The organism is Anaerovorax odorimutans DSM 5092 (assembly GCF_000426305.1).
Taxonomy (GTDB): domain Bacteria; phylum Bacillota; class Clostridia; order Peptostreptococcales; family Anaerovoracaceae; genus Anaerovorax; species Anaerovorax odorimutans.
Genome location: NZ_AUFC01000001.1, coordinates 1 through 115,343, shown reverse-complemented (window position 1 = coordinate 115,343; position 115,343 = coordinate 1). Strand labels below are relative to the sequence as shown.

General features: G+C 30.7%; 101 protein-coding genes, 4 pseudogenes and 1 riboswitch. Of the genes and pseudogenes, 25 read left to right on the top strand and 80 right to left on the bottom strand.

The features are described 5' to 3' along the window. Positions 1-300: 300 nt before the first annotated feature. From K292_RS0100520 to K292_RS0100510, 3 genes are read left to right on the top strand one after another with little or no spacing between them, the layout of a single operon-like run. Positions 301-2,220 carry an aconitate hydratase gene (locus K292_RS0100520; RefSeq protein WP_027398197.1) on the top strand — a complete coding sequence of 640 codons (1,920 nt, stop codon included), beginning with the start codon at positions 301-303 and terminating at the stop codon, positions 2,218-2,220. Positions 2,221-2,244: 24 nt separating this feature from the next. Beyond that, the gene (locus tag K292_RS0100515) at positions 2,245-3,375 is read left to right on the top strand and encodes an isocitrate/isopropylmalate family dehydrogenase (protein WP_027398196.1); all 1,131 of its coding nucleotides are present in this window, start codon (positions 2,245-2,247) and stop codon (positions 3,373-3,375) included. 16 nt (positions 3,376-3,391) lie between these two features. After that, positions 3,392-4,054: a GntR family transcriptional regulator gene (locus tag K292_RS0100510; RefSeq protein ID WP_051280088.1), complete on the top strand. Its 663-nt coding sequence runs from the start codon at positions 3,392-3,394 to the stop codon at positions 4,052-4,054. A 29-nt stretch (positions 4,055-4,083) separates the two neighbouring features. On the opposite strand, the gene K292_RS0100505 is transcribed toward K292_RS0100510, so the two are convergent. The 4 genes from K292_RS0100505 to K292_RS0100490 form a co-directional block, all read right to left on the bottom strand. Then, positions 4,084-4,920 (bottom strand): Mrp/NBP35 family ATP-binding protein, encoded by an 837-nt coding sequence (locus K292_RS0100505; protein ID WP_027398194.1) that lies wholly within the window; start codon positions 4,918-4,920, stop codon positions 4,084-4,086. Between the two features lie 140 nt (positions 4,921-5,060). Next, on the bottom strand, positions 5,061-7,649 hold the full coding sequence (gene clpB, locus K292_RS0100500) for an ATP-dependent chaperone ClpB (RefSeq protein ID WP_027398193.1): 2,589 nt from the start codon (positions 7,647-7,649) through the stop codon (positions 5,061-5,063). A gap of 141 nt (positions 7,650-7,790) precedes the next feature. Further along, complete coding sequence (locus tag K292_RS0100495) at positions 7,791-8,510, bottom strand: site-2 protease family protein (protein ID WP_169515399.1); 720 nt, start codon at positions 8,508-8,510, stop codon at positions 7,791-7,793. Between the two features lie 64 nt (positions 8,511-8,574). Next, positions 8,575-9,834: an ATP-binding protein gene (locus tag K292_RS0100490; RefSeq protein ID WP_051280086.1), complete on the bottom strand. Its 1,260-nt coding sequence runs from the start codon at positions 9,832-9,834 to the stop codon at positions 8,575-8,577. Between the two features lie 161 nt (positions 9,835-9,995). On the opposite strand from K292_RS0100490, the gene K292_RS0100485 reads away from it, so the two are divergent. Further along, positions 9,996-10,736, top strand: coding sequence for a LysM peptidoglycan-binding domain-containing protein (locus K292_RS0100485; RefSeq protein WP_027398190.1), 741 nt, complete (start codon positions 9,996-9,998; stop codon positions 10,734-10,736). Positions 10,737-10,829: 93 nt separating this feature from the next. Here K292_RS0100485 and ileS read toward each other — a convergent pair whose 3' ends face one another. The 16 genes and pseudogenes from ileS to K292_RS18415 all read right to left on the bottom strand — a co-directional run bounded on the left by ileS (position 10,830) and on the right by K292_RS18415 (position 29,383). After that, complete coding sequence (gene ileS, locus K292_RS0100480; RefSeq protein ID WP_037372083.1) at positions 10,830-13,934, bottom strand: isoleucine--tRNA ligase; 3,105 nt, start codon at positions 13,932-13,934, stop codon at positions 10,830-10,832. A gap of 143 nt (positions 13,935-14,077) precedes the next feature. Further along, complete coding sequence (gene ribH, locus K292_RS0100475; RefSeq protein ID WP_027398188.1) at positions 14,078-14,539, bottom strand: 6,7-dimethyl-8-ribityllumazine synthase; 462 nt, start codon at positions 14,537-14,539, stop codon at positions 14,078-14,080. 75 nt (positions 14,540-14,614) lie between these two features. Next, positions 14,615-15,847 (bottom strand): annotated as a pseudogene (locus K292_RS19435) (bifunctional 3,4-dihydroxy-2-butanone-4-phosphate synthase/GTP cyclohydrolase II). 34 nt (positions 15,848-15,881) lie between these two features. After that, the gene (gene ribE, locus K292_RS0100460) at positions 15,882-16,577 is read right to left on the bottom strand and encodes a riboflavin synthase (RefSeq protein ID WP_027398185.1); all 696 of its coding nucleotides are present in this window, start codon (positions 16,575-16,577) and stop codon (positions 15,882-15,884) included. Positions 16,578-16,608: 31 nt separating this feature from the next. Further along, entirely contained in the window at positions 16,609-17,763 is a 1,155-nt protein-coding gene (gene ribD / locus K292_RS0100455) for a bifunctional diaminohydroxyphosphoribosylaminopyrimidine deaminase/5-amino-6-(5-phosphoribosylamino)uracil reductase RibD (RefSeq protein ID WP_027398184.1), read from the bottom strand. Between the two features lie 249 nt (positions 17,764-18,012). After that, positions 18,013-18,126, bottom strand: a riboswitch (FMN riboswitch). A 67-nt stretch (positions 18,127-18,193) separates the two neighbouring features. After that, positions 18,194-18,670: a regulatory protein RecX gene (locus tag K292_RS0100450; RefSeq protein ID WP_027398183.1), complete on the bottom strand. Its 477-nt coding sequence runs from the start codon at positions 18,668-18,670 to the stop codon at positions 18,194-18,196. 43 nt (positions 18,671-18,713) lie between these two features. Then, entirely contained in the window at positions 18,714-19,655 is a 942-nt protein-coding gene (locus K292_RS0100445) for a DMT family transporter (protein ID WP_051280085.1), read from the bottom strand. Between the two features lie 18 nt (positions 19,656-19,673). Next, a complete protein-coding gene (locus K292_RS17580) occupies positions 19,674-20,324 on the bottom strand; it encodes a 4'-phosphopantetheinyl transferase family protein (RefSeq protein WP_051280083.1) in 651 nt (216 codons plus the stop codon). Between the two features lie 103 nt (positions 20,325-20,427). Continuing rightward, entirely contained in the window at positions 20,428-22,479 is a 2,052-nt protein-coding gene (locus K292_RS15435; protein ID WP_051280081.1) for a heavy metal translocating P-type ATPase, read from the bottom strand. Positions 22,480-22,514: 35 nt separating this feature from the next. After that, positions 22,515-22,886 (bottom strand): ArsR/SmtB family transcription factor, encoded by a 372-nt coding sequence (locus tag K292_RS0100430; RefSeq protein WP_027398181.1) that lies wholly within the window; start codon positions 22,884-22,886, stop codon positions 22,515-22,517. 226 nt (positions 22,887-23,112) lie between these two features. Beyond that, complete coding sequence (locus K292_RS0100425; protein WP_027398180.1) at positions 23,113-24,639, bottom strand: Mur ligase family protein; 1,527 nt, start codon at positions 24,637-24,639, stop codon at positions 23,113-23,115. Positions 24,640-24,652: 13 nt separating this feature from the next. Then, the gene (cuyB, locus tag K292_RS0100420; protein ID WP_027398179.1) at positions 24,653-25,384 is read right to left on the bottom strand and encodes a cysteate racemase; all 732 of its coding nucleotides are present in this window, start codon (positions 25,382-25,384) and stop codon (positions 24,653-24,655) included. Between the two features lie 25 nt (positions 25,385-25,409). Further along, a complete protein-coding gene (locus K292_RS0100415; protein WP_027398178.1) occupies positions 25,410-26,612 on the bottom strand; it encodes a carboxylate--amine ligase in 1,203 nt (400 codons plus the stop codon). Between the two features lie 149 nt (positions 26,613-26,761). Continuing rightward, positions 26,762-27,574, bottom strand: coding sequence for a hypothetical protein (locus K292_RS0100410; RefSeq protein ID WP_027398177.1), 813 nt, complete (start codon positions 27,572-27,574; stop codon positions 26,762-26,764). Between the two features lie 28 nt (positions 27,575-27,602). Next, entirely contained in the window at positions 27,603-29,174 is a 1,572-nt protein-coding gene (locus K292_RS0100405) for a recombinase family protein (RefSeq protein WP_027398176.1), read from the bottom strand. A 53-nt stretch (positions 29,175-29,227) separates the two neighbouring features. Continuing rightward, positions 29,228-29,383 carry a hypothetical protein gene (locus K292_RS18415; RefSeq protein WP_156900429.1) on the bottom strand — a complete coding sequence of 52 codons (156 nt, stop codon included), beginning with the start codon at positions 29,381-29,383 and terminating at the stop codon, positions 29,228-29,230. A gap of 517 nt (positions 29,384-29,900) precedes the next feature. On the opposite strand from K292_RS18415, the gene K292_RS0100395 reads away from it, so the two are divergent. Continuing rightward, positions 29,901-30,833: an AEC family transporter gene (locus K292_RS0100395; RefSeq protein ID WP_027398175.1), complete on the top strand. Its 933-nt coding sequence runs from the start codon at positions 29,901-29,903 to the stop codon at positions 30,831-30,833. Here the strand turns inward: K292_RS0100395 and K292_RS17575 are convergent. The 5 genes from K292_RS17575 to K292_RS0100370 form a co-directional block, all read right to left on the bottom strand. Next, on the bottom strand, positions 30,830-31,390 hold the full coding sequence (locus tag K292_RS17575; RefSeq protein ID WP_051280079.1) for a hypothetical protein: 561 nt from the start codon (positions 31,388-31,390) through the stop codon (positions 30,830-30,832). The two genes, K292_RS0100395 and K292_RS17575, sit on opposite strands and share 4 nt — an antisense overlap. A 58-nt stretch (positions 31,391-31,448) precedes the next feature. Beyond that, positions 31,449-32,408, bottom strand: coding sequence for a hypothetical protein (locus K292_RS0100385; RefSeq protein WP_027398174.1), 960 nt, complete (start codon positions 32,406-32,408; stop codon positions 31,449-31,451). A 103-nt stretch (positions 32,409-32,511) separates the two neighbouring features. Then, positions 32,512-33,198: a hypothetical protein gene (locus tag K292_RS0100380; RefSeq protein ID WP_027398173.1), complete on the bottom strand. Its 687-nt coding sequence runs from the start codon at positions 33,196-33,198 to the stop codon at positions 32,512-32,514. Continuing rightward, positions 33,198-33,584, bottom strand: coding sequence for a hypothetical protein (locus tag K292_RS0100375; protein ID WP_027398172.1), 387 nt, complete (start codon positions 33,582-33,584; stop codon positions 33,198-33,200). The genes K292_RS0100380 and K292_RS0100375 overlap by 1 nt, the downstream gene beginning before the upstream one ends. Before the next feature lie 842 nt (positions 33,585-34,426). Then, the gene (locus K292_RS0100370) at positions 34,427-34,729 is read right to left on the bottom strand and encodes an nSTAND3 domain-containing NTPase (protein WP_027398171.1); all 303 of its coding nucleotides are present in this window, start codon (positions 34,727-34,729) and stop codon (positions 34,427-34,429) included. A 217-nt stretch (positions 34,730-34,946) separates the two neighbouring features. Here K292_RS0100370 and K292_RS0100365 point away from each other — a divergent pair, with 217 nt between their 5' ends. Genes K292_RS0100365 through K292_RS15425 form a run of 5 tightly spaced genes read left to right on the top strand, consistent with a single transcriptional unit; the run spans position 34,947 to position 40,052 of the window. Beyond that, positions 34,947-35,417, top strand: coding sequence for a hypothetical protein (locus K292_RS0100365; RefSeq protein ID WP_027398170.1), 471 nt, complete (start codon positions 34,947-34,949; stop codon positions 35,415-35,417). Between the two features lie 18 nt (positions 35,418-35,435). After that, positions 35,436-36,701: a peptidoglycan-binding protein gene (locus K292_RS0100360; protein WP_051280077.1), complete on the top strand. Its 1,266-nt coding sequence runs from the start codon at positions 35,436-35,438 to the stop codon at positions 36,699-36,701. Between the two features lie 45 nt (positions 36,702-36,746). After that, positions 36,747-37,223 (top strand): hypothetical protein, encoded by a 477-nt coding sequence (locus tag K292_RS0100355; RefSeq protein ID WP_027398168.1) that lies wholly within the window; start codon positions 36,747-36,749, stop codon positions 37,221-37,223. 17 nt (positions 37,224-37,240) lie between these two features. Next, the gene (locus K292_RS0100350) at positions 37,241-38,602 is read left to right on the top strand and encodes a peptidoglycan-binding domain-containing protein (protein WP_037372081.1); all 1,362 of its coding nucleotides are present in this window, start codon (positions 37,241-37,243) and stop codon (positions 38,600-38,602) included. A gap of 4 nt (positions 38,603-38,606) precedes the next feature. Beyond that, a complete protein-coding gene (locus tag K292_RS15425) occupies positions 38,607-40,052 on the top strand; it encodes a peptidoglycan-binding protein (RefSeq protein ID WP_245570808.1) in 1,446 nt (481 codons plus the stop codon). A gap of 128 nt (positions 40,053-40,180) precedes the next feature. Here K292_RS15425 and K292_RS0100340 read toward each other — a convergent pair whose 3' ends face one another. After that, the gene (locus tag K292_RS0100340) at positions 40,181-41,188 is read right to left on the bottom strand and encodes a DUF975 family protein (protein WP_169515398.1); all 1,008 of its coding nucleotides are present in this window, start codon (positions 41,186-41,188) and stop codon (positions 40,181-40,183) included. A 279-nt stretch (positions 41,189-41,467) separates the two neighbouring features. Here K292_RS0100340 and aroE point away from each other — a divergent pair, with 279 nt between their 5' ends. Continuing rightward, complete coding sequence (gene aroE, locus K292_RS15420) at positions 41,468-42,208, top strand: shikimate dehydrogenase (protein ID WP_051280075.1); 741 nt, start codon at positions 41,468-41,470, stop codon at positions 42,206-42,208. Between the two features lie 66 nt (positions 42,209-42,274). On the opposite strand, the gene K292_RS0100330 is transcribed toward aroE, so the two are convergent. The 5 genes from K292_RS0100330 to K292_RS0100310 all read right to left on the bottom strand — a co-directional run bounded on the left by K292_RS0100330 (position 42,275) and on the right by K292_RS0100310 (position 47,048). Continuing rightward, positions 42,275-43,393 (bottom strand): 4-hydroxybutyrate dehydrogenase, encoded by a 1,119-nt coding sequence (locus K292_RS0100330; RefSeq protein ID WP_027398165.1) that lies wholly within the window; start codon positions 43,391-43,393, stop codon positions 42,275-42,277. 12 nt (positions 43,394-43,405) lie between these two features. Further along, entirely contained in the window at positions 43,406-44,722 is a 1,317-nt protein-coding gene (locus K292_RS0100325) for an acetyl-CoA hydrolase/transferase family protein (RefSeq protein WP_027398164.1), read from the bottom strand. Between the two features lie 37 nt (positions 44,723-44,759). Further along, positions 44,760-45,032: a hypothetical protein gene (locus K292_RS0100320; protein WP_027398163.1), complete on the bottom strand. Its 273-nt coding sequence runs from the start codon at positions 45,030-45,032 to the stop codon at positions 44,760-44,762. Between the two features lie 130 nt (positions 45,033-45,162). Next, positions 45,163-46,641: a 4-hydroxyphenylacetate 3-hydroxylase family protein gene (locus K292_RS0100315; protein WP_027398162.1), complete on the bottom strand. Its 1,479-nt coding sequence runs from the start codon at positions 46,639-46,641 to the stop codon at positions 45,163-45,165. A 128-nt stretch (positions 46,642-46,769) separates the two neighbouring features. Next, positions 46,770-47,048, bottom strand: a complete 279-nt coding sequence (locus K292_RS0100310; protein ID WP_027398161.1) for a NifU family protein — start codon at positions 47,046-47,048, stop codon at positions 46,770-46,772. A gap of 322 nt (positions 47,049-47,370) precedes the next feature. Between K292_RS0100310 and K292_RS0100305 the strand changes: the two genes are divergently transcribed. Together K292_RS0100305 and K292_RS0100300 are read left to right on the top strand one after the other, a co-directional pair. After that, positions 47,371-48,654 carry an O-acetylhomoserine aminocarboxypropyltransferase/cysteine synthase family protein gene (locus K292_RS0100305; RefSeq protein ID WP_027398160.1) on the top strand — a complete coding sequence of 428 codons (1,284 nt, stop codon included), beginning with the start codon at positions 47,371-47,373 and terminating at the stop codon, positions 48,652-48,654. Between the two features lie 48 nt (positions 48,655-48,702). After that, the gene (locus tag K292_RS0100300) at positions 48,703-49,353 is read left to right on the top strand and encodes a thiamine diphosphokinase (RefSeq protein ID WP_027398159.1); all 651 of its coding nucleotides are present in this window, start codon (positions 48,703-48,705) and stop codon (positions 49,351-49,353) included. A 58-nt stretch (positions 49,354-49,411) separates the two neighbouring features. On the opposite strand, the gene K292_RS0100295 is transcribed toward K292_RS0100300, so the two are convergent. Together K292_RS0100295 and K292_RS0100290 are read right to left on the bottom strand one after the other, a co-directional pair. Beyond that, entirely contained in the window at positions 49,412-50,545 is a 1,134-nt protein-coding gene (locus tag K292_RS0100295; protein WP_027398158.1) for a DHHW family protein, read from the bottom strand. A 15-nt stretch (positions 50,546-50,560) separates the two neighbouring features. Beyond that, positions 50,561-51,703, bottom strand: coding sequence for an MBOAT family O-acyltransferase (locus K292_RS0100290; protein WP_330364865.1), 1,143 nt, complete (start codon positions 51,701-51,703; stop codon positions 50,561-50,563). A 790-nt stretch (positions 51,704-52,493) separates the two neighbouring features. Between K292_RS0100290 and K292_RS0100285 the strand changes: the two genes are divergently transcribed. After that, positions 52,494-53,270 carry an enoyl-CoA hydratase-related protein gene (locus K292_RS0100285; protein ID WP_027398156.1) on the top strand — a complete coding sequence of 259 codons (777 nt, stop codon included), beginning with the start codon at positions 52,494-52,496 and terminating at the stop codon, positions 53,268-53,270. A gap of 145 nt (positions 53,271-53,415) precedes the next feature. Here K292_RS0100285 and K292_RS19480 read toward each other — a convergent pair. The 9 genes and pseudogenes from K292_RS19480 to K292_RS0100250 form a co-directional block, all read right to left on the bottom strand. Further along, a pseudogene (locus K292_RS19480) lies at positions 53,416-55,077 on the bottom strand (molybdopterin-dependent oxidoreductase); the annotation flags it as partial. Positions 55,078-55,458: 381 nt separating this feature from the next. After that, positions 55,459-56,340, bottom strand: a pseudogene (locus K292_RS19475) (FAD-dependent oxidoreductase); the annotation flags it as partial. Positions 56,341-56,391: 51 nt separating this feature from the next. Further along, positions 56,392-56,907, bottom strand: a pseudogene (locus K292_RS19470) (2Fe-2S iron-sulfur cluster-binding protein); the annotation flags it as partial. 18 nt (positions 56,908-56,925) lie between these two features. Continuing rightward, positions 56,926-58,674, bottom strand: a complete 1,749-nt coding sequence (locus K292_RS0100275; protein ID WP_027398154.1) for an NADH-quinone oxidoreductase subunit NuoF — start codon at positions 58,672-58,674, stop codon at positions 56,926-56,928. Positions 58,675-58,685: 11 nt separating this feature from the next. Beyond that, entirely contained in the window at positions 58,686-59,207 is a 522-nt protein-coding gene (gene nuoE, locus K292_RS0100270; RefSeq protein ID WP_027398153.1) for an NADH-quinone oxidoreductase subunit NuoE, read from the bottom strand. 423 nt (positions 59,208-59,630) lie between these two features. Then, complete coding sequence (locus K292_RS18950) at positions 59,631-60,305, bottom strand: hypothetical protein (protein ID WP_027398152.1); 675 nt, start codon at positions 60,303-60,305, stop codon at positions 59,631-59,633. A gap of 16 nt (positions 60,306-60,321) precedes the next feature. Continuing rightward, entirely contained in the window at positions 60,322-61,383 is a 1,062-nt protein-coding gene (gene holA / locus K292_RS0100260; RefSeq protein ID WP_027398151.1) for a DNA polymerase III subunit delta, read from the bottom strand. Then, the gene (locus tag K292_RS0100255; RefSeq protein WP_027398150.1) at positions 61,359-63,776 is read right to left on the bottom strand and encodes a DNA internalization-related competence protein ComEC/Rec2; all 2,418 of its coding nucleotides are present in this window, start codon (positions 63,774-63,776) and stop codon (positions 61,359-61,361) included. Before K292_RS0100255 ends, holA begins: the two co-directional genes overlap by 25 nt. Before the next feature lie 89 nt (positions 63,777-63,865). Continuing rightward, a complete protein-coding gene (locus K292_RS0100250) occupies positions 63,866-64,282 on the bottom strand; it encodes a HutP family protein (RefSeq protein WP_037372078.1) in 417 nt (138 codons plus the stop codon). 211 nt (positions 64,283-64,493) lie between these two features. Between K292_RS0100250 and K292_RS17570 the strand changes: the two genes are divergently transcribed. Next, a complete protein-coding gene (locus K292_RS17570; RefSeq protein WP_027398148.1) occupies positions 64,494-67,745 on the top strand; it encodes a transglycosylase domain-containing protein in 3,252 nt (1,083 codons plus the stop codon). On the opposite strand, the gene spoVAE is transcribed toward K292_RS17570, so the two are convergent. From spoVAE to spoVAC, 3 genes are read right to left on the bottom strand one after another with little or no spacing between them, the layout of a single operon-like run. After that, the gene (gene spoVAE / locus K292_RS0100240) at positions 67,742-68,098 is read right to left on the bottom strand and encodes a stage V sporulation protein AE (RefSeq protein WP_027398147.1); all 357 of its coding nucleotides are present in this window, start codon (positions 68,096-68,098) and stop codon (positions 67,742-67,744) included. The two genes, K292_RS17570 and spoVAE, sit on opposite strands and share 4 nt — an antisense overlap. A 20-nt stretch (positions 68,099-68,118) precedes the next feature. Further along, positions 68,119-69,168: a stage V sporulation protein AD gene (gene spoVAD, locus K292_RS0100235; protein ID WP_027398146.1), complete on the bottom strand. Its 1,050-nt coding sequence runs from the start codon at positions 69,166-69,168 to the stop codon at positions 68,119-68,121. Positions 69,169-69,184: 16 nt separating this feature from the next. After that, the gene (gene spoVAC / locus K292_RS0100230; RefSeq protein WP_027398145.1) at positions 69,185-69,658 is read right to left on the bottom strand and encodes a stage V sporulation protein AC; all 474 of its coding nucleotides are present in this window, start codon (positions 69,656-69,658) and stop codon (positions 69,185-69,187) included. 124 nt (positions 69,659-69,782) lie between these two features. Here spoVAC and K292_RS0100225 point away from each other — a divergent pair, with 124 nt between their 5' ends. From K292_RS0100225 to K292_RS0100215, 3 genes are read left to right on the top strand one after another with little or no spacing between them, the layout of a single operon-like run. Next, positions 69,783-70,688, top strand: a complete 906-nt coding sequence (locus K292_RS0100225) for a phosphate acyltransferase (protein WP_027398144.1) — start codon at positions 69,783-69,785, stop codon at positions 70,686-70,688. Further along, a complete protein-coding gene (buk, locus tag K292_RS0100220) occupies positions 70,688-71,749 on the top strand; it encodes a butyrate kinase (protein ID WP_027398143.1) in 1,062 nt (353 codons plus the stop codon). Before K292_RS0100225 ends, buk begins: the two co-directional genes overlap by 1 nt. Further along, positions 71,734-72,321 carry a Maf family protein gene (locus K292_RS0100215; protein ID WP_037372077.1) on the top strand — a complete coding sequence of 196 codons (588 nt, stop codon included), beginning with the start codon at positions 71,734-71,736 and terminating at the stop codon, positions 72,319-72,321. Before buk ends, K292_RS0100215 begins: the two co-directional genes overlap by 16 nt. Positions 72,322-72,492: 171 nt before the next feature. On the opposite strand, the gene K292_RS0100210 is transcribed toward K292_RS0100215, so the two are convergent. The 8 genes from K292_RS0100210 to K292_RS0100175 all read right to left on the bottom strand — a co-directional run bounded on the left by K292_RS0100210 (position 72,493) and on the right by K292_RS0100175 (position 80,989). Continuing rightward, a complete protein-coding gene (locus K292_RS0100210; RefSeq protein WP_027398141.1) occupies positions 72,493-73,755 on the bottom strand; it encodes a Zn-dependent hydrolase in 1,263 nt (420 codons plus the stop codon). Positions 73,756-74,090: 335 nt separating this feature from the next. Continuing rightward, complete coding sequence (locus K292_RS0100205; protein WP_027398140.1) at positions 74,091-75,023, bottom strand: thiamine pyrophosphate-dependent enzyme; 933 nt, start codon at positions 75,021-75,023, stop codon at positions 74,091-74,093. Further along, positions 75,013-76,218, bottom strand: a complete 1,206-nt coding sequence (locus tag K292_RS0100200) for a transketolase C-terminal domain-containing protein (RefSeq protein ID WP_027398139.1) — start codon at positions 76,216-76,218, stop codon at positions 75,013-75,015. Before K292_RS0100200 ends, K292_RS0100205 begins: the two co-directional genes overlap by 11 nt. Then, complete coding sequence (locus tag K292_RS0100195) at positions 76,218-76,523, bottom strand: 4Fe-4S binding protein (protein WP_027398138.1); 306 nt, start codon at positions 76,521-76,523, stop codon at positions 76,218-76,220. Before K292_RS0100195 ends, K292_RS0100200 begins: the two co-directional genes overlap by 1 nt. Further along, positions 76,520-77,104, bottom strand: coding sequence for a 2-oxoacid:acceptor oxidoreductase family protein (locus K292_RS0100190; RefSeq protein ID WP_027398137.1), 585 nt, complete (start codon positions 77,102-77,104; stop codon positions 76,520-76,522). Before K292_RS0100190 ends, K292_RS0100195 begins: the two co-directional genes overlap by 4 nt. A 615-nt stretch (positions 77,105-77,719) precedes the next feature. Further along, positions 77,720-79,000, bottom strand: coding sequence for an electron transfer flavoprotein subunit alpha (locus tag K292_RS0100185; RefSeq protein ID WP_027398136.1), 1,281 nt, complete (start codon positions 78,998-79,000; stop codon positions 77,720-77,722). 21 nt (positions 79,001-79,021) lie between these two features. After that, on the bottom strand, positions 79,022-79,822 hold the full coding sequence (locus K292_RS0100180; RefSeq protein WP_027398135.1) for an electron transfer flavoprotein subunit beta/FixA family protein: 801 nt from the start codon (positions 79,820-79,822) through the stop codon (positions 79,022-79,024). Positions 79,823-79,843: 21 nt separating this feature from the next. Next, positions 79,844-80,989, bottom strand: coding sequence for an acyl-CoA dehydrogenase (locus tag K292_RS0100175; protein WP_027398134.1), 1,146 nt, complete (start codon positions 80,987-80,989; stop codon positions 79,844-79,846). Positions 80,990-81,294: 305 nt separating this feature from the next. On the opposite strand from K292_RS0100175, the gene K292_RS0100170 reads away from it, so the two are divergent. Next, a complete protein-coding gene (locus tag K292_RS0100170; protein ID WP_027398133.1) occupies positions 81,295-81,939 on the top strand; it encodes a hypothetical protein in 645 nt (214 codons plus the stop codon). Positions 81,940-81,988: 49 nt separating this feature from the next. Here K292_RS0100170 and K292_RS0100165 read toward each other — a convergent pair whose 3' ends face one another. From K292_RS0100165 to rny, 7 genes are all read right to left on the bottom strand, one after another. Beyond that, a complete protein-coding gene (locus K292_RS0100165; RefSeq protein ID WP_027398132.1) occupies positions 81,989-82,720 on the bottom strand; it encodes a sigma-70 family RNA polymerase sigma factor in 732 nt (243 codons plus the stop codon). Next, positions 82,710-83,177: an anti-sigma F factor gene (spoIIAB, locus tag K292_RS0100160; RefSeq protein ID WP_037372074.1), complete on the bottom strand. Its 468-nt coding sequence runs from the start codon at positions 83,175-83,177 to the stop codon at positions 82,710-82,712. Before spoIIAB ends, K292_RS0100165 begins: the two co-directional genes overlap by 11 nt. Next, positions 83,178-83,555: an anti-sigma F factor antagonist gene (spoIIAA, locus tag K292_RS15410; protein ID WP_051280073.1), complete on the bottom strand. Its 378-nt coding sequence runs from the start codon at positions 83,553-83,555 to the stop codon at positions 83,178-83,180. A 191-nt stretch (positions 83,556-83,746) separates the two neighbouring features. Then, entirely contained in the window at positions 83,747-85,120 is a 1,374-nt protein-coding gene (locus tag K292_RS17565) for a glycosyl hydrolase family 18 protein (RefSeq protein ID WP_051280070.1), read from the bottom strand. Positions 85,121-85,225: 105 nt separating this feature from the next. After that, entirely contained in the window at positions 85,226-86,410 is a 1,185-nt protein-coding gene (gene thiI / locus K292_RS0100145; RefSeq protein ID WP_027398130.1) for a tRNA uracil 4-sulfurtransferase ThiI, read from the bottom strand. A 44-nt stretch (positions 86,411-86,454) separates the two neighbouring features. After that, positions 86,455-87,618, bottom strand: coding sequence for a cysteine desulfurase family protein (locus K292_RS0100140; RefSeq protein ID WP_027398129.1), 1,164 nt, complete (start codon positions 87,616-87,618; stop codon positions 86,455-86,457). A 172-nt stretch (positions 87,619-87,790) separates the two neighbouring features. Then, positions 87,791-89,332 carry a ribonuclease Y gene (gene rny, locus K292_RS0100135; protein WP_027398128.1) on the bottom strand — a complete coding sequence of 514 codons (1,542 nt, stop codon included), beginning with the start codon at positions 89,330-89,332 and terminating at the stop codon, positions 87,791-87,793. A 169-nt stretch (positions 89,333-89,501) separates the two neighbouring features. On the opposite strand from rny, the gene rodA reads away from it, so the two are divergent. Then, positions 89,502-90,605, top strand: coding sequence for a rod shape-determining protein RodA (gene rodA, locus K292_RS0100130; RefSeq protein ID WP_027398127.1), 1,104 nt, complete (start codon positions 89,502-89,504; stop codon positions 90,603-90,605). 74 nt (positions 90,606-90,679) lie between these two features. Here rodA and minD read toward each other — a convergent pair whose 3' ends face one another. The 6 genes from minD to radC are packed head-to-tail and all read right to left on the bottom strand — an operon-like array spanning position 90,680 to position 97,358. Further along, positions 90,680-91,396 carry a septum site-determining protein MinD gene (gene minD / locus K292_RS15400; RefSeq protein ID WP_037372128.1) on the bottom strand — a complete coding sequence of 239 codons (717 nt, stop codon included), beginning with the start codon at positions 91,394-91,396 and terminating at the stop codon, positions 90,680-90,682. A 38-nt stretch (positions 91,397-91,434) separates the two neighbouring features. Next, the gene (locus K292_RS0100120) at positions 91,435-94,194 is read right to left on the bottom strand and encodes a penicillin-binding transpeptidase domain-containing protein (RefSeq protein WP_027398126.1); all 2,760 of its coding nucleotides are present in this window, start codon (positions 94,192-94,194) and stop codon (positions 91,435-91,437) included. Continuing rightward, positions 94,187-94,705, bottom strand: coding sequence for a rod shape-determining protein MreD (mreD, locus tag K292_RS0100115; protein ID WP_027398125.1), 519 nt, complete (start codon positions 94,703-94,705; stop codon positions 94,187-94,189). The genes K292_RS0100120 and mreD overlap by 8 nt, the downstream gene beginning before the upstream one ends. 25 nt (positions 94,706-94,730) lie before the next feature. Then, entirely contained in the window at positions 94,731-95,564 is an 834-nt protein-coding gene (gene mreC, locus K292_RS0100110) for a rod shape-determining protein MreC (RefSeq protein ID WP_027398124.1), read from the bottom strand. A gap of 30 nt (positions 95,565-95,594) precedes the next feature. After that, positions 95,595-96,641: a rod shape-determining protein gene (mreB, locus tag K292_RS0100105; RefSeq protein WP_156900427.1), complete on the bottom strand. Its 1,047-nt coding sequence runs from the start codon at positions 96,639-96,641 to the stop codon at positions 95,595-95,597. Positions 96,642-96,659: 18 nt separating this feature from the next. Then, positions 96,660-97,358, bottom strand: a complete 699-nt coding sequence (radC, locus tag K292_RS0100100) for a RadC family protein (protein WP_027398122.1) — start codon at positions 97,356-97,358, stop codon at positions 96,660-96,662. 275 nt (positions 97,359-97,633) lie between these two features. Between radC and K292_RS18135 the strand changes: the two genes are divergently transcribed. Together K292_RS18135 and K292_RS19430 are read left to right on the top strand one after the other, a co-directional pair. Next, positions 97,634-97,789 carry a DUF1540 domain-containing protein gene (locus K292_RS18135; protein ID WP_084145845.1) on the top strand — a complete coding sequence of 52 codons (156 nt, stop codon included), beginning with the start codon at positions 97,634-97,636 and terminating at the stop codon, positions 97,787-97,789. A gap of 122 nt (positions 97,790-97,911) precedes the next feature. Next, positions 97,912-98,295: a sigma-70 family RNA polymerase sigma factor gene (locus tag K292_RS19430; protein ID WP_037372072.1), complete on the top strand. Its 384-nt coding sequence runs from the start codon at positions 97,912-97,914 to the stop codon at positions 98,293-98,295. Between the two features lie 56 nt (positions 98,296-98,351). Here the strand turns inward: K292_RS19430 and K292_RS0100085 are convergent, their stop codons facing one another. From K292_RS0100085 to K292_RS0100075, 3 genes are all read right to left on the bottom strand, one after another. Beyond that, entirely contained in the window at positions 98,352-98,540 is a 189-nt protein-coding gene (locus K292_RS0100085) for a ferredoxin (RefSeq protein ID WP_027398121.1), read from the bottom strand. Between the two features lie 55 nt (positions 98,541-98,595). Continuing rightward, the gene (locus K292_RS0100080) at positions 98,596-98,784 is read right to left on the bottom strand and encodes a hypothetical protein (protein ID WP_027398120.1); all 189 of its coding nucleotides are present in this window, start codon (positions 98,782-98,784) and stop codon (positions 98,596-98,598) included. 172 nt (positions 98,785-98,956) lie between these two features. Next, a complete protein-coding gene (locus tag K292_RS0100075) occupies positions 98,957-99,958 on the bottom strand; it encodes a nucleoid-associated protein (RefSeq protein WP_051280068.1) in 1,002 nt (333 codons plus the stop codon). Positions 99,959-100,095: 137 nt separating this feature from the next. On the opposite strand from K292_RS0100075, the gene K292_RS0100070 reads away from it, so the two are divergent. Together K292_RS0100070 and K292_RS15390 are read left to right on the top strand one after the other, a co-directional pair. Next, positions 100,096-101,751: a recombinase family protein gene (locus K292_RS0100070; protein ID WP_027398118.1), complete on the top strand. Its 1,656-nt coding sequence runs from the start codon at positions 100,096-100,098 to the stop codon at positions 101,749-101,751. Continuing rightward, complete coding sequence (locus tag K292_RS15390) at positions 101,751-102,110, top strand: sigma-70 family RNA polymerase sigma factor (protein ID WP_051280066.1); 360 nt, start codon at positions 101,751-101,753, stop codon at positions 102,108-102,110. Before K292_RS0100070 ends, K292_RS15390 begins: the two co-directional genes overlap by 1 nt. 3 nt (positions 102,111-102,113) lie before the next feature. Here the strand turns inward: K292_RS15390 and rbr are convergent, their stop codons facing one another. The 11 genes from rbr to K292_RS0100010 all read right to left on the bottom strand — a co-directional run bounded on the left by rbr (position 102,114) and on the right by K292_RS0100010 (position 114,875). Further along, entirely contained in the window at positions 102,114-102,710 is a 597-nt protein-coding gene (gene rbr, locus K292_RS0100060; protein WP_027398117.1) for a rubrerythrin, read from the bottom strand. Between the two features lie 106 nt (positions 102,711-102,816). Continuing rightward, the gene (locus K292_RS0100055; protein ID WP_027398116.1) at positions 102,817-103,983 is read right to left on the bottom strand and encodes a SpoIIE family protein phosphatase; all 1,167 of its coding nucleotides are present in this window, start codon (positions 103,981-103,983) and stop codon (positions 102,817-102,819) included. Between the two features lies 1 nt (position 103,984). Beyond that, positions 103,985-105,730: a [Fe-Fe] hydrogenase large subunit C-terminal domain-containing protein gene (locus K292_RS0100050; RefSeq protein WP_027398115.1), complete on the bottom strand. Its 1,746-nt coding sequence runs from the start codon at positions 105,728-105,730 to the stop codon at positions 103,985-103,987. A 68-nt stretch (positions 105,731-105,798) separates the two neighbouring features. Beyond that, positions 105,799-107,493: a [FeFe] hydrogenase, group A gene (locus K292_RS0100045; RefSeq protein ID WP_027398114.1), complete on the bottom strand. Its 1,695-nt coding sequence runs from the start codon at positions 107,491-107,493 to the stop codon at positions 105,799-105,801. A gap of 2 nt (positions 107,494-107,495) precedes the next feature. Beyond that, positions 107,496-109,373, bottom strand: a complete 1,878-nt coding sequence (locus K292_RS0100040; protein ID WP_051280064.1) for an NADH-quinone oxidoreductase subunit NuoF — start codon at positions 109,371-109,373, stop codon at positions 107,496-107,498. Beyond that, complete coding sequence (locus K292_RS0100035) at positions 109,370-109,852, bottom strand: NADH-quinone oxidoreductase subunit NuoE family protein (protein ID WP_027398112.1); 483 nt, start codon at positions 109,850-109,852, stop codon at positions 109,370-109,372. The genes K292_RS0100040 and K292_RS0100035 overlap by 4 nt, the downstream gene beginning before the upstream one ends. 447 nt (positions 109,853-110,299) lie before the next feature. Further along, complete coding sequence (locus tag K292_RS0100030) at positions 110,300-111,925, bottom strand: peptidoglycan D,D-transpeptidase FtsI family protein (RefSeq protein ID WP_027398111.1); 1,626 nt, start codon at positions 111,923-111,925, stop codon at positions 110,300-110,302. Positions 111,926-112,029: 104 nt separating this feature from the next. Continuing rightward, positions 112,030-113,271, bottom strand: coding sequence for a DUF1015 domain-containing protein (locus K292_RS0100025; protein ID WP_027398110.1), 1,242 nt, complete (start codon positions 113,269-113,271; stop codon positions 112,030-112,032). 52 nt (positions 113,272-113,323) lie between these two features. Beyond that, positions 113,324-113,974: a (d)CMP kinase gene (cmk, locus tag K292_RS0100020; protein ID WP_037372071.1), complete on the bottom strand. Its 651-nt coding sequence runs from the start codon at positions 113,972-113,974 to the stop codon at positions 113,324-113,326. Between the two features lie 17 nt (positions 113,975-113,991). After that, entirely contained in the window at positions 113,992-114,465 is a 474-nt protein-coding gene (nrdR, locus tag K292_RS0100015; RefSeq protein ID WP_027398108.1) for a transcriptional regulator NrdR, read from the bottom strand. Positions 114,466-114,566: 101 nt separating this feature from the next. Further along, complete coding sequence (locus tag K292_RS0100010) at positions 114,567-114,875, bottom strand: PRC-barrel domain-containing protein (RefSeq protein WP_027398107.1); 309 nt, start codon at positions 114,873-114,875, stop codon at positions 114,567-114,569. A gap of 262 nt (positions 114,876-115,137) precedes the next feature. Here K292_RS0100010 and K292_RS15385 point away from each other — a divergent pair. Further along, positions 115,138-115,343 (top strand): hypothetical protein (locus K292_RS15385; protein WP_037372125.1); only part of this gene is annotated, 206 nt, incomplete at its 3' end.

Below are 115,343 nucleotides of genomic sequence, written 5' to 3'. Positions count from 1 at the left end.
GTTATCGGTATTGCGTTAAACATCATTATATAGTATATTATATTTAAATTCAAGCTATCATAATATATATTTTTTACTATTTTTAATAGTTTATTATATGTATAATTATGCCAATCACTTTTACAATTTCGATATAATTAAAAGTTATATATTGTTACATTATCATAATTCAATCAGATAATTATACGTATATTTATTGACTTTTTAATTGAATAAATGTATAATTGTATACATGTTTACAAAGGTAATAGTTATAATTAGAATAAAAATATGAAATTATCACAAGAAAGGATTAATATTATGGGGAAAACATTAGCTTATAAAATTTTAGAAAATCATCTTGTTGAAGGAACTCTTACTCCAGGTGGAGAAATTACTATTAAGATTGATCAAACACTTACACAAGATTCTACTGGTACTATGGTGTATTTACAGCTTGAAGCTATGAATATAGAAAAAATTAAAACAGAACTATCTGTTGCTTATATAGATCATAACACTTTACAAACAGGATTCGAAAATGCAGATGATCATGCTTTTATTAAAAGTGTTGCAAAAAGGCACGGCGTTTTATTCTCAAAACCAGGTAATGGAATTTGCCATCAGCTTCATCTTGAAAATTATGGAATTCCAGGGAAAACTCTTCTTGGTTCTGACAGTCATACTCCAACAGGCGGCGGTCTTGGTATGATTGCCATAGGTGCAGGTGGTCTTGATGTAGCAGTTGCTATGGCTAAGGGAACATATAGTCTTCCAGTACCGAAGGTAATAAAAGTTGAACTTACAGGTAAGCTAAGGCCATGGGTATCTGCAAAAGACATTATTTTATATGTTTTACAGCAGCTTACAGTTAAAGGCGGAGTAGGCAAAATAGTTGAATATACTGGTGAAGGAGTAAAATCATTATCCGTAACAGACAGAGCTACAATTACAAATATGGGTGCCGAACTAGGTGCTACAACTTCATTATTCCCAAGTGATGAAAATACAAAATCTTATCTGGCTTCCCAGGGACGTGAAAAAGATTATGTTGAACTTTCTGCCGATGCTGATGCAGTTTATGACGAAGAATTAAAGGTGGATTTATCCTCCCTTACACCTCTTGCAGCTAAACCTCATAGTCCTGATAATGTTGATTCTGTTAAAAATATAGGAGAGATTAAAATAAATCAAGTTGCAATAGGAAGCTGTACAAACTCCTCATATACAGATTTAATGAAAGTATCTGAAATCTTAAAAGGGCAAAAAATTCACCCAGATGTTAGCCTTGTAATTTCCCCGGGATCAAGTAAAATTATGAGTAAAATGGCTGAAAATGGTGCCCTTGCAAATATGATAAATGCTGGTGCCAGAATTATTGAAAATGCATGTGGTCCATGTATTGGCATGGGACAATCTCCTGAATCAGGAGCGGTTTCACTGCGTACATTTAACAGAAACTTTAAAGGAAGAAGTGGTACATTAGATGCTGATGTATATCTTGTAAGTCCTGAAACTGCTGCCATTTCAGCTATAAAGGGAGTTCTTACAGATGGTATGATTTCTGGTTGTAATTTACCTTCTATTCCTGAAGAAAACTTTATCCCAAATGATAATTTTATTGTATATCCAAAGGGCACAAACAAAAATAATACTGAGGTATCTATGGGACCAAATATTAAACCTTTCCCTCAAAATAAAAATCTACCAGATGAATTAACAGCTACCATTGTACTTCATGCTGGGAATAATATTACAACAGATGATATTATGCCATCCGATTCAAGATTACTTCCGTATCGTTCAAATATTCCTTATCTTGCAAATTTCTGTTTTGAGAAGATTGATAAAGATTTTTCAACTCGATGTAAAGAAGCAAAAGAAGGTGCTATTATCGGAGGTGAGAACTATGGACAAGGATCCAGCCGTGAACATGCAGCTCTTGCACCACTTTATCTTGGTATTAAATTTGTGTTAGCAAAATCCTTTGCAAGAATTCATCGTTCTAATTTAATTAATAGCGGAATCCTTCCACTTGTATTTGAGAATCCTGATGATTACGATACTTTTTCATTAGGCCAAAAACTTATTATAGAAAACGCAAGACAACAAGTAAAAAATAAAATTGTTATTGTAAAAAATATTGAAACAGGAAAAGAATACCGTACAATAACAAACTTCTCAGATTTAGATATTGAAATGATTTTAGCTGGAGGAAAAATTAATTCAATAAAAAAATAAGAAAAACGTATAGGAGATTTTAATATGGATTATATAAAGGCTTTTGAAAAGATAGTTGAAGAACAAATTGCCAGAGTTGAAAAAATGAAAAATTCTGATGATTTTACTGATTATAATAAAATAGATAAAATTATTATTGGAATTATTGATGGAGACGGCATTGGTCCCATTATTCTTAAAGAAGCAAAAAAAGTGCTCAATTCTCTTCTAAAAGATGAAATTGAATCAGGTAAAATTGAGCTAAAGAATATAAATGGTCTTACTTTAGAAAACAGAATTGCTAAAATGGAGACGGTTCCTAAGGATGTATTAGATGAAATAAAACAATGTCATATTTTATTAAAAGGTCCTACAACAACACCAAGTAAATCTGATAATTTACCAAACATAGAGAGTGCTAATGTTACACTTAGAAGAGAGCTTGATTTATTTGCAAATGTAAGACCTGTAACAATTCCTGAAAAAAACATTGATTGGATTTTTTATCGTGAAAATACTGAAGGAGAATATACATTAGGAAGTAAAGGTGTAGATATTAATAATGAAATATCTATGGACTTTAAAGTAACAACTGATTACGGAACAAGACGTATTGCAAAAGCTGCATTTGAATATTCAAAAGCTAACGGTAACCAAAAAGTATCAATAATCACTAAGGCTAACATAATGAAAAAGACTGATGGGAAATTCCTTGATATATGCTATGATGTTGCTAAAAATTATAAAGATATACCAGTTGATGATTGGTATGTTGATATTACGGCTGCAAATCTTGTAAATGAACAAATCAGAAGTGATTTTCATGTCTTCATACTTCCTAATTTATACGGTGATATTATTACCGACGAAGCTGCACAAATTCAAGGTGGTGTAGGTACAGCAGGCAGTGCTAATGTTGGCAGCAAATATGCCATGTTTGAAGCTATACACGGAAGTGCGCCGAGAATGGTTGCTGATGGAGTTGCTGAATATGCAAATCCTTCAAGTATCCTAAAAGCTGCAGAAATGTTGCTTCGCCATATCGGGTATGCACAGAAAGCTAACTTACTTTCTTCTGCAATAAATTATGCAGAAGAAAACACCATTATGACTATTGACGGAAAAGGAAATACTGCAGCGGAATTTTCAGACTATGTCTTATCTAAAATAAAATAAGAATCGGAGATCAATTATGGAGCTAAAATATAAAGAAACATTCGGTATTAAGGCCACCGGAGCTCCTTTATCTACAGATTTATTCTTTAGATTACGCAAAGATATTTTACAAGGATCATTGCGTCCAGGGCAAAAACTGACTGAGCAACATGTTTGCGACGAGTATGCCGTAAGCCGTACACCTGTCAGAGAGGCCTTTAAACAACTTGAACTAGAAGGGCTTATTGAAACCATTCCAAATCGGGGAGCATTTGTCGTTGGTTTTTCTAAACAAGATATGGAAGATATGTATGAATTACGTAAAGCATATGAGATGATTGCAATAAAATGGGCAATAGAAAGAATTACTAAAGACGAATTGGAAGAACTTGAAGAAGCCTTTGAGTTTATGGAATTTTATACTCAGAAAAAAGATATTGATAAAATGCTTAATATCAACAGTAATTTCCATCAGCTCATTTATAATGCTTCAAAAAATAGAATGCTGAAACATGTTTTAGCATCATATCAAGTTTATATAAAGCAAAGTAAAATCTCTACAAATTATGCGGAAAATTATTTAGAAGAAGTTTTAGAAGAACACAGAGAAATTTTTAATGCTTTTATAAAAAAAGACCCTGATGCCGGTATGTCAGCTATAGTAAAACACTTAGATAATGCAAAACTCCGAGCTAAATAGCTCGGAGTTTTAATATTTTTAATATAAAATTATTTTCTTACAAATTGTTCTAATTTTGATACCATACCATCAAGCTGAGGAACTTCGCAATCCTCTATCTTCCCAGCATCACAACTTGCTGCAAATTGAGCATCTATAGGTAATTTAGCTAAAACATCCAATTCATATTTTTGGGCTATTTGATCTATATGACTTTCCCCGAATATATTAATTCTTTTTTTACAATCCGGACATTCCACGTAACTCATATTTTCAACTATACCTATAATTGGAATATTCATCATTCTAGCCATTTTTACAGCTTTAGTAACCACCATAGAAACAAGTTCTTGAGGAGAAGTTACTACAATAATGCCTGAAATAGGCAAAGATTGAAATACTGTTAATGGAACATCTCCTGTTCCTGGGGGCATATCCACAAACATATAATCTATATCACCCCAAATAACATCTGTCCAAAACTGCTTTACTGTTCCCGCAATAATAGGTCCTCTAAAAATAACCGGATCAGTATCATTTTCAAGCAATAAATTAATTGACATAATCTTTATACCATTTTTGCTGTTAACAGGATGAATTCCCAACTCACTTCCTAACGCCTTACTTTCAATGCCAAAGGCCTTTGGTATTGAAGGGCCAGTTATATCAGCATCTAAAACAGCACTTTCAAAACCTTTTTTTTTCATCATTACTGCAAGCATAGATGTAATCAAAGATTTGCCTACCCCACCTTTTCCGCTTACTATTCCAATTATATTTTTAATATTACTGTTCGCATTTCCTTCTAATAAGAAACTCTGTGGTTCTGTTCTCTCACTGCAGGATTCGCCACAAGAACTGCAATTATGTTCACACTTTTCACTCATTATTTCATCTTCTTTCTTTTATATTTAATTTAGAATTGACATACATATTTTATTATAATTTTGATATCAATATAAGTCAACATACATATAAAAGATAAACTGCATGAATAAATATCCATGCAGTTTCATAAAATTTGTTATTAATTACTGAATGATAAAACATCATCCTTAACATCCACTATTATATTATCTCCATCATTTACCTCTCCTTTTATAATTTTAGCCGCAATTTCAGTCTCGATATTTTTTTGTAAATATCTCTTAACTGGTCTTGCACCAAAATTTGGAGAATATGAATTTTGTGCAATAAACTTTTTGCTGGCATCAGTAAGAGTAATAGTAATATTTTTTTCTGCAAGTTTTTGTATCATTGCAACCATAGAAATATCAATAATTTTTTTAATTTGTTCTTCTGTAAGTGGAGAGAAAACAACAATATCATCAATTCTGTTTAAAAACTCAGGTCTAAAATGTCTTTTCATTTCGTTCTCAACTTGCTCTTTCACACTATCAGAAATAGTACCATCCTTTGATATATTTTCTATTATATAAGGACTTCCTATGTTAGAAGTCATAATGACAATTGTATTTTTAAAATCTACTGTTCTGCCTTGATTATCTGTTAATCTGCCATCATCTAAAAGCTGAAGTAAAATGTTAAATACATCTGGATGAGCCTTTTCAATTTCATCAAATAATATTACACTATATGGTCTTCTTCTAACAGCTTCAGTAAGCTGCCCTCCTTCATCATATCCAATATATCCCGGAGGAGCCCCCACTAATCTTGATACAGAATGTTTTTCCATATATTCTGACATATCAATTCTTATCATATTTTTTTCTGTATCAAACAGTGCTTCTGATAAAGCCTTTGCCAATTCTGTTTTACCTACCCCCGTAGGTCCAAGGAAAATAAATGAACCAATTGGTTTATTAGCATCTTTCAACCCTGCTCGAGCTCTTAAAACCGATTCTGATACCGCTGTTACTGCATCATCCTGACCAATTACTCTTTTATGCAATATATCTGATAAATGAAGTAATTTTTCCTTTTCTGACTCAATCAATCTATTTACTGGTATACCTGTCCATTTTGCAACAACTTCTGCAATTTCTTCTTCGCCTACTTCTTCCTTTAAAAGTCTTTTTTCCTTAGCATCATCTTGAAATTGCTGCGCTTCCTCCATTTTCTTTTCAAGTTCAGGAAGTATACCATATTTCAACTTAGCCAATTTTTCCAAATCATAATTTCTTTCAGCTTCTTCAATTTGATGTTTTATATCCTCAACCTCTTGTTTTGTTGATTTTAAATTTGTAATTGATTTTTTTTCATTTTCCCATTGTGCTCTCATGAGTGAATTCTCTTCTTTCAGCTGAGAAAGCTCTTTTTCAATATGCTCTAACCTTGCCCTTGATGCATTATCTGTTTCTTTTTTAAGTGCCTGCTTTTCTATTTCAAGCTGCATAATTTTTCTTGCACTCTCGTCTAACTCTGCTGGCATGCTATCTATTTCTGTTCTGATTTTAGAAGCAGCTTCATCCATAAGATCTATAGCTTTATCCGGTAGGAATCTGTCACTTATATATCTGTCGGAAAGAGTAGCACATGCTATCAATGCACCATCTGTAATTCTTACCCCATGATGTATTTCAAATCTTTCTTTTAGACCACGAAGAATAGAAATAGTATCCTCTACTGTAGGCTGATCTACAAGAATTTTTTGAAAACGACGTTCAAGGGCTGCATCCTTTTCAATATATTTTCTATACTCATCAAGAGTTGTAGCTCCAATACAATGTAATTCTCCTCTAGCTAATTTGGGCTTTAACAAATTCCCTGCATCCATAGATCCTTCTGTTTTACCAGCCCCGACTATGTTATGAATTTCATCAATAAATAAAATTATTCTACCTTCTGATTTTTCTATTTCATTTAAAACAGCTTTTAATCTCTCTTCAAATTCTCCTCTAAATTTTGCTCCGGCAATTAAAGCTCCCATATCTAAAGCATATATGGTTTTATCTTTAAGGCCCTCAGGAACATCTCCATTAAGAATTCTCTGCGCAAGACCTTCTACTACTGCTGTTTTACCAACACCTGGTTCTCCTATTAGAACAGGGTTATTCTTTGTACGTCTTGATAGGATTTGAATAGTATGACGTATTTCTGAGTCTCTGCCTATTACAGGATCCAACTTACCTTCCCTAGCCAGTTCAACCAAATCTCTACCATACTTATTTAAAGCATCATAATTATCTTCCGGATTTTGATTTGTTATTCTCTGGTTGCCTCTTACTTTAGAAAGTGATTGTAAAAATTTATCTTTAGTAATATTATGTTTCTTTAAAATCTTGCTTGACGGCGTATTTTTTTCATCTAAAATAGCTAAATATAAATGTTCTACGCTAACATACTCATCCTTAAAATCTTTCGAAATTTTTTCCGCATTTAATAAAATTTGATTTAATCTTCTGGAAGAATACATATTGTCATTACCACCCTGCACTTTCGGTAATTTTGAAAGCTCCTGCTGTAAATCTGTTATAATACTATTTGTGTCAACTTCCATAAAATTCAATATTTTAGGAATAAGTCCATCCTGCTGAAGCATCAATGCTAAATGCAAATGCTCACCATCAATCTGCTGATGACCTTCCTGAATTCCTATATTCTGACAATCCATTACGGCTGTCTGAGCATTTTGAGTAAATTTATCAAAATTCATATATAACCCCCCTTTACTTGAAATTTTCATATTATTAATAAAAATTTTATATCTATTTTCTTACTTATATTATTATTATACCACAAAATTAGCACTCTAAACACGAGAGTGCTAATTTATGTATTTATTAAATAAATTATATTAAAAGAAAATTCCCCATAAGAGATTCCAAACTATATTAACAGCGGGAATAAGAATTTTATCGGTAATATTAAAGATTATTAAAAGAAGTAAAATAATAAAGCCCTTGTCATAGATTTGATAGTATAATTGAGTATTTCTCAAATTGAAAATTTGTGTCACTATATTAAATCCATCTAAAGGCGGAATAGGTAATAAATTAAATATCATCAATACAATGTTAATCTGTATTATAGCATATATCATCTGTGATATTATACTTCCCATAGATGTCTCTGTAATAAATTCATATTGGAATTCAACTAACAACCTAAATATACCTATAAATAAAACAGCAAGTATTAAATTCATAGTAACGCCTGCTATAGCTACCAGTAATTCATCTCTTCTTGGTTTTTTATAATTTTGTGGATTTATTTGAACCGGTTTTCCCCATCCAAATCCAACAAATAGAAGAGCTATAAACCCTATTGGATCTATATGTGCTTTAGGATTTATTGTAACTCGACCTTGTAATTCAGGTAAATCGTCTCCTAGTATATTAGAAACTTTCGCATGCGCAAATTCATGAAAGGAAAGACCTATTATTATAGCCGGCAAAAGAATTAACGTATTCATAAACCAATCTGCCGGGTTTTCAAATCTTCCACTTAAAAATGAATTTGCTGCCATTAGCGCAATTAAAATCATTGCTACCGGATTATTTAATAAATATCTCAAAAAATCAATCATCCTCTCTATTTATATATATATATAATTTTTACCCTTACCTTCAAATTTTAAATCATATCATTTTAGCTTTCATATAATAAATAAATTGTTTTGCAATTCTGCCTGATCTTCCATTATGTCTAAGCTCCCATTTTAAAGCCTCATCTTCCAATTGAGTCTCATTAATTCTTAATCCTTCTTGAATAGCTAGTTTCTTTACAATTTCCAAGTAATCTTTTTTATCAGGAGAAATAAAAGTAATCAAAAGACCAAACCTGTCAGCCAAAGACATCCTTTCTTGAATTCCATCATTATGATGAACATCACCTGTTTCATTACTTCTGTCTTTCCAAGTTTCCCTTATAATATTTCTTCTGTTTGAAGTTACATAAATTAATACATTATCCGGCTGTGCTTCAATTCCTCCTTCAATTACAGATTTAAAATATTTATACTCAACTTCCGTTTCTTCAAATGACAAATCATCAATAAAAATAATAAATTTACATCCCCTGTTTGCCACTAATTCTATTATTTTATATAAATCCTTTATATGATTTTTATTTAAAGATATTATTTTTAGTTTTTGATCTTTAAATTCATTTAACAGAGCTTTTACACTTGATGATTTGCCAGTGCCCCTATCTCCATACAGCAATACATTATTTGACCTGTATTCATTTATAAAAAATTTTGTATTCTCAATTAGCTGTTCTTTTTGTTTTTCATAGCCAACTAACTGGTCAAAAGTAATTTTATCATAATTTTTTACTCCAACAAGTTTATCATCCCAAACAAAGGCATTATACTTCTCATATATACCACATCCCCATTTAGAATAATAATCATAAAGTAAATCTAATGATTGTTTATTATCATTTATCATTAAAGCTTTCTTTATTTGATTCCTCTTTAGTAATCCGCTTTTATTTAAGGATGTATCTTCCGTAAAAAAAATAGACGCTTGTTGGTCTTTAAAAACGTTAATTATAGTCTGCCAATCTAAATTATATAATTTTTTAATTTCTGTTAATTCTCTTTCCATAAGTTTTTCTGTATTTATATTTTTAATAAACTTTTCACTTAAAATACTAAATTTATTTTCACTTTCCGCCACTAATTTGCATACATAACTCTGCCAATAAGATCCTATAATATCTTTTTCCTCCACAGCAAAAAAAATATCTCTTTGCACACTGTAATAATCAGCTTCCATATACACTATATAATCTTTATAAAAAAATTCATTAAATATTTTTACAACCCTAGTAATAACGCTGTTTTTCCTAATATCATCAAATAAAATCAATAAATCTAAATTTACTTTGTTCATCATAAGCTCCTATTCATATGTAAATTATATAGTTAAAATTAATTTGTCCTTAATCTTAATAATTTAACAATATTTTATCACAAAACTAACCCCATTTAAATAATATGATAATAAAATAATAATTGAGGCTAAAACTCAATGAATGAAAGGTGATTAGAATTATGGCTCAAAATAACTGTATGTTTCCAGGCTGTTTCCCTGAAACTCCACCCATACAATATGTATGTGTAGATATTCATACGGTAGCAGCAGGTGAAACACTATATTCAATCTCAAATCAGTACAATGTTCCTGTACCAATACTTATGCAAGTTAATAAAATATTAAATCCTTACAATCTATTGGTAGGACAAAAACTTTGTATTCCTGGTAAAGCACCGGAGGAAGAGGAAGAAGGGGAAGGAGAAGCAATGGAGGAAACTCCAACTACAGAAGTTCCAGAAACTCCCGAAATCACAACACCTGTCAGCCCGGCTCCAATGCCAACACCTACAACACCTGTAACACCTCCTAATGGAGAAACTTGTGATGGTATGATGTATACTATTGCTCCCCAAGATACCCTTTACATGATTGCAAAAAAACACAAAGTTACATTAGATGCTATTATTAAAGCAAATCCAAAACTTGACCCATATAATTTAACTGTGGGCATGAGAATTTGTATTCCAAAAATGGATGAAAATAAAGAAAATAATAATAACAACAATAATACTAGCAAAAACAATATTAACAGTAACAACATCAATATTATGAATTATAATACCCAAAAGGGAGATACATTAGCAAGAATATTAGACAGATTCGGTGTAACATATGAATCTTTAAAAAAAACCAATCCAAATGTTAATTTCTCAGATTCACTAGAAAATTTAACCATAAAAATTCACATGGGAAAATAAACATAACAGAACATAACATAAAATTAAATATTAAATATAAAATATACTAAAAAAGACAGTGACTTTTAATATCACTGCCTTTTTATTTTAAATTTATAATTTTTCTACATTGATTCCGGTCATATGACCATTTAAGTCATATGGCTTAAATTCATCGTCAACTTTATTTAATTCTAACGCTAAAGTTTCCTTCATAATATAATCTTTATGCTCTTGTATTGCAGAATCTACCTCTGCATCAGATTTATATGATATTTTAATATTATCCATCATTTCAAAATCTTTTTGTTTCCTAATTTGCTGAACCTTAGAAATTAGTTCTCTTGCAAGACCTTCAGAAATAAGCTCCGGCGTAATAGTTGTATCTAATATTGTAAAAATATTGTTTTCCATCGCCACTGCAAAACCTTTTTTAGCTAAGATATTAACGTCAACAAAATCTTTTGTTATATTAACATCTTCGCCATTAATATTAATCAATATTTCTCCGTCTTCTTCTAGTTTAGTTACAGCTTTAACAGGATCTAATTTTGCAAGAGCTCCGCCAAAAGCTTTAATTTTAGATCCTAAAATTGGTCCGGCAGTCTTAAAGTTAGGTTTTAGATTATAGTCCATATATTGATCTAATTTGCTTTCAAAAACTACTTTTTTTACATTTAATTCTTCAGTAATTAAATCTGTCATATCCCCAATTAAGCTTTCATATTTACCATCAACTAAAATTTCACTAAGAGGTTGTCTTACTTTAAGTCTCTGCTTTTCTCTTACGCCTCTTCCAAGTGCTACTAAATCACGAACTAAATCCATTCTTTTTTCAACATTTTTATCAATATAATCTTTATTAACCTTAGGATAATATGAAAGATGAACAGATTCTTCTCCTGTTAATTTTTTATATATTTCATCTGTGATAAATGGAGCAAACGGCGCTGAAAGCTGTGCAATTCCCACTAAAATTTCATACGTAGTGGAATATACAGATTTCTTATCTTCAGTCATCTCTTCGCCCCAGAAACGTCTTCTAGCTCTTCTAATATACCAATTTGAAAGGTCTTCCGTTACAAAATCCTGAATCCTCCTCACAGATTTCATATGATCATAATGATCCATTTCCTCTGTAACATCCAATACAAGTTGATTATATTTCGATAAAATCCATCTATCCAATTCAGGTCTTTTATTATAATCCACATCTAATTCTTTTGGATTAATTTCGTCCTGATTTGAATAAAGAACGAAGAAATTATATACATTTTTAAGTGTTCCGAAAAATTTACTTTGAATTTCAATCAAACCATCTTCATCGAACTTTGTAGGAGACCATGCAGGTGAAACATATAATAAATACCATCTGGTAGCATCTGCTCCATATTTGTCAAACAATTCAAATGGATCAACTGTATTACCTTTGCTCTTAGACATTTTCTTTCCTTCTTTATCTAAGATCAAATCATTTACAAGAACATTTCTGTAAGGAGCTTTCCCTTTAATAAAAGTTGATATAGCAAGTAAAGAGTAGAACCAACCTCTAGTCTGATCAATTCCCTCACATATAAAATCAGCAGGGAATAATTCTTCATCAAAATGTTCTTTATTTTCAAATGGATAATGCTGTTGTGCAAATGGCATTGCACCACTATCAAACCAACAATCCATTACTTCAGGAATACGGCTCATAGTCTTACCGCATTTTTCACATTTTAAATGAACATCATCTACATATGGTCTATGGAGTTCAATATTTTCGTCAATATCTTCAATAGCTTTTTCTACCAACTCTACTCTGCTTCCTATGGATTCCAAATGACCACATTCACATCTCCAAATATTTATCGGTGTTCCCCAATATCTGTTCCTTGAAATTGCCCAGTCATTTACATTTTCAAGCCAATTTCCAAATCTTTTCTCACCAATAAAATCAGGATACCAGTTTACCTCATTATTATTTGCAACAAGCTGATCTTTCAATTTAGTCATTTCTATATACCAGCTTGGCTTTGCATAATAAATTAAAGGTGTACCACACCTCCAACAATGTGGATAATTATGTGCTACTTTTTCCTTTGCATAAAGCTTATCTTCTGCTGCAAGATATTTTATAATTTCAACATCCAAGCCATCTTCCATAACAAATTTCCCTGACCACGGTGTATCAGTATATTTTCCCTGTTCATCTACAGGATTTACCACAGGAAGATTATATCTTCTTCCCGTCTGATAGTCATCTTCACCAAAAGCGGGAGCAGTATGAACTATACCCGTACCGTCTTCAGTAGTTACATAATCGGCACATGTAACAAAAAATGCTTTTTTATCTACTTTTATAAATGGCATTAACTGTTCATATTCAACATACTCTAAATCTTTTCCCTTCATTTCTGCAATAACAGTATAATCACCACCATCCGCTAAGACTTTTGGTGCAAGTGCTTTGGCAAGATAATAAATTGTTCCATTCTGCTCTACTTTTATATAGTCAATATCCGCACCCACTGTAAGAGCAACATTTGAAGCTAAAGTCCAAGGGGTAGTAGTCCATGCAAGAAAATATTCATCGGCATCTTTTCTCTTAAACTTTGCAGTAATAGTATTTGTTTTTACCTCTTTATATCCCTGTGCAACTTCGTGAGAAGCTAAACCAGTACCACATCTAGGGCAATAAGGCAAAATTTTATGACCTTCATATATCATATCTGCTTTAAAAAACTCTTTTAAAATCCACCAGCCTGTTTCAATATAATTATTGTCAAGGGTTATATATGGATTATCCAAATCTATAAGATAGCCCATTCTTTTTGTCATTTCTCTCCACATACCTTCATATGTGAATACTGACTCTTTACATTTTTGATTGAATTCTTTTATTCCATACTTTTCAATGTCCTGTTTCCCTGACATTTTAAGCATTTTTTCTACTTCAATTTCTACTGGCAAACCATGAGTATCCCATCCAGCTTTTCTTTTTACTTGAAAACCCTGCATAGTCTTATAACGACATACTGAATCTTTTAATGTTCTTGCTATTACATGATGTATTCCCGGTCTTCCATTAGCAGTTGGGGGTCCCTCATAAAATACAAATGAAGGACTTCCTTTCCTACTTGTTACACACTTATTAAGTAAGTCTTCCTTTTCCCACTGTTCTGCTTGTCCGTTCTGCATCTGAGCAATGGGTTTTTCCGATAAATTTTCAAACATATTTCATCTTCCCTTTTCTATCTATATATTAATTTTAACAATATCTCTAACCCTTTTATTTTAAACTCTTTTAGCTTATTATGTCAAGAAATAAATAGCTTTGTTGCAAATGCATATACAAGGGAAAAAATTCTTCTTTAACTTTAAATTTGTTTTATTAAATTAATCATTTCAATTGCAGATACAGCACAGTCATATCCTTTATTTCCTGCCTTAGTCCCTGCTCTCTCAATGGCTTGTTCAATATTTTCAGTAGTTAATACTCCAAACATAACCGGAAGCCCACATTTTAGAGAAACTTGCGCAATTCCCTTTGATACTTCACTGCAAACATAATCATAATGTGTAGTATTCCCCCTAATAACAGCACCTAAACAAATAACTGCATCATATTTCCCTGATTCGGCCATTTTCTCAGCCAAAAGAGGTATTTCAAAAGCCCCCGGAACCCATGCTAATTCAATATTATCATCTTCAACATTATGACGTTTTAAACCATCTAATGCTCCTCCAATCAGCTTTGATACTATAAATTCATTAAACCTTGCAGCAACAATCCCTATCTTTATATCTTTTGCTACTAAATTACCTTCATATACTTTCATTTTGTTAATCCCTTTCATTTTTTAATTTTATTAAATTTCTCATTAAACATAAATTATTATTTAGATATTTATTATTTATTCATAAGTATCTAATAGATGTCCCATTTTTACTTTTTTTGTATGCATATAAAAATCACAATCTTCTTTATGCCTTGTCTCTATTGGAACTCTTTCAACTATTTCAATTCCAAAGCGTTCCAATCCCGAAATTTTTTCAGGATTATTTGTTAATAATCTCAATTTATTTGCTCCCAAATCAACCAAAATTTCAGATCCAACGGTATAATCTCTTAAATCTGCCTTAAATCCTAATGCAATATTTGCCTCAACAGTATCCATTCCTTGATCTTGTAATGCATAAGCTTTTAACTTATTAATAAGTCCAATTCCTCTTCCTTCTTGACGAAGGTAAACTAAAATTCCTCTTCCTTCTTTTGCGATTGCTTTCATAGCTGCATCATATTGATCTCCGCAATCACATTTTTCTGATCCAAGGGCATCCCCTGTCAAGCATTCCGAATGAACTCTGACAAGTACTGGCTCACCATTTGAAATATCACCCATAACTAAAGCAATATGATGTTCTCCATTTTTCTTATTAATATATCCATAAATTTTGAAATCTCCGTACTTAGTCGGTAGATTAGCACAAACTACCCGCTCCATAATTGCCATATATATCATCTCCTATACTCGTATTTAGTTTTCTTTAAGATACAAAACCAAATCTTTAATAGTTACAAATGTAAGATTATGCTCTTTTGCAAACTCTATTAATTGTGGTGTACGCATCATAGTACCGTCATGATCCATAATTTCACAACAAAGACCAATTTCCTTTAATCCTGCTAATTTCATAAAGTCTATAGTAGCCTCAGTATGTCCGTTTCTCTCCAATACACCTTTTTCTTTTGCTTCCAATGGAAACATATGCCCAGGTCTTCTAAAATCCTCAGGTTTTACATCATCCTCTGTACATTTTATTGCAGTAACTGATCTTTCCAAAGCAGAAATTCCTGTAGTAGTATCAATATGATCTATAGAAACTGTAAAAGCTGTGGCATGATTATCAGTATTATTATCAACCATCTGAGGCAATCCTAATTTTCTTGTCATTTTAGAGCTCATAGGCATACAAATAAGTCCTTTTCCATGACATGCCATGAAGTTAACTGCTTCTTGTGTTGCAAATTCTCCTGCACAAATAAGATCTCCCTCATTCTCTCTGTCTGGATCATCTGTTACAATAATTATTTTTCCATTTTTTAAATCTTCTATAGCTTCCTTTATTGTGTTAAATTGAAACATTTTATTTTTTCTCCTCCTATTTTTAAATCATATTTTAAAATCCATGTTTACTTAAAAAATCCATACTTATATTACTTTCCTGCGAATTAAATCCATTAATATTTTTGCTAAAATTTGAAGTATTTTCATTATTGTTTTTTTCAATTGGACGAATTAATTTTTCTACATATTTACCAATAACATCACATTCTAAATTTACAATATCATTAACTTTTTTTCTTAATAAAGTAGTCTCTGAGCCTGTATGCGGAATAACTGAAACTCCGAAAGAGTCAGTATCTACATGAGCCACTGTCAAACTTATTCCGTCAATTGCAATAGATCCCTTTAATATAATGTATCTTAGTAAGTCTTTACTCGTTTTAATGTAAATCCATACTGCGTTATCTTCTCTATTCAATGATGTAATCATTCCTGTTCCATCGATATGACCTGACACAATATGACCACCAAAACGCCCATTAACTGACATGGCTCTTTCAAGATTTACTTCACTTCCCTGCTTTAAATTCCCTAGATTGCTTCTTCTCAAAGTTTCTGCCATAACATCTGCATTAAAGGAATTTCCTTGAAAATTTGTAACTGTCAGACAAACACCATTAACGCTTATGCTATCTCCCATACGCATGTCTTCAAATATTTTATTTCCAACAATAGTAAGTTTTGAAGATTGTCTGCCATTTTGAACTGCACCTACTTTCCCTACTTCTTCTACAATTCCTGTAAACAAGCATATCTCTCCTCTCGTTATTTTAAATCTTCTATTCTTTTACAATCTTATATTCCAGTAAAAAATCTTCTCCCAGCATTTTAATAATTGGTTTTTCTAATTTAAATCCCTCATAAGCAAAAGGAACTCCTTCTCCGCCTACTGGAGTTTTTGCCGCTTCACCTCCAAATATCTTAGGTGCAATATATACCTGAACTTTAGATACTATCCCACTTTGTAATGCACTGAAGTTTAATGTACTGCCTCCCTCCAATAGAATGCTGTCTATATTCATCTTTCCCAATTTCATCATTAATTCATTCAAATCTATTTGCCCTTTACTGTTTGCTTTTATCTCCAATACTTTAATACAATTTCTTTCAAGTTCTTTCTTTTTTTCATCCTTATTATAATCTTGATTATCGTCATCACAAATACAAACTACTATTGTAGAAATATTTTTAGCTGTTTTAACAATATTAGAATTTAATGGAATTCTTAAATTGCTGTCACATATAATACGAATAGGATCAGAAGGAGAATCTTTTAAACGGCAATTCAACATAGGATTATCCATAATTACTGTATTTATACCTACCATAATTGCTTTTAGTCTTTTTCTTGTATCATGTACATGTTGTCTTGAAACTTCACCTGTTATCCATTTTGAATGACCTGTGTATGTTGAAATTTTTCCATCTAATGTCATAGCATATTTCATAACAACATACGGTTTATTAGTTTTTATATAATGAAAAAATATTTCATTTTGCTTTATACATTCCTCCTCTAGTAAGCCATTTTCTACTGTAATTCCATTCTCTTTTAATATTTTAATCCCCTTGCCTCCTACTAATGGATTAGGGTCTACAGCACCTATAACTACTCTTCCTATAGAATTTTGTATTATGGCTTCCGTACAAGGTGGTGTTTTGCCATAATGGCAACAAGGCTCAAGAGTAACATAAATAGTTGCATCTTTTAAAAGTACATCCCAATTACTTTTATAACAATTCTTGCAATCAATAATGGCATTTCTCTCCGCATGCAGCCCTCCATATTCTTCATGCCATCCTTCACCTATTAAAACACCATCTTTTACAATTACTGCTCCCACCATTGGATTAGGATTAACTTTGCCTAGTCCTCTTTTTGCTAATTTAATTGCATGTTTCATCCATTTTTTATCATCTTGCAAAATTAACATCTCCTTTATTTAAAATAATACAAGACTAAAGTTTATCTTTTCACATATTGCTAAGTTTATAATCTGAATAGAAAAATAATATATCTTCTACCTAAATAAGAGACTTATAAGTTTCCATAAAAAAATGCCTCAAGAAAAAATCTCAAGGCATCTTTAATAGTATTTTGATATTTATTATTTAAATAAAAAAGCTGAAACACATTACGTATTTCAGAGCATTTAAATATTAAATAATATAAAATTATATTACTGCATCTTCTTTCATCCAGACTTTACTGTCGGCTTCGGAGTTACACCGAATCTGCCTTACGGCTCGCGGGCTATACCGCCGGTAGGGAATTTCACCCTGCCCTGAAGATTCAAATATTCACTTGTCAAAATAAAAATATCATAACACAATCAGTTTGTCAATAAAAAATTATAATTTCCATTATTTTTCATTCGTTATTTTTAAGTTATTAATAACTTCGTAAATCAAGCTCATATTATATCCTAAATTAAAAAGTCTTCTTCCTACTTTAGCTTTCATTTTTTCATCTAGTTCATAAATTTCATCATTCATATTATTTTTAATCAATTTTTCAGCTTGCTTTAATGCATTTTTAAATTCAAAATTTCTATCAATCAGTTCATCTAAATAAATTTGTGCCATGTCATATGATATTCCTTTTTCTTTAAGCTCACGCTTAATACGATTTCTCCCTCTGCCTTTTAAAATAGCATAGTTAATATAATTTTCACAATACCTTTTATCATCAATATATCCAAATTCATTCAGATAAATAAGAGTATTTTCAATATCATCATAAGCAAAATCTTTTTCTTTCAGATACTTACTTACTTCATATTCGCTTCTATCTCTATATGCTAAATATCTTAATGCAATATCTCTAATTTTTTCAGTCATACTCTTTAACCTTTTCTTTAAATTTTATATATGCTTTATCTTTTTATATATTATTTTTTTCACTTTTAATCTTAGAAGGTAAACTCACTCCAATAACACCTATAATAATTAATATAGTACATAAGATATGGTATAACATTAACGTCTCATGTAAAATTATCACTCCTGCAATAATTGAAATTGCTGTAGATAAGTTTCCAAATACTGTCGCTTTTACAGCTTCCATATTAGCCAGCATATAACCCATTAGCAGAGACGAAATTAATGTTGACGGTATTCCTAAATATACTGTAGCAAGTATAAATTTCATATTTGTAAGTGGCTGAAAATAATTTCCTAATGTTCCATTTTTTAATTCTATTACAATAGCAGCTACATTAAATACTATAAATCCAATTATCGCAATACAAACAGCAATTTCAGAAGTTGTATATTCTTCCCTCACATATCTCATAAAAACATTACTTATTGCCATACATAAACTGGCTATAAATAAAATTATAAGACCTATAAAATTAACATGAATATCTGTAGCACCGCAAACAAACATTGCTATTACTGCTGCTACGGAAAGACAAACAAAAATATTTTGCTTTATAGTTGTAGTTTCCTTTAAAACGATTCCTGCTATTATTTTTGCCATTATAGGAATCACTGCAAAAATAATTCCACTTTCGATTGAAGTTGCAAACAATAATCCTATTGTTTGAAGTATCATAAATGCAATATAAAACCCCGCTGTAATAAAAAGCTTTTTCTTTGGTTTTTCTGTGATATTAATTTTAATTAAGCCGAATAATAATAGTATTAAAGCACCAATTACAGCAAAATTAAATCTATGTACTAATACTTCAATAGGAGTTGCAATGGATATGCAAGTCTTTACACCTATAAAAGAAAAACCTACAATAAATGAAAAAATTACAGAATATATATAAATTTTTATTTTATCCTTCTTCTCAGTTACATTTATGCTTTGATTCATTATTTCACCTTCCACTTATTACTCAAATAGATTAATTATATCTTTTACTTGTTTTTTTTCTTTAGTACAATATACTGCCTTAATTCCATGAGTTAAATCTATTTTATTAATATAAATGCCTTTAACTTTTTCAGCATATTTGCCACTCTCAATAACTTCAAAAGTATTTAAACCTTCTGAGAATCCTGTTCCTTTTTGTTTTATATAGGCTTCTTTTCTAGTCCATATTTCAAGAAATGCATCACTGCCATATTTTTTTACAAATTCATATTCATTCCTTGTAAAAAATCTCTTTGCTATGGCTTCATAATTTCTAGTTTTCATCAAAATATCATTACTTTTACAATTTATATTATTGACAACTTCAATATCAATTCCTACTTCAATTTCACCAATTATACATGCCCAATAATTCCCTGAATGACTTATGGAAAAAGATATAGGTTTTAAAGATTCACTACCATATTGCTTTAAATTAGAAAAATAAGGTTTTCCATGTAAACCTTTTTCTATTTTAATATTATTTATATATTCTTGTCTATAGCCAAATTGTTTTCTTTTAATATAATCTTTTAATGCTTCTTTTAAAAACATATGACTATTTTTTTGATTACTAACTTTAATTTTGCTGTTTTTATCCCTTTCTCTATTATAATAATAAATATACATACATTACCTTTCTATTATATTATTAATAAAAGCTTACATAAAATAAATGAAACACTATTATTATACTAGTGTTTCATTTATTTTTACAGTAATAGTTTAAATTTTATTTTATTCTTCCTGCCCTTACTGAATTCAGCACTGCCATAATTGCAACTCCAACGTCAGCAAATACTGCTTCCCACATTGTGGCAATTCCAAAAGCTCCTAGTATTAAAACGATAAGCTTTACTCCCAACGCTAAAATTATATTTTGCCAAACTATTTTTCTAGTTTTTCTTGCAATCTTAATTGCAGTTATAATTTTGGTAGGCTCATCATTCATAATTACCAAATCCGCCGCTTCAATGGCAGCATCAGATCCTACTCCTCCCATGGCAGCCCCAACATCTGCTCTTGCTAAAACAGGAGCATCATTTATCCCATCACCTACAAAAATAATTTTACCCTTACTATTGTCTTTCGTGCTATAAATATGCTCTAGCGTTTCAACTTTTTCATCAGGAAGCAATTCTGCATATATTTTATCTATCCCTAAATCATTTCCAATTTTATTGCCTATCTTCTTGCTGTCACCGGTAAGCATAATCGTTTGTTTTATACCTAACTTTTTTAAACCTTGTATTACATTCTTACTATCCTCTTTAGCTTCATCTGCAATAATTATTACTCCTGCAAAATATCCATCAACTGCAATATATACTATAGAACCTATATCATCCGCCTGCTCAAATTTCACTTTTTCTCTAGACATAAGTTTACTATTTCCGGCTAAAATTACTTTGCCGTCATAATTTACTTTAATGCCAAGGCCTGCATGTTCTTCAATATTTGAAATTTTATTTTCATCAATAACATGCTTTCCCCAATTATTAAAATTCCCTTGGCAATACATATTTTTAATGGAAACCGCAATAGGATGATTTGAATGATTTTCTGCATAAGCACCAAATTCTAAGACTTGTTCCTGTGTGAATCCATTTGCATTTTTTATACTTATTACTTTAAATATACCATCTGTAAGAGTACCAGTTTTATCAAATATAACAGTATCTACTGCATTTATAGCCTCAAGATAATTACCGCCTTTAATTAAAATACCCATCGAAGATGCAGCTCCGATCCCTCCGAAAAATCCTAACGGAATAGAGATAACTAAAGCACATGGGCACGATACAACTAAAAATACAAGGGCTCTGTAAAGCCAATCAGAAAATTCTCCCATACCTACTATTGGTGGAATTATAGCTAAAGCAATTGCTACAAAAACTACAAAAGGAGTATAATATCTAGCAAACTTGGTAATAAAATTTTCAGTTTTTGCTTTTTTATTACTGGCATTCTCAACTAATTCTAATATCTTAGACGCCGTTGACTCTTTAAACTTTTTTTCAACTTTTAAATATATTAAACCTTGACCATTTATAGAACCTGATAATAATTCTGAGCCAACTGTTACATCTTGGGGTAGTGATTCTCCTGTTAGAGCCTTAGTATCAATTGTAGAATTTCCTTCAATGATTTGTCCATCAAGAGGAATCTTTTCTCCTGCCTTAATTACAATAACATCTCCCACATTTATAGATTCTGCGTTAACTTCTACTATTCCATCTTCTGTTTTTAAATTAGCCGTATCAGGTCTTATATCCATTAATTCTGAAATAGATCTTTTCGAATGCGAGATTGCTTTCCCTTGAACGTATTCTCCAATTCTATAAAAAAGCATTACTGCCACAGCTTCAGGATATTCTCCAATTAAAAAAGCACCTATACTTGCAACAGTCATAAGAAAATTTTCATCAAATATTTGACCTTTAAGAATATTTCTAAAAGACGTTCTTAAAATTTCTTTTCCAATTAAAATATATGCTAGAAAAAATATTATTAACTTTATCCATAAATAACTCTCATTTATAAATATAGAAACTAATATTCCTATTATAAAAAGCACTATTCCTATTATAAAACTTTTTGATTTTAGGTTTTCACTTTCATGATTGTGATCATGACTATGACCACAACTGCAACTGCAACTGCTGCTGCAAATGTCATGATTATGATCATGATTATGTTCTTCACCACAACAATTTATACCTTTTGAATCTTCTTTAATTGCACAACTCAAGCTAGAATTATACTTTTTATTTTTGTCTAACATACAACACCTCTTTTCTCATTTTTTTATACTATAAATTACTTTGTATGACTTATATGTTCCAAACCTAAGTTAAAAATTCCTCTTACATGATCATCATCTAAGGAATAGTATACTACTTTACCTTTCTTAATATATTTTACCAATCTAATATTTCGTAATACTCTTAGCTGATGAGATATGGCTGATTGGGATAGATTAAGAAGTGCCGCTATATCACATACACACATGTCTTCTTCTGATAAAGCATATAATATTTTTAATCTTGTCTGATCTGCAAAGCTCTTATAAAGTTCAGATAATAAATACATATCTTCTTGTTCTGGCATCTTATTTTTTACTTTTTCAACAACATCATCATGAATTATTGTACAGTCACATAGTGGTGCATCTTTTAATTTATCTGTCATATTAATTCCTCCTTGCGCAAACATATGAATAATTGTTCATATGTTAATATTAAATTACTAATCAAAAATTGTCAATAAAATAACGTTATATTATTTTAATTAAATTATAAATTTGTATTTTTATTTAATTGATATTTATTGTATTTCATAAAAATACTTATTAAAAAAGCTTATATAATATCTTAATTAAGATATTATATAAGCTTTACTTTTTAAACATTTATTATTATGGTTCTAAATATTTTTGAACATATTCCACATCGGAAGGACAATCAATATATTTAGTTCCTCTCTTTTGCCTTGTCTCTCGTCCCTTACCTGTAATAAGAACAATTGTATTTTCATCAGCTCCAGAAATGGCTTGTTTTATTGCTTCTTCTCTGTCAACAATAATATCACATTTGCAATTTTGTTTTAAAACATGCTTTGCAATCTCTTCACATATCTTCAATACCGGTTCTTCTCCTGCATCTTCTTCAGTAATATACACTCTGTCTGAATATTTCCCTGCTACTTCTCCCAATTCTTGCCTTCTTCCAAAAGCCTTTTTCCCGGGGCATCCAAATACAATAATAATTTTTTTATTAGGATATTCTTTTTTAGTTGATCTGAATAAAGTCTCAAAGCTCATCTTATTATGGGCATAATCAACAATAACTTGCAGGTTTCTGGATTTACTCGAATAAACTTCCATTCTTCCGCTAACTCTCGCCTTTTTTAAGCCCGAAGCTATATACTCTAAAGGAATATCTAAGCAATAAGATATAGCTATGGCAGCTAACGCATTCTGAACATTAAATAATCCCGGCATAGTTAGTTTAAACTCTCTATCGAAACTATCTGTCCTAACTTTAAAGGAAATTATCTTGCCTTCCTTAACAATATCATATCCATAAACATCTGCTTGATCTGTTAGACCAAAAGTAACTACTTTCTTGCAATTTTTAGAAGCTGCTATTACTTCTTCACTTCTGTCAGAGTTTAAATTTATACATGCCATTTCACATTGATTAAACAGAATCAATTTTGATTGAAAATAATCTTCAACATCACTATGTTCAACATCACTTATATGATCTTCTCCTATATTTAAAAAACAGGCTACATCAAAATTTATACCTAAAGTTCTGTCATACTTCAATGCTTGACTAGATACTTCCATTGTTAAATATTCTATACCACTTTTTGCTGCGTTATAAAAATGTTTGTGAAGTTCCATAGCTTCAGGTGTAGTTAGATGAGATTCTTCATTAATAACGCCATCATAATTATCAATACCTGATAAAATTGCACTTACAGGCTTTTTATGTCCTCTTAAATAATCGTCCAATATAAATTTCATAAAGTATGAAGTAGTAGATTTACCTTTTGTCCCCGTAATTCCGATTAGATTAATATTTTCCCAAGACTTATTATAAAAATAGTCTGCTAAAATGGCCATAGCTTTTCGTATATCATTTACTAGAATATAACAAATATTTTTATCTAATTCGGATTCCAGATCTTCCAAATCATACATTTTGTCACTTAAATAACAAGTAGCCCCTTTTTCAATAGCGCTCTTTAAATATTCTATTGAAAAATGTACACCTTTACATACAAATAAAGTATTATTTTTTATATCATTGGAATTAAATGATATATATTCAACTTTACTATTACAATTTTCAGAATTAATATTAGTATTACTTACTAAATTATTTTCTGTTAATATTTTTAAATATTCATCTAAATCGTGCACCTTTTCTACCATTTTTCTTCTCCTTTTATCTTTTGGTAATTTTAATTTTCCTATCACATGATTCTATGGATTTCTCTGCCAAAACAGCCATAGCATCTATGTAATATTCAGGCAAGTTATACTTTTCTTTAAAACAAGACAGTTCTGTACATCCTAATATTGCTCCTTGACATCCATTATTTAATAATTCTTCTTCTATTTTTTTAAAATCATTAAAATCTATTTCCCCTCCATTTTTTATACCATCATAGATTATTTTCATAACTAGTTTTTGATTGTCTTTTGATGGAATTATCGGTGTAATACCAAATTTCTTACATTCATTCTGATAGAGTTTCATACTGATAGTTCCATCAGTAGCAAGAATCCCTATTTTTATGTCTTTAAGGTCATGAAAGGATGCTATTTTGTTCATAGTTTCACGAATCATATGAATAATTTTTATGTTTATGTTTTGCTGAAGTTTGTCCACTAATAAATGAGATGTATTACATGGAATGGCAATACTGTTTGCACCGTTTCTTTCTAAGGCTTTAGCATCTTCTAAAAGAAGCGCGAAGAGTTCATCAACTTTACCCTGTTTTATAGCCTTTGTTCTATCTGGTAGAGTAGCATGACTAAAGATAATTATATCTAAATGATCTTGATCACAATGTGCTTCCGTTTTTTCTATAATCATTTTATAAAACAATTGAGTAGCAAGGGGACCCATACCACCAATTACTCCTAGAACCTTATTCTTTCCATCTTTATTCATCCAATTCTCCTATTTTTATTTTTTATTATTTTAAATATTTTTTAAATTTATAATAATGTCCTAATTGTGACCTAATTAACCTTAATATGCGTTTAAATTTACAATCAGCTTTATTATAAAGAGGATTTACATATTTACCTTGATTAATTAAATCTCTCATTTCTTTTTTGTAATTTTGAGGTTTAATATATTTAAAAGCTACACCCTTTGGAACAACCAACCATAAAAATTTATTTTTTACAATATTTAAATCCATTTGTATATCATTTATATAATCATCAACTACATACTTTGCAATATTTTGCCCAGCTCCGGTAACATAATAATTACTTCTTCCCTGCCTTGTATTTATTTCAAATACTTTAAATTTTCCGTCTCTTTGATCATATTTTATATCAAAGTTTGAAAATCCAATATAATGCATTTCTTCTAATAAACCTTTATATTGAGCTTCAACCTCATCATTATGTTCAGTAATTATAACTGCATGGTTACCAATACCATGCGGTGTATGTTCTTCTAAAAGTACATGACCAAGACACATCATTTTTACGTTTCCATGCTTGTCCGAATAATTAGTTAGAACCCTCATATAAGTGTCATCACCGGGAATAAAATTTTGAATAATATTAGAATCATTATAACCCGAATCATAAATATTATCTAGTACTTGATTGACTTCTTCTCTTGAGTCAACTTTATAAACTTTTTTTTGAGTTGGAAAAGTATGTTTCCAATATTCTATTCCATTAGAAGGTTTAATTATAAATGGCCCTTCAAAAGGAAGATTGTAATCATGTCCCATCTCTTTTTTGTGTACAAATGTATCCGGATAATCTACTCCATTTTTTTCACACATAGCATAAAATTTTTCTTTATGAATTAGATCATTCATCATATCTACATTTATATAAGGGGCAATTATATTCTCTGGTAAGTTGTCCTTATTTGAACTAATAAGCTGTACATAACTGTCACCACATCCAAGTAAAATTACTTTTTTATTTTTATTTTTTAATGCAAATTCTTCAACTAACTGCAAAAAAGTTTCTTGCTCATCTGCTTTAGGATTTGCATTATAATTCATTATTTCACTTTCATGACAAGGCCAAGTACTATATTTGCCATATACAAAAGGCTTTATCTTATACTCATCATAAAATGCTCTTGAAACACTATAAACATTTATGTCACCTGCAAACAATAGTGGTACGAAATTTTGACTCATGGTCAGTCTCCTTTATTTATTTTACATAATATTTATAGTATAATCTCTTTTTTATTTATTATCAATGTGAATATATAAAAATAGAAATATAAAAAAATATCAATGACTAAACTAAAAATATAGGGACATTAAAAATGTCCCTATAAATATTAACGAATCTTTTTTGTAAGCTCAATTCTTAATTCTTCTATTTTTTTAAAATCCATATTAGGAATATAAAATTCTTCCAAGGAATCATGCTCTTTTTTAGCAAGTTTCAAACAATCTATAGCTTTATCTAATAACTCATTCATACGGCTTTGGCTGTCTTCTAAGATTTGCCATTGCCCTGTAATCTTTGATTCTTTAACTGCACTAGTTAAATCAATTGATACAATTTCACTTTCCAGATCACTTTTATCAACTGGATGGAATCTATTGGATGTTACAAATGCAATACCTAACTCCGGAACAAGTAAATGTTCTAGTTTTGTTGCAGGTTTCATCGGACAATAGTATCCCTCCACATTAAATCCTCTATAAAGAGCACTTTCTGCAAATAAATCCAACATTTTTTCTGCGCTGACTCCAACTATAGAATTGATTACATAGATTCTTTTATATCCATTTAATAAGGTACCTAAGTAATTTTCAAATCCGCTTGGTGTAATTGCACTTGCAAAATATTTTTTTAAATCTCCTAACTCAGGACTGAGCTCTTTATGTGCTAATTCAAGTCCTATTATTCTTGCAAATTTCTTATATAATTCTTCTTTTTTTATTGCTCCTTCATAAATACTTCTTACGTTATCATACATATTCCCTGCTGCGGCTAAGTAATTATACGCTCTTGAAAAAATTTCTTTTATTCTTTCATTGTTACTGATTAATTCATCACGATTTTTACGTATACCTTCTTCATTCCAAAAATCCCCCAGATGTATAATAGAATCAACTGCACCTGGATTAATTGGATCTACCACATGTGTAATGTGCCGTAACTATTAATAATTAATAGTTCCAATTTATATTAATTATTTGCTCTCCTGTTTCCTTATTTTTTTCTCCTACAGTAATAGAATCAATAAATTCATTTATAAGTCTTGGTGTCAAACTATCGATATATTTATACTTTTTAAGCTTATTTACATCATCATTAATTTGACTTTCTATTTTACTTTTTACATCATACATTATTAATTCTCTTCTTTTTTCCAGTATATTAATTTGATTTCTGAAACTTTCACTTAAATCATTAAACTGTTTTAAAGAAATATTTTCATTTACTCTATCAATATAAAGAGTCTCTATTATCTTCTTTTTATTAAGCAATTCTCGTTCTACATCATTTATTTTAATTTGTAAATTTTTTATTGAATTCTGATTCTTAGATTTAATACCTCCTAAACTTTCTTCTATTAGTTTTTCATTTACATCTTTAAGATAATTTTTCATTCTTTCCAAAATTATATCTTCAAGCTTATCTAGCCTTATATAATGTCCTTTACAAAGGGAATTTTTCTTTTCTGACATGCTACATCTTAAATATTTATATGAAAAAGTTTTTCCATCTTTACTGTGTGGAGTAATACGAGATAAAGTACTTCCACAATCAGCACATTTAACTTTTCCAGAAAGTACATGAGGCTTACCGCTTCCGTTTGATCTTCTACGGTTACTAATCATTAGCTGAACAGTTTTAAAAATATCTTCAGATATAATGGCATCATGAGTATTTTTCACAATAAACCATTTATCTTTGGGCATTGAAATCTGTTTTTTTGATTTATAGCTAACTTTTTTATTAATTCCTTGAACCATATTACCAATATACATTTGATTTTTTAAAATTCTTTTTATTGTAGTACGATTCCATAATCCCATATCATTTTTTGCATTACCGTTTTTCCATTTTATTCCGTTCAAATTTTTATATTTTGTAGGATTAGGAATACCTTCTTCATTAAAAATTTTTGCAATTTTACTTGAACCATAACCTTCTATATATAAATCAAATATGCGTTTTACAATTAAAGCAGCCTCTTCATCTACAATTAGCCGTCCTTTATTCAATGGATCTTTTACAAAACCGTATGAAGCCATTGAGCCAATAAATTGCCCATCTTTTCTTTTTTTGTCAAATACAACTCTAATATTCTCGGAAAGATCCTCACAATACCATTCATTAACGAGTCCATTAATCTGTCTTTGCTTTTTATTTCCTTTATTATCTGTATCTGCATAATCAGTATAGCCTATAAATCTTATCCCCCAAATTGGAAACAATTTATGAAGATATTTTTCCACAACTTCCATATCTCTTGTAAATCTAGACTGGCTTTTACAAAGAATTATTTCAAATTTTTTTGTCTCAGCATCATTTATCATTTTATTCCAATCAGGTCTGAGTGCATCTAATCCAGACCAATCATCATCTGAGTAAATCTTATAAATATCCCATTCATTTTCTAAAGCATAGTTTGTTAGTAATTTTTTTTGATTTTTAATGCTTTCTGAATCGTAAGTGCCTTCTTTATTTTTATCTTCATCTGAGAGTCTGCAATAAATGGCCACTTTTTTCACATTAACCTACACCTCCCAAAAATGATAACTGACTGTATGATAAAATATAACAATCATAAGTAAGTATTCTTATCAGCGCAAAAATTTGCCTCATTGTTTAGAAAATTATCGCTCCTCATTATTTCTGCTAATTTCTGTGATATTTTTATATTCCTTTCGTCTTTATCTTTAAATTTATAAGTTTCTTTAACTACATATATAGTTTTCATAAAAACACCCCCTTAGAAAATCCATTATCACATTTTATTTAAATAATGCTTGTCATATACTTTTCTTTTTAAATAGTGCTTGTCATACTTTCTTGATTGCAAAATATTTTACTTATTATACATAAAAAAAGTTAACACTTTACTCAGGCGTTAATCTTTTCTTAGTTACCATATATTATCTTTTTGTTTAAGAATAAATTATTTAAATAAATCATTTAATATTTTATAAGAAATCCTATACATTTTCCTTGATTTCATTAAATTCTAGTTATTTATTAGATGCTACCTTATATTATCCTCACCTTCTATTTACCACAAATAATATTAAGAGTATACTTAAAAGGTACTTTTTCTAATTTATGCATAATATTCATATGGACTTCACTTTCCTGTTAGAATTATTTTACTAAAAAGTTCATACTTACATTCTAATTAAATTGTATTATAATAAAAGCAGTAAATAAAATATATATTACTTAGTATATTAAATTTTTCAATCTAAAAATGAGGTGTTTTTATGGGTATTTCTGAAATTATTAACTCTCTTGCTATGATATTTATAATGATTATTCCAGGGATATTATTATCTAAGAAAGATATTATAAATGAAAATCAATCTAAAGGAATTTCTACAATTGTTGTAAATATAACTTGGCCATGTCTTGTAATAAGCGGAATGCAGATTCCCTTTTCAAAAGAAACACTTATAAGCTGTGGGTATATATTCATAATCATGATAGTTGCCTTTGCCCTTGCTTTTGCTTTAAGCTATGTTAGTGTAAAGCTTATAAAACTTAAGATTGAAAAAGCATATCTCTTTACTTTTATGCTTGTATTTGCAAATACAGGGTTTATAGGGATACCTGTTATTAATGCTATTTACGGAAAAAAAGCTGTATTTTATGCCTCTATGGTTGAAATGGCAAATGATATTTTCATATTTACCATAGGCATAATACTAATACAACTTTCTGCTGGAGAAAAAGCAAAAATAAATTTAAAAGAATTAATATCCCCTGGAATATTTGGAATTATTATAGGTTTTTGCCTATTTTTATTTAATTATAAATTACCAGGTTTTTTAGGTGAATCAGTAAATATGATTGGCTCTGCTACAACACCACTTACCATGCTTGTAATTGGGCTTCAGCTTGGTCAAATTAACATCAAAGAACTTCTTGGTGATTTAAATTTATACCTGCTTTCATTTTTAAAACTTATAATTATTCCAGGAGTCGTTTTTCTATTAATGCGTTTTGCTTTAAATGATATTTCATTACTTGCAAAAGTAATAATTATAGAATTTGCTATGCCTGTAGCTACATGTACTTCTATTTTTTCACAGCAGTATAATAGCGATGTACCTTTTGCAACTAAAGGAATCTTACTTTCAACAGTATTCTCCATTATTACCATTCCAATCTTTGCAATACTACTCGAATTAAATTAATCTTTATACGACATTACACCAAAATCATAGATTTTATATATGTTATTACTTTTTCCTACAATAAAACTTCTGCTATATGTTCCATTTCCCCATTGAGGACCTTTTTCGATGGCTTCTTCTGAATAAGTTTGTGTGAAATTAACATTAACTATTTTATAATCATTTAGTTTATATTTTTCAACACACTCTTGCCACTCATTATAGTGATCGTATTCTTCTTTTGTCAAAGTTGAAATATTATGTATAATATATGATTTAGGAAACTCTTCGTTTTCGAATTGTTTTTTTTCATTTTCTATTGAAAATGAATATTCTTCTGTATCTGCTATTATTTCTGCTTTTTTATCGAATTCACCTGTTATAGTATATAAAAAATCTTTTGCAATAGTTTCCTCCGCCAAATTTTCTGGTATATCTTCTAATACAAAATTACGATCATCCGTTTTAACTGTAGTTTCTCCTTTATATTTGTATGTTTCTTCTGTTAAATTATTAGAACATGCTATTAAAGCAAAAGTAAAAATACTTAGTATAACAAAAATAATTAATTTTTTCATTTAATACACCTCTCACTAATATAAATAATTTTAATAATGCAATTTCTTAAATTATCTATTATAAAAAGTATTCTTTAAACAACATTTTTAATTTATCATTTTTGATATAATTATTACCTTCTTCATGTCTGACTTTGCAGAGAATTTCTCCTGTTTTACTATCTTCACAAGTAATTGTTACTTTTAATTCCATATTATTAGGATCAAAATCCGTTTCATTTATCCAAAAAGTAGTATAAAACCCCTCTTCATTTTTATTCCTTAAGAAATTACCATCAGTTGACATTAAGGAATAATCATTAATATTCTTTACTAATTTAATTGATTTTACTTCAGGAGTTTCTTCAAAATTTATGGGCTTTAATAGTATTTGTGCATTTAATAAAAACACTTTGTCCAATAAATGATTTTGGTTGTAAATAAATTCAACAGGAATTTTCACGAACCAATTATTCCCATATCCGGTCAAAACTGCTTTCTTTTTATTAAAGACTTTATCATTAAGTTCCTGTCTTAATTTTATCATTTCCTGAATACTTAAATCAAATCTTTCATTATCTTCTTCACTCATACTGCTATCTGACCATGAATCAAGATCAGGATACCATAAACAAACATAAATATTTTTCCCCACAATATTACTAGGGTAAATATTTTTTTTAAAATCATCGCTGCAACCAGGATATTCATAAAATATGGCATCTTTGGCTAATATGCTTGTTTCACTATACCCATCATATTCATAAAATATATAATAAGCTCCTGTTTGGCTGCTTAAATACGGTTGAGGTTTTTTACCATAAACCTTACATAATGATAAATCTATTGGAAAATTATTATCTTTAGATAAATTCATTCCATTATTATTCAAAATTTTAACTACCTTTTCAGTATTTAATATTTCTGTCTTATTCATGTCTGCCATAATTATTTTCTCGTTTGATTGACATCCGCTAAATGTAAATAGCATAGAAACAAATAATAAAAATACAACTACTCGCAATTTCCCCTTTTTCATAATTATTTTCCTTTCTTAAATTAAAACTTAAACTTCACAATATATTTAACATTTTAATTACCATTAATAAAATCATTGTTAATTATTACTTTAAAAGGATATATTAATTTTTATCTTCAACACAAATTTCCATAATATATCCTTTATTCTTTATTGGATAACAACCATAAATTCTATCTTTATTAACATTGGATATACAAATATATTCAGGTATATAAACTAAATATCCGTTATACTCTTCCGGAATAATAATTGGATTATATAAAGTCATACTGCATTTATCTCTTTTATTCCAATCGCTGTCATAATTTCTGATTTTTCTTTGTAGCTTGGTAGTTTCCTTTACTATATTTTCCGGGAAATACTCATTAATTGTAATTTTTATCGGATCTTTAAAGCTCACACTCCCATACCCTTTATAATCAGGTGAAATTTTATAATAAGAAAAAAATGAATTCTGAATTTCAGTTGTTCTCTCAGGAGTAGGAATATTTAGTTTTCCTTCATATGCTTTAAATTCAATTATATTTTCAGAAACATACTCTGCTTCATCTAAATCAAATTCTTCTCCTTTTGTATTCCAAATATGAGTTATAAATTCTTTACCATTATTTAAAATATAAGCTTCACCCATATCATCATTTATAGTTTCTTTTTTTAAAGAATAAATAAAGTCAAACGAATCTTCGGAATATGTATTTATTGTTATTAAACCATAACCTATTATTAAGATGAGTATAAAAGATATAGTTATTATAATATTAGTTTTAATTATTTTTTTTATTGACATTAACTCTCTCCCTTTATCCATATCAGATTATCATCGTTACCATCGGTAAAATATATCTTATCTATTTTACTAAAATCTTCGTCTTCTATTTTTACCGAAAAATTCATCCCCCCATCAGAAAATCGTGAAGCTAGAACATACCTAAGCTTGATGTATAAACTATTTCCATCTATATAGTAATCAAAACCCTTATAGGCATCTGCACTTCCTCCTGAATCGCCTTTAATAGTAACCAGATTATCACTAACTGTAATATTTTCCACATATAACCCATCACTGATTATATCTCCTATAAAAAAAATTTTTATAAAAAATGATACAATTATTGAAAAAATAACTATTAATATTACAATGACAATTACTTTTATTATTTTTATTATTTTCAATTATCTTACCTCACAATTAATGTCTTCTGCGTATTTTATATTAATTAATACTTAAATATTTTATTTCTAAAAGGTTTTAATTATTTGCAATGATTTCAATGATTGCAACAGCTGAAACACATAATATAATAAATCCTCTCAAAGATTGAAATAGCCATATAGATTGGCCTACAAAGTATGAAAATATGATATAATTATTAATATTGATGCTGCACTATTTCAAGGAATTAATTAATTGTTATATCCATATCTGTAATATAGATAATACATTTGTCTCAAAATATTGAAAGGACATAAAAGAATGTTTTATATAAGTATTTTATTTGCAAATATTTTTTTTATAAATTTAGTAAGTATAATGGTTAAAATTCATAAATTGAAAGATGACTTATCTCCGATAGATGTTTTATATTTTAACGTTTTTATAGGAATTGTGTCCCTTTCCTTATTCTTATATTTTTTCGTTATATTTTTCATTTAAAATATATTAAATACATTTAATTTTATTTTTCCTATCACTTATAAATCATAAATTAAAGACCTTCTTTCTACCCTTATCATATATAAACGTATTAGTCAATACTTAAAAGCAAAAAATGATATATATAAGCATAAAATGACAAAAATATAGGCAAATTATGTTACTTACTTCTTTGTCTTATAAAAAATATTATAATATATCCATTTTACTGCAAACATTAACAACAATAAAATTTATATTAATTTAATAATTAGTTTTATTAAACATCTCAAAATTCATTTTCAAAATAAATTTTCTCATAAAAAAAACACTGAAAATCATAGATTAAGTGTTTTAAATGGATAAATTATTAAATTAGCAGTTATGCTACTACCACATGAGGGCTGGTTCCATCAACCATAGCAATTTTTTTATCTCTTAATACAATACCATCTAATGAATTATTATCTGAAGAGCAATGCATAAAATCAATATTATATCCGTCCTCCAAAAGTTCTTCAGCAATTTTTTTCATAAAAGTAGATTTTCCTACTCCAGGCCCACCTTTAATGCATATAATTTTATCTGCCTCTCTTTGGCTTAAAATATAGTTGTAATAAGAAAAAAACCCTTCAGGAGTGTTATTTCCTGGATACATATGGCGAGCTTTCCCCTTTAATTCCATATTCATCTCCCCTTTTCTGGTTCATTCATCTATAATATGCAGATACATTTTGAATAGTGTCAAAACTTATTAAAAATAGTACAGCACGCAAAAAATTTTCTATAAATTAATAATTCTCATTAATTTAATAAAAATAAATTCACATTTATTATATTTATAAATATAATAATATGAATCAAATTAGTTTAATATATTATACTCAAAAGGAGTGAATTTAATGTTTTATAAAATAAAACAAAATTCAGAACAACAATCGCAGCCTAGCAATAATAATGAATTTTACACATTGCTTCAAGAATATTTAAATGGAAACCCCAAAACTGGATATCTCGTTTTCCAGATAACCCAAGATTCACCGCTTCAAGGTACTGTTCCTATTGCTAATGCAAAAATAACTGTAAGTAAAATGATAGGGAATAATTATTTTGTATCAAGGGTTGTCACTACCAATGAGGACGGAAAAACAATTGCAATACCTCTACCAACTGTCGATGCTGATCTTTCCCTAAATCCCGAAAACATAAAACCTTATGCAACATACAGCGCCATAATAGAAACAGAAGGTTTTTTATCAACAGGTGCATTTGATATACCTATCTTTGAAAATATTACATCTATTCAACCCATTACGTTAATACCTAATCCAAGTGGAGATAGAATTTTTGCTAATCAACCCAAATTATTCTAATGAAAGGAGTTAAATAATATGGTAGTAATAAGTAGACCAAACGTTCCCCTTATACCAGAAATGATTACTGTGCATCTTGGAGAACCTGATGATGATGCAGAAAATATAACCGTACCTTTCCCAGACTACATTAAAAACGTTGTATCCATTGAAATATACCCTACCTGGCCTGAAAGTGCCATTGAAGCAAATATTTATTCTATAATTACATTCACATTATATAAACTATTTAATAACGAATATCGTAATAACGGTTATAAATTTGATATTACCAACTCAGCACTTGATCAGCCTTTCCAACCTGAAAGAGAAATTCCCGCTAATATTTCATTTATTGTAGATTTAATTTTCACTAGCTATCTTATAAGACGAGGAGAACAAACTCCAGCATATACACCTTACTGTAATGACATTGATATTGTAACAGATATTCCAGTTGATGCAAATTTTGAGCCTTATCCTTTATATCCCTTAAAATTAGGTGCCTTTGGACAGGATGTTTATACACTTCAAAAAGAGTTAAATCGTATAGGAAAAAACTATCCTACAATTCCTAAAATAGATGATGATGATATTGGAATTTTTGGAGTACAGACAGATACGGCTGTAAAAGAATTTCAAAGAATATTTAATCTTATTCAAGATGGAGTTGTTGGTTCTGCCACATGGTATAAAATAAAGTATGTTTATAACAGTGTAAAAGGGTTGAGTGAAAGTATAGGTTTACCGGAGCAAGAAATCGAAAGTAAAATTTCTTGGAAAGAAGGAGATTCCGGAATTTGGATTAAAGTATTACAGTATTATTTACATGTAATAGGATGCTATTACCCTGATATTCCTATTATAGATATTACCGGATATTTTGGCCCTGATACTACGGAAGCTGTAAAAGCACTCCAAAGAAAATATAATATAAAAGAAGATGGCATAGTAGGTATACAAACATGGTACCATCTGGACAAAGATTATAAATCTATAATTAATAATATACCGGAAGGATGCTTAGAAAGTAAAACTTTATACCCCGGATATATACTATCTCTGGGAATGGCAGATCAAAATGTAACATTAATGCAGACATATTTACAAAAAATCTCAGAATTTTATCCAAACATTCCAACAGTAGAAATAACAGGTGTTTATGATGATCAAACGGAAGCTGCTGTAAAAGTAATCCAAGAAGAGTATTTAAATCTTAAAGATTATGAACGTTTAATCGGTCCTAATACTTGGAATCAAATAGCATTACTCTATGAAAATCTACCAATACAAGAATCTAAATAAAAATATTTTATATTAAATTAATATTATATAAGGAGTGAAATTTTTATGTTTAGTTACATAAATAAAAACATTAAAAAGCAATTGGCTGATAACGATAGCACCCAAAACAGCCCTCAAATAATTCTATTAGAAGAGTATTTAAATGAAAATCCTAAAACAGGTTATCTAGTATTTCAAATTACTGAAGATTCTCCACTTAAAGGTACACTACCCATTGCTAACGCCAGAATAACTGTAACAAAAAAATTAGGTGAAGATTATTTTTTTTCCAGAATGGTTACTACAAATGAGGATGGAAAAACAGATCCAATACCTCTACCAACAGTTGATGCTACCCTTTCTATGAATCCCGAAATTATTAAACCATATTCAACATATAACGCGAAAATAGAAGCAGCAAATTATAATTCCACCAATGTATATGATATACCTATATTTGATAATATTACATCAATTCAGCCTATAAATTTATTTCCTAATGGTAATGAAAATCAAACTATTGAAAACGATATGAATATTTAAATGAAAGGAGATAAACGATGGTAATAATTAGTAGACCTAACGTCCCTCTCATTCCTGAATTAATTACTGTGCATCTCGGAGCTCCTGATGAAGAGGCTGAAAATATAACCTTGTCATTTCCTGATTATATTAAAAATGTTGCTTCAATTATTAATTATCCTACATGGCCGGAAAGTGCCATTAGGGCAAATATTTATTCTATAATTACATTTACCTTAAACAGGCTGTTTAATAATACTTACAGAGATCAAGGCTATAAATTTGATATTACAAATTCAGAATTTGATCAGCCTTTTGAACTAGAAAGAGAAATACCTGCAAATATTTCCTTTATAATTGATCAAATTTTTACTAGTTATCTTATTAGGCGAGGAGAACAAGCTCCTGCGTATACTCCTTATTGCGATGGAGTAAGTAAGGAATGTGAAGGTTTATCACAATGGGGAGCTGTTTCCCTTGCTAATATGGGATATAATCCTTATGGTATTATTAGATATTATTTCGGTGATGATATTGATATCGTAACAGATATCCCTGTTGATGCAAATTTTGAACCTTTCCCTCTATATCCATTAAAATTAGGTGCTTTTGGTCAAGATGTTTACACTTTGCAAAAAGAATTGAACCGTATTGGTGAAAATTATACTACTATTCCTAAAATTGAACTTGATGATGCAGGAATCTTTGGTGCTGAAACTGATGCAGCAGTAAAAGAGTTTCAAAGAATATTTAACCTTATTCAAGATGGAATTATTGGTTCTGCCACATGGTATAAAATAAAATATATTTATAATGATGTTAAAGGTCTAGGAGAACTTATATCTGAAGATTTTCCTGAAGAAATAGAAAGTAGAGTTGGGTGGAAGGAAGGCGACTCTGGAATTTGGATAAAATTATTACAATATTATCTTCGTGTAATGGGGTGTTATTATCCTGACATTCCAATTATAGATATTACCGGATATTTCGGTCCTGATACTACAGAAACTGTAAAAGCACTTCAGAAAAAATACAATATTGATGTTGATGGAATAGTAGGTATACAAACATGGTATAACCTTGAAAAGGATTATAAATCCATTGTTAATAATATCCCTGAAGGATGCTTAGAAAACAAAACTCTTTACCCAGGATATTTACTGTCAAAAGGCATGGCAGATCAAAATGTAACATTAATTCAAACATATTTACAAAAAATATCAGAGTTTTATCCGAACATTCCAAGGGTAGATATAACAGGAGTGTTTGACGATCAAACAGAAGCTGCTGTAAGAGCTTTTGAAAAAGAATTTGAACAATCACAAGGAACAGGATTAGTCGGACCTATTACTTGGAGTGAAATAGCAAGAGTATATGAAAATTTACCTCAAGAGGAGTGAAAAAATGGATATAAAAAATCTAGATGTAAATAAAAAGGTTGTAATACCAAGACCTGAAGTACCTGAAACAATAATCAGCCGTCCAGATTTGCCATTTATTCCTGAAACAGTAACTGTACATCTGGGAACTCCCGATGAACCTGCTGAAGAAATAACTTTATCATTTCCCGACTATATAAAAAATGTAGCATCAAGTGAAATCTTTCCTACTTGGCCTGAAAGTGCTATTAGAGCAAACATATATGCTCAAACAACTTTCACGTTAAATCGTATATTTACAGAATGGTATCGTAGCCGTGGATATGATTTTGATATTACAAATTCAACTCAATATGATCATTCTTTCGTTCCAAACAGAGAAATTTTTGCTAACATTTCTAATATTGTTGATGAAATTTTTAATACTTATGTTGTAAGACAAGGTAGAATAGAACCTGCATTCACTGCTTATTGTGATGGTGTGAATACTAAATGTGAAGGTTTATCCCAATGGGGTACTGTATCTCTTGCAGAACAAGGGTATACACCATATGAAATTTTAAAAAATTATTACGGTGATGATATAAATATTGTAACAGACGTACCTGTTCAAGCAAACTTTGAATCATATCCATTATACCCTCTTAGAATAGGCAGTTTTGGACAGGATGTCAGTACTATTCAAAATGAATTAAACAGAATAAGTCAGAATTACCCTTCTATTCCTAAAATAACACAAGATAAAGAAGGAGTATTTGGTGCAGAGACTGAAGCTGCTGTAAAAGAGTTTCAAAGAATATTCAACTTGACTGTAGATGGTATTGTAGGAAGTGCTACATGGTATAAAATAAAATACATATATAATGGCGTAAAAGGTTTAGGAGAACTGGTATCTGAAGGAATTACAGCTGAGGAAATAGAAAGTCCCTTTGATGTTTCTTGGCAAGAAGGTTCCACAGGCGTTTTTGTTAAACTGATACAATATTATGTACGCGTATTAGGATGTTATTATGATGACATTCCAGTTATAGAAATAGATGGTTACTTTGGTCCTGAAACTACAGAAGCCGTAAAAGCTATTCAAGCCAAATTTGGCATTTTAGTAGATGGTGTAGTAGGAATACAAACTTGGGCTGAACTTGACAAAGCATATAAGAATATTGTTAATAGAATACCTGAAAGTTGTTTAGAAAATAAAACTATTTACCCAGGATATATTCTATCAAAAGGTATGGCAGATAACAATGTAACGCTTATGCAAACATATCTGCAAAAAATTTCTCAATATTATCCGTATATACCAAAAGTGGAAATAACAGGTGTTTTTGATGAACAAACAGAAACTACTGTCAAAGCTGTTCAAAAAGAGTTTAATGTTGGAGAAGTTACAGGCTTAATTGGCTCTCCTAGTTGGAATCTTATATCAACTATATACGAGAGTTTACCTACTGAGAATACTGAAAATCAATAATTACAACTCCAATAACTTATGCTTATTACTGTATTATAAAAGGGAAAAAATATTATGATATTATTTCCCCTTTTTATTACAAATAATCTTTATTCAAATATTAATATTATATTTAATTTTATTAATCTTCAATTTTTTTTTGTTATTGACTCAGCTATGTTATTTTCTGTATTGTTACTATTGCTTTCAGGTCTTTCTAACCTTTCATTTTCTAATGAATAATCCATTTTATGAGTAACTTTTAACTTTCCTATTAAAAGTTCATAAAATCCTGCTGTAGCAACTGTCATATATGGAGTAAGCCACAAAAATCCAAATGATGAAGCAAAAATTCCAATATATAACATTAATGTGTATCCTCTAGACATATTCATATTTTCCATAAGCATGGCATTATTCATTATACTATCAGATGAAAGAGAATACATTGTCGCATACTTCATACTAAATATAAATAACATAGTAACAATAAAAACTGGAATAGTACATAAAATTGACCACCCTATAAAAGAAAGTTTAAGACAAAATAATTTCCATTTATTACCGTCCATTAATACTTTGCTTTTGTTTATTACCTCTAAAGCACCCATATCAGGATTATCAATTGCTAAGAAAAAACTTTGAGAATATTGAAAGCTGGCCCTAATAGGAAGTATTAATGCTATTAAAGCTGCAATAAAACAAATAATTGCAAAAATACCACCACCTACACTTTGACCAAGCATAGCACCTGCTATGGATATTATTCCTATTATAAAAAGAATAATTGATGGGATAGCCCATAAAAGAATAAATAATCCCGTTAGTATATAAATAGAAAATGCCCTTCCGAACTGCTCAAATCCAGAAAAAACTTGACTTGGAATAGTCTCTGAACCTCTGTGTATAGCAAGCATCATTTCTGAAAATCCAAAAAGCAAAGCACCTCCAACCAAAATATTATAAACCAATGATAAAAAGTCACCAATTGTACTATTTGAACCCAATACAAAGTCAATTATTAAAGTAGGTATATAACTAGCTAAAAAATATAAAAGTGTTCCTAATACAGCGATCTTCCATTTTTCTGCCAGCATCTGTCTTGCAATTGACCTCATATTAAAAGCACTTTCTGTTACTATAATTTTATTCTCCATTTCTAATTCTCCAAATCTCCCTTCCATTACTTCATGTCTTATAAAAACTCATTTTTATAAGTTTTTCCTTATTTTTCTAAATAACTTAGACATATATTATTTAATAGTATATCAGTATTTATAATTTGTCAATATACTGTAATTATTTGATTTTTAGTTTTGTCTCCATAAATGCTACAATAGCTTTAAAAATTACAATAATTAGTATATACTAATTACATTATTATTTTTTATAAAAATATTCTATTATAAATTACGACAAAATTGGAGGTCTGCATAATGATAAAATTAGGATTAATAGGTGAGAAGCTATCTCATAGTCTTTCACCTGAGATTCACAAAAAATTTATGGAACAAAACAATATTGATGGCAGCTATGAATTAATTGAAATACCAATGGAGAATTTTGAATCTGACTTTAATGTTTTAAAAAAGTCCAATTATACAGGTGTAAATATTACTATTCCATATAAAGAAAAAGTTATTCCCTTATTAGATGAAATTTCACCGCAAGCTAAATTTATAGGAGCCGTGAACACAGTCCTATTTAGAAATGGCAAAGCAATAGGATACAATACAGACTATAATGGATTTGTCTCAACTATACAGCATAATAATACTAAAATTAAAGGAAAATCTGCTGTCATTTTAGGAGCAGGAGGTGTATCAAAAGCTGTGATAAAAGGACTTTTAGATGAAGGAATTTCTGATATAACTATCGTCAGCCGCAATAAAAATAATTTTCATTCACTATATACTATATCATATGAATTTTTTAAAGAAGCTAATATAAAATGCGATATACTTATTAACTGTACTCCTGTAGGTATGTATCCAAATGTAAATGCTTCTCCTATTTCAAAAGACCTTATCAAAGCAGAAGTTGCAATCGATATGATATATAACCCAGAGAAAACTTTATTTTTAAAATATGCAGAAGAACTAGGTATTAAAATTATTAATGGAAGCCATATGCTTTATGAACAAGCTATAGCAGCTCAAAAAATTTGGAATTCTTAAAAATAAAAAATGCAGGTCTTCAAAAGAAGACACTGCAATTTTTTTATTTATTATGCTATTTATATACTAATATAAGTTAGCAAAGATTTCTCTAATTTCAGCATCACTTAGTGGAACATAGTTGTTAGCAAGTAATCTCTGCTGATTTTCTACTGTTGACTTAGTAAATTCATCAATCTGTGCTTCAGTCATTCCATAATCTTTCAATGGCTTCTTAACAATTAATTTATTTAAGAATTTTTCTAGTTCATCATAAACTTCAGGTCCATCTGTACAACCTAAAATATCAGCGAATATTTTATTTGCTTGCTTAATCTTACCATCAGGATTTTTTCTCATGTACATCTTAAAGACTTCTGTAAAGAATTGATAATTTGCTTCACCATGAGCAACGTGGAAAGCAGCACCAATTGAGTATGATAATGCATGTACTGCGGCACAACCAGCATTTCCGAAAGCTATACCTGCATAATTTGAAGCTAATACGAAATCCTTAAGATATTTAAGTCTTTCATCTTCTCCTTTTGCAACAACTTCTTTATATCCAGCCATAATCATTTCAATAGCCTTTAATGAATACATTTCTGTAAATGGAGATGCTTTTGGAGATAAATATGATTCAATAGCATGAATTAAAGCATCAATAGAACTTGTTACAAAGAACTTATAAGGAAGACCCTTCACTGTTTCAGGAACAAGTACTGCTGTATCTGCATATGTTTCTTCAACTGCGATACCTTTCTTTGTATGAAGTGATTTTAATTCCGCAATTGCAACGTTAGTTACTTCTGAACCAGTACCGCAAGTTGTTGGAACTACAACTAATTCCTTAATCTTCTTAGGAGGTACTTTTCCTGTAAATAAATCTACAGATTGTTCAGGTACATCTAAAGCTAATACTTTACAAATATCTACGATTGTACCACCGCCAAATGCAATAATCCTCTTAAAATTATATTTCTTCATTTCAGCAGCCATAGCATTAATCATTTCGTCTGATGGTTCACCAGAACCGAACTTTTCTTGTAAAATTACATTTGTATCAATGCCTAAAGGAGCAACATAAGGTGTATACATCCACTCATTAGTCACTAAAAGATCATCTTTACCAATTTTAAATTCATCATTAAATTCTTTAAAAGTATCGAAATAAAATACCTTAGGTACCACTCTTAATGCTTGCATTATAAATCCTCCTTAAAATTTAGCGTTAAAACGCTTTTCAAATTCAACTTTTAATTCTTCTCTGAAATCTGGATGAGCAATAGCTATAAGAGCCCTTGCTCTTTCCTTTAATGTCTTTCCTTTAAGAAGTGCAATTCCATATTCAGTAACAATATAATGAACGTCATGTCTTGAAGTTGTTACCGCTGCTCCATGATCAAGGAATGGAACTATCTTTGAAATCTTTGTACCATCCTTCTTCTTCGCTACAGATGGCATAGCAAGTATGTTCTTACCCTTTCCATCAAGTGACATTGCAGCTCCTCTGCAAAAATCAACCTGTCCGCCTACTCCTGAGAACTGTCTTGTTCCAATGCTGTCTGATACAACTTGACCCATAAAATCCACAGACAAACAACCGTTTATGCAAACAAGTTTTGTACTCTGTGCAACTACACAAGGATGATTTACATAATCAACTGTACGCATTTCAACGATAGGATTATTTGCAGCAAAATCATAAAGTCTCTTTGTTCCCATTAAAAATGTAACAGTCATCTTACCATTATCAATGCCCTTCTTAGAACAGTTAATAACACCTGCTTCATAAAGATCTACAACACCATCAGAAATCATTTCTGAATGTATTCCTAAATCTTTTTTATCTTTTAATGATTGTAATACTGCATCTGGAATTGCTCCAATACCTAATTGAAGTGTAGATCCATCTTCTATTAAGCTGGCACAGTTTTTACCAATAGCAAGCTCAACTTCTCCAATCTTTGGAAGACCAATTTCTGGAAGAGGATGTGATGTTTCAACAATTTTATCAAATTCACTTACATGTGCAAATGTCTCTCCATAAACAACAGGTACTTGATCATTTACTTCTGCTAAAACAATCTTTGCAGATTTAATTGCCTGCATTGTATAGTCGGAAGATACTCCAACGCAACAATAACCATGTTCATCTGGTGGAGATACCATAACCATAAATACATCAATAGCAAAAGTGCCGTTTCTAATATAACTAGGAACTTCGTGGAAGAATACAGGTGTAAAATCTCCGTGTCCTTCTTCTATAGATTTTCTTGTAGATGGACTTGTAAACCATCCATTAAATCTGAAGTTGTCTTTATATTCCGCATGGGAATACTCACCTTTTCCTAAAGTTACCATGTGACAAACTTCTACGTTTTTGTATGCTGCTGCATTTGCTACCATTGCATCAACAAGTACCGGTGGTTCTGCAACAGCATGGGCAAAAGCTACTCGATCTCCAGATTTAATACTTTTAACAGCTTCTTCTGCAGTGCATTTTCTGTCACTATAAATTTTTTTCCAATCCAAATCAATTTCCTCCTATCATAATTTTTTATTTATTAATTTAATTGGAGATAATCCTCTCGATTTTTTCAATTACTTCTGGTAAATGTTTTTCATCCCACATCTTAATAACCTCGGTTTTCCAATTATATTGTTTGTATGATGCACAACAATTAGTACAGCCGCCGATAATTAATAGGAAGTCATAAGTTTTACCCTCTTCTGCTATGACAAAATCTACTCTGTGTGTAAAATGTTCTTTTATTTTTTTAAAGGCTTCTCCTCTATCATATCTGGGATTGCAGCCACCACAAAATTTTACTCCGCATATCATGGGACTCTCTCCTTACCTATTTTATATACTATGTATTCTGATAATTCTAAATCTCATTAAAATATTTTATTAAACCGTCGAAGAGATTCTCCGACGGTTTAATATCATTATAAAGTCTAAAAGGTTCAAATTATTTTTTGATACCAATAATATCTTTTGCTAAGCCCTTCTTCATTTCTGTATTACCTTGACGAGAAATCATAATTCTTTGAGCCTGTGGAGAACCTGCCCCATGCATAGATTCTGTTCTGTAACCAACAGCAGCTGCACCAAGACAAATATTCTCTAAAAATCTAAGCACTTTCATTCTATCTTCAGTACTTACATTAGCATTACCTGCAAAGTACTTATTACACCAGTCTCCAATAGTCTTATCACCTTTACCTGCTTTAACAGTTGAATGGAAGTCTTTATGTGATGGCATTGTTACCATTAGACCACCTGCAATATCTTCAGCAAGTCTTACAATTTCATAAGGGAATCTAGTAACATTTTGCTTACATACATTTGCAAGAAGAAGATCAATCTGATAATTACCAGCTTTTGTCTTCCAACCTTCAGCTGAACATGCAATACCACAGCAATATAATGTTTCATTTAAGTGAGTCATCTCAATAAGCTTATCTTTGATGTGAGAAGCCTTCTGTGCTCCATTATATTCAGCAGCAAGTGCAGCAGCACCAATTACTACATCACCTACTCCTACTTTACATCCACCATATGATTCTCTATGATAACCGGCAAATCTTTCTACCATCATAGTAGCAAATTCGTATTCTTCACACATAAATACTCTTTCGTTTGGAATAAATACATCATCAAATACAACTAATGCTTCCTGTCCACCATACTTTGGATTACCAACATCTATGCTGTCAGGATCTTCCATTTTTCTAGTATCACATGATTGTCTTCCGTAAATCATAAAGATTCCTTCAGCATCTGATTCAATAGAGAATGAAATAGCATACTCTTTATCATCTTCACCCATAGCCATTGTAGGCATGATTAAATGTTCTTGTGAGTTAATACAACCAGTTTGATGAGCTTTTGAACCTCTTACAACAATACCATCAGCTCTCTTTTCTACAACATGCATAAACATATCCTTGTCCGCCTGCTTATGCGGAGGAAGACCTCTATCTCCTTTAGGATCAGTCATAGCACCATCTACTACTAAATCGTTTTCTTGAACAAATTCAAGATATTTCTTAAAACGTTTATGATATTCGGTTCCATATTTTTCATCAATTTCAAAAGTCGTTGAATATACAGCATTAAATGCATCCATACCTACACATCTTTGGAAGCAAGAAGCAGTCTTTTGTCCAAGAAGTCTTAACATTTTAACTTTTTTAATTAAATCATCAGTACTCTGATGAATATGCGTAAATCTATTTATAGTTTTACCTGTAAGATGTGATTTTGTTGTCATAAGATCAGTATACTGAGGATCTTCAGCTAATTTGTGAGTCATTGCTACACAATCAATTGAAGGTCTTATCATAGGGTGGTCTACCCAATTATCAATTTTCTCTCCCATTAAATAAACTTTTGTGTTTAATTTTCTTAAGCTCTCAATATATTGAGCTTCTGTCTTTAATGCCATAATGCGTCCTCTCCTTTTTATATATCCTGGATACTATAGCAGATAGTTAAGCCCCATTGCCACCCATCATACTATGCTCCATAATTAACCATTTAACTAAACGTGCAAATTTTATGCCGCAATAATACTTATTTTTCTTTTTTTAACAATTTTCGCGCCATGTCCAAAAGTTCATCACTTACAGATGTGTCAAGTACAACATCCTTGACTTCCGGTACTTCTTTAAGGACAATAGTTTTAACCACGTCCTCAATAGTATATTGTGCTGATGGACAAGAACTACATGCTCCCGTTAGTCTCACATATAAGACACCATTCTCAAATTTTGCAAGCTGTACTCCTCCAAAGTGAGATTCTAAAAGCGGACTAACCTGCTCATCAAGCACTTTTTTAATTTTTTCTTCCATAGGCTATCACCTCTATCTACAATTTAAACTTTTACAATATATATTAAATAATATATGAAAAAGTTACTTTTTTAAAAAACGTAGAATTTTGTTAATAGATTTTTAAAATAATTAGTTTTAATTTGTTAAGTATTGTGTTATAATTCACAGTTATATAATATATTAACAAATTAATCTGACCATGATTAATATAATTTTGTTTATTACATTAAATACTCATAAATTATATATATTACTTAACTATATATATAATACTGCAATTAAATGCGTTTTACAATATGTAAAAAAAAAATAAGAATTTTCAGAAAGGAATGTGAAATTAATGATAAAGGAAAGACACATTAACACTAATTGTATTCAAGCCGGATATACACCAAAAAATGGAGAGCCTAGGATAATCCCAATTTATCAATCTACTACTTACAAATACGATTCAAGCGAACATATGGGTAAACTTTTCGATCTTGAAGAAAGCGGTTATTTCTATACAAGACTTCAAAACCCAACCAATGATGCAGTAGCATCAAAAATTGCAGCCTTAGAGGGAGGGGTTGCTGCAATGCTTACTTCTTCAGGACAAGCTGCAAACTTTTATGCAATTTTTAATATATGTGGTGCAGGTGACCATTTTATAAGTACATCTGCTCTTTATGGTGGTACTTATAATTTATTTGCTGTAACAATGAAAAAACTCGGAATAGAAGTTACTTTTGTAAATCCGGATATAACTGAAGAAGAATTACAAAAAGAATTTAAATCAAACACTAAAGCAGTATTTGCAGAAAGTATTTCGAACCCTTCTCTTGTTGTATTGGATTTTAAGAAATTTTCTACTGCTGCACATAAAAATGGTGTACCTCTTATTGTGGATAATACTTTCCCTACTCCGATAAACTGCCACCCATTTGAACACGGAGCAGATATTATAACTCACTCAACGACTAAATATATGGATGGTCATGCAACAAGTGTGGGTGGAGCCATTGTTGACAGTGGAAATTTTGATTGGATGGCTTATGCAGATAAATTCCCAGGATTAACTGAACCTGATGAATCCTATCATGGGATAACCTATGTAAAAACCTTTGGTAAAGGAGCATATATTACTAAAGCAACAGCTCAATTAATGCGTGATCTTGGATCAATTCCATCCCCCCATAATGCTTTTCTATTAAATATAGGATTAGAAACATTATTCTTAAGAATGGAAAGACATTGTCAAAATGCATTAGAAGTAGCTAGAATGCTAGAAAGTTCAGATAAGATTTCTTGGATAAACTATCCTTCTTTGAAGGGAAGCAAATATTATGATTTAGCTCAAAAATATATGCCTAACGGAACATGTGGTGTTATAGCCTTCTGTATAAATGGTGGTCGTGAAGCAGCTGTTAAATTTATGGATAATTTAAAACTTGCTGCTATTGTAACTCATGTTGCAGATTCACGTACATGCGTATTACATCCAGCCAGTGCTACTCACAGACAGCTTTCTGATGAGCAGCTTAAAGACGCAGGAATAGATGCTGGTTTAATAAGACTCTCTGTAGGTATAGAATATATTGATGATATCATTGAAGATATAAAGCAAGCTTTAGAACAAGTTTAAGAATAGATAATTATACAAAATATCACGTTTTAAACAAGAGGTTCAAATATGAACATTAATTACAAACGCTGCATTATAATAACTTCATATATAGATGGGCTAATAAAAGATTGTATTGATATAAATTGTGATGATTATATTATATGTGCTGATGGAGGATATAATTTAGCAGAAGCAGAGAAGATTATGCCTAATTTAGTAATAGGCGACTTTGATTCTTTTAAAGGTCATATTCCCATCAGCATTGAAACAATAAGAACTACTCCCGAAAAAGATGATACCGATACATTATTATGTTTAAAAACCGGTATTCAAAGAGGGTTTAATGACTTTATTATATGCGGAGGAATCGGCGGTAGATTAGATCATACAATTGCTAATATCCAATGTCTTTCCTATGCTATTGATAATAAAATCAGGCTTTGGATAAACAGCAAGAACGACAAAGTTGCAATGATTGAAGATATGCAGATAAAACTTTCCTCTTGCCAAAAATATAAAAAAGAAGGTTATAAAATTTCTCTTTTTTCATATACAGAAAATTGCACTGGAGTCTGTATTCAAGGTGTTTACTACCCCTTAATCAATGCTGATTTAAAAAGCAATTTTCCATTGGGCGTCAGTAATGAATTTATTGAAGATACAATTACAATAAGTAATACCACAGGAAAATTATTAATTATTTTATCCAGAGAATAATATTATATAAAAAAAACTGTTTCAAGATTCATCAATCGTGATCGAAACAGTTTTTTATTTAAAAAATTATTTTAGCTATGTTAACATCATTAGCAAGGCTCTTAAAATTATAAAGAATAAGCACCTTATCGAATTCATTTTCGTTCAAGTAATCACTAAGCTTAACTCCTATAGATCTTAAATCTATTACTGTCACCTCATCAAAATTATATGTTAAAAACGGAGTAAAACAATTTGCATATGAATCTTTAATAATTAGAATTTTTGTCTTTTTATCAGTTTTATTTATCTTATTGTTACTTATTATTTTAGTAATCCCATTATTTCCATATAAAAACATTCCATATTTATCACGTGATTTTAATTTTGAAAAATCATAAATTCCATTTTTGTCTTTTCCATCTATTGTTACTCTTTCTATTGGTATATCATAATAAGTTATTATATCGGGCTCTGCATTAAAAACTTTACACTTATTAAAATAACTTCCATAGAAATCCTTTTCAACTTTTTTAAATTCAGATAATTGTTCCACGCTAATAATAGGAAGACTATATTGTTTCATAAGCTGCTCATAAGCAATGTATGCTCCTTGAGTTGTCCAATGATGATCTGTTTTATAATACTTTAAATTTAAATCATTTAAATTTAAAATTTCTGTTTCTTTTCCATTATTATTATTTATTTTTTTTATCTTATCATCTATATCATTAATATATGTATATTGATTTAAATTATCAAGACCGTAAGGTAATTTATCTTGATTTTTCATATATGAATTTGGAATAATCCCAAAAGTTACTGGATATTTACAATCTTTTATAAATTCCATAATAAAGTTTACATTTTTATTTAGTCTAGTTTCATTCATTATCTTATATTTTTCAAACAAATAATGATCTGTTCCATATATTATTCCGTTATTTTCCACCTTTGCAAGTATAAATTCCACCCTGGACTTAATGTCTATCCATTCATCTCTTCCTAGTATTTGATCATCTATGTATTCTTCATAATCTTTTGTATATTCATTAGATATAATTTTCTCTAAAGTTGGATTTGGTCTTTGAACCAGTACTCTATTCTCTAACTGAGAATAAGACTTATCATGAGTAAAAGTATCTAAAACAGTGAATCCAAATACAATAAGAGTAAATAAAATAATTAAAGGATATCTTAAAAGTTTCTTCATGCATATTGCCTCTTTCTAAAATCTAAAGTATAAAAATGGATTATAAGAAGAATCCACAATATATGCTACAGTAATAATAAATAATACTAACAATATAATAGTTCTGACAGCTCCGTTTTTATTTAAATGCTCCCAAGGTTTTTTCAGTATTGGTGTAGAAAATACTCCTGCAAGAATAAATACCATAAAATAATTTCTTATATAATAAACAACATCTGTACCTATATCAAATGCAAATAACCTTGAAAAAAATAATTGAAGATCATTAAAATCCGTAATAGCAAATACAGCCCATCCAATCATAGTTAAAATAATAAAATATACTCTTGAAAATATCTTTGATAATAGATGCTTACCTTCTAATATATTTAGTAAAAATAATTTTTCTAAACTGATCAGTATAAAGAAAAGTAAACCCCAAAACACAAAATTCCAACTAGCTCCATGCCAAAATCCTGTTACTGCCCAAACAAAAAACAAGTTAAAATAATGCCTTAGAGTACCTTTCCTATTCCCTCCCAAAGGTATGTACAAATATTCTCTGAACCAAGATCCTAATGTAATATGCCAGCGTCTCCAAAACTCTGTCATACTTTTTGAGATATAAGGATAATTAAAATTTTTAGGAAAATTAAAACCAAGCATTTTACCAAGACCTATAGCCATTAAAGAATATCCACTAAAATCAAAATATATTTGAAATGTAAAAGCTAATATGCTAAGCCATGCAAGAGGAGATGAAATATTGGAGAAACCAAGCTCTGATGCTTCATCCCAAAGTGAACCTATAGCATTTGCTATTAAAACTTTGCTTGCTAGTCCGAAAATAAATAATTCTATCCCATCCCTTATTTGATCAAAATCTACTTTTCTATTCTTTAATTCTTTATTTATATCTGTATATCTTACTATAGGTCCTGCAATTAACTGCGGAAACAAAGCTACAAATGCACCAAAATCAATAAAATTCTTTTCTGCTTTTACTTTTCCCCGATAAACATCTATGCTATAAGACATGATCTGAAATGTATAAAAACTTATTCCTAAAGGAAGAGCTAATTCTAAATTAGATATACTTACATTGAACAAATTATTTATATTATCTATAAAAAAATCACTATATTTAAATAATCCCAAAATACCTAAATTAGTTATCATAGATATACTTAATAAAAGCTTGCACAATCTTTTATTATTAAATTTCTTTTCTATTTTATTAGAAATATAAAAATTTACTATTATTGCTAAAAAAAGTACCGGAATATAATGAATTTCTCCCCAGGAATAGAAAATTAAACTTAACAAAAATAAGGAAAAATTTTTATATTTTCTCGGTGTTAAATAATACAACAAAAAAGCCAACGGCATAAATCTAAATATAAATATTAAACTGCTAAATACCATATATTACCTCATTTATTTTATATTAATATTAAAAATGATTATTTCAATTAATCAGTATAAAAGGAACTCAAAGCCAAGCTTTAAGCTCCTTTTGTGATAGTTTTTAAAATATTGACATAATCTGATTATATTATAATTTTTTATTCATATATTATACTCTAATTTTATTTTAAAAAAAAGGCCTGTAAAAAAAATGACAAGTCTAAATTAATAACAATTATTTACAATTATTAATAAGCAATACTTATTATTCTCTTCACAAAGCTATGCATATAATTCCATAATATGGTCTTCATTCTTTCATTATTTTTTAAGGAACTTTTATTTCTTAAAAACAAATATACTTATAATTTGAATCATTAAGATGTGAAGAAGTGGCTACTATTTTCAAATATTTCAGGTAAATTATCTGAAAATTTCATGCATGCATAATACATCCTTTTGTTCGTTGATTTTTTAAAGTTTAAATGGTAATATAATTTTATAACTTAATTCAAATATGGAGCATTATGCTCTAATTTAACAATAGAAAGGAAGTATATTCATGTATCAAAATTTAAAGTATGAGGTAAAAGATAGCATAGCATATATAACTGTAAACAGACCAAAATCTTTAAATGCTCTTAATGGAGAAGTATTAGATGATTTGCTTGCAGCTTTTACAGAAGTAGAAAAAAATCCTGAAGTTAAAATAGCTATTTTAACAGGAGAAGGAAGAGCTTTCGTTGCCGGTGCTGACATTTCTCAAATGGTAAACTTAACCGGTTTAGAAGGGCAAGAATTAATGAAGCAAGGTCAAAAAGTCATGAACTTTATCGAAGAAATTACAAAGCCAGTTATTGCTGCAATAAACGGTTTTGCACTAGGTGGCGGATGTGAGCTTGCTATGGCATGTGATATAAGGGTTGCATCTGAAGCAGCCAAATTCGGGCAACCTGAAGTAAATCTTGGAATTATACCTGGTTTTGGAGGTACACAAAGACTTCCAAGATTAGTAGGAAAAGGCATGGGAAAATATTTGATAATGACAGCTGAAATGATTGATGCAAATGAAGCTTACAGAATTGGATTAGTTGAAAAAATCGTACCTGGTGATGAATTGATTTCTACTTGTGAAAAAATTGCAAAAACTATAATGTCAAAAGCTCCTATTGCAGTTAAGCACGCTAAAATTGCAGTAAACAACGGAATTATGCTTGATGTTAAAACAGGTGTAGCTTATGAAGGTGAAGCATGTGCTGCTCCATTCTGCTCTGATGATAGAAAAGAAGGTATGAATGCATTCTTAGAAAAAAGAGCTGCTAAATTTGAAAACAAATAATATAACTTATACATAAAAATTAACTAAAAAGGATTTAAACTGAAATCAGTTTAAATCCTTTTTATTATAGAGAAACATAAACTAAAAAAATACATATCCATTTAATTATCAATTAAAACAGCGCTTCTTTATACGTTTATAATTATTATACTGGTTTTGGTAATCTTTCATTTATCATATTCATTAAATTATCAGTACATTTTATAGGATCAACAAAATTTCCATCTTTAACAGGTACTAAAGTTATTTTTTCTGCCTTAAAGACTCCACCAAATATCTCTCCTATTTCTGAATATTTATATTTAAGAAGTTGATCTGTCATTTCATAAATAATATCTGAAGTATCTTTAAAGCCCATTTCAACTTCAAAGACATGTGCAATTTCAGAGGCAATCTGCCAATTATTAAAGTCAATTTCTTCATATACAGCAGCTTCTACAGATTGTAATCTTCTTTCTGTATTTGTATATGTTCCATTTGCTGCTGTAAATCCTGTCCCCGGTATTATGACATCTGCCTTTTTAGCAGTTTCAGTTATATGAGTATCAGAAACCATTAGGAACTCCAAATCGGATAAATCAATTTCAGGATCTTCGCCAAATATAATAAGTGCTTTAACACCCTCCATAGCTTCAGCTCCTTTTCTAATTCCAAGATCTATAAGTCCCTGGCTGTTATTTTTGGGCTTAATTTGGAGAATACCATCTCTAGGACTTCCAATATGACCGGAAATAACTGCTATATCAGCAAGAAGAGTTGCCGTATCAGTTGTAACAAAATTTTGCTGGAACACAATCATAGCTTTTTTTGCTTTACTATAAATCTCTGCAATTTCCTTTGCCTCATTACTTACAGTTACATTTTTTACTGTATCAGAAAAGGCTTCAAATCCATCTTTATCAATAGACTTCATTTCACAAAGTACTTTAGCAATCTGCTTAAGGAAGTTATTATCATTATTTGTATATATAACTTTTTCCGCAAAATCAAAGCTTTGCTCATATCCTTGTGGATTAATTAAAATTACTTTTGCGCCATTTCTAGCGGCTTTTCTTAGCTTTAATTGTATAACAGGATTAAAGTTTGTAACAAACCCAGTAACAAGAATTACATCTGTAGAAATTAATTCCTCAATAGTATTTGGTGATGCATCAAAACCAAGAACCTTAGCTATACCACTTTCTCTATTATTAAAGCATAGAGTCTTTGCTCCAATACTTTTAGCTAATTTCTTCATTACATATGCTTCTTCATTAGTATATCTGTCTGAAATAGCCACCGCTACAGTATCTCTACCATATTTAGCAGCTACTGATTGAATTTTTTTAGCGGTTAATACAAAAGCCTCATGATAATCTGTTTCTTCAAAATTCCCATTTTTCTTAATCATTGGATCAAGAATTTTTCCTTCTAATTCTGAACAATCAAATCCAAACTTTCCTTTGCCGCATAAAAGTCCATTATTTACCGGACCTTCTTTATTCGGTATTGCTTTTATCAACATATTCCCATATGTTTCAATATGCATACTGCATCCTACCGAACAATAAGCACATGTTGTTTCTGTTTCATCTGTTGGAAGAGGAACAGATTTATTTATCGTAAGTCTTTCTTGAATAGCTCCTGTAGGACATACATTTACGCATTGACCGCAAGAAACACAACCAGATTCTATAAGAGGTCTTTCCAATGTTGGTTTAATAACAGTATCAAAGCCTCTTGATACAAGACCTAATGCACCAACACCCATAACTTCATCGCACATACGAACACAAAGTCCGCAAAGAATACATTTATTAGGATCTCTTACGATAAACGGATGATCATCATCATCATCAATTTTATTTACATCACCTTCAAATCTCTCTGGTTCTACTTTATATTGATTTGCAAAATCTATAAGCTTACATTCAAAATAATCATGACATCCACATTCTAAGCATCTGCTTGCATCATCCATTGCTTGATCTATGTTATATCCGAAAACAACCTCAGAAAAATTATCTTTTCTTTCTTCAGGACTCAAATGCTCCATCTTAGGTCTGCATTGTCTTTCTCTATCTTCAAAAGTTTTTTCTGTTATATCATCTCTTTTTACTACATATGGTTTTTCATATTTAATAGATTCTCCTGCTAAATATGCGTCTACAACAACTGCACCTCTCTTGGCATCTGCTATAGATTCAATCGCAATGGATATTTTATCATTTCCACAATCTCCCCCAGCAAAGACCCCTTCCATACTAGTCATAAAGGTCTGTGTATCATATACAATACCCTTTTTCCTCGTCAAATCCAAGTCTTCTAAACCATAAGAATCAACAGCCTGACCAATGGCTAAAATCATAGTATCAATATCAATAGTTTCTGTTTTACCTTCAATTGGTTTAGGTGCTCTTCTACCAGATGCATCAGGCTCTCCAAGTTCCATAATTTGAAGCTTTACTTGTTTTACATGCCCATTTTCATCTTTTATTACTTCTATTGGATTAGTTAAGTTTTTGAAAATTACGCCTTCTTCTTCAGCTTCTTCTATTTCAACCATATCTGCTGGCATTTCTGCTTTTGTACGTCTATAAATATTATAAACCTTTTTTGCACCAAGTCTTACTGCTGTTCTACATGCATCCATAGCAGTATTACCACCGCCTACAATAGCAACATTTTCACCTAATTGGATTTTTTCATTTCTGACTACTTTTCTTAAAAGATCAATTCCTCCTACAACTCCATCTGCATCCTCACCTTTACATCCAACTCCTGTTGAAACCCAAGCTCCAATACCAATGCATACTGCATCATAATCTTTTCTTATAGTGTCAAGTGTAATATCTACGCCAATCTTTGTATTTGCAATTAATTCTACACCCATCTTTTCAATTAGATGAATTTCTTCATCCAAAATTTCTTTAGGTAATCTATATTCAGGAATACCATATCTTAACATACCGCCGAATTTAGGCATTGCTTCATAAACAGTAACATCATGCCCCATTCTTCTCAAGAAATAAGCCATTGTAAGTCCATATGGTCCACCACCGATAACAGCTACTGCCTTACCTGATGGCAACGCAATTTCAGGCATAAATGGATCTTCTCCAAATAAATCAGTATCAGCAGCAAATCTTTTTAGCCATGCAATAGAAATAGGCTCTTCTATCAGCTTTCTTCTGCAATTGTCTTCACATGGATGTGGGCAAACTCTACCTATTGCACCTGGCAAAGGAATTGTTTCTTTTATTAATTCAATGGCTTCCTTAAATTGTCCGTTTGCAATAAGCCCTACATATCCTTGGCAATCTGTCTGAGCAGGGCAGGCTAAGACGCATGGAGGTCTGCAATCTCCAACATGGTTTGATAAGAGTAATTCCAAATTTGTCTTTCTCGATTCTATTACTCTTTCTGTATTTGTTTTAATAATCATATCTGGTACAATTTCCGTTGCACATGCTTTAACCATCTTTGGATTTCCTTCAACCTCTACAACACAAATTCCGCAAGAACCATAAATCTCAGTCCTTTCATCAAAGCAGAGAGTAGGAATGAAAATATCGTTTTCTTTTGCTACTTCAAGAATAGTCTGACCTGGTAAGCCCTGAACTTCTTTTCCATCGATATTTAATCTAAACTTTTTCATTTATTTCACCTCTCCTCTCTAATCCCTTTCAATCGCATTGAACTTACATGATTCTTCACATTTTCCGCATTGAATACATAAATCTTGATCTATTACATGCTTACCTTTAAGTTCACCTTTAATTGCATTAACAGGACATTTTTTTGCACAAAGAGTACAACCTACGCACTTATCCGTAATAGTAAATTTAAGTAATGCTTTACATGATTTTGCTGTACACTTTTTATTATATATATGGTCTTCATATTCATTTCTAAAGTATTTTAATGTTGTAAGAACCGGATTCGGTGCCGTTTGACCAAGACCGCATAAAGAACCTTCTTTAATTTTTATAGCAAGTTCTTCAAGAAGTTCAATATCTCCGTCTTTACCTTTACCTTGAGTAATTCTTTCAAGGATTTCCAACATTCTTTTTGTTCCGATACGGTAATAATTACATTTTCCGCAAGATTCTTTTCTTGTAAAGTCAAGAAAATATCTTGCCATATCTACCATACAAGTACTTTCATCCATGACAATCATACCACCTGATCCAACAATAGCACCTGTCTTTGTAATATGTTCATAATCTACTAAAGTATCAATAAGCTCAACCGGAATACATCCTCCTGACGGACCTCCCATCTGAACAGCTTTAAATTCTTTATCATTTTTAATCCCCTCACCGATTCCATAAATAATTTCTCTTAGAGAAAGCCCCATTGGAACTTCAATCAATCCACCCTTTTTAATTTTTCCTGCAAGAGCAAAGACTTTAGTCCCTTTACTTTTTTCTGTGCCCATTGCTCCAAAAGCACTTCCACCATTTAAGATTATCCATGCAATATTTGCATAGGTTTCTACATTATTAATATTTGTAGGTTTTTGCCAATATCCCTTTTGCGCAGGAAATGGAGGCTTTAATCTTGGCATTCCTCTTTCACCCTCAAGTGAAGCAATAAGTGCCGTTTCTTCTCCGCATACAAAAGCACCTGCACCTGCTTTAATTCTTAAATCAAAGCTAAAATCTGTTCCAAAAAGATTTTTACCAAGAAAGCCATTCTTTCTTGCCTGCTCCATTGCTAATTCAAGTCTATGAATAGCTAAAGGATATTCCGCACGAACATAAATAACTCCTTCAGATGCTCCTATTGCAAAGCCTCCTATAATCATTCCTTCTATTAATGTATGGGGATCACCTTCCAATACACTTCTATCCATGAAAGCTCCCGGATCACCTTCATCAGCGTTACATACTATATATTTTTCTTTGCCAGGAGATTGTTTTGCTGCATTCCATTTAAACCATGTTGGAAAACCAGCACCGCCTCTGCCTCTTAAGCCTGAAACCTTTATTTCTTCAATAACCTCGTCCTGAGTCATTGAAGTAATTACTTTTCTAGTTGCCTCATAACCACCTACTGCAATATACTCTTCAATTTTTTCAGGATTTATAAGACCACAATTTCTTAAAACTATTCTCTTCTGTTTAGATATAAATTCCTTATCAACTTCAGAAATTTCTAAATTTGTTGCTATTTCGCCATTTATCAAATGTTTATCAACTATTTCTGAAACCATATCAGGCTGTACCCTTACATATCTTGTTATTTTTCCTTCATCATCATACACATCTACAATAGGTTCCAAATAACAAGTACCAATACACCCAGTCTTGTCGACAAATATATTTAATCCCTTTTCTTTTATTTGATGTTCAAACTCATCAGCCGTTTTTTTAGCTCCTGTAGCAACACCACAACTACCTTGACCAACAATTACTTTCAATTCCTCACCTCCTAGCTTTCTCTATTTCTTATCTCTTTTAAAATTATTCTTACGGCTTCTTTTGTTAAGTTTCCATAAGTTTCTTCACCATTTACAGTTTTAACCATCATTACAGGTGCTAAACTGCAACATCCTAAACATGCTACATTATTTAATGTAAAAATTCCGTCCTCTGTAGTCTCACCATCTTTAATTTTAAGTTCTTCGCAGATAGCTTCTTCAATCATCTTGGAACCGTTTACATGGCAAGCTGTCCCTTGACAAAGCATAATTAAATACTTTCCAATTGGCTTCATTCTAAATTGAGTATAGAAAGTTGCCACACCATAAATTTTAGCAGCTTTTATCCCCGTTTCATTTGCAATATAATTGATTACATCCATAGAAAGGTACCCATAGAGATCTTGTGCTTTTTGTAGAATTGTAATTAAACTTCCAGGTACTTTTGCATATTCTTCAAGCACTGGAGTTAATTCAGAAAAGTCAGAGGTCCCTTTAGATCCACACTGACAATTGCTATTTTGGCATGTCATAATTTTGTCCTCCCAAACAAACTAAATATTTTAACTATTTGCATAATTCAATCTATATTAGTTTAACTATATCAAAAAATACTTATACAAACAAGGGGTTGTAAGAGATATTTTGTTGGAAAATTCAGAAAATTAATTATTTTCACTACTTTTTTACATTTTTATAGTTTTTCATTATTTATTGAATTCATAATTTAACTGAAAAAATAAAGCATAAAATTTAAAAGTTTTAATACTATTTACATGGTAATTGTATACAATATGAATAAAATTTCAAATTTACATATATACTAACCATTTTTTATTTTATCCTGTTAATCATCTTTTATTTAAATTGAATGTAAAAAATTAATTTAATACATTTTAAAAAATAAATAACTTGCTTATCCATTAGTAATATTGTACAAAATATAACCCCTAAGTTTAAGCACCTCCTCTATTAATATACACATTACAATTGCGAAAAAACAGATCCCAGTATAAATACAATTTCTTATTAAATGCATTAAAAGTCTGCATTAGTAAGATTTGAAAAATAAAAGCCAAACCTGTAAAAAAATTACCTAATACAAAACAACATTCTAATAATCTATTTATTATGGATGCTTCTTTAAACAATAAGTTTATATCATTATATAATGCAGATAAAAAACAAAGAATATCATTTATAACTGGTATAAACTGTTTATATAAAATAAGTATTACATTTTCTGTTATGCTTAAAGCCATAATCAGAATACAATTTTTACTTATTTTTTCTTTATTATAAAAAAAGACTAATACAATAATAATTATTAATATTAAACTATAAAAAAATTTTATATCTAAAAAACTTATAAAATTATTTTTGAAAGTAGTACTTAAATAAACGGTAATAAGTGAAAAAGCAATAATAGAAATATATTTAAAAATAAGCCTATTCATTGTTTTAAACTTTAGAAATGCAAATAGAAAAGCTACAAAAAGAGAAATAAATATATAATAATCGAATTCTATAAATTCAATATCTTTTGTACTAAAATTAATTAATAAATATGAAACTCCCCAAAATAAAGTTACTAATACTAATATGAGTTCTGCTTTTAATTGTTTTGTCATGGAGCCTCCACATGTTCTAAATTTCTGCAATAAACATTTCAAGTGCTAAAGAAGATCCTAAAAGACCTGTCTTTATATTCTTATCTACATCATAAACTTTCTGTAAAATTTGTTTCAAATGTTTTATACTATACCGTTCTGCAAACATTGCTGCTTTTTTTATTCTAAATTCATGAATACCTAATGTCCCTTTAATTTTATCTAAACTCATTCCATTTCCCTTCATCTCTTTAACCGCTAAAATGAGTTCAAATTGTGTACATATTAAAGCTAATAATCTATAATGACTTGCACCAAAACTCAATTGATTATGAAGAAGATAAAATGCCTCATCCTTTCGATTCTTACTTAAAGCATCTATCAATGCAAAGACATTTGTATTAATATTACCAGAAATAATCTCATTTATATCTGTTAAAAAAATTTCCGGCTCTTCACTATGAGCAATAATTTTTTTAATATCATTGTCCAAATTATATAAAGTATAGTCAGAATCTTTATCATAATAACCTGATAAAATAATAAATTCTTTTATAATACTTGGTTTAGCAATTTTTCCTGCTTGTTTAAATTTTTTTTCAATAAATAATTTCAATTGTTTTTCTTCTAATTGACAAAAGTCATAAACATTGCCATTTTCCGAAATAGACTTATAAAGTTTTTTTCTTTTATCCGGTGCCTTGTCGCTGCCAACAATAATTAAGATGCAGCTTTCAGGTAAATGTTTAAGATACTCACATAATTCTTTTTCATCTTTTTCATTAAAATATTTAGATTTTCCGTCCTCAAGCAACAAAAATTCGTTTAAAAGAACCACTCTTTTTTTAGACATTAAAGAAATAGTTTCGCAATTATTTTTAATGTCTCCTATAGTTACAATTTTACCATCTAATTTACAAAAATCCAAATCCTTATATGATAAATCGACAACTTGTTTTAAAATACTTTCAACAGCCCAATTAATAAGATAAAGTTCTCTTCCATAAAAAAACAGTAAATTTTTAATACCGCCTTCTTTTAATTCTTTATTTATTATTTTATATGCATGCTCTTTCATAGCATCGTTTTTATATGCCATTGATTTCCTTTCCAAAACATTATTGCTCCATTTAAATCATTTCTATATACTATTATACCTGACTTTTTGCATTTTTCAATTACTGCTTTGCTTGGATGCCCAAATTTATTTTTACCCACTTGAATAACAGCCAGTTTTGGAGATATTACATTTAAAAACTCATCACTTGTGGAATATTTACTTCCATGATGACCAACCTTTAGAATATCTGAGTTTAATATATTTTCTTCTGCAGATTCATATATTTTTAAAACTTCTTTTTCCTCATTAAAACCCATATCTCCTGTCATTAAGATTTCCAAGTCTAAATAATGTATTTTTAAAAGTAAGCTGTTCATATTCTCATCTGCATCTTCTTTAATAAGTTCTTTATATTCATTTTCTATTCTTAAACATGGATATAAAACTTCAATCCATATATCATTTTCTACAAATATTCTTTGCCCTTTTGTCAAGTATAACAAATTTTTTTCACTTAATCCAGTATTTTTGATAATATAATCTTGCCTATACTTATTAGCAGCATATATTCCTAATTTTTTTATATTCATTTCCTTTGCTAACGATGCCATGCCTAAAAAATGGTCATCATGAATATGACTAACTAATGCAAGATCTATTTCATCTATGCCATTTTTTAAAAGGTAGGGTAATAAAACCTTCTTTCCTATATCATAATTTATATTTCCTCCCCCATCAAATAAAAGATTTTTACCTTTGGGTGTTTTTAAAATAAGACAATCTCCCTGCCCTACATCAAGAAAAGTGATACTGACTTTACTATAATCCTCCAAAAAAACAATTGGCAAAATAAAAGATATTGTTACAAAAAAAATTGTAATAAAAATTATTTTTCTCCACTTTTTTCTTTGGTACATAATACGAAACCACTCTGACAAACTAAAAAAGATGAAAATATAATAGAGTAAAAGAAAACAAACTGAAGGGCTTACAACATTGACATAACTCATTTGAGATTTGTAAAATAAATCGTTTAACCAAGCCATTATATTTAACATTAACTCTAAACAAACTGCACCAATTCCAAAAATATGCGAAACAAAAATCTCTAGAAAAGGAAATAAAGAAAAAATATAAATAAGAATCAAGCAAATTCCTATTGGTATAATAATACTTGAAATAGCAATAATAGGAATATTTAAGAAAAATGCCGCAATAGAAAAATAATTAAAATAATAAGCGGTATAAGGTATCAATCCCAATTGAATCGTTAAAAGAGGTGATAAATAAAGCAATAATTTTATAATAAATTCAGGACATCTTCCCTCACTTAAAAATTCTATTCTCCTGTTAATCCACGGTAATATAACAGATAAACATAACACCGCCAAATATGATAATTGAAATCCTATACTAAATAAATAATAAGGATTTATTAAAAGCATAACCAATGCACAACTGCAAACGCCTGTTAAAAGATCATACCTTCTGTAAATAAGCTTAGATAAAATATGTACCGTAATCATACATACAGCTCTTACAACAGAAGCTGAAAATTCAGCTAAAGCCGCATAAAATATTAATAATAAAATAGAAATACAACTAAAAAGCCAATTCCTTCTATTTCCCATTAATTTATTAATATATAAATAAACTATAGCAACGTGAATTCCTGAAACACTTAAAATATGAGCAACACCATTACGCTGAAAAGCTTCATAAATATCATCATCAAGTAGGGTTTTATCCCCGAACAGCATGCCCGACAGTAAAGAATATGCTTTTATATCAAGTATACTTTCTAATTTAGATAAATAGCCATATTTAAGAAGCGCTAATTTATTCATGATAAGATTTACTTTGGAATATTTACCTAAATCTCCGTTTATTATTCTAACACAATTCACATTGCTTTTAATGATAATCTTAATTCCCTTTGTCTTTAAATAAAGGCTGTTATCAAAACCTCCCGGATTTCTTTTAGAAGACGGTAACTCAATAACCCCTTTAGCCCTAATATTTCTTCCTGTAATATCTTGTGGAATTTTAACAGCTAATTCTTTTAATACTCCACTTACATTAATAAGAACTTTTTCTCCCTGAGTAGTTTTTACAGTAATTTTACAAAAATTATCATCTTTTATGTTAATAGATAATACTCTCCCGTAAATATATGTACTTTGCCCCTCATTATCTTCAAACATACTTTTTTTACTGTCTATAGTTTGAAAATATAATGAGCTAACTGCAAATACAATAAGAAAAATACCTGCCAATGCATAAATAGAATCTATTTTCTTTAAATAAAGTTTGAAAAATATCCCCATAAGAAAAATGGGAATTAACAGAAATATTTTAACATAAATAAAATATTGTAATGCAATGCCACAAACAAAAGATATAAAAACTATAACAATTGGTCTTCTAAACATAATTCCCCAGTTATATTAACCAATCCTCTTTTTCTCTCATGTATACATTACATTATTTTACATATTTTGTCAATATTACTATAATTTATTTAATCTTCGGGCAAAGAACGGTGCCCTAGACCTATTACGACTTCATTCAAGTGTAATAATCCTATACTCATGAAAATACATACACTAATATGCTCTTTATGTCTGCAAATAGCAACTTTTCCTCCACCGTTAAGTCCTGTGGCTTTAGCTGCAATCTGCATTAATGCTTCCCTTGCTGCACCTGCAATAGCACCGTCTTGAACATGACACTCTCTTGTAATTCCACTCTTACGAGATGCAATGATAGCTCTTTCTATAATAATATGAATTGAATTTACAATATCCCCTCCAATATCAACAGCTGCACCGTAAATCTTTCTTTCTTTCAATTTCAATAGAAGCTGTTCTTCTGAACTTCTGTTAGATGTAATTGCCAATTTAATAGCAGCCCTTGCGACATCTATACTATCATACATATTTATCCACCATACCTCCTATATAAAGAATCACTTATTGTAATATTTATAAATTCTATTATACTATGTTATAGAGTAACAAATCAAATAATTATAACTTCTAATTATTACAAATGTATGATATTCAATATATTTGTTAACACAAATGCTCTATTATGGTATAATAAATTAATTTTTTCAAACACTTACGTTAATAAGGCAGGTGATTTATTTGACAGATAAATTTAATAACGATGAAAAAGAAAAAAAACAAATTAATGATTACTTCGCTGAATTTGATAAAATAAGTAATGAATTTGATAAAAGTAAAGAAGAAAGTATAGATGATCTTGATGATTACCTAGAATTAAAAGATGAAGTAAATAAAAATTTAAATCAAGCTGAAAACCCTACAGCTAAAGTACAAAAAACCCGTGTAGAGAGACTTTGTGAATCAAAGAAAGAAACTCCTTTAGCAAAACTGAAATATAAAATAAACGAAGTAAAAAATAAATTTTCTACGCAAAACAACTCAGAGGATAGTCATAATACGGAGGTTCATATGTCCACAAAAAAGAAAAAAAAGCATACGCTTAACAAAAAGAAGTTTACTAAATTTATACTTGCTGTAACACTAACTGTATTTATAGTTTTATTAGGAATAGTTGGTTCTATTATTGTAACAGCTCCTACAATTAATCCAAATGATATTTATTCTGTACTTACTGAAAACTCAGTACTTTATGACGATTCAGGCCAAGTAATGGATAGTTTGCTTACTTCTGACGGATTGCGAACAAATGTATCTTATTCGGATTTACCTCCCGACTTAGTAAATGCATTTGTTGCTATTGAAGATAAAACATTTTGGGAACATCATGGCTTTAATTTTGTACGTATATTAGGTGCAATTAAGGAACGAATTTTTGAGGGGGGAAAGATAAGTGGTACAAGTACTATAACACAACAACTTGCTAGAAATTTATACTTAGTAGAAACAAAATCTAAATATGATATGACACGAAAAATAAGAGAAGCTTATTATGCAATACTTCTTGAAAAGCAACTTTCTAAAGAACAAATTGTAGAAGCATATTTAAATACTATTTATTTAGGATATGGTGCAAACGGTGTTCAAGCAGCTTCGCAAGCTTATTTTTCAAAAGATGTATCAGAATTAACATTAGAAGAATGTGCTGCACTAGCCACATTGCCGAAAGCTCCTGATACATATGCTTTCATTAAAAAATATGATAAAAGTACAATTGAAGAAAATAATCCAAACATTGTTTACAGAGGTGATAACTTAACATATGTTTATAATGATTCCTTTTCTGACAGAAAAGATCTTGTTCTTGAATTTATGTTAGAACAAGGTAAAATTACTCAAAGTCAATATGATACGGCAATAAAATATGATTTGCGTAATTCCATAGATCCAAATGAAGACACAATTAAAGAAGCATCTTCTTACTTTGTTGATTATGTTATAGAAGAGGTAGTTAACGATTTGATGGAAACACAAAAGTTAAGTGAATCTGATGCTAAATTTAGGGTATATAATGGTGGTCTTCGCATTTATACTACCATGAATTCAAAAATGCAGGATATTATGGAAACAGAATTTTCCAACAACAGTAATTTCCCTCGTGCAGTAAATTTAAACAAAGACAGTGCAAACAATATTATTGATTCAAATGGAAAAGTTCTTTTATACTCATATGATAATTATTTTGATAATAATGGCAATTTTACTTTAAAACCTGACGAATATGAGTTTAAAAATGATGGAAGCCTCATATTATATAAAGGCAAACGATTAAATTTATATAAAACTAAAGTACAAGACGGTATCGATTACAGTATTCAGTTTAAGAATATGTATACTATTGAAAATAGTACTCTCTACAGCATACAAGGAGGAGTTATTCCAATTCCACAGGAATATAAAGATAGAGATTCAGATGGTAATTTTATAATAAGTAAAAAGTTCTTCCAAAAAGAACCTAATTTCTTACAAATAAATTCAAATAGTATTACTGTAACTCCTGAGCACTATACTCTAGAACAAAAAATAATTCAGCCTCAATCTGCTATGGTCATATATGATTTTAAAAACGGTGGTATTAAGGCTATGGTAGGTGGAAGAAATATAAATGGAAGACTTATATTAAATCGTGCAACTGACACTCCAAGACAGCCCGGCTCTTCTATGAAACCAATTGGAGCTTATGGTGCTGCACTTCAAAGTTCAGTAGATGAATTAAATGGTAATAGTTCTGCTGTAAAAAATAAAGATGAATTATATGGTAATTACTGGACAGCAGCAAGCGTAATAAATGATTCTAAAATGACTTACAATGGAAAAGTATGGCCAAAGAATTGGTATAATGGATATCGTGGACTTACAAGAATGCGTACTGCAATTGAACAATCAGTAAATACATGTGCTGTTAAAGTTGTAAATGATATTGGAGTTTCAAAATCTGTGAAATTTGCAAAAAAATTGGGTATAAGCACAATTGTGGAATCCGGATCAGTTAATGATATGAATTCAGCTGCTATGGCTCTTGGAGGTATGACTAAAGGAGTAACACCTCTGGAAATGGTTGCCGCATACGGAACATTTGCAAATCAGGGAATGTATACTACACCTATATCATATACAAAAGTTACAAATAAAATGGATGAAGTAATTTTAGAAAATACATCAACTAAAACGCAAGTAATGGATAAAGGTGTTGCTTTCATAATGACAGATATGATGAGAACTGCTGTTACCGCAGGAATTGCCGGTAATGCCTCTATTGGAACTCAGCCTGTAGCAGGTAAAACCGGTACAACAACAGATAACTATGATGCTTGGTTTGTAGGATATACTCCTCAATATGCTGCCGCAGTTTGGATAGGAAACGATATAAATATAGAATTAAGTCAAGGAAGTACTGCTGCAACAAAAGTTTTTGCTAAGGTTATGAAGCAAGTACATTCAGGTTTGCCTACAAGTTCATTTGTGAAGCCAAATAATGTTATATCTGTAGCAATAGATGCAGACTCAGGAATGCTGCCTAATGGTGGAAATACAATAAATGAATATTTTATAAAAGGAACAGAACCTACAAAAAAAGATAATATTCATACTACTGTAAAAATTTGTGAAGACAGTGGATTCTTAGCTACTCCATATTGTCCTCATTGTATAGAAAAAACTTTTGTTAACAAAGCTTCTTCTTCAAGTGATTCAGCACCTACAACTTATTGTAATTTGCATAATCCGGATATAACAAAGTACCCTATTTCACCAGATGCAACCTTGAATACAGACTTTGATCCTAATAAGAATACAACCGAAAGCGGTATTCAAGAAAACAGCAACAATAATGATAATAATAAGAATGATAACAATAATGTTAATAAAGATGACAAAGATAAAGATATAGATGATGGAAGTAAACCTCCATCATGGCTAGATTTTTCCAACTAACGTTTAGATTTAGGTGAAAATAAAATTGCTATAAGATAACCAAATGCTACTGCTGCAGTTATACCTGCAGCAGTATTTTTTACTGCACCTGTAATAGCTCCTAAAAAGCCATCATTTGAAGCTCCTTCCATTGCTCCCTTAGCTAAAGAATAACCAAACCCCGGTAGAGGAACTGTAGCACCGTTTTTAGCTAAATTAACTATAGGTTCATAAAGACCTAAGCATGTTAATATTGCACCGGAAACCACAAATAATACAAGTATTCTTGGAGCTGTAAGCTTTGTTGTATCCATAATTATTTGTCCAATAATACAAATAATTCCTCCAATTAAAAAAGCATATAAATATTCCATATTCCTAATCCCCTTCAATTTTAATTTTTATTTTTTGTTGTTAATGCAACTGCATGTGCTATTCCCGGTATTGATTCTCCTTGCTGTGAACTAATTGTAGAAAGCAAAGCACCGGTTGATAAAATTAATGCATTATTAATATTTCCTGCTTTCATTTCTTTTATTACATATCCCATAAAAATAGAAGCAGAACAACCACATCCGCTGCCACCTCCATGCGTGTCCTGATCTAAATTAAACATCATTGCCCCACAGTCATCAAATTTTTTTTCAATATCAGCACCTAATCCACTTATAAGATCTTTTGCTATATCCTTGCCAATAAAACCTAAATCACCACTTATAATTACATCATAAAAATCAGGAGTTCTGCCTGTATCATTTAAATGAGTAATTATGGTATCCACAGCAGCAGGAGCCATAGCTGCACCCATTTGATTAGCATCCTTAATACCTGTATCTATAATTTTTCCTATTGTGGCATGGGTTACATATATTTTATTTGCTTCTTTCCCATTAAAAATTTCAATAGGTTTATCATGGTCTGAAATTACTGCGGCACCTGCAGCTGTTGTTGTCCATTGAGCTGAAGGCGGTCTTTGATTTCCATGTTCAAGAGGCATTCTAAATTGTCTCTCAGCAGTGCAGTAATGGCTTGAAGCTCCTGTTATAACATTTTTAGCATATCCTCCATCAATAAGTACACTACCTAAAATAAGGGATTCTGTCATAGTTGAGCATGCACCATAAAGACCTAAAAAAGGAATTGATAAATCTCTGGCCATAAATGAAGAAGACATAATTTGATTTATTAAATCTCCGCTTAAAATTGTATCTATATCTTCTTTATCTCTTCCTGATTTTTGAAGTGCAGATAAAATAGCTTGTTTCAGCATCTTACTTTCAGATTTCTCCCAAGTTTTTTCTCCAAAAGTATCTTCTTCTAATATCATATCAAACCATTTTGCCATAGGTCCTTTTCCTTCTTTTTCGCCTACAATAGAAAAAGAACCGATTATCTGCGGTGTATTTAAAAATTGTAATGTTTGTTTACCTAATTTATTGTTCATATGACCTCCTAAATTTTTAAATAATAAAATAATAAACAATACCAATTATGGTAGATACAAAGATACCGCATACAAGTACCGGTCCTGCTAAACTAAATAATTTAGCACCAACACCTAAAACAATACCTTCTTTCTTATATTCAATAGCAGGTGCTACCATTGAATTGGCAAAACCAGTAATAGGTACTATTACCCCTGCACCAGCAAATTTAGCTATGGAATCAAAAACTCCTATTCCTGTTAAAAATTGTGCACTACAAATTAAGATTACAGTAATAAATGCACCTGATGTTTTTTCATCTAATCCTCTATTTATTAATAAATTCTGAATATATAAGGCTAATACGCAAATAAGTCCTCCAACAATAAATGCTTTTAAACAATTTAAAAAATATTTTGGTTTTGGTGTAAACTGTTTTGCATAATCTTCATAATGTTTTGCAACTTTTTCTTTTTGCTTCTGGTTTTGTTTTTCTTCTTGATTATTCATCTAAATTCCTCCCTCATATGTCTTTTGTTAGTATCTCCAAAAAATAAGAAAAAATAATTTTTATTGATAAAAAAAAACTAATATGAAATAATATTTACATAAAAAAAAATGAGGTGTTAACTAAATGTATACTAATTTTTCTCAAATGTATTCTGTGTTGCAATCTAATAAACCTTTAACAATTGCAGTTGCTGCAGCGCATGATGAAACAATAATCAAAGCACTTATATATGCATATGAAAAATATTCCATAAAATCAATCCTTGTTGGAGATAAAATTAAAATAAATCAATTGATTAAAAAAAATAAAAGTATTTTTTTTAATCCTGAAATCATAGATGAAAAAGACACAAAAAAAGCATCCTACATTGCCGCGAAATTAATTGATGTAGATAAAGCAGATATTCTTATGAAAGGGCTTGTAAACAGTAGCCTTTTTCTAAATGCAGTTTTAGATGAATCATGTAATTTAAAAACTGATAAATTATTGAGTCATCTTTCTGCATTCCAAATACCCGGTCAAAAAAAACTGTCATTTTATACAGATGGAGGTATAAATCTGTTTCCAAATTTTGAAAAAAAAATTAAAATACTAAGTAACGGAATTAAAGCAATGCATGATTTAGGTATAAAAAATCCTAATGTTGCAATTCTTACGGCAAATGAAATTGTAAATCCTAAAATGCCTGCCACAATTGATGCGAAAAAACTTTATAATATGAACCAAGAAGGTTATTTCCCAAAATGTATAATTGAAGGACCCATTTCACTTGATGTAGCATTAAGCCAGGAATCAGCTTCACATAAAAACATTAAAAGCGCAATCAGTGGTATGGTAGATTTATTTATTGTTCCAAATATTGAAGCAGGAAACATGATAGGTAAGGCACTTATCTATTATGCTGGAGCAAAAATGGCAGGAATTATACTAGGCGCCAAATGTCCAATTGTAATGACTTCAAGAGCTGAAACTCCGGAAGGAAAAGTAAACTCACTAGCTTTAGCGTGTTTATTGAAAGGGGAAAAATAATGAATTACAATATACTATGTATTAATCCTGGATCAACATCTACCAAAATCGCTCTTTACAATGGCACTAATTTGGTTTTTAATGACAACATTGAACATACATCAGATGAATTAACATTTAATAATAATGAACTTAAATATCGGGTGAATATAATTAACTCTACCCTTTCTAAACATAAAGTTAACCTTTTAGATTTAAGCGCTGTAGTTGGAAGAGGTGGTTTAATTCCTAATATACACGCCGGTGGCTACATTGTAGATAATGCGTTAAAGCAATTAATTTTAAGTGGAAAACTTTCTCCACATCCTTCTAATTTTGGAGCCTTACTTGCTGATGAAATTGCTTCACCGTTAGGGATAACTGCTTATATTTATGATGCTGTTTCATCAAACGAATTTGATGAAATTGCCACAATAACAGGTTTCCCTGAAATAAAGAGAGAAAGCCTTTGTCATGTTTTAAATATGAAAGCTACTGGGAGAAAAATTGCAGAAAAACATAATAAAAAATATGAAGAATTAAACTTAATAATTGCGCATCTTGGAGGAGGTATTTCCATAGGTGTACATAAAAAAGGCAAAATAATAGATGCTATTCGTGATGATTCTGGTCCATTTTCACCACAAAGATCAGGAAATATCCCTTTAATGTATATTATAGATATTTGTTATTCTGAAAAATTTTCAAAAGAAGAAATGCAAAAAAAGATACGTGGATTTAGTGGCATAAAAGCTCATTTAGGTACAGATGATTGTCGTATTGTAGAAAGAATGATTAATGAAGGAAATGAGAAAGCTAAATTAATTTACGAAGCAGAAGCCTATCAAATTGCTAAGGGAATTGGAGAGATGGCACCAGTTTTAAACGGAAAAATTGATTATATTATACTTACTGGAGGTATGGCTTATTCTAAAATGATGACAAAAATGATTCATAAAAGGATTGAATTTTTGGCACCTGTTGAAATTTCGCCTGGTGAAAACGAAATGGAAGCTTTAGCTCTTGGATGTATGAGAATATTAAAAGGAGAGGAAAAGGCAAGCGTATGGAAGAAAAAATAATATTAGCTTCTTCTTCGCCAAGAAGAATTGAAATTATGAAAAATCATGGTATAGATCCAATTGTAATGCCATCTGATATAGATGAAACTATACCTAAAAATTTAAATATGCAGCAAGCTGTAATGTATTTAGCCTTAAAAAAAGCATTAAATGTGGAGGAAAAATATTTAAAAGAAAATCCTAGTTTAAAAAATAAAACTATTATATCTGCAGATACTATAGTCTTCAAAGATCAAATTATTGGTAAACCTTCAGATTACAATGACGCTGTAAGAATATTAGAAACTCTTAATGGTACAAACCATTATGTGGCTACAGGGGTATGTATTCTAAAAACCAATACCCCTATAAGACAAATATTTTATGAAGTAACAGAAGTTATTTTTAAAAACTATACACATGATGATATTAAAAACTATATTGATTCAGGTGAACCCTGGGATAAAGCCGGAGGATATGCTATACAAGGTAAATGGAAGAAATATATAGATCATTATATTGGCGATTATGAAAATGTAGTGGGTTTTCCTTGGAAGAGAATACAAGAAGAATTAAGAGCTTTAAATTATTAAAATTAAAAAATTTAGTAAAAAAGCCGATATAAAATAAATTAAATACCGATATGTAAAAATTTTACTTATCGGTATTTTTAGATTTCTGTTTAAGCTTTAATAAAGCATATCTATAGATTTTCTTAATACATTTATATATTGTAAAACTAATTTAGAATAATTTTTATGTTTCTATTTTTTATCTTTTTTCAGAACTGCATTAAGCATTACACTTGCTCCTGCTGTACATTGTTCAACAGGGGTATATTCAGGTTCACAATGACTATGCCCATCCTTAGAAGGAACAAATATCATTGTTGTAGGAAGCATATAAGATACAAACTGTGCATCATGACCCGCACCACTATTAATATACTGATTTGAAATATTTAATTCATCCGCACTTCCTTTAACATATTCAACCAATTCTTTATTAAAATATACAGTATCTCTAGCCCAAGCCATCTCAACCTTACATTTACATCTTGCCCATTCTCTTGTTTCAAGACTCTTAACAATATCAAGGACCTTCTGTCTTAAATCTGCATCTTCATGTCTAACATCAATTGAAAAATCAATAAAATCAGGAATTACTGTATGAACATTCGGATGACATACAATTTCACCTGTTGTATAAACTAATTCTGGTCTCCCAAGTTTGTCTATTTCTTCATGTAAGTAGCAAAGTGCCTGTGCAGCTGCATAAAGTGCATCTTGCCTTTTATGCATAGGCGTAGTTCCAGCATGATCCGCTTGACCATAGAATTTGATTCTGTAATTAAACATACCAAGTACGCATGTTACAGCACCAACTTCATTTCCGGCATCTTCAAGAATTGGACCTTGTTCAATATGAAGTTCAAACATAGCTTCATATTTATCAGGACTTAATCGATTCTTTTCATTTCCTTTATATGGAGTAGCATTCAATGCATCTCCGAAAGTAACTGAAGGATCTTGTGCGCTCTTTGATGCAAGCATATCTTCTTTTTTAAATTTTTTTGCTATTTCTTTTGGCAAATAATCATTACAAATAACACCAGAAGACATCATTGCAGGAGGATAAAGAGAACCTTCTTCATTTGTCCAAATCATAACAGTAATAGGATGTCTGTGAGGTATATTCTCAGAAACTATTGTTTCAAGAACTTCCATACCGGTTAAAACTCCTAAAATACCATCATAATTTCCTCCATTTGTTACGGAATCTGCATGAGAAGCCATTACAATTCTCTTTAAATCCGGTTCTGAACCTGGAATAGTAGCATACAAATTAGCCATATCATCACTTTCAATTTCAGCACCAATTGCCTTCATTCTTTTTACAAATTCATCTCTTGCCTGATGAGCTTCCGGAGATAATGAATATCTAGTAATACCACCGTGACCTGCATCACCAAATTTGCTAAATGTAACGATTTTGTCTTCCAATCTGTCTTTGTTACAAGTATACATATTTTGAACCTCCATTAAATATATTTTTGAATTAATTAATTTAGTAAACTAGTTTCATTACTTTCTTATAGCATAACACTTTATTAAAAAAAATAAAAGTCTGATTTTAAAAATAAATTAAAAAATTCTAATTTTTTTAAATTTACAAATTATAACAAAAAGTTTTACCAAATACTCAAAAAATATGTATACAAAATAGATTTTAAGTTTTTTATAACATTAAGCCATAAATTTAAATTCCCTATAAATAGTAATTATCAGCTAATCATAAAAAAATATCAGCTACCTATTATTAAATGAGCAACTGATATTTCTATTCACATTTTTATAATTATTTATTTTTCACATCGATTAAGCAGTTTTTCCCACTTTTCATCAACATATTTCTGTGTTTCTTCAATCATCCATTCATTACCTGGCTTAAACATATGTTTAAACCTTCCCTGTTCCTTTAAAAATACTTCTACAGGTAACTTTTCCTTTGGTTCATAAGTTAATTTCCATTCCCCATAATTAACTTCATACATAGGCCATACGCATGTCTCTACTGCAAGCTTACATATTTTTGCTATATCCTTGGCTTCATATCTCCATCCGCGTGGACAAGGTGATAAAACATTGAGAAATGCAGCACCTTCAGTATAAATAGCCTTATATGCTTTTTCATGAAAATCTTTAAAATTTCCTATAAATGTAGTCTGCGCAGCATATGGAATATTGTGTGCAACAATAATTTCAGTTAAATCCTTTTTGGTCTGAGATTTACCATTTGATATACTTCCCACAGGACTTGTTGTTGCATCAGCAAACATAGGCGTAGCCGATGAACGTTGAATTCCGGTATTCATATATGCTTCATTATCATAGCAAACATATACCATATCATGATTACGCTCCATTGCACCTGATAATGACTGAAGCCCTATATCATAAGTTCCTCCATCACCGCCAAAAGCGATAAACTTATAATTATCATCTATTTTTCCCTTTTTCTTCAATGCTTTATATGCGGCTTCTGCTCCGCCTGTTGTAGCTCCTGCATTCTCAAATGCACTATGAATATAACTATCATTCCATGCTGTATATGGATATAAAAAAGAAGAAACTTCAAGACATCCTGTAGCATTAGTAACAACCGCTTTATCTGTAGGCTCTAAAGCTCTTAATACACCTCTTACAGTAATACCTGCACCGCATCCTGCACATAATCTATGACCTCCGACAAATCTTTCAGGTTTGGAAACTTCTCTTTTTAAATTATAGTTCATTAGTATCACCATCCTTCTCTCTTTGTCCTATATGCCTATAGATTTGTCCTGTATTTCCTGTGAATGCAATCTCATTAAGTTGATCATATATAAACTCAAAGTGTGATACTGTAATATCACGTCCCCCAAGTCCGTAAACATAATTTATTACTTTAGGACGATTCTCAACATCATAAAGCGAAGAACGTGTTTCTGCAAATAAAGGTCCACCGCACGAAGAAAAGCTTTCTGCTTTATCCATAACAGCTACAGCTTTTGTATTTTTTAAAGCCTGTGCTAATTCCTCCATAGGGAAAGGTCTGAATACTCTAATCTTAACCAAACCTACTTTCTTTCCTTGTTTTCTTAAATTATCTACAGCAGCTTTTGCAGTTCCTGCACTTGAACCTATAATTACAAGGGCTAAATCTGCATCTTCCATATAATATTCTTCAAATAATCCATATTTTCTTCCTGATATCTTTTCAAATTCGTCAGAAACTTTTAATATAACTTTTTTTGCCTTTTTCATTGCCTCTGCTTGCTGTTTTTTATGTTCCATATAATAAGGAGAAATATCATATGGTCCTACTGCAAGAGGATTTTCTTTCTTAAGTAAATAATTTTCCGGATTGTACTCTCCAACAAATTTTTTTACTTTTTCATCTTCTAAAAGTTCTATATTTTCTACAGCATGGCTAGTTATAAATCCATCTTGGCAAACCATAACAGGTAGTCTTACTTCTGGATTTTCTCCAATAGGCATAGCCTGAATAAAATTATCATAAACTTCTTGATTAGTCTCTGCATATATTTGTATCCATCCAGAATCTCTGGCACCCATAGAATCGGAATGATCATTATTAATATTAATTGGTCCTGACAGTGCTCTGTTAACTAGTGCCAAAGTTATTGGCAATCTTGATGATGCTGCCACATAAAGCATTTCAAACATCAAAGCTAATCCACACGAAGAGGTCGCAGTAACAGACCTTGCTCCTGCTGCTTGAGCACCTATGCATACAGACATAGAACTATGCTCTGACTCTACAGGAACGTATTCTGTATCAACCTCACCATTTGCAACATATGAAGCAAAATATTGAGGAATTTCAGTGGAAGGAGTAATAGGGAAAGCACCCATTACATCAGGATTAATCTGTTTCATGGCAAAAGCTACTGCTTCATTGCCCGATAATCTTTCTCTTATAGACATTACTTTTTCCCCTTTCCAAAAGAAATTGCTTCAAAAGGACATACTTCAGCACAAATACCGCAGCCTTTACAATGCATAAAATCAAAATCTAATCTTTTATCATTTTTAACTGGAATTGCACTATCCGGACAAAAGGGAACACATAACATACAATGTTTACATTTATCATTAATAAATATAGGAGTTGCAGTTCTCCAATCACCTGTATTTACAAGAGATGCTGTTCCTCCTTCATATATTTCTCCGCCAATAGTCATTTCCTGCCATGGAGTTAATTCATTAATTTCACTTGCTTTTTTTATCATCCTGCATTTACCTCTTCCATAGATTTTCTAAGTGCTTTCATATTACCTTCAATTACTTGAGGCTTTCCTGCAAATTTATGATGGAATGACTTTTCCATATCTTCGAGAAATTTCTCTGATTCAATTATATTGCTTACTCTTACCATTGCAGCAAGCATAGGTGTATTTGGGAAATTTCTTCCTAATGTTTCTTCAGAAATTTTTCTCGCATCTACAGTATATATTTTCCCATTATAACCACCTAAAAGATGACGTAGTTCTCCCGGTTCCTTTTCACTGTTTATAATAACAGCCCCGTCTTCTTTAAGACCACTTGTAACATCTACAGAAGATAATAATGTTTCATCCACAACAACCACATAATCCGGTCCATAAATATTTGAATGAATGTTGCATCTTTCTTCACTTATTCTGTTATAGGCCGTAATCGGTGCACCCATACGTTCAGGACCATATTCAGGAAACCCTTGAACATATTTGCCTGATTGAAAAGCTACATCAGCTAGAAGCAAACATGCTGTTTTAGCGCCTTGACCACCTCGACCATGCCATCTAATTTCTACTATGTTGTTCTTTCTCATTTTCTGTTCTCCTTTTTCTCTGTAGCCTTGGTAAACATTAATACTATTTAAAACAATAAAAAAAGCTTTCATCCCTGTAAAAGGACGAAAGCTATAAAACTATCGCTGTACCACCAATTACTACATACTAACATACGCGTTTCCTATAACGTGGAAAAAACGGCAAAACTTACTGTTATTTCAGTCTGCAACTCAGGAGTGATTTTCAGTTGTTTTTCTACTAATATGAGCTTTCACCATACCTCACTCGCTGTAATGTTTAAAAAACCCTTACTCTCTCCATCTTTGTTTTTATTTTATTAAAATTTATTTTACTCTAATTATTTAAATTTGTCAATAAATATAAAAAAGTTTTTTATATTTTTCCTTTTGAAAACCAAGCAAAGTAAGAATACTATTTTCAATATTTTTATACCATGAGAAACCGTAGCATTTAGAAATTTTAATATATGGAATTAATCTAATAAAGTATTACTCATTAACTAAATTCATTTTAAAAATTTTAAATACTAAAATGCAAAATACCTTATAATAAGCATATATGCTCTATTATAAGGTATTTTATTTATTATTTGAAACAATAATAGTTTTAAATTATTTTATTTTCTATTTATATTATTTTAAGGAAGCTTCAAATAAATCTTCTGCAGAATCCCATTCTTTAATAATTTGTGGAATTACCTTATAAAGGTCTCCAACAATACCAAAGTCAGCTACTTCGAAAATAGGAGCATCTGCGTCCTTATTAATTGCTACAATGATATCTGAAGTCTGCATTCCTGCTAAATGCTGAATTGCACCTGAAATACCACAAGCAAAGTAAATCTTAGGCTTTACAGTTGTACCAGTCTGACCAACCTGATGAGAATGATCAATCCAACCAGCATCAACAGCTGCTCTTGAAGAACCTACTACACCACCAACTTTATCAGCAAACTCTTTGATTACTTTAAATCCAGATGGATCTCCTAATCCTCTTCCGCCTGAGCAGATAATATCAGCATCTGTTAATGATACAAGTTCTTTAGCAGATTTAACAATTTCAATAATCTTAGTTTTGATATCTGATTCAGAAATCGCAACCTTAACATTGACTAATTCACCTTTAGCACCTTCAACTTTTTCTCTTCTCTGCATAACTCCAGGTCTTACTGTTGACATCTGTGGTCTTGTCTTAGGACAAATAATAGTAGCCATTAAGTTTCCGCCGAATGCCGGACGAGTTTGTTTAATTCCTGTGCTTGGATCATTAGGATCAAGAGAAGAAGTATCAAGAGTTGTATTCTTGTTTGCATAGTCAATATAGCTTGATACTCTAACGTCAAGTCTTGTACAGTCCGCAGTCAAACCTGTATTTAATCTTGCAGCTACTCTAGGAGCAAGGTCTCTACCAATGTGAGTTGCACCTAAAAGTACGATTTCAGGTTTATATTCGTTGATTGCATCCACCATAACTTTTGTATATGCATCTGTTGTAAAGTTCTTAAGAAGAGGATCTTCCAATAGATAAACACTGTCAGCACCATATGCATAGCATTCATCTGCCAAACCTTTAATTTCATCACCTACTAAAACTGCACATACTTTTGTATCTTCACTGATTTCTCTTGCTAATCTATAACCTTCTCCGATTAATTCAAGAGCTACATTCATTAGTTTTCCGTTTCTTTGTTCAGCATAAACCCAAACATGCTTATATGCACTTAAATCTACAACTTTGTTATCCTCAGTCTTTTCAATTGCATCAAAAGGACATGCAGCAATACACTGATTACAAGCTGTACATTTTTCATTGATAACTGCTAATTTACCATCCATGTCAATTGCATCAAACGGACAAGCTTTTATACATAATTTACAGCCTTTACATTTATCTTTAATAACTTTAATTGCCATTTTATATTCTTTCCTCCTTTACTAGATTACATGCTTAGCTTTTAAGTTAATTAAAAGCTTATCAGCAGCTTCTTTTTCTGTATCCGCCTCAATCATTACACCCTTACCCTTAGGAGCAGGAGTAAATGATCTGAATACATTAGTAGGAGATGCATCAAGACCTACAGTAGCAAGATCTACTTCAATATCCTTTGCATTCCAAACATTAATTGTCTTATTTTTTACATCAAAGATTCCGCCTATAGACATATATCTAGGTGTATTTAATTCTTTGATTGCAGTTAACATACAAGGGGTTTGAATACTAATTAATTCATATCCATCTTCTAATGCTCTCTTAACTGTGATGTCTTTCATGTTTTTCTCAATTTTAAATTCAGTTACATAAGTAACCTGAGGAACTCCTAATTTTTCAGCACACTGAGGTCCAACCTGAGCTGTATCTCCGTCAATAGCCTGACGACCTGCAAAAAGTAAATCAAATTTACCAATTTTATGAATTGCAGCAGCAAGTGCATTAGAAGTAGCCCAAGTATCAGAACCACCTACTGCTCTGTCACTTACCAACACACCATCATCAGCACCCATAGCCAAACATTCAGCTAACATGTCTTTTGCCTGAGGAGGTCCCATTGTTACAACTGTAATGTGAACATCATCAAACATATCTTTTATTTTTAACGCTTCTTCTAAAGCGTTTGCGTCATCGTGATTTAAAATACTAGGCACGCCTTCTCTAATTAAAGTCTTCTTAACTGGATCAATTTTGATCTCGTTAGTATCAGGAACTTGCTTAGCAAGTACGATAATTTTAAATGCCATTTTTAATTCCTCCTTCTTCTCTTATTTACCAAATACAGATGCTGCAATTACAATCTTTTGAACTTCTGATGTTCCTTCATAGATTTCAGTGATCTTAGCATCTCTCATCATTCTTTCAACTGGATAATCTTTTGTATAACCATATCCACCATGTAATTGAACAGCCTTAGTTGTTACATGCATAGCAGTCTCTGCGGCAAATAATTTAGCCATTGCAGAAGCAGGGCCATAAGGCAAGTGTTTTTCCTTCATATCTGCAGCTTTATAAATTAATAATCTAGCAGCTTCGATTCTTGTTTTCATATCAGCAATTTCAAATTGAAGAGCTTCCATCTGAGAAAGTTTCTTTCCAAACTGCTTTCTAGCTTTCATATATTCAACAGTAATATCAAATGCACCTTGAGCAATTCCTAATGCTTGTGAAGCGATACCAATACGTCCACCATCAAGAGTTGACAATGCAACTTTAAAACCATCTCCAATATTTCCAAGAAGATTTTCCTTTGGAACTTTACAGTTTTGGAAAATTAATTCTGTTGTTGAAGATGCACAAATACCCATTTTATCTTCTGTTTTACCAATTGAGAATCCTTCAAAGTCTTTTTCTACGATAAATGCAGAAATTCCACCTCTAGTTCCCTTTGACTTATCAGTCATAGCTATTACTACAAAAGTTTCAGCATATCCGCCATTTGTAATAAACACTTTTGATCCATTTAATAGCCAGTGGTCTCCCATATCAATGGCTCTAGTCTGCTGTCCACCAGCATCTGTACCTGCATTAGGTTCTGTTAAACCGAAAGCTCCTAGTTTTTCACCCTTTAGTAGTGGTGGTAAATATTTTGCTTTCTGCTCATCTGTCCCCCAAGCAAAAATTGGCCAGCAGCAAAGAGATGTATGAGCTGAACAGATTACTCCTGTTGATGCACATACTCTTGATAATTCTTCAACTGTGATTGCATATGAAATATAATCTCCACCTGCACCACCTAACTCTGTTGGGAATGGTACTCCAAGTAAACCATAGTCAGCCATCTTTTTTACTGTTTCTTCAGGGAATCTGTGCTCTTTGTCAATATCAGCAGCTATTGGTTCCGCTTCGGTAACAGCAAACTCTCTTACCATTTTTCTTACCATTTCTTGTTCTTTCGATAGTTGAAAGTTCATGTAAACGCCTCCTTAAATTATTTCTAATTGATGCACCCTATTTCAGGTGTAGATGTCTTTGTTTTATTTTGTAACTAAATTTTGTTACAATTTTAACAGCATATAAGAAAATTAAACTACATTATTCGACTTTTTGCAAGTGTTTTTAACTTAAAACATATGATTTTTCTATGTTTTTTTGTGTATTTCACGCCTGAATATTCAGACGTTTCTGGCACTTTAAATATTTGCCTTGATTACTTTCTTAAATCTATGGTAAGATTAAATAAATAAAATTTTTTTATTAACTCCAAAGGAGGGACAATATGAAAAAAAATTCAAAACTATTTGTTGTTTTATTAACATTAATTCTAATTTTGGGAACTTTTTCAGCATGCAAAGATAAGGAAGAATCTGAAGTAAAAGATCTACCTAAAGTTCCTGATGAAGTTCAAGAAGTAAAAGACAAAGTAGTAAATTATGCCACAGATTATGCTCTTCAGCTCAACGGAGAATTCGGAGATCAACTTAATGCTTTAATTGCATCAAATCAGGGAAAAGACTATTTAGAATACTCCAATATGCTTGAAAAATTAAAATCTATCCAAAATGAAATCGAGGCCTATCAAGTTTATACATTGATTGATGCAGATAAAAACGATGAGAATTATAATGTCATTATTAATACTGATAAAGATACTGATGAAGATACTGATGAAGATACTGATGATTTCATGAAAGCTTACAAACTTGAAGGAGCTATTACTGATGCAACAAATGGGTATCCTACTGCATCACTATCCGCTTGGAATAACAATAATAATCAACTTTGCTGGTCAGCATATGCACCTATTTATGATAGTAATGGAAATATTACGGCGATACTTGGTATTGATTATCCATGTCCTGAAATTAAAGATTATCCAGAATGGAACCGTGACAGCGACCAATGGAACAAAATGCATTACTAGAAAAAGTCAAAATCAAAAGGTGGTATAATATCCACCTTTTATTTTTCACTTATTCCATCTCTTTTTTTAATGTCAGTAAAACTCTTTTCTCTATTCGTGATACTTGCACCTGAGAAATTCCAATGACATTTGCTATTTGCTGCTGTGTCATATCTTTAAAATATCTAAGTACAATAATTTGTCTTTCTTTTTCTGCTAAACTTCCGATTATGCTCTTTAAACTTATCATATCGATTTGCCGGTCTTCTATCTCTGTATATTGTTCTTTTCCTTGTCTTTCCTGCCTATCAGGGTCATCTAGGCTTTCCAAATTGTTCAAAGCATCTTTAGCATCCATAAGCATAAGAATATTATCACTGTCTGTTTCCATTAACTTGGATAACTCACTAATTTTAGGTTGTCTTCCATTTTCATTATAAAACTTTTCTTGAAAATGATTCATAGATTTAATATCTTGCTTTATTTGTCTGCTTACTTTAATTCTTCCATCATCTCTTATATATCTCTTTATTTCACCTAAAATCATTGGAACAGCGTATGTAGAAAACATAACATCATAACTCATATCAAATCTGTCAATTGCCTTTAAAAGTCCTATAAAACCAATTTGAAGCAGATCTTCAAGCTCATAACCAATTCCAACAAATTTAAGTGCAATATTTTTAACTAATCCAGTATTTTGATTAACTAATTGTTCTTTTGCTTCTTCATTTCCACTTTTTGCTTCATGAATCAAATTATATGTATCTTCTTTGCTTATGGCCGTATAATTACAGCTCATATACTATATCCAGCTTTTTAATCATTGTGACCCTTGTTCCCTCACCTTTTACCGATTCAACTTCTAGTCTGTCCATAAAGCTTTCCATTACTGTAAAGCCCATTCCTGAACGTTCTTCATCTGATTTTGATGTAAATAAAGGTTCCTTTGCCTTTTCAATATTTTCAATTCCCACACCTTCATCAGTAACAGAAATAATAACATTTCTGTCTTCATCTGTCCAACATTCAACTTGAATAATTCCTTTTTCATCTTCTTTGTACGCATGAATAATGCAATTACTTACAGCTTCTGATACAGCTGTTCTTATTTCTGTAAGTTCTTCTAGCGTCGGATCCAATGTAGCTACAAAAGCAGCTACTGAAATCCTTGCAAATCCTTCATTCTGAGATTTATTTAAAAATTTCAGCTTCATTTTATTGTCAAAACTCTTATCATCTACCTTCGACTGTAACATTTACTGCACCCCCTCTGTATTTACTTTTTCGTTAACTTTATTTTTAACAACCTTTAAGGCTTCATTAACATTATTGTACTTAGGTGCAATAGTATATATACCCGACATATTTAAAATTCGGTCTATATACGAGCTACATCCGGATACCATCACTCTACCGCCTAATTCTTTCATTTTATTATATCTTCCCATCACTACGCCAATTCCTGAGCTATCCATAAAAGAAACTTTCTTAAAATTAAAAATTAAATGTTTACAATGAAAATTATCAATCTTTTTATCTATTTCTTCTCGAATTTGAGCTGCTGTATGATGATCAAGCTCACCATCAAGACTTGCTATTAATATTTCATCTGTTATCTCAAAACTTACATGCATAGTTTTCCTCCTTTGTACGTGTAAAACTATATATTTAACCCTCTCTATAAATTATACAACTGTGTCATGAGCATGTCTTTAAGAGAATAAGATGAATCTGTTCTATTTTTGTCGAAGTAGATATAATTTCATAATCAATTAGGCACTTCACCATTTTCCAGATTGTTGTTTCTTATATTTTATATAAATATTTATTCTACTTTATCTAAATAAACAGTATGACTGACATTATGCCAATCAACTTTATATCCGAAAGCTTCAAAAATACTTCTAAGGGGAATATATGTACGATTATCTTTTATAATAGCTTTAGTATCCATAGTTGTAGGATTTTCATTAATATAAATTTCATTTTTATCTATAAATACTTTAATATTTATTTTATCTTTTTCTACAGATATAGATTTATTTTTTTCATCATATTTAACTACAGCCCCAATAGCTTCAAGAGGTTTTCTCAGTGGTAGCAAAGTTCTGTTATTTTCATCAATAAATGGAATTCCCATACCCTCATCAATATCAAATACAAGCTCTCTATTATTTAAAATTACTGTAATATATTTTGACACATCAGGATTATCCATTTTTTTGATTCTCCCTAATATAGTATCAATCATAGATACCGCACTTGTTTCATCTAAAGTATCTTCATTTACATCAAAAAGCATTACACCACCTGCTTTTCTTAAGGCTATAATAGTTTTTTCTCTTAACGTATTTAATCCATTATAATAAGATTTTAATGGTGTAGTTTCTGCATAATCCACATAAGCGTTTTCTCTATTTTGCTCAACTAAATGCCTATATTGCAGCCAGCTTGGCCTTGCATAAAGAGGAACGCCAATAACAATGTTTTCCTTCGGTACACCACGGTTTATCCAATAGTCAATTGAAGTATTTGCAAACCAAAGTGGGCTGTGATCTTCATTGTTCATATCATATGCCATAACACTGATAAAATCAAAAGAATCTAAGCATCTGTCAGTAATAAGTTTAGATACCTGCGGACCTTCAGTAGCAGACCAAGCCCCATTTAATGCTGCGGTAAGATGTTTTCCTTTATCTTCTAAACGCTTGCTTAACTCTACAACTAGACTTTCATAATTTTGTATAGAGTTCTCGTTTGGATATTCCCAGTCAATCTCCACACCATCCAAATTATATTCATTAACAAATTCTAATACATTGTCTATAAAATTAGCTCTACTTTTTTCTGTTGATGCCAATTTTTCAAAGGTAGTGTATAAAGGAGTCTCTTTGTATGACCATCCTCCAAGTGAAATATATACCTTTGTACCATTTTCATGCCCTTTTTCTACTATTTCTCTTAACCTGTCAGGCTTGTCAATATCTTCTAAAGATCCATCCTCTTTTGGGATTAAAAACGCGTACATAACATGTGTCAGTTTCTCAATTTGTAAACTATCAAGGGGCTCATCAAATAATCCTGCCGAATAATATCCAACTACTTTAAAATTGGATTCATCCGCAAATACAAAATTGACATTTACTAAAGAAATTATAATAACAAGAGCTACAATTAATAATCTTTTAAACTTTTTCATATATATTCCTCTTTCTCATTTTAATTAAATAATACATCAAGACCATTCTATATTTATAGAATGGTCTTGTCAATTTTTTTATTAATATTTGCTGTAAATAATTAATCAATCAGGATAAATTGAAATAACTTCTTTTATCGCTATGGCATCTTCAATTAACTTATCTACGTCAATTTTGCCCTCTGATTCAAGTATCTTTGCTAATTTAGGTTTAGTTGTGGGGTGTTTTGGTAAAAACACTGTACAACAATCTTCATAAGGTAAAATCGATGTTTCAAAAGTACCTATATTCTTAGCTATATCCATAATATCTACCTTATCAAGTGCAATCAACGGGCGCATAACTGGCATTTTTACAGATTCATCAGTTACAATAAGAGCTTCTGCCGTCTGGCTTGCCACCTGACCTAAATTTTCACCAGTAATCAACATCCCACAGTCCGTTTCAAGAGCTATTTTTTCTGCAATCTTCATCATAAATCTCCTGACTAAAATTGTAGTTTCTTCTTCCGGGCAATTCTGAACAATCATTTCCTGTATTGGCAGTAAATTAACTATATGCATTTTAAAGTTACCGCAATATCCTGCCACAAGCTTAGCTAAATCAACGACTTTTTCTCGTGCCCGTTCACTTGTATACGGATAAGAATGAAAATGAACTGCCTCAATAAGCATACCTCGTTTTGCCATCATCCAAGCAGCCACAGGACTGTCTATACCCCCGGATAAAAGAACCATACCTTTACCATTAGTTCCGAGAGGCAAGCCACCAAATCCTGATATTTTTTGTTCAAAAATATATGACTTATCTCTTCTTACATCTACAAACAACATACATTCCGGATTGTGAACATCAACTTTCAAAACTTTACAACCTTTAAGTACTTTAGCTCCTATAATTCTACCTATTTCAGGAGACTTTACAGGAAAATTTTTATCTGCTCGTTTTGCATTCACTTTGAATGTTTTAATTCCTCTTTTATTAATGATATCAAGCATATACTCCACTGCAGCATTTCCAATTTCATCAATATCCGATACTGTTTCTACAGCCGGACTGATGGATGCAACTCCAAACACTTTCGAAATTTCTTTTATTACCATTTCTGAGTTAAGGTCCTCTGGAGTTCTAACAAATATTAATCCCTCATGCCTTTTAACTTCAGTATTTTCAAATTTTTTTAGAACTTTTTTAATGCGTTCAACGAGCATTCTTTCAAAATATGGCTTATTTAAACCTTTTAATGCAACTTCTCCGCATCTTACTATAAATGTATTTCTATCTTCCACTAATTATTTCTCCTTAAAAATCAATTCTTATATGATGAATAGGGTTATCTAAAGCTTCCCAGCTTTCTAAATTGACTTACACCTTTTTTCAAATGATGTAAAACATAATCCATTTCTTCTATAGTATTAAATTCACTAAAACTGAATCTAACAGCACCTTCTATTTCCTTATCCGAAAGACCCATAGCTCTCAGCACATGGCTGTTTGCTTTTTTGTTTGAAGAACACGCTGAACCTGTAGAAACATAAATATCAGAGTTCTCTAAAGTATGAAGAAGAACTTCACCTCTCACTCCAAGGAAACTGATATTTAAAACTGATGATATACAATTCTCATACGGACTGTTAACTTTAATATCCGGTATTTCATTTTTAATACCCTCCAAAAGATACTTCTTGACATTTGTCATAGTATTATAGCGTGTTTTTAGGCTTTTACAGCATATTTCTGAAGCTTTGCCTATACCTGCTATGGCTGGTACATTTTCCGTACCAGAGCGCATTCCCCGCTCTTGCATGCCTCCATATATATAAGGCTCAATATTAATACCCTTTTTTATATATAATACGCCAATTCCCTTTGGACCATGAATCTTATGGCCACTCAAAGTAATTAAATCAGCATAACTTGTCTGAACAGGTAATTTACCATATGACTGAACGGCATCTGTATGAAAAAGAATTTCAGTACCTGATTTTTTATTATAATTGTTTATTAATTCTTTTATTTTATCAAGAGACTGTATACTTCCCACTTCATTGTTTACATGCATAACAGAAACTAAAATAGTTTTATCATCAATAGCTTCCTCAAGAGCATTAATATTTACAAATCCTTTTGTATCAACCCCTATATATTGAATATTGAAACCCATTTTGTCCAATTTCTTACAAGGTTCAAGTACTGCAGGATGTTCTATTTCTGAAACAATAATTTTATTTCCACGTCTTTTTCTTGCTTCGCTTACACCAAATAATGCCATATTATCACTTTCTGTGCCACAAGATGTAAAAAAAATCTCATCATTATTTGCACCAATTGATTGTGCAATATTTTTCCTTGCTTCTTTTACAGCTTTTTCTGCATTTATTCCAAGTCGATGTAACGAAGAAGGATTGCCAAAATCAAACTTCATCATTTGAAGAATTGATTCATTTACTTCTTCATATTGTTTTGTTGTTGCACTGTTATCTAAATATACAAACATAACTATTCCTTTTTAATTAATATTTATTTCATGAATTTATTCTATTCTATTATATACAATTTTCTAATATTTACAAGAATTGATATCTCTTATCTTATTAAATAAATAATAAAAGGCAGATAAGTTTTATCTTATCTACCTAAAATTTTTAAATATCATTCCTAATAAATTACTATTTTGCATAATCTACTGATCTTGTCTCTCTTATTACGCTTACTTTAATCTGGCCAGGATACTCAAGTTCAGATTCTATTTTCTTACTAATCTCTCTGGCTAAGAATACAATTCCCTCATCATTTACCTCTTCCGGTCTTGCTATTATTCTTATTTCACGACCAGCTTGAATTGCAAAAGATTTATCTACTCCAGGAGTTGTATTAGCAATTTGTTCAAGTTTTGTTAATCTTTTAATATAAGTTTCTAAAGTTTCTCTTCTTGCTCCAGGTCTTGCAGCTGAAAGAGCATCTGCTGCCGCTATAAGTACTGCTTCTAATGTCTTTGGTTCATAGTCGCCATGATGAGCAGCCATACCATTAATAATTGTTTCATTCTCTTTATACTTACGAAGTAAATCAATACCAATATCCACATGAGTGCCTTCTACTTCATGATCTACTGCTTTACCAATATCATGTAATAGTCCGGCTCTTTTAGCATTCTTAACATCTAACCCTAATTCACCAGCCATAAGACCTGCTAAATGTGCTACTTCTATGGAATGTTTTAATACGTTTTGACCATAGCTTGTTCTGTATTTTAACCTGCCAAGTAATTTCACCAATTCTGGATGAAGATTATGTATGCCAACATCAAAGGTAGCTTGCTCCCCAGCTTCTTTTATAATACTATTAACTTCTTTTTCCGCTTTTTCTACCATTTCCTCAATTCTAGCCGGATGTATTCTTCCGTCTACTATGAGCTTTTCAAGGGATAATCTTGCTATCTCACGTCTTACAGGATCAAAACCGGATAAAATAACAGCTTCCGGTGTATCATCAATAATTAGATCAATTCCTGTCAAAGTCTCAATAGCTCTGATATTTCTACCTTCACGGCCGATAATTCTTCCCTTCATTTCATCATTTGGAAGTGGAACTACAGAAACTGTACTTTCTGCCACATGATCAGCTGCACATCTTTGTATTGCTCCGGTTATAATTTCTTTAGCTTTTTTATCTCCTTCTTCCTTTGCCTTGGATTCAATTTCCTTAATCATTACAGATGCTTCTTGCCTGATTTCTTTCTCAACATTAGATAGCAAAATGGCTTTTGCCTCTTCTGAAGTATATCCTGAAATCCTTTCAAGTTCCTCCATCTGCTTATTAATAAAGCCATCTAATTCTTCTTGCTTGTTTATTAATATTTGTTCTTTATTTGTAATGCCTTCTTCTTTCTTTTCAAGATTTTCTGTTTTCCTGTCAATTGCTTCTTCTTTTTGAATAAGCCTTTTTTCAGCTCTTTGAATTTCTGCTCTTCTTTCTCTTACTTCACGTTCTACATCGCTTCTCATTCTATGAGCTTCTTCTTTTGCTTCAATGGTTATTTCCTTTTTGATTGTTTCTGATTTATTTTCAGCATCAAGGATCAAATTCCTTGCTTTCTGCTCAGCACTTCCTATTGCTCTTTCGCCTACAGTTTTTCTGAATATATATCCAACCAATAGTCCAAAAACTAAGGTAATAATTCCAACGATTACAACTACACCTATTTCTATACTTATTTCAATGCACCTCCTTTTTAAAGTTTTAATGAAATAAACGCCCATAATTTCAAGGGCAAATAACTAAATATCAGCATTACGTAATTAAATATTGATATAACTACACAACATATATTATAATGTTTTATATAACAAATTGTCAAGGAAAATGAGGGGTATATAAATGAGCTACTTTTGGAATTTACTTAAAAATATAGACAAAGTTTTAATAATCTTACCTTTATGTTTTCTAATCATTAGTATCCTTATGATTGGAAGTATTGCATACGATGGTGAATTTATTCTTAATAAAGATATTAAAGTTCAGTTTGCAGCATATATAATTGGAGCAATAGCTTTGTGTCTTATATTACTTTACGATTATAAAAATTTTAAAGAATTTGAAAAAATTCTTTATATTGGTTCCATTTTATTCCTTTTAACTGTCTATACACCTCTTGGTGTAGAACATTATGGAGCAAGATCATGGCTTGATTTGGGTGTAATTGATATGCAACCATCAGAACTGGTTAAAATATCATTCACACTGTTATTCGCAAATTATTTATCAAGAAACAGAGGAAGTTTAAAAACATTTAAAGGTATTGTCTATGCCTTTCTATATGCTGCTCCTTTTATTGGAATAATAATACTGGAAGATTTGGGTACTACAATCGTAATGTGCTGTATGTTTGTCGCAATGATATTTTATGCTGGTATTGATATGAAGATTTTCGGTAAGCTTACTTTATTGTTCTGTATTGCCACACCTATTATGTATAGATTTATGGCATCACATCAGAAGGAAAGAATTGACGCTTTCCTGCATCCGGACAACCCATCTATAGGTGCTAATTATCAAGTATGGATGTCAAAAGTTGCTATTGGCTCCGGTGGCTTTTTAGGGAAAGGGCTTTTTCAAGGAACACAAAAAGAATTAAATTTTTTACCTGTTCAAAAATCTGATTTTATTTTTTCTGTAATAATAGAAGAACTTGGAATGTTGGGCGGATTGCTGATTATTGCACTATATACAACGTTTCTTTATAGAATCGTCAAAATAGCAGATAATGCAAAAGATATGTATGGTGCTCTAGTAGTTATTGGAATTTCAGCAATGTTTGGATTCCAAATCTTTGAAAATATTGCAATGGTAATGGGAATCATGCCAGTAACAGGAATTACACTTCCCTTTATCAGCTACGGCGGTTCTTCGGTAGTTACGAACATGCTGGCACTTGGATTAGTTTTAAACATAGGAATCAGAAGTAAAATTATTAATTTTTAAAAATAGTCATAAGTTATGATTTATAGTTATTTAAAACGCATTCTAATTAGAATGCGTTTTAAATAACTATTTTATTATATTATTCGTTTTACTATATTTGAGAAATTTTCTTGAATATAAGTCCCCTCTTGAGTAACAATAGGAATTCCATTGTTTGATGAAATATGAATATTTTCATCATATTGTATAATTCCAGCTATATCAGGCTTTAAATTTTCTGCAATATCATTTAAGCTAGGAACCAATTCTGTATAAAATAATTCTAATTTTAATTTATTCACAACATAACATCTTTCTTTTACTCCAAGCTCCAAAAGTTCTTTATCTACCATATCTGCATCTCTAACTGCTGCATATTCCGGGACAGTTACAATAACTGCACTATCTGCACCTGCTGCAGCTAATGAAAGTCCATCATCAATACCTGCAGGTGCATCTATAATTATATAGTCAAAATTCTTTTTTAATTTTTGGCATAATACTTTCATATGCAAAGGTGTCATTTCAACTTTTTCTTTATATTGTGCAGCAGACATCAGATAAAGCTGCGGAAATCTCCTGTCTCTTACAAGAGCCTGTTTTATTCTGCACATTCCTCCAAGAACATCTGCCACATCATAAACTATCTTACTCTCAAGACCTAAACAAATATCAAGATTCCTAAGTCCCATATTCATATCTATAAGAACAACCTTTTTCCCTTGTTGAGCCAATGTTACTCCCATATTTGTAGTAAATACAGTTTTTCCAACCCCACCTTTTCCAGAGGCCACCAATATTACCTTTCCCATATTTTGCTCCTTTATATCGTTTTTCCTATTATGTCCTTCTATTGTGTGATATTTGTATTTAAATCATAGTCAGTATAAGTCTTATCAAGCTCCAAATATTTTGCAATAATATCTCTTACCATTGGTCCTGTATAAGTTGACGTATTTCCTTGTACTAAAAGTACTGCAATAGCAATTTTAGGATCATCTGCAGGAGCTAAGCCTACAACCCACGCAAAATTATCATAATCGGCTTTATAAGCATCTATTTTAGCATAAGTAACAGATCCATTACTAAGGTTAATAACTGCTCTCCTTACTGCTATATCCCTTGATGTATACGTATCAGGATATTCTTTCATGAGTCTTTTAATTTCTGCTTCAACAGCATCCCACGATAATTTAGAATCAATTCTTTGTAAATTTGATTTAATGTATTCTGCTTCGTCTGGAGGATCTATCTTACCTTCTCTTTCTGCGGTTCCTGTTTTTACAGCTACTTCCACTGGAAGAGATGACAATATTTTCAAGCTTCCTCTTTGACCATATACAACTCTTTTCATCCCATCAATAATAGCATCTAAATGAGATTGATCAGAAACATCAATCTTATTACCTTTTTCTCTTTCTATAATACCTTTGCCTTCCAAACCTCTTATTAAACTTACTTTATTATGAACACCTTTATTACCAATTGTTGCTACATAATTTGCCATCTGTAGAGGAGTATATGCATTTTCACCTTGACCAATAGCGATATTTAACACATCACCAGTAGTCCAATTAGCATTATTAAAATAATCAAATTTACATAAATCAGCTACAGCTTCACATTTTTCATCTTTTATACCAATATTACTCATCCTTTTAATTAATTCTCTTCTTTTAGGATTTTCCTCAGTCCAACTGACTATAGTATCTATATTTTTTTCTAATAATTCCTTATCTTTCAGTACACTGGATTTAAAATATATTTCTGCATTACTAATTAATACATTCCTTAGTGTAGCTTTTTTTTGCTTAATTTTTCTTTCTTCACTTGGAACTGGAACTACACGCTCGGTTATTTCTATTCCGGTATCCAGACCTAAACCATATTGATTAGCATATTTTGAAATATTTTCAATACCCATAGGACCGTTTAAGCCTAATGATTTATTATTGTAAAAATCCTTTCCTGCTGCCACATCAAAGAAATAATAGTTACAAGATACTTCTAAAGCTTCCATAAGGTTTATATATCCATGAACTCCTCTATGATCATTCCAGATTAGGCAACCATAGGATTGCGTTCCTATGTTCACCACACCATTTGCATACAACTTCCTATTAGGATCCAAACCATTTTCAAGACCTGCAGTTGCAGTTACCATTTTAAAAGTAGATCCTGGCTGTACAGCAGTGAGTGCAGCAACATTATATAAAGGTAACGGAGCCAACTTATCTCTAGGATTCTTACTTTGCAAAGAATTCCAATCTTCTTTGCTTATTCCAGTTACAAATAAATTAGGATCAAAATTAGGATAACTTGCCATAGCAAGTACATCACTTGTCGCAACATCCAATACAACAACCGCTCCGGTATTTGCATTTGGCAATGTTTTATTAAATTTATAATTTCCTAATCCCATAGGACTTTCATAAGTACCGCCAACTTGTAATTTTGTAAGGGTTTCTTTCAATGTTTCTTCTGCAATTTTTTGAAGCTCCAAATCTAAAGTAAGATAAACATCTTTACCTTTTTCAGGTTCCGTTTCTTCAATAACTTTTACTTTTTCGCCATTAGCATTTACTTGTACACGCTGTACGCCATCCTTGCCCTTTAATGTTGACTCTTCTACTTTTTCTATACCTTCCTTGCCAATCATATCATTGGCATTATAGCCAAGTTCATCCACGTATTTTTCTTTATCACTTTCAGAAATTTTACCAAGATACCCTAGGACATGGGAAGCAAGATTATTATTTGGATAATATCTTACAGATTCAGCGACAACTTCTACCCCTTTTAAATCTTCGCTTTTTTCTTTCAATATGACAACTGTTTCATCCGAAACATTGTAAGCTATCTTTGCTGGCATATACTTTCTGTACCCTTGGGATGAAATATGATTTCTTATAATCATAATTTTTCTTGCTTCTTCATCTGACAAATTTGGGTCTATTTCAAATTGATCTCTAAGCTCATAAAAAGCCTCTTTAGCAGTTAAGTCTAAATCCAATTTAAATCTGCCTAAAAAACTCTGTTTATCCAAATCTCTTAAATATTGAAAATTCCTTACAGAAATAGGAGGGTAAATATTGTATACGGTTTGAAGCTGTACCTGAGCTTCGTACTTATCCATAGATTCTTCAATATTGTTTTTACTTTTTAGCTCTTCAAATGCTTGTTCTGCAGTTAAATTAGATGGCATATTTTGAGAAGATAACCATTCTTCAATTTCTTTTTGATAAGTATAATAAAATTTACCATTTTCCATTATTATAGGAAAATTATCATCATATTCGTCGCCATTTCGTTCTAATACTTTTATTAAGTTAGAAGAAATTTTATTGATCTCCTTTGATTCCAAATCTCCAGCACTAAACTGTACTGTAAAGCTGGAAATATTTCCTGCTAAAAGCCTTCCATATCTATCTAATATTCTTCCTCTAGGCGCTGATGTGTATATACTCTTCGTACTAATATCTCGCGATGCAGTATCCCAATCTTGATATTGTAAAACAGTTAATACAAATAATCTTATACCTAACACTGACATAAGAATTATAATCAACAATAATATTTGACCATTTCTGGTTTTCATCCATCTATTCATAGTTAATAAAAGTTCCTTTTATATATTTATCTGTCGGATGTCTCACAACTTTTTTAATTAAAATAAAATATAATATAATCGATATTATAATATTATATACTAATGTAACAGCATCCACCTTCAGCATAACCTTAACAGAATAACTAGATCCAAATAAAGTAGTTAAAAGCCAATAAGATAAATTATATAACAACGTACCGATTATAGTAAGTATTAATGCTGAAAAAATATTTTCTTTATTAATATATTTTTTTGTCCCATATATTAATAAACTAATAATAAAATAACAAAGAGCTGCAATTCCTACTATTGGACCAAAAAAAAGATCCTGTACCAATCCAAACAACACACCAAATACAATGCCAAAATAACCATCATACAAAAATGTAAAAATAATTACCAAGCATAATATAATATTTGGTGTAATTGCTAATATACTTATATTATTAAGCAACGTAGATTGTAATACAAATCCTAATAAAAATATAACAAATGCAATAAAATATTTCAATATTGCCTCCCAATACAAAATATAATTAACTTTTAGAAATAATAACCGTTACTTTTTCTATACTTTTAAAATCCACTGTGGATTCAATTTTTAAAGTTTTAAGCAAGGTATCTGGATTAAGTTCTATCTTATCCACCTTGCCAATGGCAATACCTTCGGGATACATTCCCATTCCAGTAGTTATTAATAAATCTCCTTCAACAACTGCAGCTTCCGGGTCCAACATAAAGCCTGTAAGACCTCCTTTACCATCCCCTGATAATATACCCAGCAAGTCTTTATCTTTTTCTCTTTGCACCTTAAAACTTACAGAATTAGATTCATCAATAATTGAAATAACCTTTGACCAATTAGATCCCAAATCCAAAACTCTTCCAATCAGTCCATATCCATCCATTACAACAGCATCTTTATAAAGGCCATCTTTACTTCCTGCATTAATTGTAAATATATTAAACCAATTGGAACCATCCATAGATGTAACATCTGCCGTAACATAATTATAATTGTCATTTACACTGTTATAGTTTAATATATTTGAAAGATCTTTAAGATCTTTTAATTCCTTTTTATTTAACTTAAGCTTAATATTTTCTAATTTTAATGCTGAATTTTCATCTTTCAATGCTTCATTTTCCTTAATAATAGTTCGAAATTTAAAAATTCCCTTTAATCCCGATTCCACGCCATTAGCAGATCCAGAAATTGGCTTTTGTATAAATGTAATGATATTATGTATCACATGTCCGCCAAAAAATGAACTTCCTGCGTTAGAATAAGATGATACGATAATAAACATCAATACTATCATTACTGTGACTATAATGGATATTTGTTTGTGATTTCTAAACCATTTCATCGATTATCCCTACCCTTAAATACCCTATTCTTATCTATAATAATTAACTTTAGCTCTGACATATTTGTGAATGTTTTCAATACTGGCTAAGCTCATTCCAGTACCTTGTGCGACAGCCTCTAAAGCATTTTCGGCAATAATTACCTTCATACCTGTATTTGCTTCTATGAGCTTATCAAGCCCCTTTATCAATGCTCCGCCTCCTGAAAGAACCATTCCATTGGTTACAATATCCGCGGAAATTTCAGGAGGTGCTTGTTCCAATGTACTCTTTATACCATCTATTATAACCCATATTGACTCTTCCAATGCCTTCATAACATCTAAGGAACTTATATTAACTACTTTGGGAAGACCTGTTACTAAATCTCTTCCTTTTGCATCCATATATTCTATGTCTTCAGGATTCTCTTCATCATTATACACACAAGCTATCTTTACTTTTATTTGTTCTGCTGTGCCCTCTCCAATTAATAAATTATATGTTTTTCTCATATACGCCACAATAGCCTCGTTCAATTTATCTCCTGCATGTCTAAGTGAAACACTTGTAACAATTCCACCAAGAGAAATTATGGCAATATCCGCAGTACCTCCACCAATATCTGCAATCATACAACCTTCAGGCCCATCAACATTCATACCTGCACCTATGGCAGCAGCCATTGGTTCATCTAAAATAAAAACATCTTTAGCTCCAAGCTGTCTAATTACTTCTTCTACAGCTCTTTTCTCTACTTCAGTAACACCAGCAGGTACTCCTACAACAATTCTAACTCTTGTAAACATTGAGTTTTCAGTCATAACTTTTTTAACAAATTCTCTAAGCATTGCTGCTGTCATTTCAAAATCTGAAATAACACCATCCTGCAATGGTCTTATAACACTTATTGTATTAGGTGCTTTTCCTAACATTTCTTTAGCTTCTTTACCAACTGCCAATATTTTCTTAGTGTACTTGTCCATTGCAATTACAGAAGGTTCATCAATCAAAATTCCTTTTCCCTTAACATAAATAAGTGTATTAGCTGTTCCTAAATCTATTCCCATATCTTTAGTAAAAAACTTCATAAACATTTTGTCTATCTCCTCCGACTATATCAACATCTTTTCCTTTAAACTTACAAAATTCCCATCTCCAATAATTAAATGATCCAATATATTTATACCTAATATTCTTCCCGCTTCCGCAAGTCTTACTGTAATATTAATATCTTCCTGGCTTGGCATTGGATTTCCGCTTGGATGATTATGTACTACAATTATAGATGCTGCACTTTTTTTAACAGCACTACAAAATACTTCCCTTGGATGGACTATGGAACTATTTAAATCACCAATAGATGTGTTTTCAATTGAAATAATTTCATTCTTTGCATTCAATAGCAGAACTTTTAAAAATTCTTTCCTTAAATACCTCATCTCCTCCATAAATAAATCCGCAACTTCTTTTGGAGATTTAATATTAATACGCTTTTCTTTCGGTTTTGTGGCAATCCTTTTTCCCAGTTCTATAGCCGCAACAATCTGAGTAGATTTAGCAATGCCAATACCCGGTATATTTGAAAGTTCTTCAATTGTACAATCAACTAAATACGATATTCCCTTTTTATTCAGAGACAGAATTTTATTTGCCAACATAACAGCTGAACTGTCTTTTGTTCCGGTAGCTATTAAAATAGCTAAAAGCTCTGAATTGGAAAGAAATCCCGAACCATGTTTGATTAGCTTTTCTCTTGGTCTTTCATCCTGTGGAAGCTCCTTAATAGTAGTATAAGTTGTTACTTTATTCATTTGTATATATCTCCTTGGGCCCCTTTTTTTAACCGCTCAACGAGTAACTTATATTTTATCATTTTGAAGTGCTCAATACAAGCATAAAAGCTCTCTTTAAGATCGTAAATTTTTTTTAAATCTTTTTTAAGTATTATCTAACTTAAATTTTTTTATTATATTTTACTAATTCTTCCATTAAAAAAACAAAAAATTACCTTCAATATTATTATTAAATTCTCAAATAATAAATTTGTACAAGAGATTGTACAAAATTTTTTTAAGGAGGTAGAAAAATGGCTTCAAATCCAAGTATTAAATGTTCCGTTCAGCAATGTAAATATAATAGTAATGAAAGATATTGTGAATTAGGTTCAATTCAAGTAGGTACACATGAATCAAACCCAACTGAATGTCAATGTGTTGACTGTCTGTCTTTTGAACTAAAATAAAATAATTTAATACCCTTATCCTTATTTAATAAGGTCAGGCACTTCGACCCCTTAAAGTGCATATACTGCTATCAGGCATAAAATGATAAACAGTATATTAAACACTGAAAGGGGTTTACATAATGAGTATATCTTTTCTTTTAGCATCCCTATTATTTTCAAATCCTTTAGTATTGCTTTCTTCTTATGTAGCACTTGGTAATTCTTTTCCCAAACCGCTTACTGAGAAAGAAGAAGATTATTATTTAACTTGCTATGAACAAGGTGATATGTGTGCTAAAAATATTTTGGTAGAACGTAATTTAAGATTAGTTGCTCATATAGCAAAAAAATATTCTAATACCGGAAAAGATCCTGATGATTTAATTTCAATAGGCACAATAGGACTTATTAAATCAGTAAATACTTATAACAGAAATAAAAGTGTCAGATTAGCTACTTATGCTGCCAAATGTATAGAAAATGAAATATATAGTTTACGGAAACATTTATATGATAATATTTAAATTCAAAATAAAAAATTAAGATATAAAAATAAAATTATACCTTAATTTTACAATTATTATTTTATGGAAATAACAGATACAGGACATTCATTTTTTGCATCTTCTACAACATTTTCAAGATCTGAAGATATTTTATCATTTATTACTTGTGCAAGTCCATTTTCTCCTAACTGAAATACCTGAGGACAAGTATTTACACAAATACCACATCCTATACAACCGCTTTCGTCAATTATTGCCTTCATTTACAGCACCTCCTTATTAATGTTAAATATATTATTTACTTAAACATTAAAAATATTAATTAAATAAGCCTTTTTTTATATTTTCAATCAAATTCTCATATATTTCAATACGACTTGATACAGGTGCTTTTTTTATGATATTAATTATGCCTGTGGCAATACAATCTGCAAATTTCTTCTGTAATAAAAGTTCTCCTTTTTCCGTTGTTGATTTTTGTACTCTTATATTAATTATTTTAGCCATACAACACCTCCTATAAGTTCTACAATTATATGCAACCCTCGTTTTGTCCTATATCTCAATATAGGAGGTTTATACGAAAAAGGCCAATGATAAATTGAAAATTTAATAATTTTAGTTTTACTAAATTTAAATTTAATTTTTTATTTTAAATTTTTATATTAAAAAACAAAATTTATCTGTTCTTCATTTCATTTATATTTTTTATTAATATAGACATGGTTCCATCTTGATTAACAATAAATTCAACTTTTCTTTTATCTTTTAATAAATCAGTTGGTATATCCATTTTTATTCCTACATCAGTAATAATTTTATGACTTTTTTCTAGTTTTTCATAAATTTGTTCGTTAATTTTTATTTTCTTTTCTACAAAACCATTTTGTGAAATTTCAGATTTATATTGATTCTGCATATCCTCACTGTCTGAAAATGCCTCTCTAGCTATATTGTCTATATCAACTTCTAAATTTTCATCTACGTTATTTTTTATAGCTATTTTTACTTCAGCCTGCTTCATAGAATCTCCCGGATAATACTTTTTAACAATCTCTTCTGCTGATTTTTCTACTATTTTATATTGTTCTTTATAAGAATGTGCCGGCTGTGCCTTTAACAAATAATTGGAAATATAATAATCCTTTTGTCCGTTAATTTCGTATTTTTTTTCTTTTATTTTTAATGAAAAGTCATTCAAATTTATAAATATACATTCATCTATTTTTTGAGTATCATTTGCTAATATAGTTTTATATTTCATAAGACTTACTGTCTGTTTATCATCTTCTATATTTAGACTATGTGTATAAGCTTCTTTATAATTAAACTTTAATATACCAATATACCTATTTTGTTCTTCTTTAAAAATGCAGAAAACAACATCAGCTGCAGGTATATCTATATTAGATAACATAAAGGAATGTAATGTATTGGCTATCTGCTGTGACTGGAAAATAAAATTATCATCATTTAAACTCCGTATATTCTCCCTTATCTGATTCCCTTCTTTTTCAAATATACATTCTTTAATTTCACTATCTTTTAAAAGTTTGATTATATGTTTTTGTAAAAATTCTTCTGTTTCAGATAGATTTAACAGCTCTTCTGATAATACCGTTGTATCTACAGTTGTATCTAATATATGTAATATTGCTTTTTCTATAATAATTTCTCTCAATTTGACATCACCCCCAAGTATTCTACAATATTAAGTCTTAAATTACAAAGCATTTTTCATTTTCAATTCTCATTATAATCAGTCTTAATCCGAATATCACAAGCAAATTTCAGCATATACATAATTGGGGTGAGATTATGAGAATTGCTATATATTCAAGAAAATCCAAACTTACAGATAAAGGAGAATCAATAGAAAATCAAATTAATTTATGTCGTGAATATGCAATAAAAAATTTTGATACTGATGTTTTTGATAGAGATATTTTTGAAGATGAAGGCTTTTCAGGAAAGGATACTGAAAGACCGGCTTTCCAATCTCTTCTGAAATCAATAAGAAATGAAACTTTTGATATAGTAATCTGTTATCGTTTAGATCGAATAAGCCGTAATATAAGTGATTTTTCTGCACTGATTGACGATTTTGAAAAATATAATGTATCTTTTGTGTCTATAAAAGAACATTTCGATACAACTACTCCCATGGGAAGAGCTATGATGTTTATTGCCAGTGTTTTTGCCCAACTGGAAAGAGAAACAACAGCTGAACGTATTAGAGATAATATGCTTCAGCTTGCTAAAACAGGCCGCTGGTTAGGGGGAATTACTCCTCTAGGGTATAAATCCGATTCTATTGTTTGTTCTAGTCTAGGCGGTAAATATAAAAAGAGATTTAAACTAACTCCCATAAAATCAGAAATTAATAAAGTATTAATAATTTTTAATCAGTTCTTAGAAATGAAATCTTTAACAAAAGTTCAGTCATACTGCCTTCAAAATGGTATTAAAACAAGAAAAAATATTAATTTTACTTCCACTGCAATTAAATCAATATTGACAAACCCTGTATATGCCATAGGGGATAAATATTTGTATGATTATTTTACTTCAAACGGTTATTCAATTTCATCATCTATTTCTGAGTTTAATAATGTAAATGGAATTATTGCTTATAATAAAACATCTCAAAAAAAGCATGCTACTAATCAAATACGAAAACCTAATGAGTGGATCATAGCAGTTGGAGAACACAATGGTATTATATCTGGTAAAAAATGGGTTGAAGTTCAAAATCTTATAAAACATAACAGCTCTAAAAATTTCAGGACTGTAAAAAATACTTCTGCAATTCTTTCGGGTATACTTCGCTGTAAAGATTGCGGCTCCTTCATGAGGCCACGTACAGGCAGAATAAATAAAGATGGTGTTATGCAGTATTATTACATGTGTGAATTAAAAGAAAAAAGTAAAAAGCATTTATGTTCTTCTAAAAATATAAAAGGTAATTTATTAGATCAATTGGTTTTAGATGAAATAAAAAAATTATCTTTAGAGAACTCTTATATATTGCTTAGTTTAACTTCAAGAAAATCAATAATTTATGAAAAATCAACTTTACATAATGAAATAATACAAATTGAAAATGTAATAAAAAATAATAAAAAAATAATAAAAAAATTAATTAATACCTTAACTTCATCAGATGAAAGTTCTGCTGCTAAATATTTTATTGAACAAATTGAAGAATTAGACAAAGAGCAAGAATCATTAAATTCAAGACTCTTACAATTAAATCAATTATCCGAAGAAGAAAATCCAATTGACTGTAAAACAGATAAAATAAAAGCCATGCTTGAAAATTTAAGTAGTACAATTGATGCTCTAAGTGTAGAAGATAAAAGAAACCTTATAAAAAGTCTTACAAAATCAATCGTTTGGGATGGCAAAAATATAGATATAATTTTAATTGATGAAAATGTTTCCGTAGATTCTGTATTGCAAATGAAATATTAATGAATATACGTACCACAAAGAAAAATAAAATTGAAATTTCTCTAAATGATCCCATCGGTACAGATAAAGACGGCAATGAGATAAGCTTTAATGATATTTTAGGTACTGATGCAGATACAATTATTGATGATATAGATAATAAAATGCAGGTAAAAAAATTGTATCGTGCTATTCATGATATTTTAAGCGACAGAGAGCGCTTAATAATTATAAAACGTTATGGACTAGAAGGTCAGGAGCCTAAGACGCAAAGAGAAGTTGCAAAAGAACTTGGAATTTCCCGTTCCTATGTTTCAAGAATTGAAAAAAAGGCCGTCCTTCGAATGAGGGAAGCCTTTAGTGATGAAATTGAAAATTAAATTTTAACTATGATATGGTGCTTCGTCCAAAAGAATAAAATATCCCTGATTATGATCGCAGACAGGACAATTTTGTGGTGCCTCTTTACCTGTATGAATATGTCCGCAATTTAAACAAAGCCACATTGATTCTTCATTTTGTGAGAATAGTTTATTTTGTTCTATTTTATCAGCATAACGTCCAAACCTATCCCCATGTGTTTTTTCAATCTCAGCAATCATATGAAAAGAAGAAGCAATATCTTCAAAGCCTTCTTCTTTTGCAATGTCTCCAAAAGTTTTATAAACATCATTATACTCTTCATACTCATTATGCTTCGCTGCTTTAAGAAGACTTAATACATCATCATACATATCCACAGGATATGAACCATCTACAGATATATTTCCCCCCGATAAATCCTTCAAATGTTTATAAAATATTTCTGCATGTTCTTTCTCCTGATTTGCAGTAAAAGTAAAGATTGATTCAATTACATGAAGTTTCAGTTGCTTTGCCTTAGATGCCGCAAATGTATACCTATTTCTTGCTTGGCTTTCACCCGCAAAAGCTCTCATTAAATTTTCTTTTGTTCTACTGTTATTGAATTCTACTGACATAATTAACCTCCAAAGTTTTTTCTTTGGTTAGTATTACCTCTTTTGCAATAATTAATCATTAGAAATTAAAGTTTAGCAGTCTGATTTAATAGAACAATATTATTTTTCAACAATAATATATAGTTACTCTTTTATGCTGCTTTTTTAAATTGTCAGCCAATTCCTCCACCAATCTTATTTTTTGTCCAAATTCAATTCCTTTATTACTGTCATGTGCCACATTATTTGCCCTTCCCATAAATACTGTAATATGTGTTCCTCCCTCCATGAGAAACCAAACAAGCCTTTCTGCACCATTTTCAGAATTACTCATTTTATCATACTCAAAAGTTGATATTTCATCTATTTCCTTTATAATTTCCACTGCATTTGATATTGTTACAATTCCCTCCGTTACTAAATCTATACCTTCTATTAAAGCCATAGGAGGTGTATCTATAATATCTTCGGTTTTTAAAAGACTAACTTTTTTGCCTATAACAGAACCTACTATGCGAGATGTCCTGCCTCCGCATATAATCTTTTTGCCATAAGTATCCATAAATTTTTCAACAATCTTGATATCATCCTTCGTATCTAAAGGAGGCCCTATCATCATATTAGTCCTGCTCTCATGCTGTAATTTGCAAATTGCAACAGTAGAATCATCTCTGATATTACCAAGATAACGTTTATCACACTCTTCTAATACCTTCTTTTTAATAGCAAAAGCGGAATCATTTAAAGAAATATTTTCATATATGAAATTCACAACATTTTCACGTTTCCATCCAAATCTCACAAATTGATTGGGACCTGCCAATACTACCCCATCACTCATTAAAACACAAATATCTCCCGGTAAAAGTTTAAAGTTTGCTTCTTGAATCTCCTTACCATGAAGAATCATTTTTTCCTTTTCTAAAAAATATTCCTCTCCATTTCTTACAAGAATCATATCCGGATTATCATATTCAACCAAATAGGCAGTTCCATCAGCTTTAACTCTAAGTATTGTAAAAGTAGAATAAGCTACTCCTCTTTCCTTACATATGGGAAGAGTGTTTACTATTGTTTCCACCACTTCGTCTATACTTGTTCCACCTAATAACATTGTCATTATTATTCTGCTTGTTAAAGTAGCAAGTATATTTGCTTTAACACCACTTCCCAATCCATCAGAAAGTACCAGTATTGTTTCGTCTTCACCTTGAAATAATTCAACCTTGTCACCACATAATTCCTGTTCTCTCTTAATTAAGCTGCCATAACTGATTTCAGTACATAAATTCATTTTACCACCTCTTACTGTTTATGACTGATTCCTCTATTTCTTCACTTTTCAATATGGATTTTTTTAAGTCCGTCAAGGCAACCTTTGTTTCGCCTGTGGTTTCACCAAGAAGACTGGCAATTTCCTGAGCTACACGCATTTGATTATCAATAACTTTCTGTGCTGTATCTAAAGTCTCTTCTCTCATTTTAACTATCTTCTCTTTTTGAACCATATCTTCTGTAATATCTTTTACAAAAATAACATAATTCTCCCCTATGTCAGCTTTAATTGACGTAATTTCTACAGTTTTCTTAACATCCTCAACAAATTGTATTTCATCATAAACATTATTCCCAAGTCTAGCTTCAATTTGTATATGAGTACAGTCAAAAACCATTTCCAGCGGAAGACCTTCATGGCTAAATTTATATAAATTAAACATAGAAACAGCAGCTTTGTTATATTCTACAATATCAAATTTTTTATCCACAACAATCACTGCATTAGGAGCATTATCCATAACTAGATTTGAAAACGACTCCATTTTTTCCCACATAAATGGAACGCACATTTTTATTTCAGCTTTTCCCTGCCAAACAGCTATGGCTTTTTCTCTACAAGTGTCATAGCCGCATGCTCCGCAATTGTATATATTCTTTTCTGAAGTCTTACCCATAGACTCCAAAATTGCATTTAATTCATCTTCGCTTGGTAGATCTTCCGGTGCTTGTAAGTTTTCATATTCATAAAATAAATCTACTTTTTCTGTTTCTGTTTTAGGTATTTTTGTATGAGTACATTTCCTGGCATTTTCTATTATATTTTCCCTGGCAAGAAGTAATGGTTTATCATAATCTTTTAAAGCAGGTCCGTAACTGCATGAACCCGGACAAGCACTCATTTCTATAAAATATCCCTTTATTTCCTTTCTTGCATAAAGATCTTCTCTTAAAGCTTCTAACATTTGAATACATCTATCAAGACCATCTACTGCTATAGATTTATATGTTTTCTTACTATCATTTGAAACCGTTTTTAAAATCCCCCCCGGAATTGGATATAACCTGTTTACAATACCATGCATTTCTGTTGGATTTTCATCAAGCTTATTTAAGGAAATATTCTCTTCTTCAAGCCAGTTTAAAAGTTCATCAAACATTAAAGTTGCATTAATTGAAATACTTTTCTCCGCTTCGTATTTTTTTGATATACAAGGTCCAACAAAGACCACTTTAATATCTTTTCCATAAACTTTTTTTAATACCTGGCCATGAGCAATTGCAGGAGAAACCACCGGTGCAGCATATTGTAACAAATCGGGAAAATAATTCTCTATAAGAAGATTTACTGTGGGACAGCATGTAGTAATCATATTTCTCATCTTTCCACTTTTAAGAATTTTCTCATACTCTGCTGTTACCATTCCGGCTCCAATAGCAGTTTCTTCTACTCCCATAAAGCCTAATCGCTTTAAAGCAGAAGACATTACTCTGAAAGAGATTCCATCAAAAGCTGAAGCAAATGAAGGAGCTAAACTAACATATACTTTTTCGCCTCGTTTTATATAATTTTTTATTTTATAAATATCCGTCTTTATGTATTTTGCATTCTGCGGGCAAACTAAAAAACATTGTCCGCATAGTATACATTCTCGTTCTATAATTTGAGCTTGCTCATCTTTTAAAGCTATAGCTTTTACATAGCATTTACGCACACATTTATAACAATGTTTACAATTTGCTTTTTTAAATTGAATTATTCCCATAATAATTACCTCTTTAAATTAAATTGAATAAAAACGCCTAAAAGGCGCTTTTATTTCATAATATCTAACTATTTATAGTGTAATAATTCATGAGCTTTATGACCCCTAAGAATTCCTTTGTATAAACTCAAAGTAGTAGGATTTTCACTGGATATCTTTACATTGGACATTCTGTCAGCCTCATACATGCCTTCAGCCCTTTTGTTTCTTGTTCTTTTTTCAGTAGTAGAAGGTTGACCAGCTCCACTGATACATCCTCCAGGACATGCCATTACTTCCACAAAGTCATAATAACATTCTCCTGATTTTATCTTCTCAACTAAATTATTTGCATTACTTAATCCACTGACTATGGCAATTTTTAGTTCTGTTTCTTTGTAAGGTATTATAACTTCCTTAACACCTTCGAATCCTCTAACACCTGTAAATGCAATAGCTTTTAAAGAATTCTTTGCTTCAGGTCCTAATACATAACGAATTACTGCTTCAGTTACACCACCGGTAACTCCAAAAATTACTCCTGCACCACTAGCTATACCAAAAGGCATATCCACAGCTTCAGGTAATATTTCAGAAAATACTATTCCTGATTCTCTAATCATATTTGCTAATTCTTGTGTTGTTATGGAATAATCAACAGCCTGATCGTCTTCAAATTTAAATTCTTCTCTGTTTGCCTCATATTTTTTTGCTGTACATGGCATTATTGCCACAACCTTAGTCTTTTTTGCTTTTTTCTTTGGTCTTTCTTTTCTTGCCTGTTCTTTTAAAACGGAAGCAAACATCTGCATAGGAGATTTACAGCTTGAAATATTATCCGTTATATCAGGATGATTTATTTCCGCATATTTAAACCAAGCTGGACAACATGATGTAAATAACGGTAATTTACCTCCGTTTTCTAAACGATCTACAAATTCATTCGCTTCTTCTATTACAGTAAGATCCGCACCTGTTGCAGTATCATATACATCATCAAAACCCATTCGTTTAAGTGCTGTTACAATTTTCCCCATAACATTACTGCCCTCAGGTATTCCAAATTCATCTCCAAGAGCAACTCTTACCGCAGGAGCAATCTGTGCAACCATAATTACATTATCATCATAAAGATCATGCCAAACTTTTTCTGTATCATCTTTGACAACAATTGCACCAGTAGGGCATACTGCTGAACATTGTCCGCAATTTACACAATTGGTTTCAGCAATAGGCATTTTAAAAGCCGGGGTAATCTCCATATTTGATCCTCTGTAGGCAAAATCAATGGCTCCAACTTTTTGAATTTCAGAGCACATTCTAACGCAGTCTCCACAAAGAATGCATTTATTTGAATCTCTTACAATAGACGGCGAAGAAGTATCTTTTTCTTCCCAAGGACTATAGTTTTCGAATCTTACTTCTCTCAGTCCAAATTTTTGAGCTATATCTTGTAACTTACACTTGAAGTTTTTCTCACAAGTAGTACAATCACGACAATGATCCGCTAAAATCAATTCAAGAATCATTTTTCTGTGTTGTTGTAATTTAGGTGTATTTGTTTTAATTTCCATACCTGATCTTGGAGGTGTAGAACAAGAAGCCATAATGTTTCCATGCTTATCTTCTACTACACACATTCTGCAAGCCCCATATACTGATAAATCAGAATTATAGCAAAAGGTAGGAAGTTCAATACCAATTTTTCTTATAATATCTAAAATGTTTTTTTCTCCTTCTATAGGAGCCAGAATACCATCTATAGTTATATATTTCTTATTCATAATTAAGCCTCCTTGATTGCATTGAAACTGCAACTGTCAATACAAGCACCGCATTTTATGCACTTATCCTGATTAATTACAAATGGTTCTTTAACTTTACCGGAGATAGCATTTACCGGACAAATTCTAGAACATTTTGTACATCCCTTGCAAAGCTCTTCATCAATATAGATTGTTCTTAAAGCCTGACAAGTTTTGGTTGGACATTTTTTGTCAACAATATGTGCAATATATTCATCTTTAAAATATTTCAATGTTGAAACCACAGGATTTGCAGCTGTTTTTCCAAGTCCGCAAAGTGCTGTTGCAGTAATAGTTTGGGCTAACTGTTCAAGAATATCTAAATCTTCAAGTTTTCCCTTACCTTGAACAATTCTTTCTAATATTTCTCTCATTCTTCTTGTGCCTTCTCTGCAAGGTACACATTTTCCGCAGGATTCATTTTGTGTAAAGTTCATAAAAAACCTAGCAACTTCAACCATGCAAGTGTCTTCATCCATAACTACAAGACCACCTGATCCAATCATCGCTCCTACTTTTTTTAAGCTATCAAAATCAAGAGGCAGATCTAAGTGCTCCTCTGTTAGACATCCACCTGAAGGTCCCCCGATTTGAACCGCTTTAAAGGCTTTACCGTTTCTTACTCCTCCGCCTATATCAAAAATTATCTCTCTTAAAGTTGTTCCCATTGGTACTTCAATCAAACCTGTATTTTCAATATTTCCGGTTAAAGCAAAAGCTTTTGTCCCTGGACTCTTTTCTTGACCGATGCTTTTATACCAATCTGCACCGTTTTTAATAATCATAGGTACATTTGCAAAAGTTTCTACGTTATTAAGCAAAGTTGGTTTTCCATACAGTCCTTGTTCTACGGTTCTAGGAGGTTTTACTCTAGGCATACCTCTATCCCCTTCTATAGAAACAGTAAGAGCACTTCCTTCACCGCATACAAACGCACCTGCACCTTTTACAATTTTTATATCAAAGCTAAAATCAGTTCCTAATATATTCTCCCCAAGGATACCTATTCTTTTAGCATCGTCTATTGCTTGTTTCAACCTTTTTACTGCAAGAGGATATTCTGCTCTAACATAGATATATCCTTCTTTAGCCCCTGATGCAACTCCTGCGATCATCATTCCTTCAAGCATTTTATGAGGATCTCCCTCCATAATACTTCTGTCCATAAAGGCACCCGGATCTCCCTCATCACCATTGCACACTACATATTTAACAGAATCTTTTTGTAGTCTTACCTGAGTCCATTTTCTTCCAGCAGGAAAACCTCCGCCTCCTCTGCCTCTAAGTGTGGAATCGGATATAATTTTAATTATATCTTCTTCTGTAATATCAAACAGACATTTTTCCAAAGCACTATAGCCACCATAAGCTATGTATTCCTCTATGGATTCAGCATCTATTTGACCACAATCTTCAAGTACTAATCTCTTTTGATTTTTATAAAAGGGTATTTCCTCCTGCATAGGATAAGAAACACCATTCTTTTTATATACAAGGCGATCTATTACTTCATCTTTAAGAATAGATTTTTCTATAATTTCTTCACAATCATCAACAGAAACCTTAAGATATAAAAGCTTAGCGGGCTCAATTCTGAGAAGAGGACCCATTTCACAAAAGCCATGACATCCACTCTGCTTTAAACCTACTTTGTCTCCTTCTTTTTCTATGTCAAGCAAAATCTCGCAAGGAATTTGTTTTTCTTCTAAAATATTCTTTAATTTTGCGTAAATTTCTAGGGAACCACCAGCAACGCATCCCGTTCCTGCGCAAACATATATTTTCTTTTTTTGCTTTTCGAGTTCATTAAAAAAGCTTTGTCTTTTATCAATTAATTCATTTCTGTCTTTTATAATCATTTGCCTTCTCCATTTCTAAGTTCATTAAGCAATTTTACTGCTTTCTCGGGAGTCATTGCAGCATAAACTTTATCATTCACAGTAATAACCGGCGCTAATCCACATGCTCCAAGGCAAGAAACTGTTTCCACAGTAAATTTTAGATCATCAGTTGTGTTTTTCCCTTCATAAAGTTTTAATTCTTTTCTTAATGCATCTAAGATGGGAATTGATTTTCTTACATGACAAGCAGTACCATCACAAATTTTTATAATGTACTCACCTTTTGGTGATAAAGAAAAATTTTCATAAAAGGTTGCAACACTATAAATTTTAGCAATACTAACTTTTAATTTTTCTGATAAATACGGAAAAATTTCTTTCGGAAGATATCTGTATTCTTCCTGAATGTCCTGTAAAATTGCAACAATAGGGGGTTTTTGATTTGAATGTTGAGCTAAAATTTCATCAATTTTTTCATACTCTATTGTTTGTTTCATAAAATAGCCTCCTTTGGATAAATACTACTTATCAATTTTGTTATTTTTTTAACACTTTTATTATATTATATTCAATTTAAATTTACAAGATTTTTTTGTTTAATTTCCAGTTGTTATAATTTTCAATTAATTGTTTTATAACTTATTTTCCAATGTTTATAAATTATGATTATGTGGCATTTCAATATATATAGGCATTTTTTTATAATAAATTTGAATTGATTTCAAAACGTTTTTTAATAAAAAAAAATAGATTTTGTTTGTTTTGTTAATAAATTAACAAAATTCACTCTGTATTTATAACGTTTTTATCTTAAATTAATCAAAAAAAGAAGCAAATAAGCAATCATAGATTCTTATTTGCTGATAATTTACAATTTATTTATTAAAATATTTTATTATTATTATTCAATAATCATAAACAATTAATAAATATTATTTACAATTTTATTCATATAAACTCTGTGCTATTTTTTCAAACAATGGTATTGCTGCTCCACTTCCAGATCCTCCATCTTGTACAAATACAGTAATAACATATTTAGGATCATCAACTGGTAAAAATCCTGTAAACCAACCATGAACCGTTTCTTCACCATTGTAATTAGCCTGCGCAGAACCTGTTTTTCCGGCTATTCTTATTTTTTCTCCCATTTTACTGCCTGAATCTTCATTTTTATATTCCACGTTTAAGCTCCTAGCTGTACCGAAATCAACAACTCCAGCCATTAATTCCTTTATTGTCTCTGCCGTTTTTTGTGATATGATTCTTTCCGATACGCTGTCTTCAACTTTTTCAGTTTTTCCATCACAAGTAGTTCCCTTAACAAGTAATATATTCTTTTTAATTCCGCCATTAGCTATAACATCAGTTATTTTAGCTATTTGCACTGGTGTTACCAAAACTTTTCCCTGTCCAATAGATAAATTCCCAATTCCTGCACCTTGGCAGTCGGAGAGTGAAGGTAAATTTCCTTTTTTCTCTCCAGATATACTTAATACCGCTTTTTCAGATAATCCGAATTTTTTAGCCATATCCAGAATCTCTTTACCTCCCAATTGCATCCCTAGTTGTATAAAAACACTGTTACACGACTTGGCAAATGCTTCCCTGAAAGTTAATATTCCATGTCCCTTAAGCGAACTGCAATTTATCCTTACACCATTAATTTCTTCATATCCCTTACATTCAAATTTAGTTTCCGGTGTTACAATTCCCTTTTCTAAGGCAGCTGCAGCTACAATAATTTTAAATGTTGATCCTGGTGGATATAAGCTTTGAGTTGCTTTATTTATAAATTCCGTATTATCACTCTCTAAATATTTTTCTATTTCATAAGGATTATAAGAGGGGGTACTGACACTTGAAAGTAGTTCTCCACTTTTTGCATCTAATATAACCATCGCTCCATTGTAATTTGATTCTTCCATTATTTTTTCTGCTTTTTTTTGTAATTCGACATCCAAGGTAGTAATAATTCCACTGTCTGTCTTCTCTTCCTTTGTAGTTATTCCTTTACCTGGTATAATATTTCCCTTTGCATCTGTGGAAGCATAGACTACCTTTTTCTTTTTCGTGAGATATTCATTATAATCTTTTTCAAGACCGCAGGCACCAGCCTCATCTACTTGATTAATATAACCTACAATATGTACTGCAGGTTGGTCTTTTGCATATCTTCTCTCAGCTTTTATAATAAAAGCTTCGTAATTTTTTCTTAAATTATAAGCTACCTCATTATCAAAAGTTGTACTACTATACACTTCATATCGTTTATTTTGGTTTACTACCTTCCTACCGTTTATTGATTTGAATAACTTTTCTATTTTATTATCAATTTTATTTTTAGCTATAATATAAACATACTCCTGAGTATCTCCAGTCAAAGGTATATTGTTTCTGTCATATATAGTACCTCTTTTATTAATTCCATCTAATCGTATTCGTTGTTGCATTGCCGTTACAGATGCATACTTTTCAGTATCTACAATTTGTATAAAAACCAATCTTGTAATTAAAGCTCCCAACAAAAGGACTATACATATTATTAAAAATAATAATCTTTTTTTCATAAAAAAACCCCCTGACTATTATTATTTTTTCCATAGTCAAGGGTATTTATACGTTTTATGAAAAGGTCTGTATTTCTTTATATATAAAAGATAATATATGCATTTTAAAGCTCATGCACAAATAATCCACTTCCTAATTTAGGTTCAAACCATGTGGATTTTGGCGGCATTACCATATCATTATCTGATACAGCAAGTAAATCTGAAATCGCAACAGGATAAAGTGCAAATGCTATGTTCATATCTTCATTAACTCTTTTTTCAAGACCCTCCAAGCCTCTTATTCCTCCGACAAAATCAATTCTCTTATCTGTTCTCGGATCCTTTATTCCTAAAATTGGGTCCAAAAGATTATTTTGTAAAACAGAAACATCTAAAGATTGAATTAAATCTTTATCGTCAACAAATTCAGGCTTTATGGTTATTTTATACCATTCATTATCTAAATACATTCCGAAAGAATGTTTCACTTCCGGTACGTACCTTTTACTACCGTAATTTTCCGTTGTAAATTTTTCTGAGATTTTATTTAAAAATTCTTCTTTTGTATATCCATTTAAGTCTTTAACTACCCTGTTATAGTCGAATATTTTTAAATCTTCATCAGGGAAAATTACTGACATAAAAAAGTTAAACTCTTCACCGCCTGTGTAATTTGGGTTTTCTTCTCTGCGTTTCATACCAACTTTAACTGCTGATGCAGAGCGATGATGTCCATCTGCAATATAAAAAGAATCAAGTTCAGCAAACAATCCTGTCAACAAATCAATTGTATTTTCATCATTTATAACCCATAATGTATGTCCGATTCCATCTTCTGAAACAATATCATATTCAGGTTTATTTTTACTAATCCATCCCTCGATAATTGTTTTTATTCTTTTATCATTTCGGTATGTTAAAAAAACAGGCTCTGTATTAGCATTACATATATCAAAGTGATTTATTCTGTCTAGCTCTTTTTCAACTCTTGTAAATTCATGTTTTTTAATAACATTATTCTGGTAATCATCCACAGACACACAACCTACAATTCCGGTCTGCACTCTTCCATCCATAGTTTGACGATAAATATAAAGCATAGGTTTTTTATCTCTGATCATCACTTCGTCGGCTAAAAAACCATTTAAATTTGATTTAGCTTTTTTGTAAACCACCTCTGTATATGGATCATCAATATCTTCCAAATCAATTTCAGAACGGCATATATGAAGAAAACTGTAAGGATTTCCTTCTGCCATTTTAGATGCTTCCTTTCTATTCATAACATCATAAGGTAATGAAATTACCTTTTCAGCATATTCTTTCTTTGGTCTTACTGCACGAAACGGTTTTACTATTGCCATGTTTCTTCTCTCCTTTTACTATATATTGCTGGTTTTTAAACTAACTTGTGTATTATTTTATCTTATCTAAAATTGCTTTAGTAACATCTTCTATGGACAAACCTGTAGTATCAATTTCTATGGCATCATCCGACTTACATAATGGATTTAATTCTCTTGTAGTATCTTTATAATCTCTTTGACGAATATCTTCTTCTACATCTTCCAAAGTTATATTTTCACCTTTTTCGGTTAATTCAATCCATCTTCTTTTAGCTCGTTCTTTTGTAGACGCCGTCATAAAAAATTTATATTCTGCATCTTTAAGCACATTATTTCCGATATCTCTTCCATCCATAATAATGCTCTTTGACTGACCCATTTTTCTCTGAAGTGATACAAGCTTTTCTCTGACTTCCGAATATGCAGAACAAATAGATGCCATCTTTGTTATTTCAGAAGTTCTTATTTTATCATTAATTATTATTCCATCTAAAATAATATTTCCTTTTGAAAAATCTATGTCAGTATTCTCTAACATTTCCACTAAATCTCTCTTGTTTTCAACATCTAAACCACTTTGTATAATTTTATAAGCTACAGCCCTATACATAGCTCCCGTATCAATATAATCGATACCCAATGTATTTGCCACATTTTTAGCAATTGTACTTTTACCTGCACCCGACGGACCATCAAGGGCTATTCTTATTTTTTTATTCATTATTAATTCCTCGCTGATTATTCTTTTTTCCTCGGTAAATCCCTTCCTAAAAGCTTCTCAATTTCTGAAATAAATGTATTTACATCTTTAAATTGACGATAGACTGATGCAAATCTTACATATGCAACTTCATCAAGTTCTTTCAAATGTTCCATAATTACTTCACCAATAAGATGACTTTCTACTTCTTTTTCCATCATGTTGTTTAACCCACGTTCAATATCATCAACAATCTTTTCAATAGAAGCCATAGAAACAGCTCTTTTTTCACAAGCTTTAATTATACCATTCATCACCTTATTTCTGTCAAAAGCTTCACGACTGCCATCTTTTTTTATAACCATAAACATCATTTCTTCAACTTTTTCATAAGTAGTGAAACGTTTATTACAATTATCACATTCTCTTCTGCGTCTTATAGCCTGTCCTTCTTCCGTAGGTCTTGAGTCAATTACTCTTGTATCGGCATTTTCACAAAATGGACACCTCATAGATTCACCTCCATAGCCTATATTTTATATTTAGTATTAGTATAATGGTTATTCTAATACATCTATTCTACTACATATTGTGGTTTTATCAAGTTTTTTTATTATTCTTCTTCCGTATTATTAATAATATTTTCATTATTTTGTTCATAATTTACTTCTGAATCAAAAATACCCGAAACGTCTACAAGTATCACATCATCACCTATCCTTTTAATATCTTTCCATTTTATAAAGCTGTCATTTTGATCTCTTCCGAAAATATTAAAAAAACTATTCCTCTGTGCAGGTACTATAATACCTTCAATTGTACCACTTTCCAAGTTTACTTCGATATCATAAACAAACCCTAAACTTTTGCCATCATAAATATTTATAACTTCTTTATTTTTTATATCTTGTGTACTAACCATAAATTTGTCCTCCTATTTTTTCTCATATCGAAAACTATTTTTATTGATTCCATTTAAATATATGTACACAAATAAAAAAAATGCAAATTACTAAATTAAAATTTCTGTTTGTACATATTTTTTAATTTATAATTTAATAATCTGTATTTTATCTATGAGAGACTATATTTTTCATTAAAAAAAGGGGCTGTAAAAAAACTCCCCAAATAGAAAACCCGCTGTGGTCATAGAAACCATAGCGGGTTTTTGGTATAATTTATTTATGCAAAAAAACAAAAATACCAACTTTAATTTTACAACAAGACAGTTAAAATTACCACTGGATTTAGAAAAACTTATTGATTTGTCTGATCCAATGTATACCTTTTGTGATGTAGTGGATCATATTGACCTAACACCATACTTTGCAGAGGAAGGCTGCAGAACAGGTCGCCCAAAATGTGATGCACTAAAATTATTAAAGATAAT

Bases quoted from the DNA above. Each gene is read 5' to 3' on its own strand.
- K292_RS0100290 (WP_330364865.1), bottom strand. From the start codon at position 51,703: ATGATAACTAATTTAGGTATTTTGGGATTATTTAAATATAGTGATTTT.
- K292_RS0100380 (WP_027398173.1), bottom strand. From the start codon at position 33,198: ATGTCAATAAAAAAAATAATTAAAACTAATATTATAATAACTATATCT.
- buk (WP_027398143.1), top strand. From the start codon at position 70,688: ATGAATTACAATATACTATGTATTAATCCTGGATCAACATCTACCAAA.
- K292_RS0100340 (WP_169515398.1), bottom strand. From the start codon at position 41,188: ATGGAGAATAAAATTATAGTAACAGAAAGTGCTTTTAATATGAGGTCA.
- K292_RS0100430 (WP_027398181.1), bottom strand. From the start codon at position 22,886: ATGACAGATAAATTAAAAGATGCACCACTATGTGACTGTACAATAATT.
- K292_RS0100180 (WP_027398135.1), bottom strand. From the start codon at position 79,822: ATGGCATTTAAAATTATCGTACTTGCTAAGCAAGTTCCTGATACTAAC.
- K292_RS0100195 (WP_027398138.1), bottom strand. From the start codon at position 76,523: ATGATAAAAAAAGCAAGTGAAATTAATGAATTAACTCCATGGCAGGAA.
- K292_RS0100350 (WP_037372081.1), top strand. From the start codon at position 37,241: ATGGTAATAATTAGTAGACCTAACGTCCCTCTCATTCCTGAATTAATT.
- K292_RS0100510 (WP_051280088.1), top strand. From the start codon at position 3,392: ATGGAGCTAAAATATAAAGAAACATTCGGTATTAAGGCCACCGGAGCT.
- K292_RS0100255 (WP_027398150.1), bottom strand. From the start codon at position 63,776: ATGTTTAGAAGACCAATTGTTATAGTTTTTATATCTTTTGTTTGTGGC.
- K292_RS0100285 (WP_027398156.1), top strand. From the start codon at position 52,494: ATGTATCAAAATTTAAAGTATGAGGTAAAAGATAGCATAGCATATATA.
- K292_RS0100045 (WP_027398114.1), bottom strand. From the start codon at position 107,493: ATGAATAAGAAATATATAACTATAGATGGTATTCTGGCTCCTATAGAA.
- K292_RS19430 (WP_037372072.1), top strand. From the start codon at position 97,912: ATGAGTATATCTTTTCTTTTAGCATCCCTATTATTTTCAAATCCTTTA.
- spoIIAB (WP_037372074.1), bottom strand. From the start codon at position 83,177: ATGTTACAGTCGAAGGTAGATGATAAGAGTTTTGACAATAAAATGAAG.
- cuyB (WP_027398179.1), bottom strand. From the start codon at position 25,384: ATGAATAAAGATGGAAAGAATAAGGTTCTAGGAGTAATTGGTGGTATG.
- radC (WP_027398122.1), bottom strand. From the start codon at position 97,358: ATGAATAAAGTAACAACTTATACTACTATTAAGGAGCTTCCACAGGAT.
- K292_RS0100300 (WP_027398159.1), top strand. From the start codon at position 48,703: ATGAACATTAATTACAAACGCTGCATTATAATAACTTCATATATAGAT.
- K292_RS0100515 (WP_027398196.1), top strand. From the start codon at position 2,245: ATGGATTATATAAAGGCTTTTGAAAAGATAGTTGAAGAACAAATTGCC.
- mreC (WP_027398124.1), bottom strand. From the start codon at position 95,564: ATGAAATGGTTTAGAAATCACAAACAAATATCCATTATAGTCACAGTA.
- K292_RS17580 (WP_051280083.1), bottom strand. From the start codon at position 20,324: ATGTATATTTATTATTATAATAGAGAAAGGGATAAAAACAGCAAAATT.
- K292_RS0100315 (WP_027398162.1), bottom strand. From the start codon at position 46,641: ATGGCATTAAAGACAGAAGCTCAATATATTGAGAGCTTAAGAAAATTA.
- K292_RS18135 (WP_084145845.1), top strand. From the start codon at position 97,634: ATGGCTTCAAATCCAAGTATTAAATGTTCCGTTCAGCAATGTAAATAT.
- K292_RS0100295 (WP_027398158.1), bottom strand. From the start codon at position 50,545: ATGAAGAAACTTTTAAGATATCCTTTAATTATTTTATTTACTCTTATT.
- K292_RS18415 (WP_156900429.1), bottom strand. From the start codon at position 29,383: ATGAAAACTATATATGTAGTTAAAGAAACTTATAAATTTAAAGATAAA.
- spoVAE (WP_027398147.1), bottom strand. From the start codon at position 68,098: ATGGAATATTTATATGCTTTTTTAATTGGAGGAATTATTTGTATTATT.
- K292_RS0100250 (WP_037372078.1), bottom strand. From the start codon at position 64,282: ATGTATGATAGTATAGATGTCGCAAGGGCTGCTATTAAATTGGCAATT.
- K292_RS0100320 (WP_027398163.1), bottom strand. From the start codon at position 45,032: ATGATATGCGGAGTAAAATTTTGTGGTGGCTGCAATCCCAGATATGAT.
- K292_RS0100395 (WP_027398175.1), top strand. From the start codon at position 29,901: ATGGGTATTTCTGAAATTATTAACTCTCTTGCTATGATATTTATAATG.
- K292_RS0100210 (WP_027398141.1), bottom strand. From the start codon at position 73,755: ATGTATACTTGTAACAAAGACAGATTGGAAGACAAAATCGTTACATTT.
- clpB (WP_027398193.1), bottom strand. From the start codon at position 7,649: ATGAATTTTGATAAATTTACTCAAAATGCTCAGACAGCCGTAATGGAT.
- K292_RS15435 (WP_051280081.1), bottom strand. From the start codon at position 22,479: ATGTTAGACAAAAATAAAAAGTATAATTCTAGCTTGAGTTGTGCAATT.
- K292_RS0100360 (WP_051280077.1), top strand. From the start codon at position 35,436: ATGGTAGTAATAAGTAGACCAAACGTTCCCCTTATACCAGAAATGATT.
- ribH (WP_027398188.1), bottom strand. From the start codon at position 14,539: ATGAAAGTATATGAAGGTAATTTAGTAGCAAAAGATATAAAGATAGGG.
- K292_RS0100520 (WP_027398197.1), top strand. From the start codon at position 301: ATGGGGAAAACATTAGCTTATAAAATTTTAGAAAATCATCTTGTTGAA.
- nrdR (WP_027398108.1), bottom strand. From the start codon at position 114,465: ATGAGGTGTCCATTTTGTGAAAATGCCGATACAAGAGTAATTGACTCA.
- K292_RS15390 (WP_051280066.1), top strand. From the start codon at position 101,751: ATGAATATACGTACCACAAAGAAAAATAAAATTGAAATTTCTCTAAAT.
- K292_RS0100450 (WP_027398183.1), bottom strand. From the start codon at position 18,670: ATGACTGAAAAAATTAGAGATATTGCATTAAGATATTTAGCATATAGA.
- cmk (WP_037372071.1), bottom strand. From the start codon at position 113,974: ATGAATAAAAAAATAAGAATAGCCCTTGATGGTCCGTCGGGTGCAGGT.
- K292_RS0100365 (WP_027398170.1), top strand. From the start codon at position 34,947: ATGTTTTATAAAATAAAACAAAATTCAGAACAACAATCGCAGCCTAGC.
- rbr (WP_027398117.1), bottom strand. From the start codon at position 102,710: ATGTCAGTAGAATTCAATAACAGTAGAACAAAAGAAAATTTAATGAGA.
- K292_RS0100080 (WP_027398120.1), bottom strand. From the start codon at position 98,784: ATGGCTAAAATAATTAATATAAGAGTACAAAAATCAACAACGGAAAAA.
- K292_RS0100185 (WP_027398136.1), bottom strand. From the start codon at position 79,000: ATGGCAATTAAAGTTATTAAAGATAAATGTAAAGGCTGTAAATTATGT.
- K292_RS18950 (WP_027398152.1), bottom strand. From the start codon at position 60,305: ATGACAAAACAATTAAAAGCAGAACTCATATTAGTATTAGTAACTTTA.
- K292_RS0100165 (WP_027398132.1), bottom strand. From the start codon at position 82,720: ATGAGCTGTAATTATACGGCCATAAGCAAAGAAGATACATATAATTTG.
- K292_RS0100040 (WP_051280064.1), bottom strand. From the start codon at position 109,373: ATGATTATAAAAGACAGAAATGAATTAATTGATAAAAGACAAAGCTTT.
- K292_RS0100140 (WP_027398129.1), bottom strand. From the start codon at position 87,618: ATGTTTGTATATTTAGATAACAGTGCAACAACAAAACAATATGAAGAA.
- K292_RS0100330 (WP_027398165.1), bottom strand. From the start codon at position 43,393: ATGCAAGCATTAAGAGTGGTACCTAAGGTATTTTATTTCGATACTTTT.
- K292_RS0100425 (WP_027398180.1), bottom strand. From the start codon at position 24,639: ATGGTAGAAAAGGTGCACGATTTAGATGAATATTTAAAAATATTAACA.
- K292_RS17575 (WP_051280079.1), bottom strand. From the start codon at position 31,390: ATGAAAAAATTAATTATTTTTGTTATACTAAGTATTTTTACTTTTGCT.
- K292_RS0100415 (WP_027398178.1), bottom strand. From the start codon at position 26,612: ATGAGTCAAAATTTCGTACCACTATTGTTTGCAGGTGACATAAATGTT.
- spoVAC (WP_027398145.1), bottom strand. From the start codon at position 69,658: ATGAATAATCAAGAAGAAAAACAAAACCAGAAGCAAAAAGAAAAAGTT.
- K292_RS0100170 (WP_027398133.1), top strand. From the start codon at position 81,295: ATGAAAAAAAATTCAAAACTATTTGTTGTTTTATTAACATTAATTCTA.
- K292_RS0100085 (WP_027398121.1), bottom strand. From the start codon at position 98,540: ATGAAGGCAATAATTGACGAAAGCGGTTGTATAGGATGTGGTATTTGT.
- rodA (WP_027398127.1), top strand. From the start codon at position 89,502: ATGAGCTACTTTTGGAATTTACTTAAAAATATAGACAAAGTTTTAATA.
- K292_RS0100445 (WP_051280085.1), bottom strand. From the start codon at position 19,655: ATGAATCAAAGCATAAATGTAACTGAGAAGAAGGATAAAATAAAAATT.
- K292_RS0100490 (WP_051280086.1), bottom strand. From the start codon at position 9,834: ATGAACAAAGTAAATTTAGATTTATTGATTTTATTTGATGATATTAGG.
- ileS (WP_037372083.1), bottom strand. From the start codon at position 13,934: ATGTTTGAAAATTTATCGGAAAAACCCATTGCTCAGATGCAGAACGGA.
- K292_RS0100070 (WP_027398118.1), top strand. From the start codon at position 100,096: ATGAGAATTGCTATATATTCAAGAAAATCCAAACTTACAGATAAAGGA.
- K292_RS0100485 (WP_027398190.1), top strand. From the start codon at position 9,996: ATGGCTCAAAATAACTGTATGTTTCCAGGCTGTTTCCCTGAAACTCCA.
- K292_RS0100370 (WP_027398171.1), bottom strand. From the start codon at position 34,729: ATGGAATTAAAGGGGAAAGCTCGCCATATGTATCCAGGAAATAACACT.
- K292_RS0100050 (WP_027398115.1), bottom strand. From the start codon at position 105,730: ATGGGAATAATTCAATTTAAAAAAGCAAATTGTAAACATTGTTATAAA.
- aroE (WP_051280075.1), top strand. From the start codon at position 41,468: ATGATAAAATTAGGATTAATAGGTGAGAAGCTATCTCATAGTCTTTCA.
- K292_RS0100225 (WP_027398144.1), top strand. From the start codon at position 69,783: ATGTATACTAATTTTTCTCAAATGTATTCTGTGTTGCAATCTAATAAA.
- K292_RS0100200 (WP_027398139.1), bottom strand. From the start codon at position 76,218: ATGTCTATAAGAGAAAGATTATCGGGCAATGAAGCAGTAGCTTTTGCC.
- mreB (WP_156900427.1), bottom strand. From the start codon at position 96,641: ATGTTTATGAAGTTTTTTACTAAAGATATGGGAATAGATTTAGGAACA.
- minD (WP_037372128.1), bottom strand. From the start codon at position 91,396: ATGGGAAAGGTAATATTGGTGGCCTCTGGAAAAGGTGGGGTTGGAAAA.
- nuoE (WP_027398153.1), bottom strand. From the start codon at position 59,207: ATGACATGCCAAAATAGCAATTGTCAGTGTGGATCTAAAGGGACCTCT.
- K292_RS0100190 (WP_027398137.1), bottom strand. From the start codon at position 77,104: ATGAGAAAGAACAACATAGTAGAAATTAGATGGCATGGTCGAGGTGGT.
- ribD (WP_027398184.1), bottom strand. From the start codon at position 17,763: ATGTTAATTTTGCAAGATGATAAAAAATGGATGAAACATGCAATTAAA.
- spoIIAA (WP_051280073.1), bottom strand. From the start codon at position 83,555: ATGCATGTAAGTTTTGAGATAACAGATGAAATATTAATAGCAAGTCTT.
- spoVAD (WP_027398146.1), bottom strand. From the start codon at position 69,168: ATGAACAATAAATTAGGTAAACAAACATTACAATTTTTAAATACACCG.
- K292_RS0100055 (WP_027398116.1), bottom strand. From the start codon at position 103,983: ATGAATTTATGTACTGAAATCAGTTATGGCAGCTTAATTAAGAGAGAA.
- K292_RS0100175 (WP_027398134.1), bottom strand. From the start codon at position 80,989: ATGAACTTTCAACTATCGAAAGAACAAGAAATGGTAAGAAAAATGGTA.
- K292_RS0100385 (WP_027398174.1), bottom strand. From the start codon at position 32,408: ATGAAAAAGGGGAAATTGCGAGTAGTTGTATTTTTATTATTTGTTTCT.
- K292_RS0100030 (WP_027398111.1), bottom strand. From the start codon at position 111,925: ATGAAAAAAAGATTATTATTTTTAATAATATGTATAGTCCTTTTGTTG.
- K292_RS0100035 (WP_027398112.1), bottom strand. From the start codon at position 109,852: ATGAAACAAACAATAGAGTATGAAAAAATTGATGAAATTTTAGCTCAA.
- K292_RS0100120 (WP_027398126.1), bottom strand. From the start codon at position 94,194: ATGAATAGATGGATGAAAACCAGAAATGGTCAAATATTATTGTTGATT.
- holA (WP_027398151.1), bottom strand. From the start codon at position 61,383: ATGGCATATAAAAACGATGCTATGAAAGAGCATGCATATAAAATAATA.
- K292_RS0100305 (WP_027398160.1), top strand. From the start codon at position 47,371: ATGATAAAGGAAAGACACATTAACACTAATTGTATTCAAGCCGGATAT.
- K292_RS0100355 (WP_027398168.1), top strand. From the start codon at position 36,747: ATGTTTAGTTACATAAATAAAAACATTAAAAAGCAATTGGCTGATAAC.
- K292_RS0100010 (WP_027398107.1), bottom strand. From the start codon at position 114,875: ATGGTTAGTACACAAGATATAAAAAATAAAGAAGTTATAAATATTTAT.
- K292_RS17565 (WP_051280070.1), bottom strand. From the start codon at position 85,120: ATGAAAAAGTTTAAAAGATTATTAATTGTAGCTCTTGTTATTATAATT.
- K292_RS0100310 (WP_027398161.1), bottom strand. From the start codon at position 47,048: ATGGAAGAAAAAATTAAAAAAGTGCTTGATGAGCAGGTTAGTCCGCTT.
- K292_RS0100205 (WP_027398140.1), bottom strand. From the start codon at position 75,023: ATGAACTATAATTTAAAAAGAGAAGTTTCCAAACCTGAAAGATTTGTC.
- K292_RS0100025 (WP_027398110.1), bottom strand. From the start codon at position 113,271: ATGGCAATAGTAAAACCGTTTCGTGCAGTAAGACCAAAGAAAGAATAT.
- K292_RS0100215 (WP_037372077.1), top strand. From the start codon at position 71,734: ATGGAAGAAAAAATAATATTAGCTTCTTCTTCGCCAAGAAGAATTGAA.
- K292_RS0100505 (WP_027398194.1), bottom strand. From the start codon at position 4,920: ATGAGTGAAAAGTGTGAACATAATTGCAGTTCTTGTGGCGAATCCTGC.
- K292_RS15425 (WP_245570808.1), top strand. From the start codon at position 38,607: ATGGATATAAAAAATCTAGATGTAAATAAAAAGGTTGTAATACCAAGA.